At 71.0% G+C, this 113,433-nt stretch carries 103 protein-coding genes, 2 tRNA genes and 3 pseudogenes (2 of these 108 cut by a window edge); 61 read left to right on the top strand and 47 right to left on the bottom strand.

From position 1 onward, the window contains the following. A protein-coding gene (locus A4R43_RS09210; protein WP_113691938.1) for a class II fructose-bisphosphate aldolase crosses the window boundary here: on the top strand, positions 1-41 show its 3' portion. Its footprint begins 793 nt before the window's first position; 41 of the gene's 834 nt are visible here — the last part of the coding sequence; the start codon falls outside the window, past its left edge; its stop codon occupies positions 39-41. Here the strand turns inward: A4R43_RS09210 and A4R43_RS09205 are convergent. Next, positions 31-816: a DeoR/GlpR family DNA-binding transcription regulator gene (locus tag A4R43_RS09205; protein WP_113691937.1), complete on the bottom strand. Its 786-nt coding sequence runs from the start codon at positions 814-816 to the stop codon at positions 31-33. The genes A4R43_RS09210 and A4R43_RS09205 overlap by 11 nt on opposite strands. Positions 817-994: 178 nt before the next feature. Here A4R43_RS09205 and A4R43_RS09200 point away from each other — a divergent pair, with 178 nt between their 5' ends. The 8 genes from A4R43_RS09200 to A4R43_RS09165 all read left to right on the top strand — a co-directional run bounded on the left by A4R43_RS09200 (position 995) and on the right by A4R43_RS09165 (position 12,395). Continuing rightward, positions 995-2,398 carry an ABC transporter substrate-binding protein gene (locus tag A4R43_RS09200; protein ID WP_113691936.1) on the top strand — a complete coding sequence of 468 codons (1,404 nt, stop codon included), beginning with the start codon at positions 995-997 and terminating at the stop codon, positions 2,396-2,398. Further along, entirely contained in the window at positions 2,395-3,345 is a 951-nt protein-coding gene (locus A4R43_RS09195; RefSeq protein ID WP_113691935.1) for a carbohydrate ABC transporter permease, read from the top strand. The genes A4R43_RS09200 and A4R43_RS09195 overlap by 4 nt, the downstream gene beginning before the upstream one ends. A gap of 18 nt (positions 3,346-3,363) precedes the next feature. Continuing rightward, entirely contained in the window at positions 3,364-4,284 is a 921-nt protein-coding gene (locus A4R43_RS09190) for a carbohydrate ABC transporter permease (RefSeq protein WP_418190812.1), read from the top strand. Positions 4,285-4,295: 11 nt separating this feature from the next. Continuing rightward, entirely contained in the window at positions 4,296-5,375 is a 1,080-nt protein-coding gene (locus tag A4R43_RS09185) for an ABC transporter ATP-binding protein (RefSeq protein WP_113691933.1), read from the top strand. After that, a complete protein-coding gene (locus A4R43_RS09180) occupies positions 5,375-7,159 on the top strand; it encodes a DUF5107 domain-containing protein (protein ID WP_113691932.1) in 1,785 nt (594 codons plus the stop codon). Before A4R43_RS09185 ends, A4R43_RS09180 begins: the two co-directional genes overlap by 1 nt. After that, the gene (locus A4R43_RS09175) at positions 7,156-7,941 is read left to right on the top strand and encodes a DeoR/GlpR family DNA-binding transcription regulator (RefSeq protein ID WP_113691931.1); all 786 of its coding nucleotides are present in this window, start codon (positions 7,156-7,158) and stop codon (positions 7,939-7,941) included. The genes A4R43_RS09180 and A4R43_RS09175 overlap by 4 nt, the downstream gene beginning before the upstream one ends. Positions 7,942-8,044: 103 nt before the next feature. After that, the gene (locus tag A4R43_RS09170; protein ID WP_113697452.1) at positions 8,045-10,969 is read left to right on the top strand and encodes an endo-alpha-N-acetylgalactosaminidase family protein; all 2,925 of its coding nucleotides are present in this window, start codon (positions 8,045-8,047) and stop codon (positions 10,967-10,969) included. Between the two features lie 16 nt (positions 10,970-10,985). Continuing rightward, a complete protein-coding gene (locus A4R43_RS09165) occupies positions 10,986-12,395 on the top strand; it encodes a Gfo/Idh/MocA family protein (RefSeq protein WP_113691930.1) in 1,410 nt (469 codons plus the stop codon). A 71-nt stretch (positions 12,396-12,466) separates the two neighbouring features. On the opposite strand, the gene A4R43_RS09160 is transcribed toward A4R43_RS09165, so the two are convergent. Both A4R43_RS09160 and A4R43_RS09155 read right to left on the bottom strand, forming a co-directional pair. Continuing rightward, positions 12,467-13,681 carry an SGNH/GDSL hydrolase family protein gene (locus A4R43_RS09160; RefSeq protein WP_113691929.1) on the bottom strand — a complete coding sequence of 405 codons (1,215 nt, stop codon included), beginning with the start codon at positions 13,679-13,681 and terminating at the stop codon, positions 12,467-12,469. 61 nt (positions 13,682-13,742) lie between these two features. After that, positions 13,743-15,326, bottom strand: coding sequence for a PucR family transcriptional regulator (locus A4R43_RS09155; RefSeq protein ID WP_113697451.1), 1,584 nt, complete (start codon positions 15,324-15,326; stop codon positions 13,743-13,745). A gap of 87 nt (positions 15,327-15,413) precedes the next feature. Here A4R43_RS09155 and pruA point away from each other — a divergent pair, with 87 nt between their 5' ends. Both pruA and A4R43_RS09145 read left to right on the top strand, forming a co-directional pair. Beyond that, positions 15,414-17,045, top strand: a complete 1,632-nt coding sequence (gene pruA, locus A4R43_RS09150) for an L-glutamate gamma-semialdehyde dehydrogenase (protein ID WP_113691928.1) — start codon at positions 15,414-15,416, stop codon at positions 17,043-17,045. Between the two features lie 3 nt (positions 17,046-17,048). Next, on the top strand, positions 17,049-17,975 hold the full coding sequence (locus tag A4R43_RS09145) for a proline dehydrogenase family protein (RefSeq protein ID WP_113691927.1): 927 nt from the start codon (positions 17,049-17,051) through the stop codon (positions 17,973-17,975). 141 nt (positions 17,976-18,116) lie between these two features. Here A4R43_RS09145 and A4R43_RS09140 read toward each other — a convergent pair whose 3' ends face one another. From A4R43_RS09140 to A4R43_RS09130, 3 genes are all read right to left on the bottom strand, one after another. Beyond that, positions 18,117-18,335, bottom strand: a complete 219-nt coding sequence (locus tag A4R43_RS09140; RefSeq protein WP_113691926.1) for a DUF5703 family protein — start codon at positions 18,333-18,335, stop codon at positions 18,117-18,119. Next, on the bottom strand, positions 18,332-19,324 hold the full coding sequence (locus tag A4R43_RS09135; protein ID WP_113691925.1) for a YncE family protein: 993 nt from the start codon (positions 19,322-19,324) through the stop codon (positions 18,332-18,334). The genes A4R43_RS09140 and A4R43_RS09135 overlap by 4 nt, the downstream gene beginning before the upstream one ends. Before the next feature lie 105 nt (positions 19,325-19,429). After that, positions 19,430-20,395 (bottom strand): aldo/keto reductase, encoded by a 966-nt coding sequence (locus tag A4R43_RS09130; RefSeq protein ID WP_162788384.1) that lies wholly within the window; start codon positions 20,393-20,395, stop codon positions 19,430-19,432. An 85-nt stretch (positions 20,396-20,480) separates the two neighbouring features. On the opposite strand from A4R43_RS09130, the gene A4R43_RS09125 reads away from it, so the two are divergent. The 4 genes from A4R43_RS09125 to A4R43_RS09110 all read left to right on the top strand — a co-directional run bounded on the left by A4R43_RS09125 (position 20,481) and on the right by A4R43_RS09110 (position 25,308). Continuing rightward, positions 20,481-21,524, top strand: a complete 1,044-nt coding sequence (locus A4R43_RS09125) for an LLM class F420-dependent oxidoreductase (RefSeq protein WP_113691924.1) — start codon at positions 20,481-20,483, stop codon at positions 21,522-21,524. Between the two features lies 1 nt (position 21,525). Beyond that, entirely contained in the window at positions 21,526-22,365 is an 840-nt protein-coding gene (locus A4R43_RS09120; RefSeq protein WP_113691923.1) for an undecaprenyl-diphosphate phosphatase, read from the top strand. A 181-nt stretch (positions 22,366-22,546) separates the two neighbouring features. Next, positions 22,547-23,260 carry a histidine phosphatase family protein gene (locus tag A4R43_RS09115; RefSeq protein WP_113691922.1) on the top strand — a complete coding sequence of 238 codons (714 nt, stop codon included), beginning with the start codon at positions 22,547-22,549 and terminating at the stop codon, positions 23,258-23,260. After that, on the top strand, positions 23,257-25,308 hold the full coding sequence (locus A4R43_RS09110) for a M3 family metallopeptidase (protein ID WP_113691921.1): 2,052 nt from the start codon (positions 23,257-23,259) through the stop codon (positions 25,306-25,308). Before A4R43_RS09115 ends, A4R43_RS09110 begins: the two co-directional genes overlap by 4 nt. A 65-nt stretch (positions 25,309-25,373) precedes the next feature. On the opposite strand, the gene A4R43_RS42620 is transcribed toward A4R43_RS09110, so the two are convergent. From A4R43_RS42620 to A4R43_RS09075, 8 genes are all read right to left on the bottom strand, one after another. Beyond that, complete coding sequence (locus A4R43_RS42620; protein ID WP_162788383.1) at positions 25,374-25,526, bottom strand: hypothetical protein; 153 nt, start codon at positions 25,524-25,526, stop codon at positions 25,374-25,376. A gap of 82 nt (positions 25,527-25,608) precedes the next feature. Continuing rightward, entirely contained in the window at positions 25,609-27,099 is a 1,491-nt protein-coding gene (locus A4R43_RS09105) for a peptide MFS transporter (protein WP_113691920.1), read from the bottom strand. A gap of 154 nt (positions 27,100-27,253) precedes the next feature. Then, positions 27,254-28,243: a malate dehydrogenase gene (locus A4R43_RS09100; RefSeq protein ID WP_113691919.1), complete on the bottom strand. Its 990-nt coding sequence runs from the start codon at positions 28,241-28,243 to the stop codon at positions 27,254-27,256. 49 nt (positions 28,244-28,292) lie between these two features. After that, positions 28,293-30,392 carry an FUSC family protein gene (locus A4R43_RS09095; protein WP_113691918.1) on the bottom strand — a complete coding sequence of 700 codons (2,100 nt, stop codon included), beginning with the start codon at positions 30,390-30,392 and terminating at the stop codon, positions 28,293-28,295. After that, on the bottom strand, positions 30,389-33,637 hold the full coding sequence (locus A4R43_RS09090) for a GH92 family glycosyl hydrolase (RefSeq protein WP_113691917.1): 3,249 nt from the start codon (positions 33,635-33,637) through the stop codon (positions 30,389-30,391). The genes A4R43_RS09095 and A4R43_RS09090 overlap by 4 nt, the downstream gene beginning before the upstream one ends. Positions 33,638-33,887: 250 nt before the next feature. Further along, positions 33,888-38,189 carry a GH92 family glycosyl hydrolase gene (locus tag A4R43_RS09085; RefSeq protein ID WP_113691916.1) on the bottom strand — a complete coding sequence of 1,434 codons (4,302 nt, stop codon included), beginning with the start codon at positions 38,187-38,189 and terminating at the stop codon, positions 33,888-33,890. A 205-nt stretch (positions 38,190-38,394) separates the two neighbouring features. Beyond that, on the bottom strand, positions 38,395-39,696 hold the full coding sequence (locus A4R43_RS09080; protein ID WP_418190840.1) for a M20/M25/M40 family metallo-hydrolase: 1,302 nt from the start codon (positions 39,694-39,696) through the stop codon (positions 38,395-38,397). 7 nt (positions 39,697-39,703) lie between these two features. Continuing rightward, on the bottom strand, positions 39,704-40,531 hold the full coding sequence (locus A4R43_RS09075) for a M55 family metallopeptidase (protein ID WP_113691914.1): 828 nt from the start codon (positions 40,529-40,531) through the stop codon (positions 39,704-39,706). Positions 40,532-40,698: 167 nt separating this feature from the next. On the opposite strand from A4R43_RS09075, the gene A4R43_RS09070 reads away from it, so the two are divergent. Genes A4R43_RS09070 through mptB form a run of 5 tightly spaced genes read left to right on the top strand, consistent with a single transcriptional unit; the run spans position 40,699 to position 47,688 of the window. Beyond that, the gene (locus A4R43_RS09070; protein ID WP_113691913.1) at positions 40,699-42,522 is read left to right on the top strand and encodes an ABC transporter substrate-binding protein; all 1,824 of its coding nucleotides are present in this window, start codon (positions 40,699-40,701) and stop codon (positions 42,520-42,522) included. 12 nt (positions 42,523-42,534) lie between these two features. Continuing rightward, on the top strand, positions 42,535-43,563 hold the full coding sequence (locus tag A4R43_RS09065; protein WP_113691912.1) for an ABC transporter permease: 1,029 nt from the start codon (positions 42,535-42,537) through the stop codon (positions 43,561-43,563). After that, positions 43,560-44,483, top strand: a complete 924-nt coding sequence (locus A4R43_RS09060) for an ABC transporter permease (RefSeq protein ID WP_113691911.1) — start codon at positions 43,560-43,562, stop codon at positions 44,481-44,483. The genes A4R43_RS09065 and A4R43_RS09060 overlap by 4 nt, the downstream gene beginning before the upstream one ends. Continuing rightward, on the top strand, positions 44,480-46,153 hold the full coding sequence (locus tag A4R43_RS09055) for a dipeptide ABC transporter ATP-binding protein (protein WP_113691910.1): 1,674 nt from the start codon (positions 44,480-44,482) through the stop codon (positions 46,151-46,153). The genes A4R43_RS09060 and A4R43_RS09055 overlap by 4 nt, the downstream gene beginning before the upstream one ends. A gap of 14 nt (positions 46,154-46,167) precedes the next feature. Next, positions 46,168-47,688, top strand: a complete 1,521-nt coding sequence (mptB, locus tag A4R43_RS09050) for a polyprenol phosphomannose-dependent alpha 1,6 mannosyltransferase MptB (RefSeq protein ID WP_113691909.1) — start codon at positions 46,168-46,170, stop codon at positions 47,686-47,688. A gap of 82 nt (positions 47,689-47,770) precedes the next feature. Here the strand turns inward: mptB and A4R43_RS09045 are convergent, their stop codons facing one another. Further along, a complete protein-coding gene (locus A4R43_RS09045; protein ID WP_113691908.1) occupies positions 47,771-48,178 on the bottom strand; it encodes a TIGR03668 family PPOX class F420-dependent oxidoreductase in 408 nt (135 codons plus the stop codon). Continuing rightward, positions 48,162-48,758 (bottom strand): pyridoxamine 5'-phosphate oxidase family protein, encoded by a 597-nt coding sequence (locus A4R43_RS09040; protein ID WP_113691907.1) that lies wholly within the window; start codon positions 48,756-48,758, stop codon positions 48,162-48,164. The genes A4R43_RS09045 and A4R43_RS09040 overlap by 17 nt, the downstream gene beginning before the upstream one ends. 29 nt (positions 48,759-48,787) lie before the next feature. Here A4R43_RS09040 and A4R43_RS09035 point away from each other — a divergent pair, with 29 nt between their 5' ends. Then, complete coding sequence (locus A4R43_RS09035) at positions 48,788-49,747, top strand: prenyltransferase/squalene oxidase repeat-containing protein (RefSeq protein ID WP_113691906.1); 960 nt, start codon at positions 48,788-48,790, stop codon at positions 49,745-49,747. Here the strand turns inward: A4R43_RS09035 and A4R43_RS09030 are convergent. Both A4R43_RS09030 and A4R43_RS09025 read right to left on the bottom strand, forming a co-directional pair. Then, on the bottom strand, positions 49,744-50,652 hold the full coding sequence (locus A4R43_RS09030) for a S66 peptidase family protein (RefSeq protein ID WP_113697449.1): 909 nt from the start codon (positions 50,650-50,652) through the stop codon (positions 49,744-49,746). The genes A4R43_RS09035 and A4R43_RS09030 overlap by 4 nt on opposite strands. Then, positions 50,652-52,589, bottom strand: a complete 1,938-nt coding sequence (locus A4R43_RS09025; protein WP_113691905.1) for an alpha/beta hydrolase family protein — start codon at positions 52,587-52,589, stop codon at positions 50,652-50,654. Before A4R43_RS09025 ends, A4R43_RS09030 begins: the two co-directional genes overlap by 1 nt. A gap of 162 nt (positions 52,590-52,751) precedes the next feature. Here A4R43_RS09025 and A4R43_RS09020 point away from each other — a divergent pair, with 162 nt between their 5' ends. Both A4R43_RS09020 and A4R43_RS09015 read left to right on the top strand, forming a co-directional pair. Beyond that, positions 52,752-53,327 (top strand): DUF3090 domain-containing protein, encoded by a 576-nt coding sequence (locus A4R43_RS09020; RefSeq protein ID WP_113691904.1) that lies wholly within the window; start codon positions 52,752-52,754, stop codon positions 53,325-53,327. A gap of 1 nt (position 53,328) precedes the next feature. Continuing rightward, complete coding sequence (locus A4R43_RS09015) at positions 53,329-54,123, top strand: SCO1664 family protein (protein WP_113691903.1); 795 nt, start codon at positions 53,329-53,331, stop codon at positions 54,121-54,123. Here the strand turns inward: A4R43_RS09015 and A4R43_RS09010 are convergent. Beyond that, positions 54,120-55,067, bottom strand: a complete 948-nt coding sequence (locus A4R43_RS09010; RefSeq protein ID WP_113691902.1) for a helix-turn-helix transcriptional regulator — start codon at positions 55,065-55,067, stop codon at positions 54,120-54,122. The two genes, A4R43_RS09015 and A4R43_RS09010, sit on opposite strands and share 4 nt — an antisense overlap. A gap of 116 nt (positions 55,068-55,183) precedes the next feature. Here A4R43_RS09010 and A4R43_RS09005 point away from each other — a divergent pair, with 116 nt between their 5' ends. Beyond that, on the top strand, positions 55,184-55,444 hold the full coding sequence (locus A4R43_RS09005) for a hypothetical protein (RefSeq protein WP_162788239.1): 261 nt from the start codon (positions 55,184-55,186) through the stop codon (positions 55,442-55,444). On the opposite strand, the gene A4R43_RS09000 is transcribed toward A4R43_RS09005, so the two are convergent. Beyond that, positions 55,425-56,216: an SDR family NAD(P)-dependent oxidoreductase gene (locus A4R43_RS09000; protein WP_113691900.1), complete on the bottom strand. Its 792-nt coding sequence runs from the start codon at positions 56,214-56,216 to the stop codon at positions 55,425-55,427. The genes A4R43_RS09005 and A4R43_RS09000 overlap by 20 nt on opposite strands. An 84-nt stretch (positions 56,217-56,300) precedes the next feature. Between A4R43_RS09000 and A4R43_RS08995 the strand changes: the two genes are divergently transcribed. The 4 genes from A4R43_RS08995 to A4R43_RS08980 all read left to right on the top strand — a co-directional run bounded on the left by A4R43_RS08995 (position 56,301) and on the right by A4R43_RS08980 (position 59,667). Then, positions 56,301-56,834 (top strand): TetR/AcrR family transcriptional regulator, encoded by a 534-nt coding sequence (locus A4R43_RS08995; RefSeq protein WP_113691899.1) that lies wholly within the window; start codon positions 56,301-56,303, stop codon positions 56,832-56,834. A 51-nt stretch (positions 56,835-56,885) separates the two neighbouring features. Then, positions 56,886-57,692, top strand: a complete 807-nt coding sequence (locus tag A4R43_RS08990; RefSeq protein ID WP_113691898.1) for a DUF3097 domain-containing protein — start codon at positions 56,886-56,888, stop codon at positions 57,690-57,692. A gap of 76 nt (positions 57,693-57,768) precedes the next feature. Continuing rightward, complete coding sequence (locus tag A4R43_RS08985) at positions 57,769-58,197, top strand: NfeD family protein (protein ID WP_113691897.1); 429 nt, start codon at positions 57,769-57,771, stop codon at positions 58,195-58,197. A 72-nt stretch (positions 58,198-58,269) separates the two neighbouring features. Further along, entirely contained in the window at positions 58,270-59,667 is a 1,398-nt protein-coding gene (locus A4R43_RS08980) for an SPFH domain-containing protein (RefSeq protein ID WP_205215282.1), read from the top strand. Positions 59,668-60,492: 825 nt separating this feature from the next. Here A4R43_RS08980 and A4R43_RS08975 read toward each other — a convergent pair. Then, positions 60,493-61,248 carry an SGNH/GDSL hydrolase family protein gene (locus tag A4R43_RS08975; RefSeq protein ID WP_113691896.1) on the bottom strand — a complete coding sequence of 252 codons (756 nt, stop codon included), beginning with the start codon at positions 61,246-61,248 and terminating at the stop codon, positions 60,493-60,495. 188 nt (positions 61,249-61,436) lie between these two features. Between A4R43_RS08975 and A4R43_RS08970 the strand changes: the two genes are divergently transcribed. Together A4R43_RS08970 and A4R43_RS08965 are read left to right on the top strand one after the other, a co-directional pair. Next, a tRNA-Arg gene (locus A4R43_RS08970) sits at positions 61,437-61,510 on the top strand. Between the two features lie 4 nt (positions 61,511-61,514). After that, positions 61,515-61,586 (top strand) — tRNA-Arg (locus A4R43_RS08965). 433 nt (positions 61,587-62,019) lie between these two features. On the opposite strand, the gene A4R43_RS08960 is transcribed toward A4R43_RS08965, so the two are convergent. Continuing rightward, positions 62,020-62,538 (bottom strand): CGNR zinc finger domain-containing protein, encoded by a 519-nt coding sequence (locus tag A4R43_RS08960; protein ID WP_113691895.1) that lies wholly within the window; start codon positions 62,536-62,538, stop codon positions 62,020-62,022. A gap of 25 nt (positions 62,539-62,563) precedes the next feature. Here A4R43_RS08960 and A4R43_RS43230 point away from each other — a divergent pair, with 25 nt between their 5' ends. The 3 genes from A4R43_RS43230 to A4R43_RS08950 are packed head-to-tail and all read left to right on the top strand — an operon-like array spanning position 62,564 to position 64,908. After that, positions 62,564-62,728: a hypothetical protein gene (locus A4R43_RS43230; RefSeq protein ID WP_205215281.1), complete on the top strand. Its 165-nt coding sequence runs from the start codon at positions 62,564-62,566 to the stop codon at positions 62,726-62,728. A gap of 52 nt (positions 62,729-62,780) precedes the next feature. Further along, on the top strand, positions 62,781-64,346 hold the full coding sequence (locus A4R43_RS08955; protein ID WP_113691894.1) for an MFS transporter: 1,566 nt from the start codon (positions 62,781-62,783) through the stop codon (positions 64,344-64,346). Positions 64,347-64,365: 19 nt separating this feature from the next. Continuing rightward, a complete protein-coding gene (locus A4R43_RS08950; protein ID WP_113691893.1) occupies positions 64,366-64,908 on the top strand; it encodes an NADPH-dependent FMN reductase in 543 nt (180 codons plus the stop codon). On the opposite strand, the gene A4R43_RS08945 is transcribed toward A4R43_RS08950, so the two are convergent. After that, the gene (locus A4R43_RS08945; protein ID WP_113691892.1) at positions 64,896-65,711 is read right to left on the bottom strand and encodes a TetR/AcrR family transcriptional regulator; all 816 of its coding nucleotides are present in this window, start codon (positions 65,709-65,711) and stop codon (positions 64,896-64,898) included. The two genes, A4R43_RS08950 and A4R43_RS08945, sit on opposite strands and share 13 nt — an antisense overlap. A gap of 74 nt (positions 65,712-65,785) precedes the next feature. Between A4R43_RS08945 and A4R43_RS08940 the strand changes: the two genes are divergently transcribed. From A4R43_RS08940 to A4R43_RS08925, 4 genes are read left to right on the top strand one after another with little or no spacing between them, the layout of a single operon-like run. Beyond that, positions 65,786-66,622: an NAD(P)H-binding protein gene (locus A4R43_RS08940; RefSeq protein WP_113691891.1), complete on the top strand. Its 837-nt coding sequence runs from the start codon at positions 65,786-65,788 to the stop codon at positions 66,620-66,622. Beyond that, positions 66,622-68,877 carry an ATP-binding cassette domain-containing protein gene (locus tag A4R43_RS08935; RefSeq protein ID WP_113691890.1) on the top strand — a complete coding sequence of 752 codons (2,256 nt, stop codon included), beginning with the start codon at positions 66,622-66,624 and terminating at the stop codon, positions 68,875-68,877. The genes A4R43_RS08940 and A4R43_RS08935 overlap by 1 nt, the downstream gene beginning before the upstream one ends. A 43-nt stretch (positions 68,878-68,920) precedes the next feature. Next, positions 68,921-69,922 (top strand): helix-turn-helix transcriptional regulator, encoded by a 1,002-nt coding sequence (locus tag A4R43_RS08930; protein ID WP_113691889.1) that lies wholly within the window; start codon positions 68,921-68,923, stop codon positions 69,920-69,922. After that, entirely contained in the window at positions 69,919-71,193 is a 1,275-nt protein-coding gene (locus A4R43_RS08925; protein ID WP_113691888.1) for an RNA polymerase sigma factor, read from the top strand. Before A4R43_RS08930 ends, A4R43_RS08925 begins: the two co-directional genes overlap by 4 nt. Here the strand turns inward: A4R43_RS08925 and A4R43_RS08920 are convergent. Both A4R43_RS08920 and A4R43_RS08915 read right to left on the bottom strand, forming a co-directional pair. Further along, on the bottom strand, positions 71,190-72,209 hold the full coding sequence (locus tag A4R43_RS08920) for an aldo/keto reductase (RefSeq protein WP_113691887.1): 1,020 nt from the start codon (positions 72,207-72,209) through the stop codon (positions 71,190-71,192). The genes A4R43_RS08925 and A4R43_RS08920 overlap by 4 nt on opposite strands. Before the next feature lie 66 nt (positions 72,210-72,275). Further along, entirely contained in the window at positions 72,276-72,830 is a 555-nt protein-coding gene (locus tag A4R43_RS08915) for a PadR family transcriptional regulator (protein ID WP_113691886.1), read from the bottom strand. Between the two features lie 128 nt (positions 72,831-72,958). Here A4R43_RS08915 and A4R43_RS08910 point away from each other — a divergent pair, with 128 nt between their 5' ends. Next, positions 72,959-73,729 carry an alpha/beta fold hydrolase gene (locus A4R43_RS08910; protein ID WP_113691885.1) on the top strand — a complete coding sequence of 257 codons (771 nt, stop codon included), beginning with the start codon at positions 72,959-72,961 and terminating at the stop codon, positions 73,727-73,729. Here A4R43_RS08910 and A4R43_RS08905 read toward each other — a convergent pair. Both A4R43_RS08905 and A4R43_RS08900 read right to left on the bottom strand, forming a co-directional pair. After that, a complete protein-coding gene (locus A4R43_RS08905) occupies positions 73,711-74,199 on the bottom strand; it encodes an anthrone oxygenase family protein (RefSeq protein ID WP_113691884.1) in 489 nt (162 codons plus the stop codon). The genes A4R43_RS08910 and A4R43_RS08905 overlap by 19 nt on opposite strands. A 36-nt stretch (positions 74,200-74,235) precedes the next feature. Next, a complete protein-coding gene (locus A4R43_RS08900) occupies positions 74,236-75,120 on the bottom strand; it encodes an NmrA family NAD(P)-binding protein (protein WP_113691883.1) in 885 nt (294 codons plus the stop codon). A gap of 145 nt (positions 75,121-75,265) precedes the next feature. On the opposite strand from A4R43_RS08900, the gene A4R43_RS08895 reads away from it, so the two are divergent. The 3 genes from A4R43_RS08895 to A4R43_RS08885 are packed head-to-tail and all read left to right on the top strand — an operon-like array spanning position 75,266 to position 77,938. Then, complete coding sequence (locus A4R43_RS08895) at positions 75,266-76,246, top strand: AraC family transcriptional regulator (protein WP_113691882.1); 981 nt, start codon at positions 75,266-75,268, stop codon at positions 76,244-76,246. Between the two features lie 37 nt (positions 76,247-76,283). Then, entirely contained in the window at positions 76,284-76,784 is a 501-nt protein-coding gene (locus A4R43_RS08890; RefSeq protein ID WP_113691881.1) for a VOC family protein, read from the top strand. A gap of 29 nt (positions 76,785-76,813) precedes the next feature. Next, entirely contained in the window at positions 76,814-77,938 is a 1,125-nt protein-coding gene (locus A4R43_RS08885) for an epoxide hydrolase family protein (protein WP_113691880.1), read from the top strand. Here the strand turns inward: A4R43_RS08885 and A4R43_RS08880 are convergent, their stop codons facing one another. Further along, positions 77,939-78,430, bottom strand: coding sequence for a GNAT family N-acetyltransferase (locus A4R43_RS08880; protein ID WP_162788381.1), 492 nt, complete (start codon positions 78,428-78,430; stop codon positions 77,939-77,941). A gap of 164 nt (positions 78,431-78,594) precedes the next feature. On the opposite strand from A4R43_RS08880, the gene A4R43_RS08875 reads away from it, so the two are divergent. From A4R43_RS08875 to A4R43_RS08865, 3 genes are read left to right on the top strand one after another with little or no spacing between them, the layout of a single operon-like run. Beyond that, positions 78,595-80,319, top strand: a complete 1,725-nt coding sequence (locus A4R43_RS08875; RefSeq protein ID WP_236808854.1) for a DEAD/DEAH box helicase — start codon at positions 78,595-78,597, stop codon at positions 80,317-80,319. Next, positions 80,316-80,807 (top strand): hypothetical protein, encoded by a 492-nt coding sequence (locus A4R43_RS08870; protein WP_113691877.1) that lies wholly within the window; start codon positions 80,316-80,318, stop codon positions 80,805-80,807. The genes A4R43_RS08875 and A4R43_RS08870 overlap by 4 nt, the downstream gene beginning before the upstream one ends. 21 nt (positions 80,808-80,828) lie before the next feature. Beyond that, the gene (locus A4R43_RS08865; protein WP_113691876.1) at positions 80,829-81,971 is read left to right on the top strand and encodes a glycosyltransferase; all 1,143 of its coding nucleotides are present in this window, start codon (positions 80,829-80,831) and stop codon (positions 81,969-81,971) included. Here A4R43_RS08865 and A4R43_RS08860 read toward each other — a convergent pair. Further along, positions 81,965-82,381 (bottom strand): nucleoside deaminase, encoded by a 417-nt coding sequence (locus A4R43_RS08860; RefSeq protein ID WP_113691875.1) that lies wholly within the window; start codon positions 82,379-82,381, stop codon positions 81,965-81,967. The genes A4R43_RS08865 and A4R43_RS08860 overlap by 7 nt on opposite strands. After that, on the bottom strand, positions 82,378-83,220 hold the full coding sequence (locus tag A4R43_RS08855) for an LLM class flavin-dependent oxidoreductase (RefSeq protein ID WP_113691874.1): 843 nt from the start codon (positions 83,218-83,220) through the stop codon (positions 82,378-82,380). Before A4R43_RS08855 ends, A4R43_RS08860 begins: the two co-directional genes overlap by 4 nt. A gap of 93 nt (positions 83,221-83,313) precedes the next feature. On the opposite strand from A4R43_RS08855, the gene A4R43_RS08850 reads away from it, so the two are divergent. The 3 genes from A4R43_RS08850 to A4R43_RS08840 are packed head-to-tail and all read left to right on the top strand — an operon-like array spanning position 83,314 to position 85,373. After that, positions 83,314-83,778, top strand: coding sequence for an Lrp/AsnC family transcriptional regulator (locus A4R43_RS08850; RefSeq protein ID WP_113691873.1), 465 nt, complete (start codon positions 83,314-83,316; stop codon positions 83,776-83,778). Between the two features lie 45 nt (positions 83,779-83,823). Continuing rightward, positions 83,824-84,168: a YciI family protein gene (locus tag A4R43_RS08845; RefSeq protein ID WP_113691872.1), complete on the top strand. Its 345-nt coding sequence runs from the start codon at positions 83,824-83,826 to the stop codon at positions 84,166-84,168. Beyond that, positions 84,168-85,373 (top strand): RNA polymerase sigma factor, encoded by a 1,206-nt coding sequence (locus A4R43_RS08840; RefSeq protein WP_113691871.1) that lies wholly within the window; start codon positions 84,168-84,170, stop codon positions 85,371-85,373. Before A4R43_RS08845 ends, A4R43_RS08840 begins: the two co-directional genes overlap by 1 nt. Here A4R43_RS08840 and A4R43_RS08835 read toward each other — a convergent pair. Continuing rightward, positions 85,366-85,761, bottom strand: coding sequence for an NUDIX hydrolase (locus tag A4R43_RS08835; RefSeq protein ID WP_205215280.1), 396 nt, complete (start codon positions 85,759-85,761; stop codon positions 85,366-85,368). The two genes, A4R43_RS08840 and A4R43_RS08835, sit on opposite strands and share 8 nt — an antisense overlap. Positions 85,762-85,794: 33 nt before the next feature. Beyond that, positions 85,795-86,193: a VOC family protein gene (locus A4R43_RS08830; protein ID WP_113691869.1), complete on the bottom strand. Its 399-nt coding sequence runs from the start codon at positions 86,191-86,193 to the stop codon at positions 85,795-85,797. Positions 86,194-86,286: 93 nt separating this feature from the next. On the opposite strand from A4R43_RS08830, the gene A4R43_RS08825 reads away from it, so the two are divergent. Beyond that, on the top strand, positions 86,287-87,249 hold the full coding sequence (locus A4R43_RS08825) for a helix-turn-helix transcriptional regulator (RefSeq protein ID WP_113691868.1): 963 nt from the start codon (positions 86,287-86,289) through the stop codon (positions 87,247-87,249). Here the strand turns inward: A4R43_RS08825 and A4R43_RS43225 are convergent. The 3 genes and pseudogenes from A4R43_RS43225 to A4R43_RS08815 all read right to left on the bottom strand — a co-directional run bounded on the left by A4R43_RS43225 (position 87,154) and on the right by A4R43_RS08815 (position 89,065). After that, entirely contained in the window at positions 87,154-87,441 is a 288-nt protein-coding gene (locus A4R43_RS43225) for a hypothetical protein (protein ID WP_205215279.1), read from the bottom strand. The two genes, A4R43_RS08825 and A4R43_RS43225, sit on opposite strands and share 96 nt — an antisense overlap. Positions 87,442-87,781: 340 nt before the next feature. Then, positions 87,782-87,868, bottom strand: a pseudogene (locus tag A4R43_RS44735) (hypothetical protein); the annotation flags it as partial. 18 nt (positions 87,869-87,886) lie between these two features. Then, positions 87,887-89,065, bottom strand: a complete 1,179-nt coding sequence (locus A4R43_RS08815; protein WP_113691867.1) for an MFS transporter — start codon at positions 89,063-89,065, stop codon at positions 87,887-87,889. A gap of 119 nt (positions 89,066-89,184) precedes the next feature. Here A4R43_RS08815 and A4R43_RS08810 point away from each other — a divergent pair, with 119 nt between their 5' ends. Continuing rightward, positions 89,185-90,102 (top strand): LysR family transcriptional regulator, encoded by a 918-nt coding sequence (locus tag A4R43_RS08810; protein WP_113691866.1) that lies wholly within the window; start codon positions 89,185-89,187, stop codon positions 90,100-90,102. A 93-nt stretch (positions 90,103-90,195) separates the two neighbouring features. Here A4R43_RS08810 and A4R43_RS43885 read toward each other — a convergent pair. From A4R43_RS43885 to A4R43_RS08795, 4 genes and pseudogenes are all read right to left on the bottom strand, one after another. Further along, positions 90,196-90,597: pseudogene (locus A4R43_RS43885) on the bottom strand (acyl-CoA dehydrogenase family protein); the annotation flags it as partial. 17 nt (positions 90,598-90,614) lie between these two features. Continuing rightward, positions 90,615-91,181, bottom strand: a complete 567-nt coding sequence (locus A4R43_RS43880; RefSeq protein ID WP_236808853.1) for an acyl-CoA dehydrogenase family protein — start codon at positions 91,179-91,181, stop codon at positions 90,615-90,617. 8 nt (positions 91,182-91,189) lie between these two features. Next, positions 91,190-92,287 (bottom strand): hypothetical protein, encoded by a 1,098-nt coding sequence (locus A4R43_RS08800; protein WP_162788380.1) that lies wholly within the window; start codon positions 92,285-92,287, stop codon positions 91,190-91,192. After that, positions 92,284-92,667, bottom strand: coding sequence for a hypothetical protein (locus A4R43_RS08795; RefSeq protein WP_113691864.1), 384 nt, complete (start codon positions 92,665-92,667; stop codon positions 92,284-92,286). The genes A4R43_RS08800 and A4R43_RS08795 overlap by 4 nt, the downstream gene beginning before the upstream one ends. A 181-nt stretch (positions 92,668-92,848) precedes the next feature. Here A4R43_RS08795 and A4R43_RS08790 point away from each other — a divergent pair, with 181 nt between their 5' ends. Genes A4R43_RS08790 through A4R43_RS08775 form a run of 4 tightly spaced genes read left to right on the top strand, consistent with a single transcriptional unit; the run spans position 92,849 to position 96,308 of the window. Next, a complete protein-coding gene (locus A4R43_RS08790) occupies positions 92,849-93,676 on the top strand; it encodes an alpha/beta hydrolase (protein ID WP_162788379.1) in 828 nt (275 codons plus the stop codon). Continuing rightward, positions 93,673-94,731 (top strand): acyltransferase family protein, encoded by a 1,059-nt coding sequence (locus A4R43_RS08785; protein WP_162788378.1) that lies wholly within the window; start codon positions 93,673-93,675, stop codon positions 94,729-94,731. Before A4R43_RS08790 ends, A4R43_RS08785 begins: the two co-directional genes overlap by 4 nt. 15 nt (positions 94,732-94,746) lie before the next feature. Next, the gene (locus A4R43_RS08780; protein WP_113691862.1) at positions 94,747-95,154 is read left to right on the top strand and encodes a YciI family protein; all 408 of its coding nucleotides are present in this window, start codon (positions 94,747-94,749) and stop codon (positions 95,152-95,154) included. 8 nt (positions 95,155-95,162) lie between these two features. Then, positions 95,163-96,308: an RNA polymerase sigma factor gene (locus tag A4R43_RS08775; RefSeq protein ID WP_113691861.1), complete on the top strand. Its 1,146-nt coding sequence runs from the start codon at positions 95,163-95,165 to the stop codon at positions 96,306-96,308. A 173-nt stretch (positions 96,309-96,481) separates the two neighbouring features. Here A4R43_RS08775 and A4R43_RS08770 read toward each other — a convergent pair. The 3 genes and pseudogenes from A4R43_RS08770 to A4R43_RS08760 form a co-directional block, all read right to left on the bottom strand. Next, a pseudogene (locus A4R43_RS08770) lies at positions 96,482-98,306 on the bottom strand (glycoside hydrolase family 5 protein). Positions 98,307-98,365: 59 nt separating this feature from the next. Continuing rightward, positions 98,366-98,935, bottom strand: a complete 570-nt coding sequence (locus A4R43_RS08765; protein WP_236808852.1) for a YbhB/YbcL family Raf kinase inhibitor-like protein — start codon at positions 98,933-98,935, stop codon at positions 98,366-98,368. Between the two features lie 77 nt (positions 98,936-99,012). Next, entirely contained in the window at positions 99,013-100,263 is a 1,251-nt protein-coding gene (locus A4R43_RS08760) for a tyrosine-type recombinase/integrase (RefSeq protein WP_113691859.1), read from the bottom strand. 407 nt (positions 100,264-100,670) lie between these two features. Here A4R43_RS08760 and A4R43_RS08755 point away from each other — a divergent pair, with 407 nt between their 5' ends. Then, the gene (locus A4R43_RS08755) at positions 100,671-101,609 is read left to right on the top strand and encodes a coiled-coil domain-containing protein (RefSeq protein WP_236808851.1); all 939 of its coding nucleotides are present in this window, start codon (positions 100,671-100,673) and stop codon (positions 101,607-101,609) included. 12 nt (positions 101,610-101,621) lie between these two features. On the opposite strand, the gene A4R43_RS08750 is transcribed toward A4R43_RS08755, so the two are convergent. Then, on the bottom strand, positions 101,622-101,921 hold the full coding sequence (locus tag A4R43_RS08750; RefSeq protein ID WP_113691857.1) for a DUF6506 family protein: 300 nt from the start codon (positions 101,919-101,921) through the stop codon (positions 101,622-101,624). Between the two features lie 18 nt (positions 101,922-101,939). Continuing rightward, entirely contained in the window at positions 101,940-102,845 is a 906-nt protein-coding gene (locus A4R43_RS08745) for a LysR family transcriptional regulator (RefSeq protein WP_205215278.1), read from the bottom strand. Positions 102,846-103,140: 295 nt separating this feature from the next. Between A4R43_RS08745 and A4R43_RS08740 the strand changes: the two genes are divergently transcribed. The 6 genes from A4R43_RS08740 to A4R43_RS08715 all read left to right on the top strand — a co-directional run bounded on the left by A4R43_RS08740 (position 103,141) and on the right by A4R43_RS08715 (position 108,704). Beyond that, complete coding sequence (locus A4R43_RS08740) at positions 103,141-103,506, top strand: HAD family hydrolase (protein ID WP_162788377.1); 366 nt, start codon at positions 103,141-103,143, stop codon at positions 103,504-103,506. 253 nt (positions 103,507-103,759) lie between these two features. Continuing rightward, a complete protein-coding gene (locus tag A4R43_RS08735; RefSeq protein ID WP_113691854.1) occupies positions 103,760-105,214 on the top strand; it encodes a benzaldehyde dehydrogenase in 1,455 nt (484 codons plus the stop codon). A gap of 21 nt (positions 105,215-105,235) precedes the next feature. Beyond that, positions 105,236-106,069 (top strand): p-hydroxycinnamoyl CoA hydratase/lyase, encoded by an 834-nt coding sequence (locus A4R43_RS08730; protein ID WP_113691853.1) that lies wholly within the window; start codon positions 105,236-105,238, stop codon positions 106,067-106,069. Further along, positions 106,069-107,538 carry an acyl-CoA synthetase gene (locus A4R43_RS08725; RefSeq protein WP_113691852.1) on the top strand — a complete coding sequence of 490 codons (1,470 nt, stop codon included), beginning with the start codon at positions 106,069-106,071 and terminating at the stop codon, positions 107,536-107,538. Before A4R43_RS08730 ends, A4R43_RS08725 begins: the two co-directional genes overlap by 1 nt. A gap of 26 nt (positions 107,539-107,564) precedes the next feature. Continuing rightward, on the top strand, positions 107,565-107,999 hold the full coding sequence (locus A4R43_RS08720; RefSeq protein ID WP_113697446.1) for a MarR family winged helix-turn-helix transcriptional regulator: 435 nt from the start codon (positions 107,565-107,567) through the stop codon (positions 107,997-107,999). A gap of 153 nt (positions 108,000-108,152) precedes the next feature. Beyond that, positions 108,153-108,704 (top strand): NADAR family protein, encoded by a 552-nt coding sequence (locus tag A4R43_RS08715; protein ID WP_236808850.1) that lies wholly within the window; start codon positions 108,153-108,155, stop codon positions 108,702-108,704. 10 nt (positions 108,705-108,714) lie between these two features. On the opposite strand, the gene A4R43_RS08710 is transcribed toward A4R43_RS08715, so the two are convergent. After that, positions 108,715-109,212 carry a winged helix-turn-helix transcriptional regulator gene (locus A4R43_RS08710; RefSeq protein WP_113691850.1) on the bottom strand — a complete coding sequence of 166 codons (498 nt, stop codon included), beginning with the start codon at positions 109,210-109,212 and terminating at the stop codon, positions 108,715-108,717. Between the two features lie 80 nt (positions 109,213-109,292). Here A4R43_RS08710 and A4R43_RS08705 point away from each other — a divergent pair, with 80 nt between their 5' ends. After that, positions 109,293-110,099: an MBL fold metallo-hydrolase gene (locus tag A4R43_RS08705; protein WP_113691849.1), complete on the top strand. Its 807-nt coding sequence runs from the start codon at positions 109,293-109,295 to the stop codon at positions 110,097-110,099. Here the strand turns inward: A4R43_RS08705 and A4R43_RS08700 are convergent. Together A4R43_RS08700 and A4R43_RS08695 are read right to left on the bottom strand one after the other, a co-directional pair. Then, on the bottom strand, positions 110,096-112,954 hold the full coding sequence (locus tag A4R43_RS08700) for a hypothetical protein (RefSeq protein ID WP_113691848.1): 2,859 nt from the start codon (positions 112,952-112,954) through the stop codon (positions 110,096-110,098). The two genes, A4R43_RS08705 and A4R43_RS08700, sit on opposite strands and share 4 nt — an antisense overlap. A gap of 42 nt (positions 112,955-112,996) precedes the next feature. Next, on the bottom strand, positions 112,997-113,433 hold the final stretch of the coding sequence (locus A4R43_RS08695) for a hypothetical protein (RefSeq protein WP_113691847.1). Its footprint extends 556 nt past the window's final position; 437 of the gene's 993 nt are visible here — the last part of the coding sequence; its start codon lies beyond the right edge, outside the window; the stop codon is at positions 112,997-112,999.

Below are 113,433 nucleotides of genomic sequence, written 5' to 3'. Positions count from 1 at the left end.
CCGGTGAGGTGGCGCGGCTGCTGCGCGTGCTCAGGCCGTGATGACGCGGACGCCTTCGGCCTGGAACGCCTCGATCGTCTTGTCCGGCGCCGAAGTGTCCGTGACCAGGGTGTGCACCTCGTTGGTGGCGCAGATCCTGGCGAAGGCGTGCCCGCCGAGCTTCGAGCTGTCGCCGACCACGGCGACGTGCCGGGCGCGCGAGACCATCAGCCGGTTGATGCTGGCCTCGCCCTCGTGGTGCGCGTAGGCGCCACGCAGCGGGTCCACCGCGTCCACGCCGAGCAGCACCAGGTCCAGCGTGATCTCGTCGAGGATCTTGGTGGCGAACGGCCCGGTCAGCTCGAACGACTGCGGGCGCGCGACCCCGCCGGTGACCACGATCTTGATGTTCGGCCGCACGGCCAGCTCGTTCGCGATGTTCAGCGCGTTGGTGACCACGGTCAGCGACGGTGAATCGCCGCGCTCACCCAGATCGGGGCGGGTGGCCACGGCACGGCCGACCTCGGTGAGCGTGGTGCCGCCGTTGAGGCCGATCACCATGCCGCGCTCGACCAGTTTCGCCGCGGCGACGGCGATCCGCTGCTTTTCCGGGGCGTTGCGCGCGGCCTTGTGGCGCAACGGCAGGTCGTAGGCCACGTTGCTGGCGACCGCGCCACCGCGGGTGCGGGTGAGCAGCTGGCGCTCGGCGAGGTGGTCGAGGTCGCGGCGGATGGTGGCGGGGGAGACGTCCAGCTCGGCGGCGGTCTCGTCGACGTCGATCTTGTCCCGTTGCCCGATCATGTCGAGCAGTGCGTTGAGGCGCTCGTGCCGATCCATCCGCCGAAAGTACTACGAGTGCGGGCCCCCGCACGTGCCGCCGCTCCGAGCACGATTCCGCGACTTTGTTGCACAGTTGTGCGTCCACACTGTTGACACATGCTTGAACGAGGACAAAACTGCGCACTAACGCGCAGCGGTCCCGCTGGAAGTTCGTCGAATCGATCAGGTGGTGGCGATGAGATCAGCTCGTGGCAAGCTCGGACTCACGGCGGGACTGGTGCTGACGCTCGCCGCGTGCGGCACGCCGACCGGCCAGGAGGGCGCGCCCGGCGCGGCCAACGCGCTGCCCGGGGCCGAGGAGTTCCTGAACGCGCCGTGTCCCGAACCGGGCGTCAAGCCGCAGGCGGACAAGGAACTGACCTACTGGTCGATGTGGACGGCCGACGAGCCGCAGGGCAAGGTCCTGCAGAAGGCGATGCGCTGCTTCACCGAGAAGACCGGGGTCAAGGTCAACGTGGAGTGGCTGGGGCGCAAGGGCTACACCACCAACCTGGTGCCCGCGCTGAACACCGGCAACGTGCCCGACCTGTTCGACCAGGACGTCAGCAAGGTCAGCGCGGCGATCATGCAGCCGGGTGGCACGCAGAGCGTGGACGACGTGTTCGCGATGAAGGTCGGCGAGGGCGAGAAGACGGTCAAGGACGTGCTCGCGCCCAGCTCGTACGACTTCCCGCAGAACAAGGACAAGACCGGCGCGAACTTCATGGTGCCGTACGAGATGATGGCCAGCGCCTGGTGGTACGACAAGGCCACCGCCGGGGAGGTCAAGCCACCGTCCACAATGGCCGAGCTGACCGCCCTGTTCGACCAGGCGAAGGCCGACGGCAAGGCCGCCGTCGCGCAGGACGGTGACATCTCCTTCTACAACATGTACTTCTACACCCAGCTCGCCGAGCGGTTCGTCGGCGCCGGCGGGCTCTACCGCGCGGCCAGCGACCCGACCGGGCAGGCCTGGCTGACCGATCCCGGTTTCCGCCGGGCCGCCGAGGAAACCGCGAAGATCCCGCCGTACTTCATCGAAGGCTGGGACGCGGCCAAGTTCCCGCAGGTGCAGCAGCGCTGGGCCGACGGGGAGGCACGCTTCCTCTACGTCGGCAGCTGGGTGCCCAGCGAGACCCGCGAATACCTGGCCAAGCAGGGCGGCGCGACCAAGATCGACTACGGCTCGTTCCAGTTCCCGATGCCCGACGGCGCCACGCACGACACGGTCGAGCAGATGTCGATCGGCTTCTCCATTCCCAAGGCGGCCAAGCACACCGAGGCGGCCAAGGCGTTCATCGCCTACACGCTGAACAAGGACATCCTGCTCGGCATGACCGTGGTGGCCAACAATCTGGTGCCGCGCGCGGACCTGCCGGTACCGGACGACCTGAAGGACATCAAGGCCGCCATCGACGACCCGGAGAAGGAGCACGTGCTGCAGTACGACGGGCTCGACGGGCTGGCTGGCGGCAAGTGGGCCACCGAGGTGTTCGACCCGCTCAACCTCGACCTGCTCAAGGCGCGCATCACCCCGCAGCAGTTCGTCGACGGCCTGGCCGCGAAGTCGGCCGAGTTCTGGGCCGCGCAGGGCTCATGACGACAACCGCCGAAGCAGTCGTGCCGCGGCCGCGCCGCGGCACGCACGGGCAGCACGAGGTGCGCAAGCGCCGGTTGTTCTGGCCGTTCGTCGCCCCGGCGTTCGCGCTGTACCTGATCTTCCTGGTGCTGCCGACCATCGCCACCGTGGTGCTCAGCTTCACCAGCTGGGCCGGGGCCGGCGACAGCCCGGAGTTCTCCGGGTTCACGCAGTACGCGCGGATGTGGGCCAGCGATTCGTTCCAGTACTCCTTCCGCAACACGCTGATCTACGTGTTCGTCGGTGGCATCGGCACCTTCGTGCTGGCCTTCCTGTTCACCATGGTGCTGCGGGAGATGCGGGGCGGGAAGCTGGTGCGCGCGATCCTGTTCTTCCCGAACATCGTGGCGCCGGTGGCGCTGGGCATGTTCCTCGGGTTCGTGTTCAAGTACCAGCCGGGCAAGCAGGGGCTGGCGAACTTCCTGCTGGAGAGCGTCGGGCTGACCGCGGCGAAGTTCCTCGACCCGGCGAACGTGACCTGGGCGGTCACCGCGGCGATCATGTGGGCCAGTTCGGGGTTCTACATCACCATCCTGATGGCCGCGGTGGACCGCATCCCGCCGTACCTGTACGAGGACGCCGAGCTGGCGGGTGCCTCGCCGTGGCAGAAGTTCCGCAACGTGACGCTGCCGCTGACCTGGGACGTGGTCGGCGTGGCCGGGGTGCTGTGGACGATCAACGCGCTGAAGATCTTCGAGCTGGTCTTCGTGCTGGCCGGGCCGGGCACCTACTCGCCGCCGAACAACGCCTGGACGCTGGGCATCTACGTGTTCGACCGGTCGTTCGGCTCGAACGGCACCCCGGACTTCGGGGCCGCCTGCGCCTGCGCGGTGGCGATGATCGCGCTGGTGACCGTGCTCGTCCTGCTCCTGCGCCGCCTGATGCGCCGCGACGCCATCCAGTTCTGAGGAGTGTCTGCAGTGGTATTGACCGCACCTCCGCGTGAACCGGTGGCGAAGCCGGTGCGCAGGCCACCACGCAAGCCCAAGCCGGCGCCGGGGTCGCGGCGGCTGAGCCCGCTCAAGGTGCTCGGCACGGTGGTGGTGTGGGCGTTCACCGCGTTCAACCTCTTTGTGCTGTACTGGCTGCTCTCGTCGTCGTTCAAGACGCCGGTGGAGATCTTCACCCAGCCGTTCCAGCTGCCGCGCCAGTGGTTCGTCGCCGGGGATCCGTTCCGCAACTACGTCTACGCCTGGAACCAGGCCGGGCTGGGCTCGGCGTTCGTCAACACCGTGCTGCTCGTCGGCGCGGCCGCCATCGTCACCGTGGTCGTCTCCGCGCCGGCGGCGTACGCGCTGACCAGGCTCGGTGTGCGCGGGGCCAGCGGGATGACCGGGTTCGTGGCGATCGGCATGGGCGTGCCGTTCCAGACGGTGATCATCCCGCTGTTCGTGAACATGGCGAAGATCGGGCTGGCGAACAACCTGTTCGGCCTGTTCCTCATCTACGTGGCGCTGTCGCTGCCGTTCACCGTGTTCCTGCTGACCGGGTTCTTCCGCTCGCTGCCGGACGAGATGGAGGAGGCCGCGGCGATCGACGGCGCGTCACCGCTGCGGACCTTCGTCTCGATCATGCTGCCGCTGGCACGCGGCGGGCTGATCACCGCGTTGATCCTGAACCTGATCGGGCTGTGGAACGAGACCCTGCTGGCCATCGTGTTCCTGCAGGAGAACGCGGACTTCACCCTGTCACGGGCGCTGTTCACCTTCTACGGCGCGGCCAGCTACCAGTCCGAATACGGCGGGCTGATCGCGGGCGTGGCCATCGTCGTGCTGCCGATGCTGGTGCTCTACGTGGTGCTGGCGCGGCGGATCATCACCGGCCTGACCCTCGGCGCCGGAAAGTAAGGGAGAAAGTCATGGCAGGCGTTTCCTTCCGGGGCGCGACCAGGTACTACGCCGGCTCGGACCGGCCGGCGGTGGACGGGCTGGACCTCGAGGTGCCGGACGGGGAGTTCCTGGTGCTGGTCGGCCCGTCGGGCTGCGGGAAGTCGACCACGCTGCGCATGCTCGCCGGGCTCGAGGGCGTGGACGAGGGCACCATCCACATCGGCGACCGCGACGTCACCGAGATGGCGCCGAAGAACCGGGACATCGCCATGGTGTTCCAGAACTACGCGCTCTACCCGCACATGACGGTGGCCGAGAACATCGGCTTCCACCTGAAGATCCAGAAGGTGCCGCGGGCCGAGCGCGAGCGCGCGGTGGCCGAGGCGGCGAAGGTGCTCGACCTGGAGCCGTTCCTGGACCGCAAGCCGGCGAAGCTGTCCGGCGGCCAGCGGCAGCGGGTGGCGATGGGCCGCGCGATCGTGCGCAGCCCGCAGGTGTTCTGCATGGACGAACCGCTGTCCAATCTGGACGCCAAGCTCCGCGTGCAGACCCGCACGCAGATCGCCTCGCTGCAGCGCAAGCTCGGCGTGACCACGGTCTACGTCACGCACGACCAGGTCGAGGCGATGACCATGGGGGACCGGGTCGCGGTGCTCAAGGACGGCGTGCTCCAGCAGTGCGACACGCCGATCGGGCTGTTCTCGCGGCCGGTCAACGTTTTTGTCGCCGGGTTCATCGGCTCGCCCGCGATGAACCTGATCCACACCACGATCGGCACCGAGGGCGCGGTCGTCGGCGGCACGCATCTGCCGTTGACGCCGGACCAGCGCGCGGCGCTGACCAGTGAGCGCGTGGTGGTCGGCGTGCGGCCGGAGGGGTGGACGGTCGGCGCGGCCGAGGACGGCATCGGTGCGGTGGTCGAGGTGGTCGAGGAACTCGGCAGCGATCAGTACCTGTACTGCTCGGTGTCCGGGAGCACCGACCAGGTGCTGACCGTGCGCACCGAGGGCATGGCGGCGTGGCAGCGCGGTGAACGGCTCGGGCTGTCGCCGCGGCCGGGTGCGGTGCACCTGTTCGACGAGGCGACCGGAGAGCGGCTGCCGGACTGATGACGCGTGTCTTCCGCACCGGGCTGACCCTGCCCGCCGCGCCGATCGGACCCGAGAACCCGCTGCCGCCGCTCACCCCGCTCACCGCCGCGCAGCAGGTGACCAATGTGGACGAACTGCCGCCGGACCTCGCCGACGGCGTGCGGTACGGGAAGCTGGACAGCGTGCTGCCGTGCCTGCTGCAGAACGGGTACGGGCGCGAGCGCACCGAGCGGACGCTACCCGCGCTGGTGCTGGAGAACGGCAGGCTGCGCGCGACCGTGCTGCCGTCACTCGGCGGGCGCCTGTATTCGCTGTACGACAAGGTGCGCGAGCGTGAACTGCTGTTCCGCAACCCGGTGCTGCAACCGGCGAACCTCGCCCTGCGGGACGCCTGGTTCGCCGGCGGGGTCGAATGGAATCTCGGCAGCACCGGGCACACCACGATGACCTGCGAGCCGATGCAGGCGGCGCTGATCGGTACCGACGGGCTGCGGCTGTGGGAGTGGGAGCGGACCCGGAACCTGCCGTACCAGCTGGATTTCCGGCTGCCGGAGGACTCGCCGGTGTTGCTGGTCGGCATCCGGGTGCGGAATCCGCACGCACACGAGGTGCCGCTGTACTGGTGGTCGAACATCGCCGTGCCGCAGACGCCCGGCACCCGGGTGCTGGCGCCCGCCGAATTCGCGTGGCACTACGGCTACGGTGGCCGCCTTGATCGGATTCCGATGCCGCCGGAGATCGATCCGAGTGCGTATGAACACGCCGCGGACTTCTTCTTCGACCTCGAACCCGGGCAACGGCCGTGGATCGCGGCGGTTGACGAGACCGGTTACGGCCTGCGGCAGACGTCGACGCGGTTGCTGCGTGGCCGGAAGCTGTTCGTCTGGGGCACGTCCGCGGGCGGCAGCCGGTGGCAGGAGTGGCTTTCGCCGGGGTCGGAGACGGGCTACCTGGAGATCCAGGCCGGGCTGGCGCGCACGCAGCTGGAGCACCTGCGGCTGCCCGGCGGGGAGTCGCGGGACTGGCTGGAGACGTACGGGCCCGCCGACGCCGAGTCCGATGTGGACGCCCGGTATGACGAATGGCTGGCCGTCGCGGACCGGGAACCGGGGGAGTGGCTGTACGCGGGCTCCGGCTGGGGTGCGCTGGAACTGCGCCGGAGACCGGTCGCGCTCCCGGGCACCCCGTTTCCCGAGACCACGCTGGGTGAACGGCAACGGCCGTGGCTGGACCTGCTCGACGGCAAGATGGCCGCACCGGATCCGCGGACTCCGCCGGACGGCACGCTGGTGACCTGGCGAGGCGAGCTGGCAGCGGCCGAGCCGAACTGGCTGGTCTGGTACCACCGGGGTGTCGCACACTGGTACGCCGGGGACAAGGTCGCCGCCGAACAGGCGTGGCGAGCGTCCCTTGAGGACACGGAAAACGCCTGGGCAGTGCGGAATCTCGGGATCGCCACCGATGACGCCTCCCTGCTGAGACGGGCGTTCGACCTGGCCCCGGCCGAGCTGGCGGTCGAAGCGATCGACGCGGCGCTCGCGGCCGGGCAGGCGGGCGAGGCGCTGACCATGCTCGCGACGGCACCGATGCGCAACGGACGGATCCGGCTGCTCACCGCACGCGCGCTGCTGGCCGCCGGGGACGCGGCCGGTGCGGAAGAGGTGTTCCTCGCGGGCTTCGACGTGCCGGACATCCGTGAAGGCGACACGTCCCTTTCGGACACCTGGGCCGAGATCCAGCGGGCGCTGGGCGGTGACCGGCCGCTGCCCCGGCGGTACGACTTCCGGATGACGGCGCGGTGAACCGGCACGAGCGGCTCAGCGGGCTGCTGTCGGTGGTCGGTGAGCGCGGCAAGGTCCTGGTCGAGGCGCTGGCGGAGGAACTGGCCGTGTCGGCCGCGACCATCCGGCGCGACCTGGACCACCTGGCCGAGCAGCAGCTGCTGATCCGCACGCGTGGCGGCGCGATCGCCACGCACGTCTCGTACGACCTGCCGCTGCGGTACAAGAGCGCGCTCAAGGCGCCGGAGAAGTCCCGGATCAGCCGGAACGTGGCGCTGCTCGTCGAACCGGGCGCGGTGGTCGGGCTCAACGGCGGGACCACCACCACCGAGATCGCCAGGGCCATCGCGGCCAGGGCGGAGCTGGACCACCGGCCGGGCAGGCCCGCGCTGACCGTGGTGACCAACGCGCTCAACATCGCCGGTGAACTCGCCGTGCGCCAGCACCTCAAGCTGGTGGTCACCGGCGGGGTGGCCCGGCCGCGCTCGTTCGAGCTGACCGGCCCGCTGGCCACCGGCGTGCTCGCCGACATCTCGCTGGACCTGCTGATTCTCGGCGTGGACGGGATCGATCCCGAAACCGGGGCGTACGCGCACCACGAAGGCGAAGCCGACATCAACCGGCTGATGGTCGAGCGTGCCGCGCGGGTGGTGGTCGCGGCCGACAGCTCGAAGCTGGGCAAGCGCGCGTTCGCCCGGATCTGCCCGATCTCCGCGGTGGATCTTGTGGTCACCGATGCCCCCGTGGTGGCCGAGGTCGAAGCGCGGTTCGCGGCGGCGGGCGTGCGCCTGCGGACGGTCTGACAGCCTGCTCCGTACTGCTCGAATCTGCTCGCAGATGTTGACTTATGAGCGAAACAAGCCTAGAAAAATCAGGAAAGAACGCTCGGTGGCAGAAGGGTTCACCATGCTTCCCCGTTCGATCCTCGTTGCGGTCCTGCTCACCGGAGTCACCCCGGCCGTCGCCGCCGAACCGCCGGCGCTTGTCCTCACCTCGCCGGAACTCTCCGTGGAGGTGGGCGCCGACTTCCCGCTGGTGCACCGGTACACCGACCGCGCCACCGGCGCGACGCTGGACGGCCGCACCGGTGGCCTGGACCAGATCACCATCAACGGCGCGGCCCACCGGGTCACCGGGCAGGGCTCGGTCTCCGGCAACGTGGCCCGCTACCGGCTGACCGTCGATGACCAGCCGGGGGTGGTGATCGACGCGTCCCTGCGCGTCGACGGCCGCGCCACCACCTTCCGGATCGACCGGATCACCGACACCGACCAGTTCCGCGTCGGCACCCTCGACCTGCCCGGCCACGACCTGGTGTCCGTCTCAAGTGGACAGCCGGGCGCGGGTACCGCGTTCACCACGCTGGACCCGAACGCCACCCGCACCGCGGACGTGTTCGCTCCAGTGACCCCGGAGACCGCCGCCGAGCCGAATCCCGTCGGTGCCTCCTACGGGATCGTCCACACCGGATCGCTGGCTGCCGCGGTCGAGACGAACTCCGTGTATGACAAGCCATCCGGCGCGACCAACGGGGACGACGCCCGGCTGTGGCACCAGGCACGCAAGGACGGTGACGGCACCCGGGTCGGTGTGTGGAGCGGGCAGTGGACCTACCGCGCCGAGGGCTCGGCGGCCACCGAGGAACTGCCCTGGGCGAAGGTGGTGGTCACGCCCGAGGTCAACGGCGACGGCAAGGTCGACTGGCAGGACGGTGCCATCGCCTTCCGCGACATCGCGATCACCGCGCCCGGTGCCGCGAAAACGCCGGACCGTGTGATCACGCACATCCCGTTCAACTTCGCCAGCCAGGCCACGCACCCGTTCCTGCGCACGCTCGACGACGTCAAGCGGATCTCGCTGGCCACCGACGGGCTCGGGCAGCTGGCCGTGCTCAAGGGCTACGGCAGCGAGGGGCACGACTCCGCGCACCCGGACTACGGCGGCAACTACAACGAGCGCGCCGGCGGGCTCGCGGACCTCAACACGCTGGCGGCCGAAGGGGAGAAGTTCAACGCGGACTTCGGCGTGCACGTCAACGCGACCGAGTCCTATCCGGAGGCCAAGGCGTTCAGTGAGCAGCTGGTCGACCTCGACCGGGCGGGCTGGAACTGGCTCGACCAGTCGCGGGAGATCGACCAGCGCCGGGACAACGCGTCCGGCGAGCTGGCCAAGCGGTTCCGGCAGCTGCGCGAGGAAACGCATCCGAACCTGGACTTCCTCTACATCGACGTGTTCCGCAACCACGGCTACGTCGCCGACCACATGCTCCGCGAACTGCGCGACCAGGGGTGGACGGTCGGCACCGAATGGTCGGACAAGCTCGAACGCTCGTCGCTGTGGTCGCACTGGGCCAACGACCTCGACTACGGCGGGCAGACCAACAAGGGGCTGAACTCGCGCATCATCCGGTTCATCCGCAACGACCAGCGCGACACCTGGAACCCGCACCCGATCCTGGGCAACACCCGGATCGAGGAGTTCGAGGGCTGGACCGGGGAAACCGACTGGACCAGCTTCCACCGCAACATCTGGGTGCACAACCTGCCCGCGAAGTTCCTGCAGCAGCAGCGGATCACGCGGTGGGACGAGCACGAGATCACCTTCACCGGCGGCGTGCGCGGCACCGACGCGGCGGGCAAGCGGGAGATCTTCGCCGGGGACGCCAAGGTGCTCGACGGTGACAAGTACCTGCTGCCGTGGAAAGGCAAGTACTACCACTACAACCCGGCCGGCGGCCGTACCGAATGGACGGTGCCGGACGAGCGCGAACTGACCATGTACCGGCTGACCGACACCGGCCGGGAAGCCGTCGGGGTGGTTCGCCCGCAGCACGGGAAGGTGACGCTCGACGCCGAGCCCGGGGTGCCGTACGTGCTGGACGGGCCGGGCGGGCGCACCGCCGATCCGCGCTGGGGTGAGGGGACCGGCCTGGTCGATCCCGGGTTCAATGCCGCCGATCTGCGCCGATGGCGGCCGCAGGGTGACGTGCATGCCGAACGGACCGCGCTCGGGCACACGGTCGCGCGGTTCGACGGCCTGGGAGCTTTGGAGCAACGGCTGACCGGCCTGGAACCGGGTACCTACAGCGCTTCCGTGTGGGTCGAATCTCCACAGAGGACGGAACTGACCGTCGGGAACACCAAGAACTTCATCGACCGGTCCACGGCGAAGAACTATGTGGCGGCGGACGAGAAGCAGGGCACCTACTTCCAGCGTCTCCGCGTGGTGTTCGACGTGGCGGCGGGGGAGCAGCCGAACCTGCGCATCACCGGTGGTGCCGGGGTGCGGGTGGACGACGTGCGCGTGGTGCCGACCGAACGCGTTGCCGGACCCGGCATCGTCAACGAGGACTTCGAGCACGTCGACCAGGGCTGGGGCCCGTTCGTCAAGGGTGACGCCGGTGGCAGCACCGATCCGCGCACGCACCTGTCCGAGCTGCACGCGCCCTACACGCAGCGCGGCTGGCACGGGAAGCTCGTCGACGACGTGCTGAGCGGGAACTGGTCACTCAAGGCCCACGAGGAGAACGCCGGGCTGGTCTACCGGACCGTGCCGCAGACCGTCCGCTTCGAGCCGGGGCACCGGTACCGCGTCGAGTTCTCGTACCAGAACGGGCACGCGGGCCAGTACTCCTGGATCACCGGTTCGGGCACCGCGGAGCAGGCGACGCCGCTGCCCGCGCAGCACCAGACCGCGCGTTTCGCCCAGGAGTTCACTGTGGACGGTCCGGACGCGTGGGTCGGGCTGCGCAAGCACGACGTGCCCACCCCGCTACAGGCGGACCTGGTCATGGACGACTTCACCGTTTTCGATCTCGGCCTCGCCGGCTGAGGGATCTGGAGGAGAAATGGCTGAGCAAAGCTCGGAGCAGTCCGGCGTGTCGCGGCGCTCGCTGCTGCGGAACACGGCCATCGCGGGCATGGGCGCGGGGCTGGTCACGCTCGGCGGGCCGTCCGCCGCGGCCGCCGATACCATTCCGGCGGTGGGTGAGGACGCGCGATCGTGGCCGAAGCGGCGGGGCAAGTCGATGATCGGGGTGCCGTTCAAGCCGACGCCGAACCCCCGGTTCGGCATCATCGGCCTCGGCAACCGCGGCGCCGGCATGCTGACTGACCTGCTCGGTGTGCCGGGCGCGAAGGTGACGGCGCTGTGTGACAACCGGCCCGAGTTCGCGCAGAAGGCCGCCAAGGTGGTCACCGATGCCGGGCAGCCGGAGCCCGCCGTCTACACCAACGGTGAGCACGCCTTCGAGCAGCTGGTGGCCAGGGACGACGTGGACTTCGTCTACGTGGCCACGCCGTGGGAATGGCACACGCCGATGGCGCTGGCGGCGATGCGCGCGGGCAAGCACGTCGGCGTGGAGTGCCCGATCGGGATCACCGTGAAGGATCTCTGGGAGCTGGTGGACACCTCCGAGCAGACCGGGCGGCACTGCATCCAGCTGGAGAACTGCTCGTACGGGCAGAACGAGATGCGCGCCCTGCGCATGGTGCACGCCGGGAAGTTCGGGCAGATCCTGCACGGTTCCGGCGCCTACCTGCACGACCTGCGGGAGCTGCTGTTCTCGGACACCTACTACGCCGGCGAGTGGCGGCGCACCTGGCACACCAAGCTGAACACCGACCTGTACCCGACGCACGGGCTGGGCCCGGTGGCGGCGTACATGGACATCCACCGCGGTGACCGGCTGGCGCGGATCAGCACGATGAGCACGCCCGCGCTCGGGCTGGCCGAATACCGCGAGGCACACGTGCCGCGCGGCGACTCGTCCTGGCAGGAGACCTACGTCAAGGGCGACGTCACGATGAGCCTGATCCAGACGGCACAGGGACGGGTGATCCACCTGGTGCACGGCGTGTCGAGCCCGCACCCGTACAGCAGGCTCAACTACATCGCGGGCACCAAGGGCGCGTTCGAAGACTATCCGGCGCGGATCTACGTCGAGCCGGACCACAGCGGGCACAAATGGGGTTCGTGGGACGCCTACAAGTCGTTCGACCACTGGCTGTGGACCGAGGTCGGCGGCGGCAACGGCGGGCACGGCGGGATGGACTACATCATGCTGTGGCGGCTGGTGCAGTGCCTGACCCTGGGCCTGCCGCCGGACATCGACGTCTACGACTCGGCGGCGTGGAGCGCGCCGCTGCCGCTGGGCGTGCTGTCGGTGAAGCACCAGGGCGCGTCGATCCCGTTCCCCGACTTCACGCGGAACAACTGGAAGACCCCGCACGCGGGCATCGACTCACCGAAGCCCTGACCGGGACCTGGTGATGTCACGAATGTGGCTTTCGGGACGCCGGATGTCTCGAAAGCCACATTCGTGACGTTTCAGCGGAGGAGGGCGAGATCGACGGCGTCCGCCATGGCGCGGAAGCCGGCGTCGTTCGGGTGCAGGTGGTCGCCGCAGTCGTAGGCGGGCAGCATGCGCAGCGGGTCCTGCGGATCCCGGATCGCCGCGTCGAAGTCGACCACGCCGTCGAAGGCACCGCCGTGGCGGATGAACTCGTTCACCGCGAGCCGCGTCGCTTCCAGGGTTTCGTTGTAGACGCGCCACCCCTTGAACGGCGTCAGCGTGCCGCCGATGACCCGGATGCCCCGCGCGTGCGCCTGCGCGATGAGCTGCCGGTACGCGGCGATGATCTGCGCCGGATCGGTCTGGTGCGGGGTCTGCTGGATGTCGTTGATGCCCTCCAGCACCACCAGCGTCTTCACCCCGCCGAGGCTGAGCACGTCCTCGTCGAGCCGCGCCAGCGCGTTGCGCCCGGCGCCCGACCCCGGCACGTCGAGCAGCAGCCGGTTCGCGCTGATGCCCGCGTTGAGCACACCGAGCGGGCGCCCGGCGGCCTGCAGGCGGTCGCTGAGGAAGTCCGGCCACCGCTGGTTGGTGCCCGGGGTGCCGCCCACGCCGTCGGTGATCGAGTCGCCGAGCGTGACCACCGAACCGCGCGCCGGGCTCCGCACGTCCACTCCGGACACGTAGTGCCACACCGAGGTCTGCTCGGTGAAGGACGCCCCGGATTCCTCGGCCGCGCGGTCGCCGGCCTTGGTGAAGAACGAGGTCTGCAGCGCGGCCGGGTGGTGGGTGACCGGGCCGGACGGGGCGGGCGTGAAGGTGGTGACCAGCAGGTCGCCGTCCTGCGGCACACGCAGCAACGCCGCGTCGCTGAGCACCTCCGCCCCGGCGGGGATCACGGTCGTCTCGGCGCCGCCGAAGGTCAGGGTGCGCATCGAACCGGGAACGGCCCGCGGGGTGTTCGGCTCGGCCGCGATTGCCACGGTCACCTTGCCCAGCGTCAGCGGCTGCGTGCCGAAGGCGTTGGACAGCCGGACCCGCACCGAAGCACCACCGACACTGGTATGGACCAGGTTGCGGATCGAATAGTCGGGATAACCACCCTCGGTGCCGGGCACGCCGGCGGCCGGGGACGCCGCCCAGGTGCCGACCCAGTTCCCGGGCAGCTCGGGGCTCTGCGCGTTGCTCGATGCCGTCACTACGCCGAGGGCCGCCACCGCGATCGCCCCGGCGGCCAGGATTCGCCGCATGTGATCACCTTTCAGCGCGCCGCGCCCGTGCGGTGACCGCCGTTCAGGTGACAGCGGCAGTTCAGGGGTTTCTTCGCGCCAGCAACAGGTTCAGGTGGCTGACCACCCGATGTGCCGGATCGTCGAGATCGATGCCGCCGAGCGCGCGGGCGCGGCGGACGCGGTGCCGCAACGTGTTCGGGTGCACATGCAGCTTTTCCGCCGCCGCCCGGACGTCCCCGAGCGCGTCCAGATAGGCCAGCAGCGAGACCACCAGCTCGGTGCCGTGTGCCGCGTCGTGTTCCACAAGGGACTGGACGGCCGGGTCGTGCAGCTCGGGGTTGGCTTCCAGCAAGGACAGCGTCTCGCCGAGCAGCACCTCGGCCCGCAGGTCGCCGATGCTGCCCACCGCCCGGTCCGGTGTGCGGCTGACCGCGTCGAGCACCCGGTCCGCCTCCGCGCGCGAGGTGACCACCGCACGCAGCGACGGGGCCGCGCCGCCGATTCCGGCTTGGACGGTCAGCGCGGTCCGGCGTTTCAGCACGTCGACGATGCGCTCGGCGAGCCCGACCGGCGCGGTGGTCACCGGCAGCACCGCGTACACGCGCCCGCCGATCGTCCCGACCAGCGCGCCCCGGCGATGCGCGGTGACGTGCACGGACACCACCCGCGCCAGCTCCGCCAGGTGCAGTTCGTGCTCAGGCAGGTCCGGCTCGATGGTGCGGGCGGCGAAGGCGAGGACCACCGACGGCGCGGCCGGGTCGAGGCCGAGCTGCCCGGCGACCAGGTCGGCGCTGACGCGGCCGTCGAGCAGGCCGGTGACCAGCTCGTCCCGCGAACGCGTGCCCGGCAGCCCGCGCTGGGTGAGCATGCTCAGCGCGGCCATGCGCGCGGCCCCGAGCAGCGCGCTGCCCGCCTGCTCGGTGAACGGCTGGCTGCCCTGCTGCACCCAGATCGCGCCCAGGTGCTGGCTCCCGGCCCGGATGCCGACCGCGAGCCGCCGCCGGATGCCGAGTTCGGGCCGCTCCTCCAGGTCGACCACCTCCTCGCCGGAGCGCAGCCGCTGGTAGACACCCCATTCGCGGAGCAGTTCGAGGTACCGCTCCGGGCCCTTCCAGCCGAGAATGGTCAACCGGCGCAGCTCGTCCACTTCATCGACCTCACTGTCGGACCGCGAGTACGCGAGCAGCCGGTAGGTGGCGTCCTCGATGCTGACGATGCCGCCGGTCAGCGCGGCGACGGTCTGCGCCAGGGAGAACAGGTCCCGATCGGAGCTGTCGTCGCGCAGCCCGGCGGTCAGGGCAGCGCTGTCCAGCAACTCGCGGATCAGTGCGGAGAGCTGGTCCCACCGGGCACGCGGCTGGACCACCAGCAGCCCGATCCCCGCGTCACCGGCGGCGGCTTCGAGCTGGGCGGTGTCCGGCTCCTCGGACTTCACCGCCACCGCGGCGGCCCCGCGCCGCGCGGCCGCCCGCAGGTAGCGCAGCGCGTCCCGGCCGCGGGCGCCGATGATCAGCACCAGCTCACCGCGGTAGGCGCCGGGTTCGTCGTCCGGGTCGAGAATGGCCAGCCCGTGCACCGGCAGGTCGGCCGAACCCGCGCCCAGCTGGACCAGGGGTTCGCCGATCGCGGCGAGCAACTGGCGCAGTGAGGGACCGTCGGTCATGGTGTTGTCCGATCGCACGGGGTTCGCCGTCGAAGCTTAGCCGATCGGACAATCCCAGGAGGCCGCCGCGTGCTTACCGTTCCCGGTATGGACGCGATCACCCAGCCGCCCGCACCCCGCAACGAACCGGTCCGCGAGTACGCCCCCGGCTCGCCGGAACGCGCCTCGCTCGTCGCGAAGCTCGCCGAACTCGAGTCGCGGCAGTTCGAGCTGACCTCGACCATCGACGGTGAGCAGCGGATGGCCGGTGGGGAACGCATCGACGTGGTGCAGCCGCACAAGCACCGCCACGTGCTCGGCACCACCGCCAACGCCACCCACGCCGACGCGAAGGCCGCGGTCGCCGCCGCGCTGCGTGCCGCCGAGTCCTGGCGCGAACTGCCCTTCGACGAGCGCGCCGCGGTGCTGCTGCGTGCCGCCGACCTGCTGTCCGGCCCGTGGCGCGACACGCTCAACGCGGCCACCATGCTCGGCCAGTCGAAGACCGCCGTGCAGGCCGAGATCGACTCCGCCTGCGAGCTGGCCGACTTCTGGCGGTTCAACGTGCACTTCGCCAGGCAGCTGCAGGCCGAGCAGCCGATCAGCTCGCCGGGGGTGTGGAACCGGCTGGACTACCGCCCGCTGGAAGGCTTCGTCTACGCCATCACCCCGTTCAACTTCACCGCCATCGCGGGCAACCTGCCGACCGCGCCCGCGCTGATGGGCAACACCGTGGTCTGGAAGCCGTCGCCCACCCAGGGCCTGGCCGCGCACCTGACCATGCGCCTGCTCGAAGAAGCCGGGCTGCCGCCGGGCGTGATCAACCTGGTCACCGGCGACGGGCTGGCCGTCTCCGACGTGGCGCTGGCCGACCCGGCGCTGGCCGGGATCCACTTCACCGGGTCCACCCGCACCTTCCAGCACCTGTGGTCCTCGGTCGGCGCGAACATCTCCGGGTACCGCACCTACCCGCGGCTGGTCGGCGAGACCGGCGGCAAGGACTTCGTGCTCGCGCACCCGTCGGCCGACGTGGACGTGCTGCGCACCGCGCTGGTCCGCGGCGCCTTCGAGTTCCAGGGCCAGAAGTGCTCGGCGGCCTCGCGTGCCTTCGTGCCGCGCTCGGTGTGGAACCGGCTGCGCGACGACCTGGTGTCCGAAGTGGACTCGCTGAAGATGGGCCCGGTCACCGACCTGACCAACTTCCTCGGCGCGGTGATCGACCGGCGCGCCTACGACCGGCTGGCCGGTGCGCTGAAGCTGGCGCACGAATCCGACTCGCTGCAGGTCGTCGCCGGTGGCACCGCGGACGACAGCGAGGGCTACTTCGTGCGCCCGACCGTGGTGGTCGGCGAGGACCCGACGCACGAGGTGTTCAGCACCGAGTACTTCGGCCCGTTCCTGGCGGTGCATGTCTACGAGGACGGCGACTTCGAGAAGGTGCTCAAGCAGGTCGACCAGGGCGCGGCCTACGGGCTCACCGGCTCGATCATCGCCAACGACCGCGCGGCGGTGGTGAAGGCGTCGCAGGCGCTGCGGTTCGCGGCGGGCAACTTCTACGTCAACGACAAGCCGACCGGTGCGGTCGTCGGCCAGCAGCCCTTCGGCGGCGGGCGCGCGTCCGGCACCAACGACAAGGCGGGCTCGATCTACAACCTGCAGCGCTGGATCAGCCCGCGCACCGTGAAGGAAACCTTCGTGCCGCCGGTTTCGGCGGGCTACCCGCACCAGCTGGAGGACTGAGCCATGCTCCGCTCCGCGTTGATCGCCGCTTCCCGGTCCGCGTCCTTCCGCGGCATCGCGGAGCGGGCGCCGGTGATGCGCCCCATCGTCGACCGGTTCGTCGCCGGGGACGAACTCGGCCAGGCCATCGAGACCGTCCGGCGGCTCACCGCCGACCGGCTGGTCTCGCTCGACCACCTCGGTGAGGACACCACCGACCGGGCGCAGGCCGAGCGGACCGTGGACGCCTACCGGGTGCTGCTGCGCACGCTCGGCGAGGAGGGCCTGGCCGAGCGTGCCGAGGTGTCGGTGAAGCTGTCCGCGCTGGGCCAGGCGCTGCCGGTGGACGGCGACAAGATCGCGCTGGAGCACACCCGGCAGATCTGCGCCGCCGCGGCGGCGGCCGGCACCACGGTGACCGTCGACATGGAGGACCACACCACCACCGATTCGACCCTGTCGATCGTGCGGGACCTGCGCGTGGACTTCCCGTCGACCGGCACCGTGCTGCAGGCGTACCTCAAGCGCACCGAGGCGGACTGCCGGGAGTTCGCCGGTCCGGGTTCGCGGATCCGGCTGTGCAAGGGCGCCTACGACGAGCCCGCGTCGGTGGCGTACCGGGAGAAGTCCGAAGTGGACGCTTCCTACGTGCGGTGCCTGAAGGTGCTGATGGCGGGGGAGGGCTACCCGATGGTGGCCACGCACGACCCGCGGCTGGTGGACATCGCGGAGTGGCTGGCCATGCAGCACGACCGGTCGGCCGAGGAGTTCGAGTTCCAGATGCTCTACGGCGTGCGGCCGGAAGCACAGCGGGAACTCGCCGGCCGCGGAATGCGGCTGCGGGCCTACGTGCCTTATGGCACCGAGTGGTACCCGTACTTCATGCGGCGCCTGGCGGAGCGACCGGCGAACGTGGCGTTCTTCCTGCGTTCGTTCACTTCCCGGGGATAGCGCGGCCGGGTAGCCACCTGCCCCCGGCGAGCCCGGAACCTCGTTCCGGATGACACGAATGTGGCTTTCGGGGCGAAATCCGCCCCGAAAGCCACATTCGTGTCCGGGGCCGGGGCCGGGGGCGGGCGCGGGGGTGTCGGGTCAGAGGCTGGGGCCCGGCACGCCCGCGGTGGCGAGGGAGCGCCGCCGGCGGAGCCAGACTCGGCGGGTGCCGTCGGCGTAGAGGCGCACGTTGGACAGTTCCCAGCCGGAGAACTCGGCCTGGATGGAGAGCTGGATCGCCGCGGAGAGCCGCGACACGCCGGGTGGCAGCTGCAGCCGGCGATACTCCCAATCCCCTTCGACCACCGCCTCGGTCATGGTGTGATCACCTGGATCCCTTCTCCGGCCGCCGAGCCGACGACCACCGCCGAGCTCGCCGGATCCACTGACACCGCATTGGGCTGGCGAACCGTGGGGAACCGGAACCGCTCCACCGGCTCCCCGCCGCCGACGTCGAACGCGGCGACCTCGTTGCGCTCGGTGAGCGTGACCCAGGCCAGATCGCGCTGGGCGTCGTAGGCGATGCCGTAGACCCCGCCCGGCACCGGATAGCGCTGCCGCAGCAGCAGGGGACCGGCCGAGAACGCCAGCAGCGAACCCGCCCGGGTGTCGGTGACCAGCACCCGGCCGTAACGGTCGGTCACCGCGTTCGTGGCGCCGTCACCGGCACGCAGGCCCTCGTTGACCGTGCCCGCCGCGAGGTCCACTTCGAACAACGCGGTGCGCAGCCGGTCCAGCACCACCGTGCTGTTCCCGGCGGTGAGCACCTGGTCGGCGCTGTAGACCTGGCCGGTGATCGACTTCGTGACGCGGTCACCTTCGAGCACATCGACCGCCTTGCGGTCACGCACGGCGACCAGCGTCTGCGGCCCGCGCGGAGCGGCGGCGGCGGGCTGGCCCGCGACCGGCACCGTGGTGACGCTGCCGTCGGCCGGGTTCACCCTGGCCAGCGCGCTCGCGCCGGGCAGGCTGGCGAGCAGCCGGTCACCGTCCGGGGTGAGTCGCTCGGCGGGCGCGGGAAGGCTCACCGCGCGTGGTGGCTTCGCCAGGTCGGCCAGGTCGTAGAGCTGCAGGGACGGCTCGGTGAGCGCCACCGCGAGGAAGCCGCCCGCGGCCGCGACCGAGGCGACCGGCGCGGCGGGCAGCACCCGCCCGGCGGGCTCGGCGGTGCGTGCGGGGGAGGGCACGGCCGTCGCGGCCACCGGGTTCGCCACCAGCTGCAGGTCGTCGGACTGGTCGCTCCCCGTGCCGCAGCCGCTCAACACCAGCGCGACCACCAGGGGCGTAGCGACAAGCAACCGGCGCAATCCAGATCCTCCCGACCGTGAGTCCGACGAGTCGGACACTGCCAGCATCCCGTAGAAACCACGGCACGTCACGTGGCTGTCACCTAACAGACACCTCGAACCCGCTCAGTGCGGCCATCGCTCCGGGTAACCGGTCTCGATCGAGCTGACGTCGTCGAGCGCGGACCGGATCGCCGGCGGCAAGGTGATCTCCTCGGCGATCAGCGAACCGGTCAGCTGGCCGGTGTCACGGGCGCCGACCAGCGGCGCGACCACGCCCGGCCGGTCACGCACCCAGGCCAGCGCGACCGCCAGCGGCGACGTGCCCAGCCCGTCGGCGGCGGTCACCACGGCCTGCACGATGCGGGCCGCGCGCTCGGTGCGGTGCTGTTCCACATACCCGGCGTAAGCGGGGGAGGCGCCGCGGGAGTCCGCGGGCGTGCCGGTGCGGTACTTGCCGGTCAGCACACCACGCCCGAGCGGCGCCCACGGCAGGACGCCGATGCCGTGGTGCTGGGCGGCGGGCAGCACCTCGCGCTCGATCCCGCGCTGCAGCAGCGAGTACTCCATCTGCGTGGAGACCAGGCGCACCCCGGACGGCAGCGTGGCCGCGGTCGCCAGCTGCCAGCCGGAGTAGTTCGCGACCCCGGCGTAGCGCACCTTCCCGCTGGTGACCGCGTACTCCACCGCGGACAGGGTTTCCTCGAGCGGCACCGAGGAGTCCCAGGCGTGCAGCTGCCACAGGTCGATGTGGCCGGTGCCGAGGCGGCGCAGGGAACCGTCGAGCGCGTTGAGCAGGGCCCCGCGGGAGGCGCCGCCGCTGAACGGGCCGTCACCGCTGCGCGCCACCGCCTTGGTGGCCAGCACGATGTCGGTGCGCGGCACCAGGTCGCCCAGGAGGGAGCCGAGGATCCGCTCGGCTTCGCCGTCGCCGTAGACGTCGGCGGTGTCCACCAGCGTGCCACCCGCGTCGACGAAGGCCACCAGCTGGCTGGCGGCCTCTTCCGCGTCCGTGCCGGTACCCCACGACATCGTGCCCAGGCCCATCCTGGACACTCTCAGGCCGGACGCGCCGAGCTGCCGGTTCTCCATTCGCGCAGCCTAACCAACCCGCCGCCGCGAACCTTTACGAAGGCGCGTGTCGCGGTGATCATCCCCCGGTTTAGGGTCGGGCCCCGTGCGCTTGGGACTGAACCTCGGATATTGGGGCGCCGGCAACGACGCGGCCAACCTCACACTCGCCAAACACGCCGACGAACTGGGCTACGCCGTGGTGTGGGCCGCCGAAGCCTATGGCTCGGACGCCCCCACCGTGCTGGCCTGGATCGCCGCGCAGACTTCGCGGATCGACGTGGGGAGCGCGGTGCTGCAGATCCCGGCCCGCACGCCGGCCACCACCGCGATGACCGCCGCCACGCTGGACACGCTGTCCGGCGGCCGGTTCCGCCTCGGCCTCGGCGTGTCCGGGCCGCAGGTCTCCGAAGGCTGGCACGGGGTGCGCTTCGGCTCGCCGCTGGGCCGGACCCGGGAGTACGTGGAGATCGTGCGGATGGCGCTGCGCCGCGAACGCGTCCGGTACGACGGCAGGCACTTCCAGCTGCCGCTGCCCGACGGGCCGGGCAAGGCGCTGGCGCTGACCGTGCACCCGGTGCGCGAGCACATCCCCACCTACCTGGCCGCGATCGGCCCGAAGAACCTCGAGCTGACCGGCGAGATCGCCGACGGCTGGCTGCCGGTGTTCTTCTCCCCGGCCCACGCCGAGGAGCACTTGAAGCACCTGCGTGCCGGTGCTGAGAAGGCCGGGCGTTCGCTCGCCGACCTCGACATCGCGCCGACCGTGCCGCTGGTGGTCGGGGACGACTGGACCGCCTGCGCGGACGCCGTGCGCTCGTACGCCGCGCTCTACATCGGCGGCATGGGCAGCCGGGACAAGAACTTCTACAACCAGCTCGCCTGCCGCATGGGCTTCGAGGCCGAGGCGGCCGAGGTCCAGGAGAAGTACCTGGCCAAGGACTACGCCGGGGCGATGGCCGCGGTGCCGCTGGAGTTCCTCGACGCCACCGCGCTGCTCGGCCCGAAGGAGCGGATCGCGGAGAAGATGGCGGCTTTCGCCGAAGCGGGCGTGACCACTCTCACGGTGGCGCCGTACGACGGGGACGCCGACGCGCGGCGGAACGCGCTCGACGTGGCCGCCGAAGCCATCGAGCTGGCGGGGAGCTGACGTGAGCTGGTTCGAAGCGCTGGTGCTCGGCCTGGTCCAGGGCCTGACCGAGTTCCTCCCGATCTCCTCGAGCGCGCACCTGCGCGTGACCGCCGCGCTGGCGGGCTGGGACGACCCGGGCGCCGCGTTCACCGCGGTCACGCAGATCGGCACCGAGCTGGCGGTGGTGCTCTACTTCGCGAAGAAGATCGGCCGGATCCTCACCGGCTGGTTCTACTCGCTGTACAAGCCGGAGTGGCGGGACAACCCGGACGCCCGGCTCGGCTGGCTGATCATCGTCGGCACGCTGCCGATCGGCGTGCTCGGGCTGCTGCTGCAGGACCAGATCGACAGCTCGTTCCGCGACCTGCGGATCACCGCGACCATGCTGATCGTGTTCGGCGTGATCCTGTGGCTGGCCGACACCTACGGCAAGAACGAGCGCACGCTGGACCACCTGACCGTCAAGCACGGCCTGGCTTTCGGGTTCGCGCAGGCGCTCGCGCTGATCCCGGGCGTGTCGCGGTCGGGCGGCACCACCAGCGCCGGGCGGCTGATGGGGTACCAGCGCCCGGAGGCGGCGGAGTACTCGTTCCTGCTCGCGCTGCCCGCGGTGTTCACCTCGGGCCTGTTCAAGCTGAAGGACGTCGGCGGCGAGAACAGCCCGGAGTGGGGGCCGACGATCCTGGCCACGCTGGTCGCGTTCGGCGTGGGCTACCTGGTGATCGCCTGGCTGATGAGCTACATCAAGAAGCGGAGCTTCCTGCCGTTCGTGATCTACCGGATCGTGCTCGGCCTGGTGCTGTTCGGCCTGATCTTCGGCGGCGTCCTCGACCCCAACGCGGGCCCCGCTGGTCACTGAGTGATCTAGGCGCTGCCCGGCGAGTCAAGCTCGCGCTCTTCGCGCCCAAGCGGCCCCCGGCGGCACGGGCGGACCGCCCGAGTACGGTCCAGTACGAGGGCGATCCGCCCGCACCGCCGGGAACCACCTGGATCCCGAAGCCCATCGACCAGACACGCCGGGCAGCGCCTAGGCTGGCGCCGTGGGCACTGTGATCCTGTTGCGGCACGGCCGCTCGACCGCGAACGGGTCGGGTGTGCTGGCCGGGCGCACGCCGAAGGTCGGACTCGACGAAACCGGCCGGGCGCAGGCCGAGGCACTGGCCGGGCGCCTGGCCGGGATCCCGCTGTCGGGGCTGGTGGTCTCGCCGATGCTGCGCTGCAAGCAGACCGTCGCGCCGCTGGTCGCCGCGCAGGGGCTGGAGCGGGTGGTGGACGCCCGGCTGTCCGAAGTGGACTACGGCGACTGGACCGGGCGGGCGATCAAGGACCTCACCTCGGAACCGCTGTGGCGGGTGGTGCAGGCGCACCCGTCGGCCGCGGTGTTCCCCGGCGGCGAGGGACTGGCCGCGATGCAGGCCAGGGCGGTCGAGGCGGTGCGCGAGCACGACGCGCGGATCACCGCGGCACACGGCGACCACGCGGTGTGGCTCCTGTGCAGCCACGGCGACGTGCTCAAGTCGCTCATCGCCGACGCGCTGGGGCAGCACCTGGACTCGTTCCAGCGCATCGTGGTGGACCCCGGTTCGCTCTCCGTGGTCACCTACACCGAGACGCGGCCGTTCGTGGTCCGGGTCAACGACAACGGCGGTGACCTGAGCGGCCTCGTGCCGCCGAAGCCGAAGCGGGGTAAGAAGGACAAGAAGTCCTCCGATGCCGTCATCGGGGGTTCGACTGGTCGGAAGGGCCGCGCATGATCTCTCCGGACAACCCGTTCGCCAGCCCGAGCGAGCTGCCCTACGGCCTGCCGCCGTTCGACCGGATCGCCGAGGAGCACTACCGGCCCGCCTTCGAAGCCGGGATCGCCGAGCAGGTCGAGCAGGTGCGCGCGATCGCGGACAACCCGGAACCGCCGACCTTCGACAACACCGTGGTCGCCCTGGAACGCTCCGGCGAGCTCCTGGGCCGGGTCTCGATGGTGTTCTTCAACCTGACCTCGTCGGACACCACCCCGGAACTGCAGCAGCTGCAGGCGGAGATCGCGCCGAAGCTCTCCGCCCACCGGGACGCGATCCACCTGGACAAGAAGCTGTTCGCGCGGATCACCGAGCTGTACGAGAAGCGGGATTCGCTCGACCTCGACCCGGAATCGGCGTGGCTGCTGGAGCGCTACCACGTGGACTTCGTGCGCGCGGGCGCCGCGCTGGGTGAGGCCGAGCAGGACAGGCTGCGCGCGCTGAACGAGGAGCTGTCCACGTTGAGCACGCGGTTCCAGGAGAACCTGCTCGCCGAGGGTAACGACCTCGCCGTGGTGGTCGACACCGAGGAGGAGCTGGCCGGGCTGTCGGCGGACACCATCGCCGCGGCCGCCGAAGCGGCGAAGTCACGCGGGCTGGACGGCCAGTACGTGCTCAAGCTGAGCCTGCCCACGCAGCAGCCCGCGTTGTCCTCATTGGAAAACCGCGCGCTGCGCGAGCGGCTGCACGGCGCGTCGGTGTCGCGGGGCAAGCGCGGCAACGAGCACGACAACTCCGAGCTGATCATCAAGATCGCGCACCTGCGGGCCGAGCGCGCGGCGCTGATGGGTTATCCGAACCACGCCGCGTACGTCATCTCCGACGAGACCGCGCGCACCGCCGACGCCGCGATGGGCCTGCTGGAGCGGCTCGCGCCGGCGGCGGTCACCAACGCCAACGCCGAAGCGCTGGAACTGCAGCAGCAGATCGACGCCGAGGGCGGCGAGTTCTCCCTGGAGCCGTGGGACTGGGCGTTCTACGCGGAGAAGGTGCGCAAGGCGCGGTTCGACATCGACGAGGCGGCGCTGCGGCCCTACTTCGAGCTGGAGCGGGTGCTCGTCGACGGCGTGTTCTTCGCCGCGTCGAAGCTGTACGGGCTCAGCTTCACCGAGCGGCACGACCTGCCGAAGTACCACCCCGAGGTGCGGATCTTCGAGGTCTTCGACGCCGACGGCACCGGGCTCGGCCTGTTCCTCGGCGACTACTACGCGCGGGACTCCAAGCGCGGCGGCGCGTGGATGAACAACTTCGTCGAGCAGGCGCGCCTGCGGGGCGAGCGCTCGGTGGTGGTGAACAACCTGAACATCATCCGCCCGCCGGAGGGGGAGCCGACGCTGCTCACCTTCGACGAGGTGGTCACGGCCTTCCACGAGTTCGGGCACGCGCTGCACGGGCTGCTCTCGGACGTGCGGTACCCGAAGTTCTCCGGGCCGAACGTGCCGCGTGACTTCGTCGAATACCCCTCTCAGGTCAACGAGATGTGGATGCTGTGGCCGGAGGTGCTGGCCAACTACGCCAAGCACCACCGCACCGGGGAGCCGCTGCCGCAGCACCTGGTGGACAAGCTGCTGGAGTCGCAGCAGTACGGCGAGGGCTACTCGACCACCGAGTACCTGGCGGCTTCGCTGCTGGACCAGGCGTGGCACACGATCAGCGCGGAAGACCGGATCACCGACGCCGCGGCGTTCGAGGCGGAGGCGCTGCGCAAGGCCGGGGTGGCGGTGCCGACGGTGCCGCCGCGGTACCAGAGTTCGTACTTCGCGCACATCTTCAGCGGCGGGTACAGCGCGGGTTACTACTCCTACATCTGGAGCGAGGTGCTGGACGCGGAGAGCGTGGAGTGGTTCCGGGAGAACGGCGGGCTGACGCGCGCCAACGGTGACCACTTCCGCCGGGAGCTGCTCGGCCGGGGCGGCAGCATCGACCCGATGACCGCGTTCCGGAACTTCCGCGGCCGGGACCCGGAGATCGAGCCGCTGCTCAAGCGCCGTGGCCTGACCGGCGCGTAACGCGGGCTCGGCGGTCGGCGGTGGCTCCCTCGTGAAACCGGGGGAGCCACCGCCTTTCCCCCTGGCTACCAGTCCCAGGCGTCCGGGGTGATGCTCCACTCGTTGCCGCCGCCACCGCCGTACTCGACGGCGGTCGCGGCCGAGGCCGCCCCACCCATGGCGAGTCCGCCGAGCGCGACCATGCCTGCCAGCAGCAGGCCGGTGAGAATCCTCTTCATGCGCACGCCTCCCAGTGCTCGAACAACCAACCCCGGCATTCTGTGACATCAGACCGATCGCTGTCACAGTTAACGCCAGGTGCTACCCGGATGGCGTAGCCGAGGTGACGCGCAGCGGGCGGAACACCTTCGCCGCCACCAGCAGCAGCACGCCCAGCACAACCGCCGAGAGGCCGATGGCCCCGAAGTACTGCGGCGCGGTGTCGCGGCTGTACCACCCGACGAGCTGCGCGGAGATGCCCTGGCCCGCCGCGCTCGAGGCGATCCACAGGCCCATCGTCTGCGTGGCGAAGGCCGCGGGCGCCAGCCGGGTGGTGGCCGACATGCCGATCGGGGACAGGCACACCTCGCCCACGGTGACCAGCGCGAAGCTCGCGACCAGCCAGAGCGGGTGGGTCAGCCCGGAGCCGAGCGTCGGGATGACCAGTAGCGCGTAGGACAGCCCGGCGACCACCAGCCCGAAGCTGAACTTGGCGGCCGTCGAGGGCTGCTTCGCGCGTCGCGCCAGCCGGACCCACAGCACCGCGAAGCCCGGCGCGATGAGGATCAGCACCAGCGAGCCGACCGACTGGAACCACGACGCCGGGATGGTGAAGCCGAAGGCGCCGAGGTCCGTGCTCTCCTGCGCGTGCTCGGCCAGCACGGTGGCGCCCTGCTCCTGGATGATCCAGAAGCACACGGCAGCCAGGAACAGCGGGAGGTAGGCCAGCACCCGCGTCCGCTCGGCTGGAGTCGTGCGCGGGCTGCGCAGCATCATGGTGAAGTAGCCGACCGGCAGGGCGATGGCGAGCAGGCTGATCGTGTTGATCACCAGCGTGGCGGTGAGGGTGCCGGTCGCCGCCGTGATCACCACGGCGAGGCCCAGCGCCGCCCCGACCGCGGTGACCCATCGGCGCCGGGCGGCGGAGATTTCGCGCCACCGCAGCGGGTTCTCCGGCCGGGTGCCCCGCTCGCCGAGGCGGCCGCGGCCACGCATGAACACCACCAGGCCGACCGCCATGCCGACGGCGGCGAGGCCGAAGCCGAGGTGGTAGTCGTACTTCTCGCCGAGCGTGCCCACCGCCAGCGGGGCGAGCAGCGCGCCGGCGCTGATCCCGGTGTAGTAGATGGTGAAGCCGGAGTCGCGGCGTTCGTCACCGGGGGAGTAGAGCTGCCCGACCGAAGTGGAGATGCTCGGCTTGAGCAGGCCGGTGCCCAGCACGATGAACACCATCGACAGGTACAGCGCGGTGGTACCGGCGGGCAGCGCGAGGCAGATGTGCCCGCACATGATCAGCACGCCGCCGTAGAGGGTGGCGCGGACGGTGCCGAACACCCGGTCCGTGAGCCAGCCGCCGCCGATGGCGGCCAGGTAGATCGCCGCGCCGTACACCGCGACCAGCGACCGCGCGGTGTCGCTCGGCAGGCCGAGCCCGCCTTCGCTCACCCTGTCGTACATGTAGTACAGCAGGATGGCTTTCATGCCGTAGTAGGAGAACCGCTCCCACGCCTCGGTGAAGAAGAGCGTGGCCAGTCCGGGCGGATGCCCGAAGAAGCCGCGCGCGGACCCCGTTCCCGTCAGCGAGCGTGCCACCGATCTCCCGTTCCGCCGGACGTCGTACGTCCGCGGCACGCTAGACGGGGGCGGCCCGGGCGGTCAAATGTCCACAGTGGACTAACGGGCCCGATGCCATGAATGTGGCTTTCATAGCGTGAGACGCAATGAAAGCCACATTCATAGCGTTGGCTCAGATGAGGCCGAGCTTCTTCACCGCGTCGCGCTCCTCGATGAGCTCCTGCACCGAGGCGTCGATGCGGGTGCGGGAGAACTCGTTGATCTCCAGGCCCTGCACGATTTCGTACTTGCCGTCGCGGGCGGTGACCGGGAAGGACGAGATGAGGCCCTCCGGCACGCCATAGGAACCGTCGGAGACCACCGCGGCCGAGGTCCAGTCACCCTCCGGGGTGCCGTTGACCCAGGTGTAGACGTGGTCGATGGCGGCGGACGCGGCCGAAGCGGCCGACGACGCGCCGCGCGCCTCGATGATCGCCGCGCCGCGCTTGGCGACGGTCGGGATGAAGGTGTCGCTCAGCCACGCCTCGTCGTTGACCGCCTCGGCGGCGTTCTTGCCGGCCACCTCGGCGTGGAAGATGTCCGGGTACTGGGTGGCCGAGTGGTTGCCCCAGATGGCCAGCTTCTTGATCTCCGACACCGGCACGCCGAGCTTCTTCGACAGCTGCGCCAGCGCGCGGTTGTGGTCCAGGCGGGTCATCGCGGTGAAGCGGTCCGCCGGTACGTCCGGCGCGTGGGCCTGGGCGATCAGCGCGTTGGTGTTGGCCGGGTTGCCCACCACCAGCACCTTGATGTCGTCGGCGGCACCGGCGTTGATCGCCTCGCCCTGCGGCTTGAAGATGCCGCCGTTGGCCTCGAGCAGGTCACCGCGCTCCATGCCCTTGGTACGCGGGCGCGCGCCGACCAGCAGCGCCACGTTGGCGCCGGAGAAGGCCTGCTTGGCGTCGTCGAAGATGTCCGTGCCGGCCAGCAGCGGGAAGGCGCCGTCCTCGAGTTCCAGCGCGGTGCCCTCGGCCGCCTTCACCGCCTGCGGGATCTCCAGCAGCCGCAGTCGCACCGGGGTGTCCGGGCCGAGCAGCTGACCGGACGCGATGCGGAAGAGCAGCGCGTACCCGATCTGGCCGGCCGCGCCGGTGACGGTGACGTTGACAGGGGCTTGGGTCATCACGATTCTCCTGCAGACAGCGTTGGCTCATGGCTTTGTGCGAGCGATGTTATCCCTCTCCGTAACCGCCGTCGGGGTGCGTCTTGTCACGCCGCACGCCGAAGGCGTTCCCGAGCGCCACCAGCTCGGCGTCGAGCTGGTCCAAGCTGGACAGCAGCGACCGCCGGGTGGCGTCACCGGCGCACTCGCCGGGCGGCAGCCCGGTCGCCCGTTCGAGCTGCCTGCGATCGGCTCCCGCGGGCTCGCGCACCACTTCGAGCAGGGTGTCCACCTTGCGCGTGATGCCGCCGAGCACTTCGGGCAGCCGCTCGTCACCGGCGAACATGCCCGGTTGCGCGCGGGCGGCGACGTGCCGTGCCCGGAAGGCGATGGACTCCAGCGTGCCCTGCACGTGCCAGCCGAGGTCGCGCCGCGCGGTGCTGACGTTCACCGGATGGGTGAGCGGCTCGATGGTGCGGCGCACCTGGTCGACGTCGCGGTCCAGGCTGCGGGACAGCTCGATGATGTTGACATTCTCACGTCCGGACAGCAGCTCGCCGGCGCGGTCCAGGAAGGCACGCAGGTCCTCCAGCGTGGTCGCGATGTCGTCGAGCATCACCGAGCGCGTGCGCACCGGCACGATCACCACCGCGGCGAGCATGCCGGCGGCCGCGCCCACCGCGGTCTCGGCGAGCCGGATCCACAGCACCTCGAAGGTGAACGTGCCCAGCAGGCTGTACAGCAGCCCGAGCATGGCGGTGATGAAGAAGGCCATGATCGTCTGCGACACGCGCGAGAAGTAGACCATGCCGAACACACAGACCAGCAGCAGCGCGAGCGTGGCTGGCGCGTTGCCGACCACCAGCAGCGCCGCGAGCACACCGCCGAAGATGCCGACGAGCGTGCCGACCAGGCGCCGCATGCCCTTGACGAAGGTCGCGCCCGCGGTCGCCGAGCCGAGGAACACCACGAAAACGGTGAGCACGGCCCAGTACCAGCGCTGCGGGGACACCAGCTCGCCGCCGAGCACCGCCAGCCCGCCGCCGACGACGGCCTGGATGGCGCTCCTGGTCTGGTTGTCGTAGGTGAAGACCGCCTTGCGCTCGGCTTCCTCGCCTTCGTCGCCTTCTTCGGGTGGCAGCTCGTCGTTCTCCGCGACGCGCTGCGCGTTCACGTCGGCGATGGCCAGTTCCGCGATGGCGTGCCGCAGCTCGTCACCCGGCCGGGCGTGCTCGCCGATCCGGCTGCCCGCCACCAGCATCTGGCTGAACTCGGCCGAGTCGCTGATCACCGGCAGCTCACGCGGGTCACGGCCGATCAGCGAGCCGAACCGGCGCAGCGCGGCGATCAGGTCCGCCCTGGTCTCGTCGTCGAGGTCTTCCGCGGCGGTGCGGCGCAGCGTGATCACCAGCCACTCGACGGCCAGCTCCACCTCGATCGCCCGCCGCCGCAGCACGCCGACCGCGCGTTCGTCCACCACGTCGGGCGCGACGTCCTCGACCATCAGCACGCACTCGTGCATCCGGTTCGCCGCGGTGCGCAGCTGCTTGTCGTTGCGCCCGCCCGCTTCCAGGTACGCCTGCGCGGCCCGGATGACCGCCGCGAGGCGCGCCCGGAAGGCCCGCCGCACCCGCAGCAGTTCCTTGGCCGGGCGGCGGGGGAACACCACCAGCCGGAGGAAGGCGTTCGACGCGATCCCGGCGAACAGCGCGCCCAGCAGCGCGGGCACCTGCGCGACGTGCGTCTGCAGGAACATCGCGAAGAAGAACAGGAAGAAGGTGGCCGAGCCGAGCGCGATGCCGCGTGCGCCCCAGCGCTGCGCGTAGACCGCGACGAAGATCAGCAGCACAAAAACCACGCTGTCCAGCGGCGGCAGCGAGGCGCCGAGGCTGGCCAGCGTCAGCGACACCGCGCCGGTGACCAGCACCAGCAGCAACGTCACCAGATCCTGGCCGGTGGTCTCCTCGTGCACGGTGAACGCGCTCATCATCGCGCCGATCGCGCCGACCATCACCACCGTCAGCGGCTGCCCGAACGGCAGCAGCACCAGCACGGTCAGCACGATGCCGAAGATCGCGGACAGGGCCAGGCGCAACCGGCCGAAGCCGGGGTCGGAGGCGACGAACCGGTCGCGTGCCGCCGCGCCGAACTCGGTGAGCCGGACGATCATGCCGGGCCGCTCCCGAGCAGCTCCCACTGCGCCAGGCTGATCCGCCGGTCCGTGCCCGCGGTGACGCGCAGCCGGTAGTGACGGCAGGCAGCGGGCTCGGCCAGCGAGAACGGCCGGGTCTGGCGGCGCCAGCGGAACACCTGGCCGAGGCGCTCGTCGAGCGTTCTCCACGACTCGCCGTCGTCGGAGCCTTCCAGCACCCACGACGACGGGTCGCCCTCACCGAGCCCGGAAGTCAGCGTGTACAGCAGAACCGGCCTCGGCGCACCGTCCACGGTGAACTCGACGGTGGGCGTGGCGGTGCCGAAGTTGACCTGCGTGCGGCTGGTGTTGTCGAACAGCTGGGTCACGTCGTTGTCCGCGGACCGGCCGGTGCCGGGGAGGTCGGCGAGCGGCGCGGCGGGCAGCTCACCGGTGGTCATCGAGGGCGGCAGGTCGTCCTCGCCGGTGCCCCAGTCGCCGGGCTCCTCGGCCAGGTCGAAGTCGAGCACCGCGCCCTTGGCCAGCGTTTCGTGCGGGATGTGCGTCTTCGAGTACGGCTCGCCGTTGACCGTCAGCCCGCGCACGTAGGCCGTGGACGCCGTGTTGCCCGGCGCGTTGATCACCAGCTGCTCGCCGTTGTCGAGGTGCACGGTGGCCTTGGTGAACAACGGCGCACCGAGCACATAGGACGGGCTGCCCATGGCCAGCGGGTAGAGGCCGAGTGCGGCGAACAGGTACCACGCCGACATCTCGCCGTTGTCCTCGTCGCCGGGATAACCCTGGCCGATCTCACTGCCGAGGTAGCAGCGCAGCAATACCTCGCGCACGATCGCCTGCGCCTTGGCCGGGGCCCCGGCGTGCAGGTACATCCACGGGATGTGGTGCGACGGCTGGTTCGAATGCCCGTACTGGCCGAGGCGGACGTCCCTGGCCTCGGTCATCTCGTGGATGATGCCGCCGTAGGAACCCGGTTTGAGCCCGGTCTCCGGGGTGGCGAAGAAGGTGTCCAAAGCGGACTCGAGCTTCTTGCGCCCGCCGAACAGGTTCGCCAGCCCGTTGCCGTCGTGGGGGGCGGTGAAGGCCATGTTCCAGCCGTTGGTCTCGGTGTAGTCGAAGCCCCACACGGCCGGGTCGTACTGCTCGGGGCTCCACCGCCAGCCACCGGCGGAGTCGCGGCCCTGGAAGAAGCCGACGCGTTTGTCGAAGTGGTGGACGTAGTGCAGCGCGCGGCTGGTGAAGTACCGCAGGTTGTCCAGGTACTCCTGCTTGCGCGGGTGGTCGTCGCGGGCGGCTTCGTACAGCGCCCGCGAAAGGTTCGCGATGCCGAAGTCGTTGATGCAGCCCTCCAGCGCCCACGACAGACCCTCCGGTGTGGACACCGGCGTGTAGCCGAGGAAGATCGACTCGTCGAGCCCCTTGCGGCCGACGTTCTTCGCCGGTGGCGTCACCGTGGCGTTCTTCAGCGCGGCGTCGTAGGCGGCCTCGCCGTCGAAGTTGCGCACGCCCTTGAGGTAGGCGTCGGCGAAGGCGACGTCCGAGCTGGTGCCGGTCATCAGGTTCGCGTAACCGGGAGAGGACCAGCGCGAGATCCAGCCGCCCTCGCGGTACTGCTGCACAAAACCCTCGGCCAGCTGCCCGCAGCGTTCCGGGCTGAACAACGCGTACGCGGGCCACGTGGTGCGGTAGGTGTCCCAGAAGCCGTTGTTCACCACCATCGGGCCGTCGAGCACCTTGGCTCCGGTGCGGCGGCGCGTGCTCAGCCGGGCCGACCGGATGACCGGGCTGGCGTGCCGGTAGGCCGGGGCCGCCGCGGTACCGGTGTTCTCGTGCGCGGAGTTCGGATACAGGTAGAGCCGGTACAGGTTCGAGTAGAACGTGGTGAGCTGGTCCTCGCTGGCGCCTTCGATCTCGAAGCGCCCCAGCACCTTCCGCCACTCCTCGCGCGCGTGATCGCGCACCGCCTCGAAGGTGGTGCCGTCCGGGATCTCCAGTTCGAGGTTGTGCCGCGCCTGCCGCAGGCTGATCAGGGAGGTGGCGATCCGCAGGGTCACCGCCTCCTGCTCGCCGACGTCGAAGCTCAGGTGGCCGGTGACCGTGCGCCACGGCGGGTTGCGCACCTTGCGCGCGGCCTTCACCGGGCGGTCGACCTTGCCGTAGACGTACATCCGGCGCGCGCCCACGGACAGCCTGCTGCGGACCCAGGTGTGCCCGGTGACCGTGCCGTCCGACCGCAACCGGAGCCCGCCGCGGTTGGCCGCGTTGTCGAAGATCAGGTGCGCTTCGCCGGCCGGGAAGGTGAACCGCAGCATGGCGGCGTGGTCGGCGGGCGCGATCTCGCCGGTGATCCCGTTGTCGAAGCGCACCCGGTAGTGGTACGGCCGGTCCAGCTCGTTGGCGTGCTCGAAGGCGAGCGCTCTGGCCTGGCGGTCCACGGTCAGCTCGCCGACGCGCGGCATGACCTGGAAGGTGTGCCGGTCGCCCATCCACGGGCTGGGCTGGTGGCTCAGCCCGAACGCCTCCAGCGCCGGGCGGTTCGCGCCGTTGTTGCGCCGGTGGTACTCGTACACCCAGGTGGTCGAACCGGCGTCGGTCACCGGGGTCCAGAAGTTGAAGCCGTGGGGGAGCGCGGTGGCCGGGATGTTGTTGCCGCGTGAGCGGTTGTTCGCCGAATGCGTGCCGCGGGTGGTGCGCACGCGGTCGACCGGCTCCACCTCGGTGCGTTCGGGGACTTCGGTGATCCGCACGTCGTCGAGCCAGCCGGAGACCTCGCCGCCGCCCTCGGGCACCTCGGTGGTCAGCAGGATCGCCTTCGCCCGCTTGCCCGCCGCGGCGGCGAGTGAGCAGCGGATGAGGTTCCACTGGTCCAGGTACAGCTTCTTGGCCAGGCCCTGCGCCTTCGCGGTGACCTCGAAGCCGTGCTGGTCGAGCAGCCGCAGCGAAGCGAGCGTGGTGCCGTCGTCGAACTCGATGTCGATGGCGACGAAGGTGGCGCGCCAGGCCGGATCGGCCTCTGGGAACACCACATAGGACAGTTCGCTGCGCTCGGTGATGAGCAGGTCGGTGCGGAACAGCCCGGTCCTCGCCTGCCCGGCCACCTCGGTGCGGTAGGCGAGCGCGGCCAGTCCGCTGAAGCCCGCGCCCGGCTTGGCCGCCGGCGCGTTCGCCGGGCCACCGCCGACGTGGACGCGGAGCCGGTCGCCGCTGCCGGGCGCGGGGTCGCCGTGCTCGAAGGACGAGAAGAACTCGGTCGGCTGATCGGGCATGGGGCACACGTTAACGGGCGGCGCCCGGATTCACCGGACGCCGCCCGCGTTGCCGTGACTCTTGGAGGGTTGAAGTGTTTGCGTGGCGGTGCGGGTGGCGGAACCTCAGGCGTCTTCTCGCTCCGGGATCTCCAACTCATGAATGCCGATTCACCACGTTGAAGCTGTCCTCGCGAGAAGACGCCTGAGAACCCGCGCCGGTGCGGGTTGACGGCCCACCGCCAGCGGCTCCGCCGCTGAGCTGCGGTCGCTACAACCCCGCGCACTGCCCGGCGACGGCGCCGCGCACGGAGTTCACCAGGGTGTTGTTCACCGGCTGGGTGTTGCCGCCGCAGCTGAGCGGGCCCTGCACGGTGTTCGCCGCGACCAGCACCGACGGGCCGGTGTTGCCGTTGATCTCCACCGGGCCGTACACCGTGGTGCGCTCCAGCGCGACCGCGCCACTGGAACCGGTGATCGAGATCGGCCCGGTCACCTTGGTGCCGACAAACCGCACCGAACCGGCCTTCGAGGCCGAAACCGGACCGCTGATCGCACCGCCGTCGACCACCAGCGAGGCGCCCTCGGCCACGGTCACCGGGCCGCGCACGTTCGCGCCGTCGACGCAGGTCACGCCGCTGGTCACGGCCAGCGCGCCCTGGTGCTCCCCGCGGACCGTGGTGGTGCACACCGGGTCCGGCTTGCCGAGCAGTTCGACCTCGGCGAGCGCGGTACCACCGCCGGTGAACTCCAGCCGGTAATGCGTGTAGTGCCCCGGCTTGGCCGCCTTGAACGCCCGCGTGTGCTGGCGCCACTGGAAGGTCTGGTCCTTGCGCTCGTCCACCACGGCCCAGGTCTGGCCGTCGTAGGAGCCCTTCAGCACCCAGCTCGCCGGCTCACCAGCGCCCTTCGGCGAAGTCAGCGTGTAGAAGCTCGCCGCCTCGTTGTCCGAGTTCAGCTGGTACCGCACCCACGAACCCGGCTTCGACTCCGAGCCCGAGGTGTTGTCGAACAGCCCGTTCACGTCCCCGGACTCCGCCGTCGCGGTGCCCTTGCCCGGCCCGGTCAGGTCGTGCAGCGGGCTGGCCACCGCGGTGCCACCGGTGATCGACTCCGGCGCGTCACCCGGCCCGGTGCCCCAGGCCGACGGCTGCGGGCCCATGGTGAAGTCCAGCGTGCCGCCGTTCGCCAGCAGGTCGTGCGGCAGCGACGTGGAGGTGTGCTCCTTGCCGTTGACCTTCAGCCCCTGCACGTAGACGTTCTTCGCGTTGTTCTGCGGCGCGTTGATCACCAGCTTCCGGCCGTTCTCCAGGTTCACCGTGGCCTTGGTGAACAACGGCGAGCCGATCGCGTAGTCCGCCTTGCCCATCTGCAGCGGGTAGAAGCCCAGTGCGCTGAAGAGGTACCAAGCGGACATTTCGCCGTTGTCCTCGTCGCCCGCGTAACCCTGGCCCAGCTCGCCGCCCAGGTACAGCCGCGAGAGCACCTCGCGCACCTTCTCCTGGGTCTTCGACGGCTGACCGGCGTAGTTGTACATGTAGGGAATGTGGTGCGAGGGCTGGTTGGAGTGTCCGTACTGGCCCATCCGCACGTCCCTGGCCTCGCGCATCTCGTGGATCACGCCGCCGTACGAACCCGGGAAGGTGGCTGTCTCCGGGGTGGCCCAGAACTCGTCGAGCTTCTTGGCCAGCCCGTCCTTGCCGCCGTAGAGGTTGGCCAGGCCGTTGCCGTCGTGCGGCACGGTGAAGGCCATGTTCCAGCCGTTGGTCTCGGTGTAGTCGTGACCCCACTCGCGGGGTTCGTACGCACCGGCCGGGACCCGCCACTCACCCGTGGGCGACTTGCCCTGGAAGAAGCCGATCGACGGGTCGAAGTGGTTGACGTAGTTCTGCGCGCGGTTGGTGAAGTACTCGTAGTTCTCCAGGAACTCCTGCTTGCGCGGATCGTCCGCCGGGGCTTCGTCGTACAGCCGCTTCGACATGTTCGCGATGCCGAAGTCGTTGACGTAGCCCTCGATGCCCCACGACATGCCCTCGCCGGTCGCGGTCGAGGTGTAGCCGAGGAAGATCGACGTGTCCAGGCCCTTGCGGCCCACGCTCGCGTTCGGCGGGGTCACGCTGGCGTTCTTCAACGCCGCGTCGTACGCCGAGCGCACGTCGAAGTTGCGCACGCCCTTGAGATACGCGTCGGCGAAGGCCACGTCCGAGCTGGTGCCGGTCATCAGGTTCGCGTAACCGGGGGAGGACCAGCGCGAAATCCAGCCGCCGTCGCGGTACTGCTGGGTGAACCCGTCGACCATCTTCCCGGCCATCGTCGGCGTGAGCAGTGCGTACGCGGGCCAGGTGGTGCGGTAGGTGTCCCAGAAGCCGTTGTTGACGAAGATCTCGCCGTCGACCAGCTTCGAACCGGTGTGCGTCGGCGTGTCCGGGCCGGTTTTCGGCGCGACCGGGCTGGCGTACTGGATCTTCGGCTGCTGCTTGGTGCCGACGTTCTCGTAACCCGAGTTCGGGTAGAGGAACAGGCGGTACAGGTTCGAGTAGAGCGTCTGGAGCTGGTCGGCGCTGGCGCCCTCGACCTCGATCACCCGCAGCTTCTCATCCCAGGCCGCCTGCGCGGCGTCACGCACCGATTCGAGCGTCGCGCCCGGGTCGATCTCCTGCTCCAGGTTCTTCTTCGCCTGGTCCACGCTGATCAGCGAGGTGGCGATGCGCATCTGCACGGTCTTCGAGCCGCCGGTGTCGAAGCGCAGGTAACCCCGCACGTTGTCGCGGCCCTCGCCGGGCAGCTTGTCGCCCGCGGTCACCGGCTTGTCGAACTCGGCGTAGACGAACAACCGGCCCGCGCCTGCCGACAGCCCGCTCTTGACGTCGGAGAACCCGCTGATCGTGCCGGCCGCCTTGTCCAGCGTCAGGCCGCCGTTGTTGTTCACGTTGTCGAAGATCAGGTTCGCGTCGGCACCGGGGAAGGTGAACCGGAACAGCGCCGCGTGATCGGTCGGGGCCAGCTCGGTCTTGATGCCGTTCTCGAACTGGACGCCGTAGAAGTGCGCCTTGGCTTCCTCGTTCTCGTGCCTGAACGCCAGTTCACGGGCGTCGCGGTTGGCGTCGGGCACACCGGCGGCGAGCGAGGGCTGGACCTGGAAGGTCTGCCGGTCACCCATCCACGGGCTGGGCTCGTGGCTGACGCTGAACGCCTGCGCGGTCGGCAGGTTCTGCGCGTTGTTGGCTTCGTGGTAGCGGTAGAGCCAGCTGGTCGAACCGGCGTCGGTCACCGGGGTCCAGAAGTTGAACCCGTGCGGCACCGCGGTGGCCGGGAAGTTGTTGCCGCGCGAGAAGGTCGAGTTCGCGTGCGTGCCGCGCGTGGTCAGCACGTGGTCGCTCGGGCGGGCGTTCGCCGGGGGAGCGGGTGTGCCCGCGCCGAGGCGGATGTCGTCGAGCCAGCCCTGCAGCGGCGCGGGCCCGGCCGGGTTGTCGTAGCCGACCAGGATCCGGTCGATCACCTTGCCCTTGGCCACCGTGCCGATCGCCGACCGCACGGAGTTCCACTGGTTGATCGACAGCGACTTGGCCGCGCCCTGACCGGCGGGGGACAGGGCGAAGCCGTACTGGTCGGCCGCGCCGAGGTCGCTGAGGTAGCTGCCGTCGGTGAAGGCCAGGTCCACCGCGACGTGGGTGCTGGGATACCGGAGGTCGTCACCGGAGAACTCCGGGAAGACCTTGTACGACAGCTCGGTGTGGTCGTGGACGGGCAGGTCGACGTCGAAGATCTTGTTGTAGGAGTAACCGCGGCCGTCGACGGTGTGCGTGCCCGAGTAGCGGAAGGCGCGGGAGCCGGAGTACCCGGCACGCGACTTGTTCGTGTACCCGCCGGTCGGGCCGCCGTCGGGGAAGCTGCGCATGTTGGGCAGCGGCGGCGGGGCCGGTTCGTCGTTGGCCAGCAGCAGCTCGGCGAGCTGGAGCAGCGGGGCGCCGTGGTTCTTGGTGATGTCGAGCCGGAAGTACTGGAAGGTGGCCGGGGCGGCCAGGCGGTACTCCTTGGGCTGGAAGCGTTCGCTGAACGCCTGGCCGGTCTGGGTGTCGAGATCGGTCCAGGTGGTGCCGTCGGCGGAGCCCTGGAGCTTCCAGTCCCGCGGGTCGCGGTCGGCGAAGTCGTTCGCCGAGGTCAGGCCGTACCGGGTGATCGTCACCGGCTCGGTCATGGCGAACTGCGCCCAGGCCGCCGGGTTCTTCGACAGCCACTTCGATTCGGGCTTGCCGTCGGCCAGGTTGGGCGCGATCTCGCCGCCCTCGGGATTCTCGCTGCTGGCGGTGGCCTCGGTGAGCTTGCCGCGGACGTCACCGGGGACGGCGGTGCCGTTGGCGCCGTTGACCCCGTGGGCCTTCGGCTTGCCGTCGGGGCCGGTGTCCACCGTGTCGGTCCAGTCGGGCGCCGGTTCGCCGGGCTCGAACGAGGAGTGGAAGTCGGGCGGGGGCGCGGGCGCGGCGAAGGCGGGGGAGGGGACCGCGGTCAGGCCAGCCGAGAGCACCACGGCGGACAGCAGCGCGCAGACCGGTGGTCGGACGCTTCGGGGCATCTTTGCTCCAGGTTCCGGGCGGGTCGCAGGGGAGGCGCCGCCGGAACGGCGCCTCGTTAAGTAAGCGCGCCGTGACATCGTTGTCAAGAACGCGCCCGGTTCCCGTCCGAAATCAGACAAACCCGAGATCGGTGTATAACGACCTATACGGCTCGGCTTGGTCGCGTAGCCCCTTCCGCCAAAGGGAGCAAACAGCTGCGGAAGGTCAGCAGTGGCTGAACAAGTGGTCCAGCACGCGGGTGCCGAAGTGAAGGCCTTCCACCGGGACCCGTTCGTCGACGCCGTGTGCCATCGCCCGGTAGTGGAAGCCCTGCGGCAACCACAGCGGCGCGAACCCGTAGCAGTCGATGCCGAGCTTCGCGAACGCCTTGGCGTCCGTGCCGCCGCCCAGGCAGTACGGCACCACCACGGCGCCCGGGTCCTGCGACCGCAGCGCGGCGCCCATGGCGTCGAACCACGGCGAGTCCACCGGCGCCTGCACCGGGCCCTGGTGCGCGACGAACTCCCTGGTCACGTCCGGCCCGAGCAGTTCGTCCACTGTGGCCAGCAGCTCCGCCTCGGTGCCGGGCAGCGTGCGCGTGTCCACCTGGGCCTGCGCCACGCTGGGGATCACGTTCACCTTGTAGCCGGCGTCGAGCATGGTCGGCGTGGTGCTGTTGCGCACGGTCGACTCGACCAGGGACGCCGCCGGGCCCAGCCGCGCCAGCGTTCCGTCCACATCGGACAGATCGACCTCGACGTCGAGCGCCTTGCCGGTTTGCTCGATGAACGCCCGCACGGCGGGGGTCAGGTGCACCGGCCACTGGTGCGTGGCGATCCGGTGCAGCGCGGCGACCAAGCGCACCACGGCGTTTTCGTGGTTGCGGCGGGAACCGTGGCCCGCGCGGCCGCGGGCGGTCAGCCGCAGGTGCGCGGTCCCGCGCTCGGCCGCGCCGACCGGGTAGATCCGCACGATCCGGCCGTCGGCCGCGGGCACGTGGTAGGTGTAGCCGCCGGATTCGCTGATCGCCGCGGCACAACCGTCGAAAAGGGACGGATGCCGCTCGACCAGCCAGTGCGCGCCGTACTCGCCGCGGTCCTCCTCGTCGGCGACAAAGGCGAGCACGACATCGCGGCGCGGCCGCCTGCCCTCGCGCGCGAAGGTGTCCACAACGGACAGGACCATCGCGCAGAAGTCCTTCATGTCGGTGGCACCGCGGCCCCAGAGAAAACCGTCGCGCACTTCACCGGAGAACGGCGGCACGCTCCAGTCGGCGGCGTCGGCGGGCACCACGTCGAGATGACCCTGCACCAGCAGCGGCGGCAGGGCCGGATCACTGCCCGCGACCCGGGCGACCACATTGGCCCGTCCCGGCGCCGACTCGTAGATCTCCGGGCTCAGCCCGGCGTCGGTGAGCAGGCCCGCCACGTATTCGGCGGCGTCCCGTTCCCCCTCGGAATCCCCGTTGCCCCGGTTCGTCGTGTCGAACCGCACCAGGTCGGCGCAGACCGACACCGGGTCCAGCATGTTCGCCTCAGCCATACTTCCCCTGCACCGCGCCCGCGGCGATCGCGGTGACCACCTTGAACGCCTTCATCGCTTCGGTCATGTTCGGCGCGTCGAAGCCCACGCGGCGGACCCCGACCTGGTCCACGGTAGGGATGACCGCGGTCGCCTGCGCGAGGTGGCTCGCGTCGAACTCCACTTCGATGCGGTGACCACGCGGCGACGGTTCCCCGCGCCCGGCGCGCGCCATCGCCCGCTTCGCCGCGTCAGCCTGGAGTTCGGCCGTGCGCGAAGGGGGCAGGCAGATCGCCGCGTACCGGCTCACGCATTCCTTCACCGCGACCAGTTCCGCGCCCGGCGCGTAGTCCGCGGCGTCCTCGCAGGTCTTGTCGTCCCCGGTGACCAGGAGGACCGGCACGCCGTATTCGGCAGCGAGCGCGGCGTTGAGCCTGCCCTCGCTGGCGTGCACACCGTCGAGCCACACGCCGGTGATCTGGTTCTCCAGGTACGTGTGGGAAAGCACGCCGTCGGCGCCGGCCCCGGCGTGATAACCGAGGAAGACCACACCGTCCACATCGCTGTCGATGCCCTGCATCATCGACAGCGGCTTGTGCCTGCCGGTGAGCATCCTGGCGCGCGGGTCGAGTTCTTCGAGCAGCAGGTTGCGCTGGGACGAATGGGCCTCGTTCACCAGCAGGTCGCGCGCGCCGCCGTCGGCCAGGCCGGCGGCCACGGCGTTGACGTCCCCGGTGAACAGCCTGCGGAATCGTTGCCACTGCTCGGTTCCGGGGACCACGTCGTCGGTCCAGGTGACCCCCGTGGCACCCTCCATGTCGGCCGAGATCATGATCCGCATGGGGTTCAACCTAGTCCTCGCCACAAGTGATGTTCATCATCGCCCCCACCTGGTTGGGTAACGGCTTGGCATGAACGACCGGCAATCGTTGACTTCGGGTGGCGGTGAATGGTTACTTTTCGGCTTTCGGGGACGGGGCCTGAGCTAGACGATTGGGGATCGCGAGAATGCGTGCAGTGAGAAACTCCTGGCGGCGGCGCGCGGCCGCGCTGGGTGCCACCGCGCTGGTGGCCGCGCCGGTGCTGGCCACCGCGCCCGCGCAGGCACAGCAGCCGACCGTGCTGCGGGTGGCTTTGGTCCAGTCCATCGACCACCTGAACCCGTTCACCGCGAGCTTCGCCTCCACCGCGATGATCGGCCGGATCTCCTGGGAGTTCCTCACCCTGGCTTCGGCGGAGGACAACCTGCCCGTGCCCGGGCTGGCCGAGTCGTGGACGCCCTCGGCGGACGGGCTGACCTGGACGTTCAAGATCCGCGACGCGAAGTGGTCCGACGGCAAGCCGCTGACCGCGCGCGACGCCGCGTTCACCTTCAACCGGATGATGTCGGACCCGGCCGCGCGTGAGGCGAACGGGACCTTCGTCGAGCAGTTCCAGGCGGTGACCGCGCCCGACGACCGCACGCTGACCGTCACGCTGAAGAAGCCGCAGGCCTCGATGACCGCGCTCGACGTGCCGATCGTGCCCGAGCACATCTGGTCGGGCGTGACCGACATGGCCTCGCCGGAGACCGACACGGTGGCGAAGGTCGGCGTGGGCTCCGGCCCGTTCACCATCACCGAGTACCAGACGAACCAGCTGGTCAAGATGAAGGCGAACGAGCACTACTGGCGTGGCGCGCCGAAGGTCGACGAGCTGCACTTCGTCCGATTCGACAACGCCGACGCCGCGGTCAACGCGCTGAACAACGGCGAGGTGGACCTGATCAACCGGCTCACCGCCACCCAGTTCGACTCGCTCAAGGACAAGCCGGGCATCACCACGAACAAAGCCGTCGGCCGCCGGTACGACGAGCTGCTGATCAACCCGGGCGCGCAGAACTTCGACCGGCAGCCGATCGGTGACGGGCACCCGGCGCTCAAGGACGTCCGGGTGCGCAAGGCGATCGCCCGCGCGATCGACCCGGCGACCATCATCGACAAGGTGCTCGGCGGTTACGGCGAGGCGCCGGGCGGCATCGTGCCGCCGGTGTTCAAGACCTACCACTACGAGCCGGGCCCGGCCGAGAAGTACACCTTCGACCTGGCCGCCGCGAACGCCGCGCTGGACCAGGCCGGTTATCCGAAGGGCGCGGACGGGGTCCGCGTCGGGCCGGACGGCCGCCGCCTGGAGCTGCGGCTGACCGGGCACGCCACCCGCGACTACGACCAGCGCGTGGTCAAGTACCTCTCGGGCTGGCTCGGTGAGATCGGCATCAAGGTGATCGAGAAGCTGGTGTCGGACAACGAGGTGGACGAGTCGACCTCCGCTGGCAACTACGACCTGGCGATCTCCGGCTGGGGCACCAACCCGGACCCGGACTACATCCTGGCGAAGCAGACCTGCTCGGTGCTGCCCGCCACGGCAGGCAGCACCAGCAGCAACGCGTTCTTCTGCGACCCCGAGTACGACCGGCTCTACGCGCTGCAGGCCGCCGAGACCGACATCCCGAAGCGCGCCGAGTACGCGAAGCAGGCCCAGGCCCGCTACTACGACCAGGCGCCGAGCGTGGTGCTCGACTACAAGAACGCGCTGGAGGCCTACCGTTCCGACAAGTTCTCGTCGCTGACCAAGCAGCCCGTCGCCGACGGCGCGCTGATGGAGCAGAGCGGGTACTGGAGCTTCTACGGTGCGGTGCCCGCCGGTGAGGACGCCGCGGCGGCGGACTCGGGCGGCCTGCCGACCGGGGCGTGGATCGCCATCGGCGCCGGTGCGGTCCTCTTGGTGGTGCTGATCGGCGTCGGCGTGTCGCGGCGCGGCAAGGCCGCCGGCTCCGACGACGACAAGGAATAGGAGCAAGAGGCGTTGACCGAAGCGGTCTCGACAGCCACGGGCACCGAGCTGCCCGACCCGGACGAACGACGCGGGGGTACCGGGACCCTTCGGTTTCTCGCCGGGAAGATCGGCGCCGGGCTGGTCAGCCTGCTGCTGGTGGTGGTGCTGGGCTTCCTGCTGTTCCGGATGATCCCCGGCGACCCGGTCACCACGATGACCAGGGACCGGCCGACCAGCCCGCAGCAGCTGGCCGAGCTCCGCGCCCGCCTCGGCGTGGACAAGCCGATGCTGCAGCAGTTCCTGGACTACTTCGGCGGGCTGCTGCGGGGTGATCTGGGCACCTCCTACATCTACAACCGGCCGGTGGCGGACATGATCGGCGAGCGGGTGTGGCCCACCATCCTGCTCGTCGGCACCGCCACCGTGCTGGCGGTGGCGCTGGGGTTGTGGCTCGGCGTGCGGGCGGCGTGGCGCCGGGGCAGCGGCTTCGACAAGGTCCAGACCGGGGTGGCGCTGACGCTGTGGTCGGTGCCGCAGTTCTGGCTGGGGCTGATGCTGCTGATCGCCACCCAGGGCCTGTTCCCGAGCCGCGGCATGACTTCGCCGGACACGCCGCCGGGTTTCTTCCCCGAGTTGCTGGACGTGGCGCACCACCTGGTGCTGCCGTGCGTCACCCTGCTCGCGGTGATCTACGCGCAGTACATGCTGGTGATGCGGTCGTCGCTGCTGGAGGAGATGAACGCGGACTACCTGACCACGGCCCGCGCGAAGGGGCTGCGCGACGACCTGGTGCGGCGGCGGCACGCCGTGCCGAACGCGCTGCTGCCCACGGTGACCCTGGTGTTCCTGCAGTTCGGGCTGGTGGTGTCGGGCACGGTCACGGTCGAGGCCGTGTTCTCGTGGCCGGGGCTCGGGCTGCTCACGTTCGAAGCGCTGCGCGGGCCGGACCTGCCGCTGCTGCAAGGAGTGTTCTTGATACTGGCCGGTTCGGTGGTCGTGATGAACCTGTTCGCCGAGGTGCTCTACCGGGTGCTCGACCCGAGGGTGCGTGCGTCATGAGCGAAGCTCCACAAGGGACACAACCGACACAGTCCGCGAGCGCGATCGCCTGGCAGCGCCGGTTCGCCGCCGCCGGGAAGGTCTGGAAGGAGTTCGCCAAGAACCGCGGCGGGCTGGTCGGGCTGGTGCTGCTGGCGGTGATCGTGGTGCTGGCCGTGCTGGCGCCGGTGATCACCGATCCGGCCGGGCTGGACGTGACCAAGGCGCCGGGCAGGCCGCTGCAGCCGCCGAGCGGGGAGTACCTGCTGGGCACCGACGTGGACGGCCGGTCGGTGCTGCTGCTGACCTTCTGGGGTGCGCGGGTTTCGCTGCTGGTCGGGCTGGCGGCGACCGTGCTGTCGGTGCTGATCGGCACGATCGTCGGCATCGCGGCCGGGCACTTCGGCCGGTGGGTGGCGCGGATCCTGCTGCCGTTCACCGACTTCTTCCTGGTGCTGCCGTCGCTGGTGCTGGCGATCGCGTTGTCCAGCGTGCTGCCGCGCGGCATCCCGACGATCATCGTCGCGGTCGGCGTGACCTCGTGGCCGACCACGGCGCGCCTGGTGCGCGCGCAGACGCTGACCGTGGAGAGCCGTCCGTACATCGAGCGGTCGAAGGCGCTGGGCGGCGGGCACCTGCACGTGATCGGCAAGCACGTGCTGCCCGCGGTGATGCCGCTGGTGCTGGCGAACACCACGCTGGTGGTCGGCGGCTCGATCATCGCCGAGTCCACGCTGTCCTTCCTCGGCCTCGGTGACCCGAACAACGTGTCGTGGGGTTCGATGCTGCAGACCGCGCTCAGCTCGGGCGCGGTCAGCGGCGGGGCCTGGTGGTACCTGCTGCCGCCGGGCCTGGCCATCGTGGCCATCGTGCTGTGCTTCACGCTGGTCGGCCGGGCGCTGGAGACGGTGCTCAACCCGCGGCTCAGGGGGGATCGATGAGCGCGTTGCTGGAGATCAAGGACCTGAACGTCACCTATCCGGCGCCGGGGGAGGACGTGCGCGCGGTGCGCGACGTCAGCCTGCGGCTGGAGCCGGGCGACACGGTCGGCGTGGCGGGGGAGTCCGGGTCGGGCAAGTCGACGGTGGCGATGAGCGTGCTGCGGCTGCTGCCGAAGTCCGCGAAGGTCACCGGCGAGATCCTGCTCGACGGCGAGGACGTCACCACGATGAAGTGGGGACGGCTGCGGGCGGTGCGCTGGTCCACGGCGTCGATCGTGTTCCAGGGCGCGATGCACGCGCTGAACCCGGTGCGCCGGATCGGGGAGCAGATCGCCGAGCCGATCCGGCTGCACCCGCCCGAGGGCAAGGCGCAGAGCGAAACCGCGGTGCGCGAGCGGGTGGAGGAGCTGCTGGCGCAGGTGGACCTGCCGGTCAGCCGGGCCGGTGCCTATCCGCACGAGCTGTCCGGCGGGCAGAAGCAGCGCGTGATGATCGCGATGGCGCTGGCCTGCCGCCCGCGGCTGATCATCGCCGACGAGCCGACCACCGCGCTGGACGTGATCGTGCAGGCGCAGGTGCTCCAACTGCTCAGCGGCCTGGTCGCCGAGCAGGGCATCGGGCTGATCATGATCAGTCACGACCTGTCGGTGCTGGCGGCGACCTGCGCGCGGATCGCGGTGATGTACGACGGCGAGATCGTCGAGGAGGGCGCGGGCAAGCAGGTGATGGCCGCGCCGAAGCACGCCCACACCCAGGCGCTGGCGGCGGCCTTCCCGACGGTCGGTGACCCGGTGTCGCGGTTCGCCCCGGCCACCGCGACCGAGCTGCCGCCGGAGCCGGAGACCCCGGTGGACACGGGGGAGGGGCCGCTGCTGGAGGCCAGGGACCTGCACGTCCGCTTCCGCGACCGCAGGGGCGCGGCGATCGACGCGGTCAAGGGCGTGGACCTGGAGGTCCGGCGCAACGAGATCATCGCGCTGGTCGGCCAGTCCGGTTCGGGCAAGACCACGCTGGCGCGCACGCTGATGGGCCTGCAGAAGCCGACCTCGGGGCAGGTGCTGTTCGAGGGCGTGCCGCTGACCGGTGCCGGGCTCAAGGCGTACCGGCGGCAGGTGCAACTGGTGCTGCAGGACCCGACGAGCGCGCTGAACCCGCGGCACAGCGTGTACGAGGCGGTGGCCGAAGGGCCGCGCATCCACGGGCTGGCCGAGGACGAACGCGAAATCGTCAGGAAGGCGCTGGAGGCGGCCGAACTGCGGCCGGCGGAGCGGTTCATGCAGCGGCTGCCGCACGAGCTGTCCGGCGGTCAGCGCCAGCGCGTGGTGATCGCCGGGGCGCTCGCGCTCGATCCCAAGGTGGTGGTCGCCGACGAGCCGGTGGCCTCGCTCGACGCGTCGGTGCGCGGGGAGATCCTCGCGCTGCTGCTGCGATTGCGGCGGCAGCTCGGGCTCGCCGGGCTGGTGATCACGCACGATCTGGGGCTGGCGTGGAACATCGCCGACCGGGTGGCCGTGATGTACCGCGGTGAGCTGGTGGAGGTCGGCACCGTGGAGGAGGTCCTGCTCTCGCCGCGGCACGAGTACACGAAGTCGTTGCTGGCCGCACTTCCGGGTGGAACCGTCCACGTGGAAGGCGCTGGCGCCGGGGCTTCCGGGGAGCGCGGTGTGTAATCTCCTGTGGTGAAATGGCGACCACCACAGACCCCACAGCCGAAGCAGGCGCGGTGAGCGTCGTGCCCTCGCGTTTTCCGTACCGGACGATCGCGATGGGCACGATCGGCTCGACCCTGCTGATGCTCGCCGCGCTCGGCGCCGGCGGCATCCTGATCCGGGATCCGGTGCTCGGTCACGGTCCGCTGTCGTTCATTCGCTACGGCCACGGCAAGGCGCTGGCCACCGCGCTGCTGTACTTCGGCTTCGGGCTGGTGGTGTGGGCGTGGGTGCGGCTGGGCCGGTACGTGCTGGACGGCCGGGTGGGCGCCAGGCCGGTGCTGATCGCGGCGGCCTGCTGGATGGGCCCGCTGCTGGTCTCGCCACCGCTGTTCACCCGTGACGTGTTCTCCTACCTCGGGCAGGGCGCGCAGCTGCTCTACGGCATGGATCCCTACGCCACCGGGCCCGCCGAGCTGAACGTGCTGCCGGACGTGGTGCTCAACGTGCACCAGCTGTGGCAGGACACGCCCGCGCCCTACGGCCCGCTGTTCCTGCTGGTGTCGAAGTGGGTGGTCGGGCTCACCGGCAACAACATGATCCTCGGGGTGATCCTCACCCGGCTGGTGATCATGGTCGGCCTGGCCGGGGTGCTGTGGTCGCTGCCGCGGCTGGTCAAGCACCTCGGCGGGAAACTGCCGGTGACGCTGTGGCTGGCGGTGGCCAGCCCGATGACGGTGATCCACCTGGTCGGCGGCCCGCACAACGACCTGCTGATGCTGGGCTTCCTGACCACCGGTGTGCTGGCCATGCTGGACCGGCGCCCGGTGCTGTCGGTGGTGCTGGTCACGGTGGGCATGCTGATCAAGCCGACCGCGGCGGTGGCGCTGCCGTTCCTGGTCTGGATGTGGGCCGCGCAGCTGCCCAGCGGTGGCCGGGTGAAGCGGTTCTTCCGCGCGGTGCTTCCCGCGCTGGGGGTGTTCGTGCCGGTCTTCGTGGTGGGCACCTGGGTTTCGCTCGGCTCGATGAACATCGGCTGGTTCACCGGGATGAGCGCGCCGCAGCTGATCGCCAACTGGCTGAACTTCCCCACCGGCATCGGCGAGATCGTCTACACCATGGTGCACATCATGGTGGACGTGCCGCCGTCGCCGTTCGTCACGGTGTTCCGGACGCTGGCGTGGGTGGTGCTGGCGGCCTTCGTGGTGCGGCAGTGGTGGCTGTCCCGCGACGGCGGCAACCAGGCGGTGCTGCGGGCCGCGGCCGCGCTGCTGGCCGTGGCGATCCTCGCGCCGCCAACCCTGCCGTGGTATCTGACCTGGGGTTTTGTCCTGGCTTCGGCGTTCCCGTGGGAGCGCAAGCACCTGGCCGGGGTGGTGGGGGTGTCGGTGTTCCTGGTGCTCGTCTACTACCCGACGGGGGAGCAGGCGCTCTACGACTGGTGGTTCATCGGCGGGGTGCTGGCGGTGAGCGTGTACGCGGCGGCGTCCCTGCTCAAGCCGGATCCGCTGGGACTGATCGAGGCCTGGCGGAAACCGGCTTCGCGGAACGGCTGACGTTTCCTCCGTAGTCAGGTGTATAACGACCTATACGGCTGGGCTTTGAGCGATCATCTCACTTCCCACTGAAAAAACCAGCTCAGACCGCCGCCCAGCCGGACCAGCGGCTGACGACGGTCCGCACGATCGGGCCGTCCGGGGGAGTGTCCCGGTACTGCGGGTACTTCGCGCGCAGGGCGTCGAGTGCTTCGGGGTGCTCGTCGAGCACGGTGGCGTGGCCGTCGGCACGCACCCACCAGAGCTGGTCCCAGTCGTCGGCGTACCGGTCGGCCAGGAAGCTGACCGCCGGGTTGGCCGCGATGTGCCGCAGGCGCGCCAGTTCGCGCGTGCGCTTGGGCTTGTGGTCGATGGCGAAGCAGATCTCCGCGCCGAGCACGGCGAAGGTCACCGGCACCAGGTGCGGAACGCCCGCCCCGGTGACGGTGCCCAGCGTCGCCACGCGCTCGGCGGCGAACCGGCGCTGGCAGTCCTCAGTGGACAGGCGCACGGTCGGTCCGCTCCGGCAGCGGCACCGGCAGGGCGGGCAGCCCGTCGATGCTGGCGACGTTGGTGTCCTTCCCGGCGCAGTAGGCGGCGAACTCCTCGTCGGTCTTGCGGCCGAAGTACCTGGCGTGGTGGTCGCGTTCTTCGCGGTAGTCGAGGAAGGGCACGGCGAACCCGCAGCTGTCGCTGATCAGCTCGGCACGCACGAGGATCACCGCGCGCAGGCCCGGCCCGTCGGCGTCGCCGAACCGCTGCACCAGGTCCGCCCAGCGCGGGTCGTCGCGGAAGACCGGCTCACCGCGGCCGTGCACGCGGAGGATCTTGGGCGGGCCGGTGAAGGCGCACCACATCAGCGTGATGCGGCCGTTTTCGCGGAGGTGGGCGATGGTCTCGGCGTGGCTGCCGCCGAAGTCGAGGTAGGCCACGGTGTGCTCGTCCAGCACGGCGAGCGTGCCGGCGCGGCCCTTGGGGGACAGGTTGACGTGCCCGTCGCCGCTGAGGGGTGCGCTGGCCACGAAGAAGACCGGTTGCGCGTCGATGAAGGCCCGGAGGCGGTGGTCGATGCGGTCGTAGGTTTTGCCCATGCCGCCGAGTATGCCGGTAGGGTCCGCGCATGGTGGGCACCGAGCTGGTCGGCTGGCTTCTCGACTCGGATCCGGCGTTGCGCTGGCAGGTCGAACGGGACATCGCGGGCGAACCGCCCGAGGTCTGGGAGGCGACCAGGGCGAGGATCGCGACCGAGGGCTTCGGTGCCCGGTTGCTCTCGCACCAGGATCCCGACGGCCAGTGGGCGGGTGGTGCGTACTTCCCGGCGGGTTACGACCCCGCGCGGGAGCCGGGGCAGCCGTGGACGGCGACCACGTGGTCGCTGACGACGCTGCGGGAGTGGGGCATGGACGCCGCGGTCCTGCGGGAGCGGCGGACGGCGGAGTTGCTGGCGGAGCACGCGCGCTGGGAGTACGACGACCTGCCGTACTGGGGCGGTGAGGTGGACTGCTGCATCAACGCCTGGACCGTCGCGAACGGGTTGTGGCTGGGTGCCGACGTCGGCGGGATCGCGGACTGGTTCGCCGAGCACCAGCTGGACGACGGTGGCTGGAACTGCGCGTGGGTGGACGGGGCGAGGCGGTCGTCCGTCCATTCGACACTGAACTCGCTCAAGGGCCTGCTGGCGCACGAGATCGCGACCGGCGGCACGGAGGCGACGCGGGCGGCGCGGCGTGCCGGTGAGGAGTACCTGCTGGTGCGGGGGTTGTTCCGGCGGTTGTCCACCGGTGAGCCGATCGCGCCGTGGGTGGGCCGGTTCGCCTATCCGTTCCGCTGGTGCTACGACGTGCTCAACGCGGCCGAGTACTTCCGGGAGGCGTCGGCGCACGACGGGGTGGCGCCGGAGCCGCGGCTGGCCGAGGCGATCGGGTTGATCAGGGACGCGCGGCAGCCGGACGGCACGTGGGTGCAGGGCGATCGGCACGCCGGCCGGGTGTGGTTCGAGGTCGACGTGCCTGCCGGGGAGCGGTCGAAGTGGCTGACGCTGTCCGGGACGAGGGTGCTTTCCTGGTGGGATGAGTCCTAAGTGGACAGCGCCGGGCCCAGTGCGGTGAGCGTGCCGGCGTCGGCGTCGAGTGCGGCGGGCAGGCCGAGTGGCACGGTGGGTGAGTCCGGTACGTGCCCGATCCCGGCTTCCCACAGCATGGGCACGCCGAGCGGGCCGAGCCGGTCGAGCATGAGGGCTTTGACCTGCTCGGGAGGCCCGCAGTCCTGCCACGAGCCGAGCACGATGCCGCGGACGCCGTCGAACCAGCCGGAGCGCAGCAGCTGGGTGAGGATGCGGTCGAGCCGGTAGGTGCTTTCGGTGACGTCTTCGAGCAGGGCGATCGCGCCGTCGGCGGGGCGGTGTTCGGGGGCGCCGATGCTGGACACCAGCAGGCTGGCGTTTCCGCCGATCAGCACGCCTTCGGCGCGGCCGGGGACCAGCGGGGTGGCGCCGGGGCGGGCGAGGTCGAGTGCGGTGCCGGGGTCGAACAGGGTGCGGTGGAGGTGGTCGGCGGCGCCGGGGGTGAGCAGGGTGCTGCCGACCATCGGGGCGAACAGGGTGCTGAGGCCGAGGTGGACGCCGACGGCTTCGTGCAGTGCGGTGATGTCGCTGGAGCCGGTGAGGATCTTGGGTCCGGCCGTGCGCAGGGCGTGCCAGTCGACGAGGTCGAGCATGCGCATGCTGCCGTAGCCGCCGCGGGCGGCGAAGACGGCGCGGATGCCGGGGTCGAGCCAGGCCTGGGTGAAGTCGGCGGCGCGTTCGGCGTCGGGGGCGGCGAGGTAGGGCACGGTGGGGTGCACGCCGCGGGCGTGCGGGCCTTCGTGCACCTCGAGTCCCCAGGATTTGAGGGTGCGGTGGGCGGTGTCGAGCAGTTCGTCGGGCACGGGTCCGGCCGGGGCGACGAGTGCGACGTGGTCGCCGGTCCGGAGCTGGGGCGGGCGGATCACGGGCGCAGGTCCACCTGGGCGACGCCGGGGGTGTCGAAGCCGAAGACCTGGCCGTAGAAGGCGAGTTCGGCTTCGAGTGCGGCGATGATGGTTTCGGCCTTGCGGAAGCCGTGTTGCTCGCCGTCGAAGGTGAGGTAGGCGTGCGGGACTTCGGTGCCGCGCAGGGAGGCGACGAAGCGGTCGGCTTGCTCGGGTGGGCAGATCTGGTCGTCGAGGCCCTGGAGGAAGAGCAGTGGTCCGGCCAGTGTTCCGGTGTTGTTGATCGGGGAGCGGTCGTGGTAGCGGTCGGCGGTTTCGGGCAGTGGCCCGATGAGGCCGTCGAGGTAGCGGGATTCGAAGTCGTGGGTTTCGCCGCCGTCGGCGGTCCAGCGGTGGAGGTCGAGGATGGGGTACTTGACAGTGGCGGCGCGGAAGGCGCGTTCGGTGGTCATGGTGACCGCGGAGGTGTAGCCGCCGGCGCTGCCGCCGCGGATGGCGAGGCGGTCGGGGTCGGCGGCGCCTTCTTCGACGAGCTGGCGGGCGACGGCGACGCAGTCGGCGACGTCAACGACGCCCCATTGTTCGCGGAGTCGTTCGCGGAAGCGCCTGCCGTAGCCGGTGGAGCCGCCGTAGTTGACCGCGACGACGCCGATGCCGCGGCTGGTGAAGTAGGTGAAGTCGAGGTCGAGCACGGGGTAGTTGCGGCCGGTGGGGCCGCCGTGGACGTGGACGAGGTAGGGCGGGAGCTGGTCGTCGGGTCCGGTGAACTCGGGGTTGGCTGGTGGGTAGACGTAGGCGGGCACGGGTTCGCCGTCGGCGGTGGTGAACACGCGTTCTTCGGGGGTGGGGAGGTAGGCGGGGTCGGGCAGGGCGTGGTTGCCGGGGTGGGGGTTGAGTTCGGTGAGGGTGCCGGTGGTCAGGTCGGCGTGCAGGACGGTGGTTTCGCGGCGGGGTCCGGCGGCGAGGCCGGCGATGCCGCCGCCGTAGGGGGCGATGCCGGCGGCCCAGGTGGTTTCCGGGTCGATGGTGGTGACCTGGGCGGTGTGCTCGTCGAGCACGGCGAGGCGGCCGGAGTTGAGCACGGCGTGCTTGCCGTCGCCGAGCGGGGTGAACCAGGTGAGGCCGAGTTTCCAGAGCGCGCCGCCGAGTTCTTCGGTGACCGGGGCGAGGTTGTGGGAGGTGCCGTCGAGGCCGAGGCGGTGGAGGTTCCACCAGCCGTCGGGGTCGAGCAGGGCGAGGATCGTGGTGGGGGTTTCCCAGTGGAGTTGGCAGACGGAGACGCCGGGGCCGCCGGCGAGCACGCGGTGGGGGCCGAAGGTGCCATCGGGGCGGACTTCGGCGACGCAGAGCTCGGTGGCGTCCCATGGCATGTCGGGGTGGTTCCAGCCGAGCCAGGCGGCGTGGGTGTGGTCGGGGGAGAGCTGGGGTGCGGTGAGGAAGTGGTGGCTGGCGGTGAGTTCGCGTTCGGGGGCGCCGGTCAGTGAGATGGCGACGAGGGCGCGGGTGATGTCGGTGCGGCGCGGGCCGGTGCTGGTTTCGCGGACGGCCCAGAGTTCGCCGGGGCGGCCGGGGCGCAGGTCGCTGTAGCGGACGCCTTGGGGGACTTCGGGTTCGGCGGTGAGTGCGGTGACTTCGCCGGTGGCCGGGTCGCGGAGGTGGACGCGCTGGTCGTCCCAGTGGGTGAAGGCGATCTTGCCGTCGATGGCGAGCCAGGGCCTGCCGCCGTATTCGTGGACGCGGTTGCGGGCGTTCCAGGGGGCGGGGAGGAGCTCTTCGACGGCGCCGTCGGGGCCGGCCTTGACCAGTGCGACGCGCCCGCGTTCGCTGGGCCGGGCTTCGGCCCACCAGACTTCGCCGTCGACGACGTCGAGCCACTGGGGGGTGTTCCCGGCGGCGGCGACGTCCGCGGCGGTGATGGGTGAGGGCCAGGCTCCGTAAGGCGCGATCTCGGGCATCGCGCGAGCTTAGTCACTCTTTCGAGGGCGCCGCGATCTTGTGGTGAAGGGTTTTCGGCTGAGTGGGGGAAAGGTCGGATTTTTGCCGGTCTTGTTCGCCCGCGGCGAAACCCGGGGCGGCGGATGCCGATCTTCGGCCGGTGGCCTAGGGTCGAGGTTGTCATGGCCCGTGTAATCCACGTCTTCCGTCAGCCCGACCGGTTCGTCGCCGGGACCGTCGGGGAACCCGGTGACCGCACTTTCTACCTGCAGGCGTCCGAGGATGTGCGCACGATCAGTGTGACCATCGAGAAGCAGCAGGTGGCGGTGCTCGCGGAGCGGCTCGGTTCGCTGCTCGACGAGGTCGCCACGCGCTTCGGTGCCGAGATCCCGGCGGAAACACCCGATGAGCTGGTCGATTCCGAGCCGTTGTCGGTGCCGGTGGAGGAGGAGTTCCGAGTCGGCACGATGGGGCTGGGGTGGGATGCCGAGAGCAGTGCGGTGGTGATCGAGCTGCTGGCGGTGACCGAGGGCGAGGTCGACGAGACCGTGGTGCTCGACGACACCGAGGAGGGGCCCGACGCGGTGCGGGTGTTCCTCAGCCCGGTGGCGGCGCGGGCGTTCGCGGAGCGGGCGGACCGGGTGGTGAACGCGGGGCGGAAGCCGTGCCCGCTGTGTGGTGAGCCGCTGGACCCGGAGGGGCACATCTGCCCGCGCCAGAACGGGTACCGGCGTGACGTGGACGTCATCGAGGAGTGAGTTGGCCGATTCGTCTTCCGATCCCGGCGAGTTGGTGGCGCACGGGCGGATCTCGGTGGAGGGGCGGCTGGTCGACGCGTCGAACGTGACCCTGTTCTGCTCGGTGGAGCTGGCGGGGGTCGAGGCGAACGCGGTGTACAAGCCGGTGTCGGGGGAGCGGCCGCTGTGGGATTTCCCGGACGGCACGCTGGCCGGGCGTGAGGTGGCGACGGCGCTGGTGGCGGAGCGGACCGGGCTGGGGCGGGTGCCGCCGACGGTGTTGCGGGACGGTCCGTTCGGGCCGGGCATGGTGCAGTTGTGGGTCGAGACCGATGAGGACGTCGACCTGATCGACGTGCGGGCGCCTGCCGAGGTGCCGGATGGCTGGCGGATCGTGTTGCACGCGCACGACCGGCTGGGTGAGCCGGCGGTGCTGGCGCACGCGGATCACCCGGGGATGCGGGAGCTGGCGGCGCTGGACGTGGTGGTGAACAACACCGATCGCAAGGGCGGGCACGTGCTGGCCGGGGTGGACGGCGCGATCTACGGGGTGGATCACGGGATCTGCCTGCACACGGATCCGAAGTTGCGCACGGTGCTGTGGGGCTGGGTCGGGGACGAGCTGCCCGGGGAGATCGTGGAGAAGCTGGCGGCGGTGCCGTCGTTGCTGGAGGGTTCGCTGGGTGAGGAGCTGGCGCCGCACCTGACGCGGGCGGAGATCAGGGCGATCGGGACGCGGGCGGCGAAGTTGCTGGCGGAGGGCCGGTTCCCGGAGCCGGGTGACGACTGGCGCGCGATTCCCTGGCCGCTGTTCTAACCGGGGTTTCCGGTGGCGCGCAGGAAGCGGCGGCCGAGGTGGTGCAGGTGGCCGGCGAGTTCGGGTGGGTCGAGCACGTCGAAGTCGGTGTCGAGCAGGCCGAGGTAGAACGCGAGCATTTCGTGGGAGTCGCCGGCGGTGTGGAGCAGGCAGGTGTGCTGGTCGACGGGTTCGACGGCGCCCCAGTCGGCGAGGTGTTCGGTGAACCGGTCGGCGGGGCCGTGGAGGCGGACGGTGGCGCGGATCTTGCGGAAGGCGCTGGTGAGTCCTTCGGTGACGTAGGCGGCGAGGTCGTCGTGGGGTGGTTCGCGTGGGGTGAAGCGGGGGCCGTTGGGGGTGCGGAGTGCGGTGCGGTCGACGCGGAAGGTGCGCCAGTCGCCGCGGGCGGTGTCCCAGCCGACGAGGTACCAGCGGCGGTGGGCGTGGACGAGCCGGTGGGGTTCGACGTCGCGGCGGGTGGTGGTGCCGTCGTGGCGCTGGTAGTCGAAGCGGAGTCGTTCGTGGTCGCGGCAGGCGGCGGCGATGGTGGTGAGCACGGCGGGGTCGACGGGCGGGCGCTGGTCGGGGGCGGCGACGGTGGCGGCCTGGAGCGTGGTGACGCGGTGGCGCAGTCGTGACGGCAGGACGTGCTCGAGCTTGGTGAGGGCGCGCAGGGAGCTTTCTTCGAGTCCGCCGGCGGCGGTGCGCAGGCCGACGACCACGGCGACGGCTTCTTCGTCGTCGAGCAGCAGTGGTGGCATGCGGGCGCCGGCGCCGAGCTGGTAGCCGCCGGCGGCGCCGGGCTGGGCGTGCACGGGGTAGCCGAGTTCGCGGAGGCGTTCGACGTCCTTGCGGACGGTGCGGGTGGACACGCCGAGGCGGGCCGCGAGCTGGGGGCCGGTCCATTCGCGGGTGGTTTGCAGCAGCGAGAGCAGGCGGAGCAGGCGCGCGGAGGTCTCGAGCATGCGGTGAGTCTGGCAGTGATCGCGGAACGGTTGCTTCCGCGTTGTGCCGATGAGTTTTCGCCGCGCGGGGTGTCGTAACCGGGGTAAGGGTTGCGGCGGCGAAGGGACGGGCAGTGGTGGCGACCGGGTTCCGGCGCCGGAAGGTGGTCATCCCTCCCGGCGGCCGGCGGTGTTTCGACGAGGACGAGTGGGCGGGCGCGCTGGTGTGCGTGGCGGCCGGGGTGGTGGAGCTGGTGTGCTCGACCGGGGAGGCGCCGCGGTACGGGCGGGGCGCGTTGTTGTGGCTGACCGGGCTGCCGGTGGAGTTCCTGCGCAATCCCGGTGACGAGGACGTGGTGGTGTACGCGGTGTCCCGGGTCAGCGCGTCCGCGGGCTGAGCAGTTCGCCGGTCAGTGCGGCGAGCCGGTGGGCGTCGGCGAGGGTGTCTTCGCCGATTTCCACCGGCAGCCGCTTGCGGCCCTGGTAGGCGGTCAGTGGTTCGGCCGGTGGCTGGTCGATGAGGGCGTTGAGGGGTTCGATGGCGCGTTCGGGTGCGGTGCCGGCGACGCGGGCGAGCAGGGTGACCAGGCCGCGGCGGATGCCGGTGAGGGAGCCCTGGTGGCTGGACCGCACGAAGCCGGGGCTGATCAGCACGTGGGGGACGGGGTTTTCGCGGGTGCGGCCGGCGGCGCGGAGGAAGGTCGCGCGGCGGCTTTGCCGGTTGGCGGCTTTCCAGGTGTAGCCGTGTTCGAGGTTGAGGTCGTGCCAGTGGATCGCGCCGGCGGGGGCGCCGGGCACGGTGGTGTCGATGATCACCGGGTCGGGGGTGGCGCGGAGGTTGTCGTGGAGTCCGTCGGCGAGCAGGAAGCGGCTGAGGTGGTAGAGCGCGAAGTTGTGCTCGATGCCTTCGGCGGTGGTGACGCGCGGGAAGCTGGCGTAGGCGGCGGCGAGCACGAGCGCGTCGATGGGCCGGTCGCCCAGTTCTTCGAGCACGCGGTGGTTTTCGCTGATCAGCGTGAGGTCGGCGGGCAGGAATTCGCCGCCGCCGAGTGCGGCGAACTTGGTGTGGCTGCGGCCGATCACCACCACGTGGTCGCCGCGGCGGAGGCGGTTGACGGCGAGTGCGCGGCCGAGCCCGTCGGTGCCGCCGGTGATCACGATCGTCTTCATGGGGGTTTCCTCTCAGTTCCGGAACTTCGGTTCCGGATAATACGTACCGGAACACCGGTTCCGCAACGCTAGGATGGCCTCGTGATGCGCAAGGACGCTGCCCGCAACCGGGAACTGGTGCTCGCTGCCGCGGCGAGGGAGTTCGATGAGCGCGGGATGGAGGCCGAGATCAGGGACATCGCGAAGGCGGCCGGGGTCGGCGTCGGCACGGTGTACCGGCACTTCCCGACCAAGGAGGACCTGGTCGGCGCGGTGCTGGCGAAGGACATGGGGGAGTGGCCGGGCATCGTCGAGCGCGCGCTGGCCGCCGAGGACGCCTGGGCCGGGCTCGCCGGTTTCCTGGAGCAGACGCTGGCGTCCATGGCGCGGCACCGGGCCGTGCTCGACGGGCTGACCAGCGCCGAAGCCTCCGCCGCCGCGGACGCCTGCCGCGCGCACCTGGCCGAGGCGCTCGAGCCGATCGTCCGGCGCGCGCACGCCGACGGCGGCCTTCGCGCCGACGTCACCGGGGAGGACCTCGGGCTGCAGATCCTCGCGCTGGGCCGGATCGTGCAGCTGGAACCGGACGGCTGGCGGCGGCAGCTCGGCTTCGTGCTCGACGGGCTGCGTGCGCGCTGAACCGGCGTGGCGTCCCCCGATGGGGTGCGCGGCTGGCTACCGTTGCGCGGCGTGCGCTCCCATTCCTATGGCTCTGACGTTCTCGCCGGGTCGCGCAAGCGCGTGATCCCGGAGGTGCCCGCCGAACCCGGCCTGGTGGTCGAGGAGCCGGGCGGCTTCTGCGGCGCGGTGGTCCGGCTCGAGCACGGCACCGTGGTGCTCGAAGACCGCCACGGCAAGCATCGGGTGTTCCCGCTCAGCCGCGCGGGTTTCCTGCTGGAGGGCAAGCCGGTCACGCTGGTGCCCGCGAAGTCGGCGCCCGCCAAGCCCGCGGCGTCCGCCTCCGGTTCGGTGAAGGTCGCCGGGCTGCGGGCCCGCACCGCGCGTGACTCGCGGATCTGGGTGGAGGGCAAGCACGACGCCGAACTGGTCGAACGGGTCTGGGGGCACGACCTGCGCGTCGAAGGCGTGGTGGTCGAACCACTGGACGGGGTCGACGTGCTGGCCGACCGGATCGAGGAATTCGGCACCGGGCCGGGCCGCAAGCTCGGTGTGCTGGTCGACCACCTGGTCGCCGGCAGCAAGGAATCCCGCCTGGTGGAAGCGATCCGCGACGAGCACGTGCTGGTCACCGGGCATCCGTACGTCGACATCTGGCAGGCGGTCAAGCCGGCGTCGGTCGGCATCCGCGCCTGGCCGGTGGTGCCGAAAGGCCTGCCGTGGAAGGAAGGCATCTGCTCGGCACTGGGCTGGGGCGAGCCGTACGAGGGCTGGCAGCGGGTGCTGGCCGGGGTGCGCAGCTACCGCGATCTGGAGACCCCGCTGATCGGTGCGGTGGAGCGGCTCATCGACTTCGTCGCGCCACCGCCGGAAGAGTGAATCCGCCAGGTCACGCGTAGGTCACGTCCGGTCGCTCACTCAGTGTGAAGCCGATCTATCTGACACCATGTAGGCCATGGCAGCACTCATCTGGTTCGTGGCCGGGTTGGCGCTCATCGCCGCGGAGGTACTGTCCGGGGACTTCGTGTTGCTCATGCTGGGGCTCGGTGGCCTGATCGGCGCCGGGGCGGCACTGATCAGCGACAACGTCTACATCCAGGTCGCGGTGTTCGCGGTCGCCTCGATCGGCCTGCTGGGCCTGGTCCGCCCCGCGCTCAAGCGGCGTTTCCTGTCCGGGCCGGACCACAAGACCAACGCCGACGCGCTGGTCGGCGCGTCCGCCGTGGTCCTGTCCACTGTGGACATCCAGAGCGGCCAGGTGAAGCTGGGCGGTGACGTGTGGTCGGCCCGCTGCTTCACCGAGGGCCAGGTGCTCGAACCGGGGACCAGGGTGACCGTGGTCGAGATCTCCGGTGCCACGGCGGTCGTGTCGGCCGAGCCGTGACCGGCCGCCTCGCTAAGGTGAGCCCCGCGGCACCGGGCTGAGCGCCGCACCGAACGAACAGGGGAGACGAACTTGTCAACCGCAGCGATAATCGTCGTCGCGATCGTCGTGCTGCTGGTGATCGTCACCGTCGCCAAGGCGATCATGGTGGTCCCGCAGGCACAATCCGCGGTGATCGAACGACTGGGCAGATTCCGCACCGTGGCCTCGCCCGGCCTGAACTTCCTGGTCCCGTTCCTGGACAAGGTGCGCGCCCGGATCGACCTGCGTGAACAGGTGGTCTCCTTCCCGCCGCAGCCGGTGATCACCCAGGACAACCTGACCGTGTCCATCGACACCGTGGTCTACTTCCAGGTCACCGACTCGCGGGCGGCGGTCTACGAGATCTCCAACTACATCGTCGGTGTCGAGCAGCTGACCACCACCACGCTGCGGAACCTGGTCGGTGGCATGAGCTTGGAAGAGACGCTGACCTCGCGCGACCAGATCAACGGCCAGCTGCGCGGCGTGCTCGACGAGGCCACCGGCCGGTGGGGCATCCGCGTGGCCCGCGTCGAGCTGAAGGCGATCGACCCTCCTCCGTCCATTCAGGACTCGATGGAGAAGCAGATGCGCGCCGACCGCGAGAAGCGCGCGATGATCCTGACCGCGGAAGGGCAGCGGGAGTCGGCGATCAAGACCGCCGAAGGGCAGAAGCAGAGCCAGATCCTCGCCGCCGAAGGTGCCAAGCAGGCGGCGATCCTGGCCGCCGAGGCGGAACGGCAGTCGCGCATCCTGCGCGCGCAGGGTGAACGAGCCGCGCGGTACCTGCAGGCGCAGGGGCAGGCGAAGGCGATCGAGAAGGTGTTCGCCGCGATCAAGGCCGGGCGCCCGACGCCCGAGGTGCTGGCGTACCAGTACTTGCAGACGTTGCCGCAGATGGCGCAGGGCGACGCGAACAAGGTGTGGATGGTGCCCAGCGACTACGGCAAGGCGCTGGAAGGCTTCGCGCGCTCCCTCGGCGCCCCCGGCGACGATGGCGTTTTCCGCTACGAACCGCCGGCGTACGAAGATGTCGAAAAGCCCTCGATCGAGGACGACGAGGTGGCCGCGTGGTTCGACACCTCCACCGACCCGAAGGTGGCCGAGGCCGTGCGTGCCGCCGAAGCCGTGGCGCGGCAGGAAGTGCCGAGCCCGCTGACCGCCCCGCGGACCACTCCGCCCGCCCTGGCCGCCCTACGCGGGGACAACGAACCGCCGATGCCGCCGTCTTCGCCGCCGTCGTCGCCTTCGGCTTCGGCTGAGCCGGAACAGACCGAGCGTCAGCAGCCGCCGGCGCAACTGCCGCCCTCACAGCAGGGCGGGGCGCGGCCTTTCCCGCAGTCGCAGCCGCCTTACCAGCAGCAGCCGGGCCAGAACCCCCCAAGCGGCCCGTTCCCCGGCCAGGGCCCCGGCAGCGGCCCCTACTCAGGCCCGCCGCGGCAGCAGTAGCAGCGCTTTGCAACGGGGGCGACTCCTTCACCGAGCCGCCCCCGTTTCCTTTGCACCCACCCACACCCCGGTTCGGCCTGTGTGTAAACGAGCACCAGCCGAGCCCGCGCACACACCCAACGACCACCCCAGCCGGGCCCACCCGGCCAAACGGACGCCCAAACGGACACCGGGCGACCGAGCGCTCCAAGAATGGCTGGGCGGCTCCGCTCCTGAACGGCTAGGCGCCCCTAAGCGACTGGTGGTCCTGAGCGGCTGGGCGATCCTGAAGGGCCGCTCGCCTCGCCGCCTCGCGGCATGGCTGCCCGGCCGCCTCGCCGCATGGCCGCTTGGCCGGAGCGTCGTGGGTGACAGCCCAGCCACGAGGCCCGAGCGGCCCAAGCGACCCCGGCGGCCGGAGTCACTCCAGCGGCCGGAGTGGCTGAGTGGCTGCCGTGGTGCGCCCCGATGGCGCTGGCCCCAAACCGAGGGCACTGGCCCCGAACCGATGGGGCTGGCCCCAAACCGATGGCACGGGCCCCCGAAGCCCAGTGGTCCGGTAGCCCAGTGGCCCGGTTGCGGCGGCCGGTGGCCACTGGCCTGCTGGCTCACTGGTCGAGTGGCCCGGTGGCCTACTGGCTAGGTGGCAAAGTGGCTCAGTCACTTTGCCACTTGGCCACTCAGCCATTTACGTGGCTCAGCCCCTCGACCACAGCCACTTAACGGAGCCACGCGTGTTTCCCAGCAGAGATCGACGTGCGCGGCAGAGGTGGCCAGGTGGCTAGGTGGCTGAGCCACTCGATCACTTGGCCAATCACGGGGTCGAAGGTGCCCTCGGGGGACGTCTCAGAAAGGGCCGAGGTCCGGCCGCTTGGCTTGGATGTTGTCGCCGGAGGACTCGCCGCGGAGGCGGCGGCCTAGCCAGGGCAGCGCGTGTTCGCGAGCCCAGCGCAGGTTCTCCCGTCGGCGGAGGTGCGCCGGGGCGGTTTCGGCGGGGCCGAGCGCCGCGCGCGAGAGGCTGTGCGTGGTGCCCAGCGCGTCCAGCACCGCGATCGCGACCTCCTGGTGGCCCAGCGAGTTCAGGTGCAGCCGGTCGGGCGCCCACAGCCGCCGGTCGCGTAGCTGCCGCATCGACCACATGTCCACCAGCACCGCGCCGTGGCGCGCGGCGATCTCGCGCACGAACTCGTTGTAGATCGCCACCCGGCCGCGCATCTTGCGGAACAGGGCATCCCCGACGCCGTCCACGCCGGTGAACAGCACCACCACGGCACCGGACGCGGTCACCCGGGCGACCGCGTCCTCGTACGGCACCATCAGGGCGTCGATGTCCACCTTGGGGCGCATCAGGTCGTTGCCGCCGGCGTAGAGCGTGACCAGATCGGGCTTGAGGTCGAGCGCCGCGGGCAGCTGCTCGGCCAGGATCGGCCGCAGCAGCTTGCCGCGCACCGCCAGGTTCGCGTACCGGAACTCCTCGTCCGTGGCCGCCAGCACCTCGGCGACCCGGTCGGCCCAGCCGCGCACACCGTTCGGCGACGCGGGGTCGTCGTCCCCGACCCCTTCGGTGAAGGAGTCGCCCACTGCAACTAAGCGCTTGCTCACCTGACCATGGTGCCATCCCCGCCGCGGGCGGGATAAACCAGTTGCGCTCGTGGTGAGCCCCGGCACAAACTCAACGCATGGCCACCACCACGCGACGGCGAGACAGGCGCGGTCCCCGCCGAGGCTGAACCCCTCGGTCAGGAACCGCCGCCGCGCCGTGCCCGGCAGGCGGTTTTTTTTGTTTTCTTACCCCCGTAGCTCAGCGGACAAGAGCGCATGGCTACGAACCATGAGGTCGCAGGTTCGATCCCTGCCGGGGGTGCGCGGCCCCTGTGGTCCAGCGGATACGACACCGGCTTCCGGAGCCGGAGACCCGGGTTCGACTCCTGGCAGGGGCGCCGCGATCGCTGACCCGCGGGCGGAAACCGGCTGATTCGCGGGCCATGATTGGCCAACTGCGGGCCGTGACCCAGACCCGCGGTCGGCGACCGGCTGACCGGCACACCGCGATCAGCTAGCAGGCGCGGCGATCAGCTAGTAGGTGCGGTGGTCGGCTAACCGGCGCGGTGGTTGGCTGAGCCGCGCGCCGCGAACGGCAACCCCACACCGCGAACGGAAATCCGCGCATGCGCCCGGCGGACCTGCGTGCGGCGATTGGCCGACCGCGGGCCGCGACCTGTGACCCGCGCGCGGCCGGTCGGCTGACCCGCAGCCCACGATTGGTCGACGACGGACCGCGGTCGGCTGGCCCGCGCGCGGCACTCGGCTGACCCGCACACCGCGGCGGCCGCTGATCCGCGCGCGCCGACCCGCTCACGCGCTACGGCCCGCCTAGCCCGCGCGTCGCCGGTTGCGGTGGTCGGTGACGTAGACGCGGTTGGCGCACTTCGTGGTGCAGAACCGGCGCCGTCCGTTGCGGGAGGTGTCGACGTAGACCGTGCCGCAGCCCTCCCGCGCGCACCCGCCCAGCCGCTCCGGTTCCTCGCACAGCAGGTGCGCCAGCCCGCCCGCGGTGTAGGCCTGCAACCGGCGGAGCGTCCCCGAATGCTCGCTGGCGTAGTGCAGGTGCGCGGGCAGCCCATCGTGGCGGGAGATGAACGGGCGGCACGCGGAATCGGCCAGCAGCTCGTTCACCAGCTCCACCCGCCTGTCCACATCGGACTCCGCGAACACCGGCCGCAGCCGGTCGCCCCACTCGGCGGCGGCCGCCGCCTCGGGCGCGGTCAGCCCGCGCAGGGTCATGCCGCACGAGCGCATCATCGCCACCAGCTCGCCGGCCGGGGCGTGGCCCAGGTTCACCAGTCCGGCGGCCACCTGGGCCGCGGCGCCGCCGTAAGGGTTGAAGTGCACTGACCCATTACATCACGCTGGATGCATGAACACCGAATCCTGTCCTCGCTGCGGTTGGCCGGTCGAGGAAACCGCGCTCGATTCCCGTCATCGCACCGGTGACGGCACGCTCTGCTACCGCCGCTGCGTGTGCGGCAACTGGCTCGTCCACCTCGACGGACGCCTGGTCGGCGCGACCGCCTCCGGCTGAACCCGGAGAAAAGATTGACCTCAACTATGGTTTAGGTTCTACCGTCGGCCGCATGACCGCGAACGAGCACGCACCACCCAGAGCGGGCAGGCGGGAGTGGCTGGGACTGGCCACCCTCGCGCTGCCCACGTTGTTGATCGCGCTGGACATGAACGTGCTGGGACTGGCCGTCCCGGCGCTGAGCGCGGACCTCAAACCCACCGGCACCGAACTGCTGTGGATCAACGACATCTACGGCTTCCTCATCGCCGGCTTCCTGATCACCATGGGCACGCTGGGCGACAAGATCGGCAGGCGCCGCCTGCTGCTCATCGGCGGCGCCGCGTTCGGCGTGGCGTCGGCGGTGGCCGCCTTCTCGGCCAGCGCCGAAATGCTCATCGTGGCACGCGCCGCGCTCGGCATCGCCGGGGCGACGCTGATGCCCTCGACCATGTCGCTGATCCGCAACCTCTTCCACGACCCCGCCCAGCGCACCGTGGCGATTTCGGTGTGGATGACCAGCTTCACCGCGGGCAGCGCGCTCGGCCCGCTGCTCGGCGCCGTGCTGCTGGAGAACTTCTGGTGGGGCTCGGTGTTCCTGCTCGGCGTGCCGGTGATGCTGCTCCTGCTGGTGTTCGGGCCCATCCTGCTGCCGGAAAGCCGCAACGACGACGCGGGCGGTGTCGATCTCGCGAGCGTCGCGCTGTCGCTGACCGGCATGCTCGCCACCGTCTACGGGCTGAAGAAGCTCGCCGAAGCCGGATTCAGCTGGACCGCCGCGGCCGCGTTCACCGGCGGACTGCTTGTCCTCTACACCTTCGTCCGCCGCCAGCGCACGCTCCGCGCACCGCTGCTGGACCTCGGCCTGTTCGCCAACCGCGGGTTCACCGCCTCCATCACCGTGCAGACCCTGGCCGTCTTCGGCGTCGCCGGCGGGTTCTTCTTCGTCGCGCAGTACCTGCAGCTCGTGCTCGGGCTTTCCCCGCTGGAAGCCGGACTGTGGACCGTTCCGTCCACTGTGGCCGGTGTCGCGGGCACCATGCTCGCCCCGGCCATCGTCCGCCGGGTCCGGGCCGCGTACGTGCTCGGTGGCGGCATGGTGCTGGCCGTGGCCGGGTTCGTGCTGCTCACCTTCACCGAGCCGGACTCCGGGATCGCCGCCGTGGTCACCGGATTCGCCTTGCTGTCCTTCGGTTTCGGCCCCGCGATGACGGTCACCACCGACCTGATCATGGCCTCCGCGCCGCCCGAGCGCACCGGCGCCGCGTCGGCGCTGTCCGAGACCGGCAGCGAACTCGGCATGGCGCTGGGCATCGCGATCCTCGGCAGCATCGGCACCGCCGTCTACCGGATCGGCGTCATCGAAGGCACCCCGGCCGGGATCCCGCCCGAGCTGGCCACCGTCGCGCACGACACCCTCGGCGGCGCGGTCACCATCGCCGCCGAACTGCCCCCTGGCACCGCGGAGCAGTTGCTGACCGTCGCGAGGACCGCGTTCACCGACGGCTTCCACGTCAACTCGTGGATCAGCGTCGCGCTCACCGCCGGGCTGGCCGTGCTCTCCGTGGTGCTGCTCCGCCACGTCCGCCCGGCCACCGAGAACACCACAGACACCACCGAAGACGCCCGTGTCCACTGAACACCAGGAGGGGATTCCCATGTCCGACAACCGGTTCCAGATCGCCGTGCTCACCGCGAGTGTCCGGGAAGGACGGTTCGGCCCGGTGGTCGCGGAGTGGTTCACCGGCCAGGCCGCGCGCCACCCCGAAATCACGGTGGACCCGATCGATCTCGCGGAGATCCCGTATCCCGGCGAGGAACTGTCGCGACGGCTGGCCGCCGCCGACGGGGTCGTGCTGATCACGCCCGAGTACAACCACAGCTTTCCCGGACCGCTGAAGATCGCGCTGGACTCGATCGGGGACGAGCTGCGTGGCAAGCCGGTCGCCTTCGTCAGCTACGGCGGGCTCTCCGGCGGCCTGCGCGCGGTCGAGGCCCTGCGTGTGGTGCTGGCCGAACTGCACGCGGTCACCGTGCGCGAGACCGTCAGCATCCACAGCGCCTGGGCGCAGTTCACCCCCGACGGCGAGCCCAAGGACGCCAAGGCGGTCAACGACGCGGCCACGGTCATGCTCGGCCAGCTGGTGTGGTGGGCGCGGGCGCTGCGTACGGCCCGCGCCACGCACGCCTACGGCAGCTGAGCACCGGCCCGGGGGAGACCGTCCGGTTTCCCCCGGGCCACCAGCGCCTCGATCCCGTCGAGCAGCCGGTTGAGCCCGAAGTCGTAGGCCTCGGCCGCGGCGTCGCGCGCGTCCAGTTCGAACCCGCCGTTCTCCCAGACTTCGACGATGGTCGGGCTGGCCGCTTGGTCGAAGTACTCGTCCCAGAACACCTGCCGCTGGTGCCACCAGGTGTCGGTGCTCTGCCCGGTGACCCGCTCCAGGTAGGCGGTGTCGGCCTCGACGGCGGCGTTCGACTCGACGAAGGTCGCGATGCTCGCCGCGGCCGCGGCCATCTGCCGATGCGTCAGCCCGATCCCGGCGATGGTGGACAGCAGGTACTCCTGGCGCCGGATGACGCTCGGCCCGAGCGCGGGCCGCGTCATCGACACCTGCCGCAGCCACGGGTGCCGCCGATAGGCCTCGCGTGTGCGCTCGGAATACAGCCCGACCTGCGCCCGCCAGCCCTCGGGCCGCGGCTCGCCGGGACCGGGCAGGCCGAATTCACCCAGCGCCTCGTCGACCATCAGGTCGATCAGCTCATCCTTCGCCGGCACGTAGGAGTAGAGCGTCATCGTGCCCGCGCCCAGTTCCTTGGCCACCCGGTGCATCGACGCCGCGGACAGCCCGTCGGCATCGGCCACCCGGATCGCCGTGGCCACGATGCCGGCCAGGCTCAGCCTCGGCTTGCGGCCCCTGGCCGGTTCCGGCTCGGCCAGCCGGTCCCGCCAGAGCAGCCGCAGGCTGCGGTCCGGGTCGCCGCCTCCACTGTGTTCCACCGTCACGGCACTGGATCCTACATTCTCGTATGGTGTACGCTAGTTGTTCTCGTATGGCATACGAAAAGGAGTGGGGAATAGTGACGATTCTGGTCACGGGCGCCACCGGCAGCGTCGGCCGCCTGGTCGTCGACGAGCTGGTGGCACTGGGGGCGCCGGTGCGGGCGCTGACCGTGAACCCGGAGAAGGCGGCGCTGCCGGCGGGGGTGGACGTGGTCACCGGTTACCTCGGCCGTCCCGAGACGCTGCCCGCCGCGCTCAAGGGGGTCGACACGGTGTACCTGGCGCCCCTGCCGGACACGGTGCGGGAGTTCACCGAGCTGGCGCGCGAGGCGGGCGTGGGCCGTGTCGTGGCGTTGTCCGGGAGCAACGCCGACGAAGAGGAACGTGAAGGCTCCAGCGGAGCGCACTACATCAAGGTCGAACGCGCGGTGGAGGCGGCGGGCTTCGACTGGACCTTCCTGCGTCCCGGCGTGTTCGCCAACAACACACTGGGCTGGGCCGACGAGATCCGCGCCAGCCGCACGGTCAGCGCCGCCTATCCCGACGCCGCGCAGACCCCGATCGACCTGCGCGACATCGCCAAGGTCGCGGCCAAGGTGCTCACCGAAAGCGGGCACACCGGCCGCAAGATCACCCTCAGCGGGCCCGAGTCGATCACCCAGGCCGGGCAGGTCGCCGCGATCGGCGCGGCGCTCGGCACCGAGATCGAGTTCAACGAGCTGACCAGGGCAGAACACCGCCGGCTCTGGGTCGACTACGGCATTCCCGGCGAAGTGGCCGACTGGCTGCTCGACGGCTTCGCTGAAGCCACCGAACACCCCCAGATCCCCGAGCCCGGCTACGAGGAACTGATGGGCGAACCGGGCACCACCTTCCAGCAGTGGGCCCTCGACAACGTGGAGGCCTTCCGCTGATGCACCGGATCGACCACATCCGGATCACCGGGGCCAGGGAGAACAACCTCAAGAACGTCTCGCTGAGCATTCCGAAGCGGCAGATCACCGTGTTCACCGGGGTGTCCGGCTCCGGCAAGTCCTCCATGGTGTTCGACACCATCGCCGCCGAGGCCCAGCGCCAGCTCAACGAGACCTTCACCGCGTTCGCGCGGAACTTCCTGCCCAGCTACGGCCAGCCGGACCTCGACGAGATCGACAACATCTCGGCCGCGGTCATCATCGACCAGAAGCGCCTCGGCGGGAACTCGCGCTCCACCGTCGGCACCATCACCGACATCAACCCGTTGCTGCGCCTGCTGTTCTCGCGAGCCGGGCAGCCACACGCCGGCTACTCCAACGCGTTCTCCTTCAACGACCCGCAGGGCATGTGCCCGGAGTGCGAGGGCCTCGGCCGGTCCGTGCAGCTGGACCTGGACAAGTTCCTCGACCGGTCGAAGTCGCTGAACGAGGGTGCGGTCCAGCACCCCGACTTCGCCGTCGGGGGCTGGGTGCTGGGCACCTACACCGGGTCGGGCTTCTTCGACAACGACAAGCCGCTGGCCGACTACGACGAAGCCGAGTGGCAGCAGCTGCTGCACGGCGAGGGCAAGCTGGTCATGCAGTGGCAGGGCGGGTCGATGAACGCCAGGTACGAGGGCCTGGTCGACCGGTTCACCCGGCTCTACATCAAGAAGGACGGCATGTCCGACCGCAACCGCGAGATCTTCCTGCGGTTCGTCACCTCGCGGGTGTGCCCGGTGTGCGAGGGCACGCGGCTGGCCAGGGCCGCGCTCGACAGCCGGATCGACGGCTACAACATCGCCGACTTCACCGCGATGGAAGCCGGTGAGCTGGTCACCGTGCTGGGCAAGCTGGAGGTGCCGACGGCGAAGACGGTGCTGGACAGCCTCATCGACCGGATCGGGAACCTGGTCGCCATCGGGCTGGGCTACCTCAGCCTCGACCGCGAGACCACCACGCTCTCCGGTGGCGAGTCGCAGCGGATCAAGATGGTGCGGCACCTGTCGAGCAGCCTCACCGAGATGATGTACATCTTCGACGAGCCCAGCGTCGGGCTGCACGCGCGTGACGTGCACCGGCTCAAGGAACTGCTGGTCAAGCTGCGGGACAAGGGGAACACCGTGCTCGTGGTGGAGCACGACCCCGACGTGATCGCGATCGCCGACCACGTGGTGGACATGGGCCCGTACGCCGGAGCACGCGGCGGCGAGGTGGTGTTCGAGGGCAGCGTCGCCGAACTGGCCGAGGCGGACACGCTCACCGGGCGGTTCCTGCGCAACCGGCTGCCGCTGAAGACCGCGCCGCGGCAGCCGTCCGGCTGGTACACGGTGGAGCACGCGACCAGCCACAACCTCAAGGACGTCACGGTGAAGTTCCCCGCCGGGGTGCTCACCGTGGTCACCGGGGTCGCGGGCTCGGGCAAGAGCTCCCTGGTCAACGACGCCTTCCTGGCCGAGTACCCGGACGCCATCGTGATCGACCAGGCCGCGGTCGGCACCTCGCGGCGGTCCAACACCGCCACCTACACCGGCCTGCTCGACGGCATCCGGAAGCTGTTCGCCAAGGCCAACGGCGTCAGTCCCTCGCTGTTCAGCGCGAACTCGAAGGGCGCGTGCGAGAACTGCCAGGGCCTCGGCGTGATCTACACCGACCTGGCGTTCATGGACGGGCTCAAGTCGGTGTGCGAGATCTGCGACGGGCGGCGGTTCTCCGACGACGTGCTCGAGCACAAGCTGCGTGGCCGGTCGATCAGCGACGTGCTGGAGATGACCGCGGCCGAGGCGGTCGAGTTCTTCACCGAGAAGAAGCTGCGTGAGGTGCTGCGCGCGGTCAACGACGTCGGGCTCGACTACCTGAAGCTGGGACAGCCGCTGAGCACGCTGTCCGGCGGCGAGTGCCAGCGCATCAAGCTCGCCACCGAACTGCACAAGGCGGGCTCGATCTACGTGATGGACGAGCCGACCACCGGGCTGCACATGTCCGACGTCGGGCACCTGCTGGAGATCATGGAACGGCTGGTCGCCCAAGGGAACACGGTGATCGTGATCGAGCACAACCTGGACGTGATCCGCAACGCCGACTGGATCATCGACCTCGGCCCGGAAGGCGGCAGCGGGGGCGGGACCGTGTTGTTCGAAGGCCCGCCCGCGGACCTGCTCGAGGCCACCGGCTCCTACACCGCGGACTTCCTGCGGCAGGACCTGGCTTCGTGATGTAGGTCAGGGACAGTCCTAGAGGGGTGGCAGGCTGAGCGTCATGACCGACGCGAAGCCTGCCACCGCTCGGCTGCTCAGCCTGCTGTCCCTGCTGCAGACCCCGCGCGAATGGCCGGGCAGCGAACTGGCCGCGCGCCTCGGCGTCAGCCCGCGCACCATCCGCCGTGACGTCGACCGGCTGCGCGACCTCGGTTACCCGGTCGAAGCCAGCATGGGCGCCGAGGGCGGCTACCGGCTGGTCGCCGGCGCGGCCATGCCGCCACTGTTGCTGGACGACGAAGAGGCCGTCGCCATCGCGTTCGGCCTGCGCACCGCGGCGGGCAACGCGATCGCCGGCATCGAAGAGGCCTCGGTGCGCGCGCTGACCAAGCTCGAACAGGTGCTGCCCTCACGGCTGCGCTACCGCGTCGGCGCGCTCAGCGGTGCCACCGTGCCCGCGCTGACCCCAGGCACGCAGACCGTCGACCCGGCGGTCCTGACCGTGATCGCCGCGGCCATCGCCAACCGCGAACGGCTGCGCTTCACCTACGTCACCAACGAAGGCACCGAAGCCAAGCGCCACACCGAACCCCACCGGCTCGTCTCCGCCGGGCGCCGCTGGTACCTGGTCGCCTTCGACCTCGACCGCGACGACTGGCGCATCTACCGCGCCGACCGCGTCCGCGACCCGCTCGGCACCGGCGCCCGCGCCCAGCCCCGCGAACTGCCCGCCGAGGACGCCGCCACCTACCTCACCAGCAAGATGTACTCGCTCGTGCCGACCTACGAAGCCGAAGCGACCCTGCACCTGCCGATCGAGCAGGCCCGCGCCCGCCTCGGTGACGCCGCCGACCACCTCGAAGCCATCGACGAGCACAGCTGCCGCCTGCACGGTTACGGCGACACCCTGGACTGGCTGGCCTCCCGGCTGGTCATGCTCGGCTGCGAGTTCGAAGTGCACGGCCCGCCCGAGCTGATCGACCACCTGAAGGAGCTCGCCGCCAGGGTCACCCGCGGGGTCGGTTGCCACGGCGAACCGGGCAGTGCTGTGATTTCCCCATGACGGCAACCGAAACCCACGCCGCGATCGAGGCGGTCTGGCGGATCGAGGCGGCCCGGCTGATCGCCGGGCTGGCCCGGCTGGTGCGCGACGTGGGCCAGGCCGAGGAACTGGCGCAGGACGCGCTGGTGGCCGCGCTCGAGCAGTGGCCGGAAAGCGGCGTGCCGCGCAATCCCGGCGCCTGGCTGATGACCATCGCCAAACGGCGTGCCATCGACCAGATCCGCCGCCGCGAAACCCTCGAGCGCAAGATCGAGGTGCTCGGCCACGACATGGAAACCGACGCGCCCAACGCGCCGGAGGACGCCGTGCTGCACGGCGAGGACATCGGCGACGACCTGCTGCGCCTGGTGTTCACCGCCTGCCACCCGATCCTGAACACCGAGGCCAGGGTCGCGCTCACGCTGCGCATGCTCGGCGGCCTGACCTCCAAGGAGATCGCCCGCGCCTTCCTCGCCTCCGAATCCACCGTGCAGCAGCGGATCGTGCGCGCCAAGCGCACCCTCGCCGAAGCCAAGGTGCCGTTCGAGGTCCCGGAGGAATCCGAGCGCGCCGAACGGCTCGCCTCGGTGCTCGAAGTGATCTACCTGATCTTCAACGAGGGCTACTCCGCCACCGCGGGCGACGACTGGATGCGGCCCGCGCTGTGCGAGGAAGCGCTGCGGCTCGGCCGCGTGCTCGCCGAGCTGACCCCGAAGGAACCCGAGGTGCACGGCCTGGTCGCGCTGATGGAGATCCAGGCCTCCCGCGCCCGCGCGCGCACCGGCCCGAACGGCGAGCCGGTGCTGCTGCTCGACCAGGACCGCACCCGCTGGGACCAGCTGCTCATCCGCCGCGGCCTCGACGCGCTGGAGCGAGCCGAATCCGCCGGTGCCCCGCTCGGGCCGTACGGGCTGCAAGCCGCGATCGTGGCCTGCCACGCCCGCGCCCGCACGGCCGAGGAAACCGACTGGCGACGCATCACCGAGCTGTACGACGAACTCGCGCGCATCTCCGGCTCACCGGTGGTCGAGCTGAACCGGGCCGTGGCCCACTCGATGGCCTTCGGCCCGGCCGCCGGGCTCGCCCTGGTCGACCCGCTGCTCTCGGAATCCTCGCTGAAGAGCTACCACCTGCTGCCGTCGGTCCGCGGTGACTTCCTGGCCAAGCTCGGCCGCTTCGACGAGGCCCGCGCCGAATTCGAACGCGCCGCGGGCATGACGAAGAACGAACGCGAGCGCACGCTGCTCACCGATCGCGCGGCGGCCTGCGCCAGGGGAGAGGCGCCCGCTTAACGACGGTGGTACTCGACCACGGCGTCGCCGTGGGCGTAGCGCTCGCCGGCGAATTCGTGCGGGAACTCCGGAGTCAGCGCGCTGGCTTCGTCCAGCTGCCGCAGCTCCTCCGGCTCCAGGTCGAGCAACCGCAGGTTGTCCACGAGCTGGGCTTCGTTGCGAATACCGACAATCGGAATGGTCAGCGCCCGGTGCTGCTGCGCACGCAGCCACGCCAGCGCCACCTGGCTCGCGCTCGCCCCACGCGCGTCGGCCACGGCGTTGAGCGCGTCCGCGATGGCCAGCTCACGCTCGGAGATCTCGCTCCCGGCGCGGCGGCCGTCGGCCGGGCGTTCCCGGTCCGAGCCGTAGCGGCCGGTCAGCAGCCCACCGCCGAGCGGCGCCCAGCCGGTCACCGCGAGGTCCAGGGCCTTCGCCATCGGCAGCAGCTCACGCTCGACCGTGCGCTCGACCAGGCTGTACGGGATCTGGATCGCCGAGAACGGGGTCAGCCCGCGTTCCTCGGCGATGGTCACCGCACGCGAGACCAGCCACGCCGGGGTGTCGGAAATCCCCAGGTAGAGCACCTTTCCGGAGCGGACGAGGTCGTCGAGCGCGGTCACCACCTCCTCGATCGGGGTGTAGCCGTCCCAGATGTGCACCCAGTACAGGTCGAGGTAGTCGGTGCCCAGCCGCTTCAGGCTCGCCTCGACCGCGCGGCGCAGGCTCTTGCGGTGCGTGCCGCCCGCGTTGGGGTCGCTCGGGTCGCTGCTCAGCCCGTACTTGGTGCCCAGCACCCAGCGGTCACGATCGGGCTTGATCAACTCGCCGACCACGCGCTCGCTTTCCCCGCCGGCGTACCGGTTCGCGGTGTCCAGGAAGTTGCCGCCCGCCTCGGCGAACCGCTTGAGGGCACCGTCGGCCTCGGCGGCCGTCGCCACCCCGAGGCCGGGGTAGCCGAACATCATCGTGCCCAGGCACAGCTCGGACACTCGCACGCCGCTGCGGCCGAGCAGGCGGTATCGCATGGTGGTCATGCGGTGATTATTCAAGCTTGACTATACGAGGTCAAGTGTCCACGGTCGTGTTCTTCGTGGTGGCGTCTAGTCCTGGTAGTCGCCGTTTTCCAGGCGGTCGGCGAACTCCGCGGCCCAGGTGGCTTCACCGTCGAGCTGGGCGGCCTCGAACCGGTAGCTCTCGGCGACATGACGCGGAATGGGCCCGCCCGCCAGGATCGAGCGGACCCCGGCGCGGATCGACTCCGCCCGCGCGCGCAGGTCCTCCGCGCGCTGCCGCATCGCTGGGGCCAGCTCGTCCGCCGGCAGGTGCGGGAAGAACGCCAGGCCCACCAGCAGCGGATGGTTCGGCACGCGGGTGTCCCACAGGTTCTCCCGCAGCAGCCGCTGGAACTCCTTCTCGCCGGCGTCGGTGAGCCGGTAGGTGGTGCGCTCGGGGCGCGCGCCCTGCCGGTCGGTCGCGACGACCTCGACCAGCTCCTCCTTCTCGAGGGACTTCAGCGCGTTGTAGATCGAGCCCGGCGCGACGTTGGCCCATTCGTCCGCACCCCACGACAGCAGCTCGCGGCGCAGGTCGTAGCCGTGCACCGGGCCGGTTTCGCGGAGCGCGCCGAGCACCAGCAGCCGCGTGGTCCCCGCCATCAGCCGTTCCGCCCGCTCATGCGCACAGATTACTCAGCGTCCCCGGCGCCGTTCGATCCGGAACTGTCGGTGCGGGGTGCTTCAGTTCGTCGTGAGGGTGACCAAACCACTTCGACGAAGGGGATCCCATGGGGGAGTACACAGCTTTGAACGGCACGCGGACCTGGTTCGACGTGCGCGGCGAGGGCGAGCCGGTGGTGCTGCTGCACGGCGGTTTCAGCGACAGCCGCGAGTTCACCGGCAACCTGGACGCGCTCAACGAGCACTTCCGCGTCCACCGGTTCGACCGCCGCGGCCACGGGCGCACCGCCGACGCGCCCGGCTCGATCACGCACCAGCGGATGACCGAGGACACCATCGCCTTCCTGGAGCAGGTGGTGCGCGGCCCGGCGCGGCTGGTCGGCTACAGCGACGGCGGGTTCATCGCGCTGCTGACCGCCCTGCGGCGCCCCGAGCTGGTCAGCGGGCTGGTGCTGATCAGCTCCGCGTTCGCCGCCGACGGGTTCATGATGCAGCCCGATCCCGACGGCGAGATGCCGCAGGAGGTGATCGACCACTACGCCGAGGTGTCCCCGGACGGCGCGGAGCACTTCCCTGTGGTGTTCCGGAAACTGACCGACCCGGCCAATCCCGACCCGTCCCGCACCGCCGAGGACCTGGGCCGGATCGAGTGCCAGACGCTGGTCGCCGCCGCGGACGACGACCTGGTCCACGCCGAGCACACCCTGGCCCTGTACCGGGGACTGCGCGAGGCCCAGCTGGCGGTGATCCCCGGCGCGTCCCACGCGATCCTGCACGACCAGCCCGAGCTGACCACGGCGGTGGTCACCCGGTTCCTCACCACCGAGCCGAAGCCGACGCTGATCCCGATCCGGCGTGCTCAGGCACTGGCGCCGTAGGCGATGGTCAGCGTTACGGCGGCCCCGGTGCAGGCGAAGGTGCGCAGATGATTCCACGCGGTCCAGCGGGGCAGGTAACGCTCCCGCCAGAAGGTCGTGCCCTCCGCGCTCTGGGCGTCCACCGCGTCCAGCGCGTTGTTCAGCGGCACGTTGAACACGCTGGTGACGGCGAACATGCCGAGCACCAGCAGCAGCGCGCCGCCGAGCCGCCACCCGCCGCCCGCCTGCGCGGAGAACGGCGTGACCACCACCAGGAACAGGCAGATCACCGTGGTGCCACCGAAAACCAGGCCGAACAGCGGGTTGAGGATCCGCCGGTTGACCCCCTGCATCGCGGTGATGCCCTGGGCCGGTGGCAGCGTGCCCAGCACCCGCATCATGAACGTGGAGAAGACGAAGAACAGGCCACCGTTGAGGCCCGCGCCGACGGCGGCGGCCAGGGTGAGTCCGGAAATCAGGGCGTCAGGCATGGTGGGCTCCTCGGAGGGCGCTGGGAAAGGAGAATTTCACAGTCGGCGGTAGGCGTGGGCGAGTTCGGGCACGAACTCCTCGAACCGGGTCGCGGTGGTGTTCCCGGTAGTGCGCGTGGCGGAGACCGTGCCGTCGCTGAACGCGGCCGTCATCTCCACGTGCAGGCGTGCCGCGTTCGCCGAAAAACCCGCCTGCCGCAGGGTTTCGGCCATTTCCGCGGCGGGCATCGGCACGTACGGCAGTTCGGGCATACCGAGCGCCTCGCCGAGGATCCGGGTCGCCTCGGCGTAGCTCAGGTCGCGCTCGCCGAGCAGTTCCCGCACCACCACTCCGGCCCAGTCCCGCTTGCGCAGGGCTTCGGCGGCGACCTCGGCGATGTCGCGGGCGGCGATCATCGGGATCTTCGCCTCCGGCGCCACCGAGTCGGCGTTGATCCCGGCCGTCTTGATCAGCCCGAGCGCGGCGTGGAAGTTCTCGAAGAACGACCCCGGCCGCAACAACAGCACGCTGGTGTTTTCCAGCGAACGCAGGCGCCGTTCCTGGGTGTGCAGGCTGGTGATGAAGCCGGTGCCCGACGGCCGGTCCGCGCCCACACTGCTCAGCGCGACAACATGCGGCACGCCGGTCCGGCGGATCGCCTCGACGATCGCCTCGCCCTTGCGGTCCTGCTCGGCGTGGTAGTCCTCGACCTCCGGGGAGGTGTGCAACAGCGTGTACGCCGCGTCCGCACCCCGGAAAGCCTCGGTGAGGAAGTCCGGGTCCGCCGCGTCGCCAACGGCCGGCTCGGCACCGGCGGCCCGCAGCGGCGCCAGCTTCTCCGCGGAACGGCCCACGGCCCGCACCGGCTCGCCTGCCGCCAGCAGCAGTTCGGTGACCTTGCCGCCGGTGTTCCCGGTCGCGCCCAGCACGGTGATCGTCATGGTGTCCTCCTGGATGGGTTCTTTGCTGTGCGTCCAACTATGGAGCGGTTCGGCTGGACAAACCATGACCGTGCATCGCGGTTTCCTGCTCGTTCGTCCAGGCGCCGTGGACGGACGGTTATCGCAGGCCGCATACTCGGCAACCATGAAGACGGGCGACATTCCGGCGCCGGCGGATCCACTCGGCGAAGCACTGCACTTCCTGCGGATGAGCGGTGCGTTCTACTGCCGGTCCGAACTCAGCGATCCCTGGCACGTGGCGATCCCGGCGATCCGCGACTGCCTGTGGTTCCACGTCGTGACCACGGGCAGCTGCACGCTGGGCGTCGAAGGCGCCGAGCCACGCGAACTGCGCCCCGGCGACCTCGCGCTGGTCCCGCACGGCCGCGGGCACACGCTCTGGACCGACGCCGCGCTGCCGCCGTCGGCGATCGAGAAGCTGCCGCACGAGTACGTCAGCGACCGGTACGCCGTCCTGCGGCACGGTGGTGGTGGCACGGTCGGCGGCATCATCTGCGGTGCGGTCCGGTTCGACCACCCGGCCGCGGCGAAGCTGCTCGAACTGCTGCCCCGGCTGATCCACGTGGCCGCCGCCGACTCACCGCACGGCGAATGGCTGCAGAGCAGCCTCCGGTTGATGATCGCCGAGGCCGCCCAGCCGCGCCCCGGCGGGGAAACGGTGATCACGCGGCTGTCGGACATCCTGGTCATCCAGGCGATCCGGTCATGGATGGAGACCGATCCGGTGGCGCGCACCGGCTGGCTCGGCGCCCTGCAGGACCGGCAGATCGGGCGCGCCATCTCGCTGATCCACCGCGACGCCGCGCGCGACTGGACCGTGGCGTCGCTGGCCGACGAGCTGGCCATGTCGCGCTCGGCGTTCGCCGCGCGCTTCACCGAGCTGGTCGGCGAACCGGCGATGCACTACGTGACGCGGTGGCGGATGAACGTCGCGCTGACCAGCCTGCGTGAGGAGGGAGCCACCGTCGCCGAACTGGCGGGCAAGCTCGGCTACCAGTCCGAGGCGGCGTTCAGCCGGGCGTTCAAGCGCGTGGTCGGGGTGTCGCCGGGATCGGTGCGCAATCGCGGACCAAGTAGGACCGAAGCTGACCTACTTGCCTTCTAGCTTGGTGTCAGTCCGAACGACACCGAGGAGCGCAGCCATGACCAGCAAGACCGCCGCCGTGAACGGGGTTCCCGCCGGGTACACCGCCGTCACCCCGTGGATCATCTCGCCCGACACCGGCAAGCTGATCGAGTTCGCCACCGCGGCCTTCGGTGCCGAGGAGTTGTTCCGCGTCGCCGACGAGCACGGCTACATCGGGCACGCCGAGTTCAAAATCGGCGACGCCATCGTGATGGCCTTCGACAAGCGGCCCGACTGGCCGGACACGCCCGCGTTCCTGCGCCTGTACGTGGCCGACTGCGACGCCACCTACGAGCGCGCGCTCGCGGCGGGCGGGCGGTCGTTCACCCGGCCGACCACCGCGCCCTTCGGCGACCGGGTGTGCCGGGTGCTCGACCCGTTCGGCAATCTCTGGTGGGTGCACACCCGCGTGGAGGACGTGGACCCGGCCGAGCTCGAGCGCCGCGCCGCCGACCCGGAATGGGTGGCGGCGATGGAGTACCTGCAGAGCGCGAACCTCGCCGAACGCGGAAGGTGATCGCCCGCGTTCGGTCCTAGCTTGCCGCCATGACCGACACCCAGCCACACCCGTTCCGCATCGACGTCCCGGAGGCCGCGCTGGACGACCTCCGGGCCAGGCTGGCGGCCGCGCGCCTGCCCGACCAGCTGCCCGGCACCGGCTGGACGTACGGCGTGCCGCTGGAGAGGCTCACCGAACTCGCCGAGTACTGGCGGACCGGGTACGACTGGCGGCGGCACGAACGCGAACTCAACCGGTTCGACCAGTTCACCACCACCATCGACGGCCAGCGCGTGCACTTCTTCCACGTCCGGTCCCCGGAACCCGGCGCGCTGCCGCTGCTGCTGACCCACGGCTGGCCCGCCTCGGGCGCCGAGTTCGCCGAGCTGATCGGCCCGCTGACCGATCCCCGCGCGCACGGCGGTGATCCCGCCGACGCCTTCCACGTGGTGGTGCCGTCGATCCCCGGATACGGCTTTTCCGGGCCCACCACCGAAACCGGCTGGGACGTCACCCGCATCGCGCGGGCGTGGGCCGAGCTGATGCGACGCCTCGGCTACCACCGCTACGGCGCGCACGGCGGCGACTGGGGTGCGCGGATCTCCCCGGAACTGGCGCGCCTCGACGGCGAGCACGTGATGGGCCTGCACCTCAACGCGTTTGTCGCCTTCCCCGACAACGACATCGACGGCCTGACCGAACACGAACGGCAGGTCGCCGACGGACTGTCCAATTGGGACGGTGAGCGGACCGGTTACGCGCAGATTCAGGCCACCAGGCCGCAGACCCTGGCCTACGGCCTGGTCGACTCACCGACCGGCCTGCTCGCCTGGGACACCGAATGGTTCGACGCCTACGGTGACGACGTCGGCGGCATCAGCGCGGACCGGATCCTCACCATGGTCACCATCACCTGGCTCACCGGCACCGCTGGTTCCTCCGCGCGCCTCTACCGCGAAGGCGCCGCGAACTGGGCGCCGGACAAGCCGTTCTGCCCGGTGCCGACCGGGATCGCGGTGTTCCCCGGCGACGCCACCATCCGCCGGTTCGCCGAACGCGAGCACCGGGTCGTGCACTTCACCGAGTTCGACCGCGGCGGTCACTTCGCCGCGCTGCAGGTGCCGGACCTGCTCACCGGCGACCTCCGCGCGTTCTTCCGGGGCCTGCGATGATCACCGGGCCCGCTCGAACCAGCGGACCGGCCACACCACGCCGTAGACCTCCCGCACGGTGGGCATGTCCGCCAGCGGCTGGAAGCCCGCGTTCTCGGCGACCCGCTGCGAAGCGAGGTTCTCCGCGTGGGTGTACAGCCGCAGTTCGGTGATCGGCCACTGGTCCAGGGCGCGGGTGCACAGCTCCCGCAGCCCCCGCGTCGCCACCCCGCGACCGCGGGCGCCGGCGGCGACCCAGTAGCTGACCACCGCGGTGCTGCCGTTGCGCAGCGCGGCGAAATTGGCCAGGCGTTGCCCGGTTTCGGCGTCCACCGCGACAAAACCGAGCTCGTCGTCGGAGTTGTCGAGCCGGTCCAGTGCTTCGCGGAACTGCCCGGCGGTCAGCGTGGCGCGCTCGGTGGTGTAGCGCAGGATTCCGGGGTCGGTGACCTGGCGGACGTACCAGTCGGCGTCGTCGGCCGTCCACGACCGGAAGGCGATTTCAGCGGGCACGGGCGCTCCGGTCGTCGGTTCAGTAAGCTGATCGATCGATGACCCTAGTACTGCCAGGGCGGCTTCAAGCCTGTTTTGTGGTGGAAGCGGAAAAATTCGCCTGGTGGGGGGTTGACAATCCCGCGGCCGATGCGTCTTCGGCCGGGTTGCCCGGCGGGGAACCGGTGAGCCTGCGGGTCGCGCTCCCGGTGGCGGGTGAGGTGGTGCCCGCCGAGGTTCCCGCGATCCTGGTCGAACCGGAACCGGCGATCAGCGCACTGGCCGAGTGGTCGGCACCCGCCGACGCCGGGGCCTCGGTGCACGCGTGGTCCCGGATCGCCTCCGCGTTGCGCCGCGGTGTGCCGGTGGACGAACCGGAGCTGCCGACCGCCGGGCACGCTGCGCTCGGCCTGGACGGCACCACCATCTGGTCGGCACGCGCCACCATCGAAGCCGCGCGGCGCACCATCGGCAGCGACAATCTCGGCGGCAGCGGTAGCAGCGGCGGTGCCGGTGGCAGTACCGCTGGCTGCGGTGGCGGCAGCGGCAGACCGGGTGGCAGCGTTGGCGGAGGTGCCGCCGGGGCCACGGCGGGTGGCATCGTGCTGCGGCCCTACCAGCGGGCCGGGGTCGCCTGGTTGCAAGGGGCCGACGGCGGCGGTGTGCTTGCCGACGAAATGGGGCTCGGCAAGACCGTGCAGGCCATCGCGCTCCTCGCCGCCCGTCCTGGCGGGCCGCACCTGGTGGTCTGCCCGACCTCCCTGCTGGGCAACTGGACACGCGAACTCGCCCGGTTCGCGCCCGGCCTCACCTCCGTCGAGCTGACCAGCTACGGCAAGCTGCGCGCCGACGCCGAGCGGTTCGCCGCGACTGCGTGGGACGTGGTGGTGCTCGACGAAGCACAGCAGATCAAGAACCCCGACTCGCAGACCGCGCGAGCCGCGCGCACGCTCGACGCCCGGCTGCGCGTCGCGATGACCGGCACCCCGGTGGAGAACCGGCTCGACGAGCTGTGGTCGCTGCTCGCGTTCACCAATCCCGGCCTGCTCGGCACGCGCGCCCGGTTCCGCCGCCGGTTCGCCACCGCGGTGGAACAGCGGCGGTCCGACGCGGCCGCGGCGCGCCTGCACGAGATCGTCGGGCCGCACATCCTGCGCCGCCGCAAGCGCGACGTCGCCCCGGAACTGCCGCCCAAGCTGGAGGTCACCGTGGTCTGCCAGCTGACCGCCGAGCAGGAACGGCTCTACCGCGCCGCCATGGACAGCGCCTTCGGCAGCGGGCTCGGCTCCGGCATCGAGCGACGCGGCCGGATCCTGGCCCTGCTCACCCGGCTCAAGCAGCTCTGCAACCACCCCGAACCGGGCGCCGGCCAGCTCGGCGGCCGGTCCGGCAAGCTCGACCGCGTCACCGAGATGCTCACCGAGATCGCGGACAACGGCGACCGCGCGCTGGTGTTCACCCAGTACCGCGAAACCGGGGAAATGCTGGCCCGGCACCTCGGCGCGCCGTTCCTGCACGGCGGGCTGTCCATCGCCGCGCGGGAACGGCTGATCCACCAGTTCCAGGAGGACGACGACAGCCCGCCGGTGCTGGTGCTGAGCCTGCGCGCGGCCGGGTTCGGCCTCAACCTGACCCGCGCCACGCACGTGGTGCACTACGACCGGTGGTGGAACCCGGCGGTCGAGGACCAGGCCAGCGACCGCGCCCACCGCATCGGCCAGACCCGCGCGGTCACCGTGCACACGCTGCTCACCGAACGCACGCTGGAGGAGACGATCGCCGAGCTGCACGCCGGGAAACGCGACCTGGCCGGGATCGCCACCGGGGAAACACGCACCATCGAAAACGACCTGGCCAAGCTCTCCGACGAACGCCTGCGCGAGGTCCTGGAACCGGGAGCGCGCCGGTGAACGGCGAATTCGGCACCACCGCCTGGGGCCGCGACTGGGTGCGCCTGGCCGAGCCGACCTCGGTGACCCGCCCGGACTCACGCCTGCCCAAAGCGCGTTCGCTGGCGCGGCGCGAGCAGGTGCACGAGGTCGCACTGGCACCGGGAACCGTCACCGCCACGGTCGACGGGCACCACGTGCGCCTCAGCGTTCCGTTGTGGGACAACAACATCCTCCACTCGGCAAGCGAGAAGCTGCACGGCGACGACCTGCCCGACGCCGCCCACGCCGACCTGCCACCCATGGGGGAGATCCGCGCGGACTGCGACTGCACGCAGCGCCGGAACCCCTGCCTGCACGCGCTGGCCACCTTCTACGAGGTCGCGCGGCGGCTGGACGAACGCCCGCGCCTGGCGCTGGTGCTGCGCGGCCTGACCACCACGGCCCCGGCACGCAACGCCACCCGCATCCCGCTCGGCCTGCTCGATCCGGCCACCTTCTACGGCTGAGCCTCTGCCAGGATCGAGCCGGTGCGCATCCTGTTCACCTTCGCCGGGGGCACCGGCCACTTCAATCCGCTCGCACCCATCGCCCGTGCCGCCGAAGCCGCCGGGCACCAGGTCGCCTTCGCCGGGCAGGAGGTCATGCTCGACACCGTGCGGGCCGCCGGGTTCACCGCCTTCGGCACCGGCGGCGACACCTTCGGCGCCCGCGAACGGCAGCCGCTGGCCGCGATCGACCTCCAGCGCGAGGAACTCGCCCTGCGCGAGGGCTACGCCAGGAAGGTCGCGGGGGAGCGGTGCCCGCGCATCCTCGAACTGTGCCGGGAATGGCGCGCCGACCTGGTGGTGTGCGACGAGGCGGACTTCGGCGCCGTGGTCGCCGCGGAGGCGCTGGGCCTGCCGCACGCCACCGTGCTGGTGATCGCCGCGGGCTCGCTGATCCGCCCCGACCTGGTCGGCGAGCCGCTCAACGAACTGCGGGCACGGCACGGGCTCCCGCCCGATCCCGGGATGGCGATGCTGGGCAGGCACCTGGTGCTCTCGCCGTTCCCGCCCAGCTACCGCAACCCGGACTTCCCGCTGCCCGCCACCGCGCACTCGCTCACGCTCGACCCGGTCGTGCCGGACGTGGCCGCACCCGGCTGGCTGCGCACCGACGCGCCCACCGTGTACTTCACGCTCGGGACCGTTTTCAACACCGAATCCGGCGACCTGTTCCAGCGCGTGCTCACCGGCCTCCGCGCACTGCCGGTCAACCTGGTGATGACCGTCGGCCCGCACATCGATCCCGCCGAGTTCGGGCCGCAGCCGGAATCCGTGCGCATCGAGCAGTACGTGCCGCAGGCGAGCCTGCTGCCCTGGTGCGCGGCGATGGTGTCACACGGCGGCTCGGGCAGCGTGCTCGGCGCACTCGCCCACGGCCTGCCGATGGTGCTGCTCCCGATGGGCGCCGACCAGCCGCACAACGCCGAACGCTGCGCCGAACTCGGGGTGGCCCGCGTGCTCGACGCGCTCACCGCGACCGCCGGCGAAATCGGCGCCGCGACCCAGGAAGTGCTGCGGGACAACAGCTATCGCGAAGCCGCCGCCCGGATGCGCGAGGAGATCACCGCGCTGCCGGGCGCCGGCCACGCCGTCCGCTTGCTCGAAGACCTGGTGCGGGGTCAGTAGTAACCCTCGACGGGCACGCGGGCCTCGTCGTAGAGCGCGGGACCCTCCAGCGGCACGGGCGGGAAGTCACCACCGGGCTTGAGGCCGAGCAGCTGCTCGGTCGACAGTGCGTAGACCACCCGCCCGAGCCCGGACCGCTGGATCGCGCCGGTGCACATGCCACACGGCTGGCAGCTGGTGTACATCGTGGTCGCCGCCGCGGTTTCCGCGTCCAGGTGCTGGGCCGCCCACCGCGCCAGCTTCAGCTCCGGGTGGGCCGTGATGTCGTTGTCGGTGAGCGAGGTGTTGTGGTCCTCGGCGAGCACCGTGCCATCGGGCCCGGCCAGCAGCGAGCCGAACGGCGGATTGCCGCCCGCGCGGGCCTTGGCCGCCAGCGCGATGGCCCGGCGCAGCAGGGTGTCGTCGATCATCGGGTCAGCTCCCAGTTGTCGGCCACGGCCGCGAGTGCGTGCCAGGCGATTTGCGGGTGGCGGGTTTCCTCCGGATCACCGCCGAACGGGTCGAGCACCACCGTCTCGGCACCGAGCCGCTCCAGCTCACGCAGATCGGCGGTGATCTGCTCGATCGTGCCCTCCCCGGCGAGCCTGCCGGGCTCGTCGACCGGCGACTCGGTCAGGCGGAGGATGATCCGCGGGGCGAACGCGGGCATCGGACGGCCTTCCGCGGCGGCCGCCTCACGCAGCCTGCCGAGCCTGTCACGCAGCCACGGCACCGTGTTGCGCAGCGGATGCCAGGCGTCACCGAGGCGCGCGGCCCGCCGGATCGCGGGATCGCTGTTGCCGCCGATCCAGATCGGGATCTGCTCGGTGCGGTAGTCGTCCTTGTCCTCCCACGCCGCCCGCATCGCCCGCAGGTACTCGTCGGTCAGCTTCCCGCGCCGCTCGTACCGCACGCCCAGCGCCTCGAACTCCTGCCGCGCCCAGCCCACGGCCATGCCCAGCACCAGCCGCCCGCCGCAGAACTCGTTGAGGTTGGCGGCCATCCGGGCGGTGAGCAGCGGGTGCCGGTAGGGCGCGAGCAGCACGGTGGTGCCCAGCCGCAGCCCGGTCTGCCCGGCCAGCCACGACAGCGTGGTGAACGGCTCGTAGAACGGCGGCGGGTACTGCTCGGCCACGTCGGGCGTGAGCACCAGGTGGTCGGAGACCATCAGCAGGTCGTAGCCGAGCCCTTCGACCACCTGCGCCCAGCCGCGCAGCTTTCCCGGGTCGGTGCCCGGGCCGAAATTGGGGACGTTGACACCTATTCGCACAGGTCACAGGCTAGGAGCCGGACCAGGATCGGGGAAGGGACCGCTCCCGGTGTATCCGGCGGATCGCCGTGGATCTGCCGGTATCTTCGGCCGATGACCGAGAATCTCGACGCGACCGACTGGGCCATCCTGGTCGAGCTCCAGCGGGACGGCCGCCTCCCGCTCACCGAACTGGGCAAGCGGGTCAGCCTCAGCGCCTCGGCGGCCACCGAACGCGTCAAGCGGCTCGAGGCGGCGGGCGTGATCACCGGCTACCGCGCCACCGTCGACCTCGGCAAGGCCGGGTACCCGGTGCTGGCCGTGGTCCGGCTGAAGTACCCGGGCAGCAGGCACGGCCCGCTGCACAAGCTGCTCGCCGAGCGCCTGGAGATCCTCGAATGCCTGCGCACCACCGGCGACGACTGCTACACGCTCAAGGTCGCCGCCGCTTCGATGAGCCAGCTGGAACGGCTGATGGACGAGCTGGCGCAGTTCGGCAGCACCACCACGAACGTGGTCTACCGCCAGACGCTGCCGTTCCGCGGACCTCAGGCGCCGCCGGCTGTCGATCCGGACTGATCCCGTTCGTGTAGGGGGTGAGAACCGAGCCTGAGGAGGCACACCATGAAGCAGTACCTGCTCAACATCCAGCAGCCCGTCGGCGACCCGCCACCCCCGGAGGTGCTGGAGCCGATCATGCGTGAGCTCAACGCGGTCAACGACGAGATGCGCGCCGCCGGGGCCTGGGTGTTCGCCGGCGGGCTGCACGGGCCCGAGGCCTCGTCGGTGGTCCGCGCCGACGGCGGCGAGGTGATCGTCACCGACGGGCCCTACATCGAAGGCAAGGAGTTCGTCGGCGGCTTCACCGTGATCCGGGCCGCCGACCTCGACGAGGCGCTGGCCTGGGCCGGGAAGGTGACCAGGGCGCTGGGCCTGTCGATCGAGGTCCGCCCGTTCCACGACTCCTGATGCGCGCCGAGATCGACCGCGTCTTCCGCGAGGAGTACGGCCGCGCCGTCGCGGTCCTGGTCCGCGTTTTCGGCGACATCGACCTCGCCGAGGAGGCGGTCCAGGACGCGTTCGGCGAGGCCGTGCGCCGCTGGCCGTCCGCTGGGCTCCCGCCGAGCCCGGCGGGCTGGATCATCACCACCGCGCGCAACCGCGGCATCGACCGGCTCCGCCGCGAAGCCACCCGCGCCGACCGGCACGCCGAAGCCGCCCTGCTGCACGCCAGGACCGAAGAACCCGAGGAGGGCGCCGTGCGCGACGACCGGCTCCGCCTGATCTTCACCTGCTGCCACCCGTCGCTGGCGGTGCCCGCGCAGGTGGCGCTCACACTGCGCCTGCTCGGCGGGCTGACCACCGCCGAGATCGCCCACGCCTTCCTGGTGCCCGAGCCGACCATGGCGCAGCGGCTGGTCCGGGCCAAGGGCAAGATCCGCAAGGCGGGCATCCCGTACCGGGTGCCGCACGAGGCCGACCTGCCCGGCCGCCTGCGAGCCGTGCTCACCGTGGTCTACCTGATCTTCAACGAGGGCTACGCCGCCAGCTCCGGCGACCGGCTGGTGCGCGAGGACCTGTGTGCCGAAGCCGTGCGGCTGGGCAGGCTGCTGGCCGGGCTGATGCCGGACGAGCCCGAGGTGCTGGGCCTGCTCGCGCTGATGCTGCTGACCGAGTCCCGCCGGGCCGCGCGCACCACCGCCGACGGCGAACTGGTGCTGCTGGCCGACCAGGACCGCACCCGCTGGGACCGCGCGCTGATCACCGAGGGACAGGAGCTGGTGCGCCGGTGCCTGCGCCGCAACCGGCCCGGCCCGTACCAGCTCCAGGCCGCGATCAACGCCGTGCACAGCGACGCGCCGACGGCCGCGGCCACCGACTGGGCGCAGGTAGTCCAGCTCTACGACCAGCTGCTGGCCGTCGCACCGGGGCCGGTGGTGGCGCTGAACCGGGCGATCGCGGTGGCCGAGCTGTCCGGCCCGGCCACCGCACTGTCCCTTGTGGACGAACTGGACCTCGGTGCCTACTACCTGTTCCACGCCGTCCGCGCCGACCTGCTGTGCCGCCTCGGCCGTCGTCGCGAGGCCGCCGAGGCCTACGACGCGGCGATCCCGCTGGCGGAGAACGCCGCCGAACGCCGCCTGCTCACCGAGCGCCGCGCGGCGCTCAGCTGAGCAACCCCGCCTCGTGCAGGTGGTCGAAGACCAGGCGGCCCACGGGGGAGAGGCGGTCACGGTCGGCGTAGGTGAGCCAGCCGATCTCCTCGATCTCCTGGTTGGCGCGCAGCGTGCCCTCGTAGTCGGCGGTGTAGCAGGTCATCCGCACCTCGACCCCGGCGGCCTTGCCGTGGGCCTGCGCGCTGAACGTGCCGACCTCGGCCACCGTGCCGGGCACGATGGTGACCGTCAGCTCCTCTTCGACCTCGCGGGTGAGCGTCTGCAGGTCGGTCTCGCCGGGGTCGCGCTTGCCGCCGGGCAGGTAGTAGGTGTCCTTGCCCCGGGAGCGCGCGCCCAGGACCTTGCCGTCGCGGAGATGGATCCACGCGATCTTGTCGATGCTCACGCGGCGAGACAGTAGCGGGGCACGCCGGGCTTGTCAGCGAGCGAACTTCGCCACGGCGGCCGGGGTGACCGGGGTGAAGAAGTTGACGAGGTTTCCGTCGGGATCGCGGAACAGGAGTGAGCGGTTGCCCCAAGGCATCGTGGTGGGCTCGCCGACGAAGTCCGCCACCAAGCCGGTCAGCTTCCGGTGCACGCTGTCCACGTCCTCGACCAGGAACTCGAGGATGACGCTGCGATTGTCGGCCGGGTGGGCGGAGCCGGGCGCGAACAGCGGGACCGTGCGCGTGCTGGCGATCGCGAGGGTGCCCGAGGCGGTCCTGAGTTCCGCGAAGTCCTCGGTGGCCCACTCCGCGCGCACCGCGGTGGCGCGCTCGTAGAAGTCGACCAGCCGGGCGACATCGCCGGTGATGATGCGGATCGAGACGAAGTCCATGGGTTCTCTCCAGGGGTTGCCGGTGCTTGCCGACCGCACGCTACGACCGATACCGGGCGAAATCCGCCCGGTATCTCTGGAAGACTTCAGGGCATGTCCCGGCCGATCGCCCGCGTGCTCACCCTGCTGGAGCTGTTGCAGTCGGGAGGCGTCCGGACCGTGGGTGAACTCGCCGGACGGCTCGGCGTGGACGAGCGCACGGTGCGCCGGTACGCCGACCACCTCATCGACCTCGAGGTGCCCGTCGAATCGGTGCGCGGCCGCCACGGCGGTTACCGGCTCGCCCCCGGTTACCGCATGCCTCCGCTCATGCTGAGCGACGACGAAGCGCTCGCCGTGCTGCTCGGCCTGGTCGCCGCGCGCCGAGCCGGGCTGATGACGGCCGCGGGCACGGCGAGCGAGACAGCGGCGGCGAAGATCCGGCGGGTCCTGCCCGAACGGCTCCGGAACAGGCTGGACGCCGTGCTCGGCTCCATCGCCTTCACTTCCCCAGCCGGTGACGCGCCCGCCCCGGACACCGCGGTCCTGCTCGCCATCGCCGACGCGGTGAGGCACCACCGGCCGGTCTCGATCCGGTACACCACCGCCGACGGGCGGCACAGCGAACGCACGCTGCACCCGTACGGGCTCGTCGCCCACTCCGGCAAGTGGTACGTGACGGGCGCCGAACCCGCACTCGGCGAGGACCGGACCTTCCGGCTGGACCGCATCGCCAGTGCGAAGACCCTGCCCGGCTCGTTCGAGCCGGCGGGTGAACTCGACCTGGCCGAACGCGTCCTCACGGGATTCGCCACCGCTGAATACCGGCATGAGGTGACGCTGCGGATCCAGGGCACGGCCGAGCAGATCCGCACCCGGCTGCCCGCCAGCGTCGCGGTCGTGACGGAGTCGGACACCGCGCACTGGTCCCGCGTCGAACTGCGGGTGGACCGGCTCGACTGGCTGCCCGCCGTGCTCGCGTCACTGGACCTGCCGTTTGTCATCGAACGACCGGACGAACTCCGCGACCTCGTCGTGGCGCTTGCCGACCGGCTCACCCGATCGGCGACCAGCTGATCCCGGCGGGGTGGTCCGCGCACGCGAACGCGGGTCGTCGACCAGGTCGCCGCTGTGCAGGACGCCGTCCATCGCGCGGTGCCGCCACTGCGCGGTCGAGTCGTACAGCTCGGCGTCGGTGTCGACCTCGGAGACCAGCACGCCCGCGCGGTTGCGCGGCAGCCGCCCGGTGATGATGCCGTCGGCGCGCACAAAAAACGCGCCCCACGCGCTTTCCGGCGCCGACGAGTTCGGGCAGCTGATCCAAATGTGGTTCGCCGCGGCCGCCGGAATGTTCCCCGCGTGGTACGAGTGGAAAACCAGCTCGACGCCCGCCCGCTGGTATTCGCGGTACAGCTCCGGAAACCGGAATTCGTAACAGATCCACCGAAGCGCAGAACCGCTTGTCGTAGCGGTCGGCCAGTTCGCCGCTGTCGCTGACGATGTACAGGCTGTTGTCGAATCCGTCGTGACTGCCGAAGTCGGCGACCGCGTAACCGGACAGCGCGCATTCCGGGAAATGCACCACACGCGCACCCCGCCGGTGGGCGATGCGCACCTGCTGCCGTATGTGGCGCGCGTTGCGGCGGATGTCCGCGCTCACCGGGAACTGGCAGGTCGCCACCGTCAGCTTCGGCATGCGCCCAGGTTCCCACGGTCAACGGCGCCGGGGCAGCAGCAACGGCGTGGCGAGCAGCAGCACACCGGAGACGGTGATCGCGGCGAGCGGGCTGGTGAGCGTCGCGAGCACACCCCAGACCACCATGCACCCGGCCTGGGAAAGCTTGCTGCTGATGCTCCACGCGCTCAGCACCCGCGCGGCCTGCCCGGCGGGCGTGCGTTCCAGGCGTTCGGTCGCGTTGATCGGGTTGAACACGCCCATGCACACGATCAGCAGACCCTCCACCACGATCACGGTGAGCAAGCCCGGAACCCCCGGCTGGGTGAAGGCGAGCCCGAGCGGGAAGATCGAGCGCAGCCAGCCGGTGACCCGCAGGACGCGATCCCGCCCGAAGCGGGCGACCAGCCGCGGAGACAGCCGGGCCCCGGCGAAACCGCCGAGGCTGGGCAGGCCGAACGCGAGCCCGTACTGCCAGGCCGGGAACTGGTACTCGCCGAGCAGGAGCACCGCCATCAGCGGGCCGGTGGCCATGATCAGGCCGCCGACGGCCATCGAGTTGAGGAACAGCCGCCGCAGCACCGGCTCACCGAAGAGGAACCGCCAACCGGCGAGCAAGCCGGACTCGCGCCGAGAACCGGCCGAGGCGACGTCGCTGCCGCGGATGCGCAGGATGCCGAGCGCCGAGAACAGGAAGCTGACCGCGTCCACCGCGACCGTGACGGCCGGGCCGAGCAGGCCGATGAGCGCGCCGCCCAGCGGTGGTCCCGTCGCGGTCGCCACCCAGGTGGTGCCCTCGAACCGGCCGTTCGCGGTGAGCAGGTGGTCGCGCTGGACGAGGTGCTTGAGGTACGCGCCGGAGGCGGCGGTGAACACGATGCCCGCGGTGCCCGAGATGATCGACACAACCAGCAGTTGACCGTAGGACAGCACACCGAGCAGGTACGCGACCGGCACGCTGACCAGCGCGAAGAACCGCACCAGGTCCATGCCGACCAGCACCGGCCGCTTGGCCCGCCGGTCGATCCACGGCCCGAGCGGGACCGCCGCGACCGCGGCGGCGGCGAGTCCGCCCGCGCTCAGCAGCGAGACCGCGAACGCCGGGGAATGCAGCACTTCCACCGCGATCAGCGGGAACGCGCCGAAGGCGAGCAACGTGCCGTAGGTGCTCACCGCGTAGGCCGACCACAGCCGGCCGAAATCACGTCCCAACCGCATGCGGCCTCCCAGTGGTGTCGTGCGGACCGGCCGGATCCCAGCAGCCGCGCCGAGCCCCCGGCAAACAACCACGCACCGGCGTGCCACAACGATCGGTTGGGTGGCCCTAGGCTGAGCCGGTGGATACCGAAGCGGTGCGATCGTTCGTCCGGGCGGCCGAGCTCGGGCAGCTGCAGCACGCGGCGGACGAACTCGACGTGACCCAGCAGGCGGTCTCCAAGCGGATCGCCGCGCTCGAACGCGAACTCGGCGTACGCCTGTTCACCCGCACCGGGCGCGGGGTCGAGCTGACCCTCGACGGCCAGGCGTTCCTCCCGCACGCCCGCACCATCGTGACCGGTGCCGACCGGGCGGTCACCGCGACCAAGCCGGGGTCACGGGCGCTCCGGATCGACGTGCTCGGCTTCCGGTCGGCGCAGGCGGTCATCCTGCACGACTACTGGCGGGCGCATCCCGGCACCGAACTCGACGTGGTCACCCTCCGCGTCGACGACCCGCGCCAGGCGGCCGCCGCCATCCAGGCGGGTGAACTGGACGCGTCGTTCCGCACCATCACCGGCACGCTGCCCAGCGACCTCCGGATGGTCCCGGTGTTCGACTCCCCGCTGGAACTGCTCACCGGCCCCAGCCACCCGCTCGCGTCGGCGCGCACGCTGACCCCGGCCGAGCTGCGCGGGCACCGGATCTGGGTGCCGGGCATCGCGCCGCGCAGCGAATGGGCCGTGTTCTACGACCAGCTCACCACGGCCTTCGACCTCCGGCTTGACGCGGCGGGCCCGCACTTCGGCAACGAGGTGCTCCTGGACACCATCGCGGATTCCGCCGACGTGGCCACGCTCGTCGGCGCGCGCGACCGGTACGTCTGGCCCGCCGGCTACGACCTGCGCCGGATCCCGATCAGCGGCCCGGTGCTCGCGTACCCGCTGTCGCTGCTGCTGCCCAGGGAGAACCCGCACCCCGGCTTGAGGGCGATCATCGACCACTTCCGCAGCCTGACACCGCCACCCGCGGACACCTGGCGTCCTGTGTGGACCTAGGCCGAGTTTCACAAGTCTTGTTCGCGCTCTCCGCGCCCAGGCGTCGCGGACGTAGCGTTCGAACGGTGACGGGCGCACGTACCCGTTGCCACCCGCCGTTTCGAGCCCGAGCGCGGCGATGTCGCGCGCGACCCCGTTGGCCAGCACCTTCGCCACCATGGACGATTCGTTGAACGCCGGGTCGAGCAGATCCGCGTGCAGGGCCATCTTCTGCGCGTAGGCCCGCGCGGCCTCCAGCCGGACGTGCGCTTCGGCGACCTTCACCTGCACGGTTTCCTTGTCCGCCAGCGGAATTCCGTGCGGGGGCAGGCGGCGCCGGCGCGCGAATCTGATGGTTTCGGCGAGCGCCGCGTCGGCGAGCCCGAGCGAGAGGAACGCCAGTCCCGCCGCGATGTGGTTGGGCCGCGGGCGGTCCGGCGGCGGGCACCGGTGCTCGGCGCGCAACAGCGTGCTGGTGAATTCGAGCTGCTGGCTGCGGCTGGCCCGCAGGCCCATCGCGTCCCACATCGGGTTCATCGTGATGGTGTCGTCGCGCGGCACGCCGAAGAAGGTCGGTTCACCGTCGACGAGCACGTTGACCAGGAAGTGGTCGGCGATTTCGCAGCCCGAGGCGAACCGCTTGGCCCGGAGAACCGGAACCCGCCCTCGACCGGCTCCGCGGCCTGCGACGGGAAGAGGAACCGGTTACCGCCGGTCGGCTCGGACAGCGCGTTCGCGAACCGCCGCCCGGCGATCAGCTCGTCGGCGTAGAACCGCGCCATCTCCGGCGCCGACAACTGCGCCAGCCCGACCCCGGCGCCGATGTACATCACCCAGATGCACGCGGTCGCGGGGCACGCGGCGCTGAGCGTGCGGACGATCTCGCCGTAAGCGCGGTAGCTGAGATCCTGCCCGCCGAGCGCGGCGGGCAACAACGCCGCGTCCAGCCCGGCGGCGTGCAGCGCCACCAGGTTCTCCCGCGGCAACTCGGTGGTGGCATCCCGGTCGGCGGCCGTCCGCGCGAACTCCGCGGCCAGGTCCCGCGCCACGGCGAGCCACCGCTGTTCGTGCGCGGGCGGCGCCAGGGGAAATTCGGTCATGGGCCAGCCTAGAACACCGGCGGCGCGGGTGGCTGGAGCCGCGGTTGCTCCATGCGCTCGCCCTCCTTGCCGCCCTGACCACCAGCGATCAGCACGTCCTTGGTCCGGATCGTCTCGATCTGGCTGGTCAGGCGCTTCGGCAGGCTGGTCAGCGCCTCGTAGGCCTCGTCGCCGATCCGGTTGGCCTCGCGGAGGAAGTCGTCGGCGAGTTCACGCCAGGTGCCGTCCGGGACCGGGCGCTTCTCGGCGTCCTTGCCCAGGTCGGTGGCCACCGAGCCCAGTGCGGCGAGAATGCCCGCGATCGCGGCCGCGCCACCGGCCGGGCCGGTGGCCACCGTGGTGACCGTGCCGACGATGGCCGCGATCGCCGCCGAGACAAAGCTGACCTCCGGGCCGCCGTCCTCCGGCGGGTGGAGCTTCCGGTGGAACCGCTCGGTCATCCGCACCATGAGGTCGCGGACCTCGTTCAACGCCGTCAGGTGGATGGCCCGGTAGCGGCCGAGCGATTCGGCGATGGCCAGCATCTGGTTTTCGTGCCCGATGGCATAACCGAGCGCCCGCTGGTGATAGGCGAGCAGTTCGAAGGTCCGCGCGTCGCGGATACCGCTTTGCAGTGTCGCGAAGGCGGCACGCACATTGTTGGCCGACTCCTCGGACGATTCCGGGTAGTCCTCACCCTCCATTTTCTCCTTGGCCGCCGAATCCAGCAGGAACGGGTCGACCAGCTTGCTGAACGTCTCGCCGATCTGCCCCGGCGGCGACGCCCAGACATTCGAGAACGCGTACAGGGCGTAGAAGAACTTCCCCGGGTCGATGCCGTCCAGCACCGAACGCAGTTCGAAGGCGTTGTCGGAGTCGCGGAAGTGCCAGCCGCCCCAGCCGGGGCAGTCGTGCCCGACCCAGCCCTCGTTGTAGTCGTATTCGAGGCGCGCCCCGCAGCCCTTCACCTGGCACACGTACAGCCGCGGCCCGTCGTGCTTGTCCGGGCTGAGCAGATAGGCGATCCAGCTCTCGAACACACCCGCGTCCTCCTGGACATGGTTGTCCACGGGTTCACGGGGGATGTCCACCGGCATCAGCAGTTCCAAGGGCGGCTTCCTGGTCATCGCACCTTCACCTCGTCGATGCCGTGCGCCACGTCCTTGAGCAGCTTCGCCGCGTGCAGATCCGCCTGCTCGGTCCGGTTCGCCAGGTCCAGCAGGTTGTTCGCGTGGGCCTGCATGTGGTCGATGAAGGTCTGCAGCTCGGTGATCTTCGCCTGGACCGTTTCGGCGACCAGGTTGAGGAAGGCGTTGTTCGCTTCCCTGGTGCGCCCGGTCCCGCCGTGGCCACCGTCCCACGGCCCCAGCCTGGGCTCGGACACCAGCGCGAGCGCTTCCTCGTAGGCCTTCTTCTGAGCCTGCCAGTTCTGGATCGCCACCGAGACCACCTGCTGCACACCAGCGCGCAGGATCTCGGGCTCGACATGGATGTTCGGCTGCGTCACGGACCCTCCCCAGTGGGCCACCACGGCCGGTGCGGCCGTTTCGCGGCAGGCTAGCAGCCGGTTTCCCCGGCACGGCCCGGTTCGCCGACACGGTTTGCGAACGGAACCGGGTCCGCCCGGAACAGGTAGTTGTGCGGCCGCGGTACTGCTGGCGGCTCCCGGTGCGGTCCGGCCGGATCCGGTGCCGGCGGATGCCTTCGCCGCGCCCGGCGGGCTCGACCTGCGGTACGCGGTGAACCGGCGGGCGATGCGCTCGGCCGGTGGGCCGTACCGCGACCGGGACGGGCAGTTCCTGCTGTTCGATCCACGCGGCAACGGCCGGGTGGTGCAAGTGTTCGGCGACCTGGGCACCGCCGACCGCATCGCCGTGCTGGTGCCCGGTGCGGCCAACCGCGCGGACAACTTCTGGACCGGCGTGGGCGGCGCGAGCTACCGGGCCCCGGCCACCCAGGCCGCCGACCTGCACCGGGCGGCCCTGGCGGACCGGCCCGGCGCGCGGTTCGCGGTGATAGCCTGGCTGGGTTACGACACCCCGGCCGGGGTGGGGCCCAGCGCGGCGCGGCCGGAGCCGGCACGGGCGGGCGCGGCGGCGCTGGTGCGGTTCACCGCCGGGCTGGCCGCCGTCCGTCCACAAGCGACGATCGCGCTGCTCGGCCACAGCTACGGTTCGGCCGTGCTCGGCGCGGCCGCCGCGCGACTGCCCCGGCAGGTGACCGATCTCGTGGCGTTCGGCAGTCCGGGAATGGGCGTGGGCAACGTGGCACAACTGGGCACCACGGCGCGGGTCTGGGCCGGGCAGTCCGGCGGGGACTGGATCCGCTGGGTGCCCGGGGTGAAGCTGTTCGGCCTCGGCCACGGCACCAAGCCCGCCGATCCGGCCTTCGGCGCCCGCGTGTTCCCCACCGCGGACGTCACCGACCACGACCACTACCTCAGCCCCGGCACCGATTCGCTGGCCGCGCTCACCGCCATCGCACTGTCCACAAGCGACCCGGAGGCCCGGCCGTGACCACCCGCGACCGGACCGTGGACGCCCTGCGCGGGCTCGCGATCGCCGGGGTGGTGCTCGGGCACTGGCTGGTCAGCGCGGTGGTCAGCGACCCGTACCAGCCGGCGGCGCTGCACGGCGAAAGCCCGCTCGCGTACCTGCCTTGGCTCGCGCCGGTGACCTGGTTCCTGCAGACGCTGGGCCCGTTCTTCTTCGCGGCCGGATTCGCCGCGGCCCGGCGTGCGCGGGACGGCAAGCCGCTCCGCCTTTCGCGGCTGGTGGTCCCGGTGCTGGCGCTCGCCGCAGTGTGGCTGCCCGTGTTGTTCCTGCTCGAGGCCGCCGGGGTGCCCGCCAGCACACGCGAACTGGTCTGGGCGCTGGTGACGCAGCCGCTGTGGTTCCTGCTCGTGTACCTGCTGCTGGTGGTGCTCACCCCGGTGCTGCTGCCCGCCGTCCGCCGATTCGGGCCGTGGGCGGCGGTGCTCCCGCTGGTCCTGGTCGCGGTGGTCGACGTGGCCCGCCCGCAGGGACTGCCGCTGTGGGTGTCGGTGCCCGCCACGCCGGTCGCCTGGGCCGTGCCGTACCTGCTGGGGCTCGCGCTGGGCGACGAACGGCTGCCGCGGCGGGCCGGTGCGGTGCTGCTGTCGGCCGGCGTCGCCGGTGGCGCCGGATTGCTGCTGGCCGGATATCCGGCGAGCGCGGTCGGCGTGCCGGGGGACCGGTGGTCCAACCTGGCGCCGCCGTCGCTGTTCGCGCTCACGCTGGCCGCCGCGCAGGTCGGCGTTTTCCTGCTGCTGCGACCGTGGCTCGCGCGTGTGCTCGAGCGGCCGCGTGTCTGGGCGCCGGTGTCCGCGCTCAACCGGTCGGCGATGGGCGTCTACTGCTGGCACCAGACCGCGTTGCTGCTGGTCAGCTTCGCCGGGCTGCTCGCGGGACGCCTGCCCGGGCTGCTCGACGAACCCACCGGCGCCTGGCCGTGGCACCGGCTGTACTGGCTGCCGGTGTTCGCGCTCGTACTGGTCGCGCTGAACCGGCTACCGTCCCGGCTCCGGTCGGCCACAATGGGCCGTACCTGACCAAGGAGAACCTGGATGGCCAAGTACCTGCTGCTCAAGCACTACCGTGGCGCGCCGGCCGCGGCCAACGACGTGCCGATGGACCAATGGACGCCGGAGGAGGTCTCGGCGCACGTCAAGTACATGAAGGACTTCGCCGACCGGCTCAAGCGGACCGGGGAGTTCGTCGACGAGCAGGCGCTGTCGCCGGAAGGCACCTTCGTCCGCTACGACGGCGAAGGGCGGCCGCCAGTCACCGACGGCCCGTTCGCCGAGACGAAGGACCTGATCGCCGGCTGGATGGTGATCGACGTCGAAACCCACGAGCGGGCGCTGGAACTGGCGGCCGAACTGTCCGCGGCGCCGGGTGCCGGTGGCAAGCCGATCCACGAGTGGCTGGAGCTGCGCCCGTTCATGGCCGCACCCCCGTGCATCACCGAGTGAGTGCGCCGATGGACGAGGTCCTGCTCCGCAGCCTCACCCCGCACGTGCTCACCATCCTCGTCCGCCGCGGCGCCGACTTCGCGGCGGCCGAGGACGCCGTGCAGGACGCACTGGTCGAAGCCGTGCGTGTGTGGCCGGACAACCCGCCGCGTGATCCGAAGGGCTGGCTGGTCACCGTGGCGTGGCGCCGGTTCCTCGACGCCACGCGGGCCGAATCCGCCCGCCGCCGTCGCGAAGACCTCGTCGAGGAGGAACCGGCGCCGGGCCCCGCGGCCGACGTGGACGACACGCTCCAGCTGTACTTCCTGTGCGCGCACCCGTCACTGACCCCGGCCTCGGCCGTCGCGCTCACGCTGCGCGCGGTCGGCGGCCTGACCACGCGCCAGATCGCGCAGGCCTACCTCGTGCCGGAAGCGACCATGGCGCAGCGCATCAGCCGGGCCAAGCGAACCGTGTCGAGCGTGCGGTTCAACCAGCCCGGTGACGTCGCCACCGTGTTGCGCGTGCTGTACCTGGTGTTCAACGAGGGCTACTCCGGCGACGTCGACCTCGCCGCCGAGGCGATCCGGCTGACCCGTCAGCTCGCGGCGCGCATCGACCACGAGGAGGTCGCCGGGCTGCTCGCGCTCATGCTGCTGCACCACGCGCGGCGGGCGGCGCGGACCACCGCCGACGGCAGGCTGGTGCCACTCGCCGAGCAGGACCGCGGCCGCTGGGACACGCAGTTGATCGCCGAAGGCGTCGACGTGCTCCAGGCCGCGCTCGCGCGGGCCCGGCTGGGGGAGTTCCAGGCGCAAGCCGCCATCGCCGCACTGCACGCCGACGCGCAGCGGGCCGAGGAAACCGACTGGGTGCAGATCGTCGAGTGGTACGACGAACTGGTGCGCCTCACCGGCAGTCCGGTGGCCCGCCTCAACCGGGCCATCGCCGTCGGCGAGGCGGACGGCCCGCGCGCGGGACTGGCCGCGTTGGCGGAACTGGACCCCGGGCTGCCCCGTTATGCGGCCGCCGCGGCGTACCTGCACGAACGCGACGGCGACCCGGCCACCGCCGCACGCCTGTACGCCGAAGCCGCGCACGCCGCGCCCAACCTGCCCGAACGGGAGCACCTCACGCGCCAGGCCGCCCGGCTGAACACGCAGCTGCGCGCCTGACCTACTCCCAGGCCGGGACGCGCGGAAAGCCCGAGCGGATGCTGTTCATCTCCTCGACCAGGTTGGTCACCCCGGCGGCTGCCGAGCGTTGCACTGGCCGAAGACGTCGATCTTCCACACGTCGGCGTAGATCGGGTCGGGCGGGCTGTTGTGGGAGACATCCTCCGATGCGCTCAGGCGCGGCAGAGCAGTGCGTCGGGTGTGCGGTTCGAGCCGATGCGGCCGGTGTAGGCGACGCCGGCGACGTGTTCGCCCGGTGCGCACTGCCCCTTGTAGTGGCCTGATGCGAAGTCGCCGCCGGGTGCGCCGGACGGCCGGTTGTCGCCGCGGTCGAACCAGACCGTCCGGCCGGTCCGTCCCCATGGTTCGGCGGACCGGCCGCACAACAGCGCGGAGAACGCCGCGCCGGTGACGCTGTAGCCGATCGCCGCGTGGTCCGGCGGGCACTGCACCTTCGGGTAGCCCGACGCCCAGTCAGTGTCCACATAGGTCTCATCGCGGACCACGACGTGGCCGGAGGGCACGGGAAGTGTTCCGGTGCACAGGCCGCGGTTGCCGGTGTGGGCGAGGCCGGTGAGGCGCTGGCCGTCGGGGCATACTCCCTTGCGGGCGCCCGGATTCCAGTCCGGCATCGCGCGGACCCTGCGGGAGGCCTGCGCGTCGGCGTGGTCGAGGTTGAGCATCGACCAGCGCTCGGCCGCCGGGACCGGGCCGGTGACCGAGGGCGCGCTGATCAGCCGCTGCCAGGCCGGGCCACGCCAGTCCGTGCCCTCGAGCACGTCGATGCGCCGGCCGGTGGTGTCCCACGAGAGCAGCGACCACCCGTTGCCGGTGCCGCCGGTGTGGAAGCCGACCGCGGGCCAGTAGGCGAAGTCCGTATCGGTCTCGGCGAGGTAGCCGAGGAAGTTGCCGAACCACGCGCGGGAGGCGGGATCGGTGGTGTGCCTGCCTTCCCCGAACTCGCTGATCCACAATGGAGCGCTGTAGTGCTGGCCCGTTTCGGCTGACACAAAAAACGCCTGCCGGTACAGGACTTCGCGCAGTTCCTGGGGTGACAGATCGCGGTAACGCGGGTCGCTGGTCTCACCGATGCCGTCGCGCCGGAATGGTTCGGGCCGGTGTAGCCGTAGAAATGCGCGGAATACACCAGTTTCCCGGAGTCCACCAGCGTGTGCGACAGCGTGCGGGCGGGTTCGAGCGTGGGCCGCCCGTGCGGGAAACCGTCCACGGGCAGGCCGGTCCAGTTGATGCCCTCGACGATGATCAGCAGGTCCGGATTGGCTTCGGTCTGGATGCGGTTGGCCAGCTGCTCGCTCGCGCGCTGCCAGTCGGTGTGGTTGCCCCAGCCCCAGTTGGGGTCGTCGAGCACGTCGCGGCGGACCTCGTTGTAGAGGTCGGCGCCGACCACGCGCTTGTTCGCGGCGTAGCGGCGGGCCATGAACAGCCAGTCGTCCTGCCACCGCTGCTCGGACTGCGCGGTGTTCCAGCGCTCGTTGCCGTCGACCCGCAGCACCAGCGCGAGGTGGTGGTGTGGTTGTTGAGGATGACGGCGAACCCGCGCGCGGTCAGGCGGTCGACGACGCGGTCGTAGACCTGCAGCGGGGTCAGGCCGCGCAGGTCCGGATTGGCGGGCAGGCCGGGGACGGGGTGCTGGTCGTGGATCATCGCGTTGGAGAACGGGAGCCGCACGCTGTTGAGGCCGAGGTGGGCGAGCCCGTCGATGACGGTGTCGATCGGCACCCGGTCCAGGCCGAGCGGGGTCTGGTGCGCCATCTCGCCCGCGTGGTGGCTGGCCGGGTCCCGCACGTCGCCCGAGCCGGTCCAGGTACCGCTGGCGCCGTGCCAGTTGGCGGACTTGAGCTTGAACCGGTTACCGGCTGCGTCGACGATGTAGCGGCCGCTGGTGCTGAGCGGCGCCGTCCAGGCAGGCACGTCCGCCTTCGCGGGTGCCGGGACGGGAACGGCGGTGGTCAGGAGCGCGGCGAGCAGCACGGTCATCAGCCTCACGGGCGGAGGCTAACGAGCTTTCCGATTCCGTGGATACGAGCAAACGAGTGCTACGACTCGCCGCTGAGGCGAGCGGTGCCGAGCGAAGCCGCGTTGATCGTCGCCGCGGCGGCCTGGGTCGACGAGCCGGAGTTGAGGTTGGCCAGCGTTGCCCGGTCGAGCGCGTGGACCACGAACTCGTAGGTGTTCACCGTCGAGGGCGAGCACGGTCCCTGGTAGCCGTAGAAACTGGCGCTGCCCCGGTAGTAGACCTGCCGCGCACCCGCCGGAACCGCGGGCCGGTAGCGGTGCTCGACGTTCTGGGACAGCGAGGTCGCGCTGACCGGGATGTCGTAGATGACCCAGTGGATGAGGTTGGCGTTGTCGAGGTCGCGCATGACCACCGCGTAGCTCTTCGCGTCGGCCGGGGCGCCGGACCAGGTCAACGGCGGTGACTCGTTCTTCTTGGCCGGGTCGGGGACGCCGCCGCTGGTGCACTCGTGTGCCTTGGGGATCAGCCCGCCGTCGGGAAAGGCCGGGCTGGACAGGGTGAACGCGCTCCGAGCCGTCGCGGTCGCGGGCAGCAGCGCGGTGGCCAGCGCGAGGAGCACGGCGCTGAGCACGATCCTTCTGGTTCGCACGGCTGCCAGCGTAAGCGCGCGGAATGCCGCATGGTCCATACCAATTGACACCTCAGCATCGCGGTATGCGCGGCTGGTCAGCCGCGGTCGGAAGGCTGCCAGGCCGCGGCGACCAGGTCGATGGCGCTGCGGGCGGGGTCGGGGGCGGCGTGGTCGTAGACCTTGCGTGTGGTGTCGATACTGCTGTGGCCGACGTCGGACTGGACGTCGGCGAGCTGGGCGCCCGCCTCCACCGCTGCGGTGACGTAGAAGTGCCGCAGGGCGTGCGGGTGCATGGCGTCGGCCACCGGTGCGAGTTCTTCCCCGGCCGAGGCCGCGATGCGGCGCAGCAGTTGCCAGATGGCCTGCCGCTGGAAGCGGTTACCGCCGCGCGTCACCAGTAGTGGCCTTTCGGACGCGGCACCCACGTGACCGCGCCGCGCGAGGGCGTCGCCACGCCCTTCGCTCGCCGCTCGCACACTGAGGTAGTGGGTGAGCGCGGCGTCGGCGGGCGCGCTCAGGTACACGATGCGCACCTTGCCGCCTTTCCCGTGTACACGAAGTGCGCGTCGGCCGCGGGTGATGTGCAGGTCGGTCTCGTCGAGTCCGCAGAGTTCACTGACCCGGAGCCCGAGCGTGAACAACGCGACGATCGCGGCGGCGCGTGCGGTGTCCAGCTCACTGGCCCCGCGGCGAGGCGCGGCGGCCGCCGCGTGCAGAGCCGCGACCTGCGTGCCGGTGAGGGTGATCGTCGAGGACGTGCTGGCGGCCGTCGCGGTCAGGCCGAGGCGGCGCCGGGACAGCGCCGCGGGATTGCCGGTGGCCACCCCGGCTCCGGCCAGGTGCGCGTAGAGGGTTTTCACGGTGGCCAGCATCCGGTCGCGGGTGGCCGGTGCGGCGTCGGCGGCCGTCAGTTCCGCCAGCCACGCCTTGACGTGCTCGGTTCCGGCCCGCGCGGGGTCGACGCCGTGGGTGGCGCACCAGCGGAACCAGTGGAGATGCCGCAGCCTGCCACGCGGCGCCGGTGGCGGCCCCGGTTGTCGTTCGGGTGCGACCGGCGAGAACGCTGACGGGGGCAGCACTGTGCGCGCGTAGCGGTGCACCGCCGCTGCCCACTCATCTGGACCGTCGAGGGGTTGCGCCCATTCCTGCAGTTGGTCGGCGCTGACGGGCAGGCCGAGCCCCTCGGCGTAGGTGCGGCGCGTCTGCTGGTTTCCGTAGCCGCCAAGCCACTCGGCGATCTCGGCGAGCAACGCCACGGGCTCGGCCGCATGGGGCCACCGGGACGCGGGGGTGAGCACGTCCGCCGCGAGCGCGGGGGACGCGGCAAGCCCGGCCCGGTTGATCATCGCGCGAGTGTATCGCCCCGCGTGCCGCCGCCATCTGATTGAGCGGGCGTCGCGTGACCGTCACCGTGACGAAATGAAGCGACCATCCGGTGCCTCTTGATCGCGTTCGAGCGCCAAGTTCACTTAGCTACAAAATGTACCTTCTGTAGCTAACTTGTCTTGCATTGAGATAACTATAACCTAGGTTAGTGGTTATGTAACCACTACTGTAGGCTGTTGTCGTGACTCAGGGAAACGGAGCGGTTGTCCAAGAGCAGGACGCTGACCAGGCGCGATGTGGCTTTCGGCGGTGTCGTCAGCCGCTGCCGCCGCCGGGGCCGCGTGGGGGACGGCCTTACGAGTTCTGTCCGGACCGGACGTGGCCGGGTGGGAAGGGCTGCAAGCAACTGGCCGCCGCCGAGCAGGCGTTGCGGGACGCGCTCGGCGAAGAAGCTCTGCCCGCAACCGCGCTGAGCGACGCGGGGGAGGCCTTCAGCACCGCGGCCGCCGCGGTGACCGGTCCGCTGCGCACCTTGAACGACACGCTCGACGCCGTCACCACCCAGCTGCGAGCCGAGATCGCCGCCGCCGTGGAGCAGGCCGAAGTTGCCCGGCAGGCAGCGGCGGAGGCCACGCAGCAACGTGACACCGCCCTGGCCAGGGCAGCCGAGGCCGAGCACACCGCGGAGGCCGCAGTGGAAGCGGCCCGAGTGGCCGAGGAGGCGCAGCGCCTGGCCGAGGCGACCGCGGCCGAGGCCATCGAGAACCGCTCTGCCGCACAGCTGGCGCAAGCGAAGGCGGAATCAGCGACCGCGGTGATCACAAAGCGCGCCGCGGAAGCCACCGAGCAGGCCGCGGCCCAGCGCGCTCGCGTCGACGAGCTGACCGCCACACTGGCCGCGCGTGGCGAGGAACTGGCAACGCGAACCGCCGAACGGGACGCCGCCCAGCTGGCCCTGCGCGACTCCCAAGGGCAATGCAAAACCTGGGAGCGGCTGCTGGACACGGCCAAGCGCGAACTGGCGGCGGTCCAGGAACAGCTGCGAGAACAGGAAACCCGCTACCACGACCTCCGCACCGAGCACGAGACACGCGAGGCCGAGTCCCGCACGCACCTGGCCACCGTCCAAGCCGAGTCCCGCGCGCAGCTGACCGCCATCCAGGCCGAGCTGACCACCGCACGCGGGCAACTCGACACCACCCAGCTCCAGCTCACGCAGACGAAGGCAGCGCACGACCAGGTCAGCGGGCTGCTCTCCCGCGTCCGCCAACGCGCCCTCGCCGCGACGGCGGAACCCCCAACCCCGCTCCGAGACGACCTGCTGACCATCCTCCTCGGCGACGAGGCCCCGGACACCGCGGACTGAACACCAGGCGGCTCAGGCGAAGATGTTGTGCACGCCGCTGACCGATTCGGGGCCGTAGGCGACCGAGCCGACCGGGACCCGGTGTCCGACGGCTTCGAGCACCCTGGCGGTCCACACCGGACCGAAGCCGCCGCACAGTTCGATCAGTTGGGCGCCCTCTTCGACCAGGCGGCGCGCGATCTCGGGCGCGCCTTCGGGGCCGGGCAGGCCGACCAGCACGGTGCGGCATCGCCCGGTGTCGGCGACGGTGACCTCACCTGCCGGATCCGCGCCGGTCGCGGTGTAGATGAATCCCCAGTGGCGCAACGACATCCCGGCTCCCTTGTTCTCCTATGTGGACGGTTCCAGTCCACCGGGGGAGGGGTGTCCGTGTCCATCAGGATCTGCCGCACGGGCGTCCGCCTCGGCCGCACGGGCCAGCTCAGCGGCCAGTTCGGCGCATGCGCGAGCGTGCTGTGAGTCCCGCCAAACCAGCGCGTGCCGCACCATCGGGGCGTCGCGCAGCGGGATGCAGCGCTGTCCCGGCTCGGCGGACCAGCGTGGCCGCAGGGCCACCACGCCCGGAGCCCGCAGCGCCCCGGCGAACAGGGCACGACGCGGGGGCCCGCGCAGGATCCGCCGCGGTGTCCAGCCCGCTTCTTCGGCGCGGGCCAGGACGTCGTCGTGGTAGCCGGGGGCGAGGTCGCGGTCGAACCACAGCAGGTCGTTGCCGGACAGATCGGCCCAGTCGACTTCGCTCCGGGCCGCCAGCGGATGCGCGGAATCGACGAGGACGCCGAGGGGCGCGACGCTCACCACCGCGAAGTCGAAGACCGGGTCGACTGGCAGCACCACCAGCCCGGCGTCGAGTTCACCGGAGCGGATCCGGTGCAGCTGGGTGCTCACCGGAAGGTCGTCGACCTGCCGGAGCCGTCGTGCCAGCAGGGCGGCGACCGCCGGAGGCGCTCCGGGGGTGACGGCCAGGCGCAACCCCTCGCCCGCCGGCAAGCGCGCGGCCTGCAGTGCCCGGTCGGCCTGCCGCAGTGTCCGCTCGGCTTCGGGCTGCAGGGCCAGGCCTGCTTCGGTCGGCTCCATCCCGTTCGGCCCGCGCACGAATAACGCGGTGCCGACCTCGCGCTCGAGCGCGATGATCTGCTGGCTCAGCGAGGTCGGCCGCAGGTGGAGCCGGGCAGCGGCCCTGGTCAGGTTCCGTTCTTCGGCGACCGCGCGGAAGTACCGCAACTGGCGAAGTTCCACGGGGTCACCCTAGGCCGAGCGCGCCATCGGCTGGTCAAACCCCGGGAGGACGCCCTGGCCACCCGGGTTTTCCAGCCTGTACGCCATGAAACTGCTCGCGGTCGGCACGGCGTGATGCCGGTGGACGAAGGCAGCGTGGTGCTGCTCGACCTCGATGGCGGCGGTGGCGCGAGGGTCCACACCACGCGTTCTGCCTGCGGGTCGGGATCAGCAGTTGGAAAGGGCTGTGGCTGGCGCCCGGCGAATCCTGCCCGCTCGGTTTCCCGCAGTGGGTCAGGCGGTTCCAGCAGGACGTGTGGGCGGAGCTGGCCGACTGGAGAGGCTCGGTCGGCAGCACCGGCTGTGGCTGATCACCAACGGCGACGCCGAACTCCAGCGCCGCAAGGTCCGGCTCGCCGGTCTGGACACTGTCATGGAGCGGATCTTCGTGTCCGCGGAGGTGGGCTGGGCCAAACCGGCCGACCGCTTCTACGACCACGTCGAGGCCGAGGCGCGCCGGGCGGGGCTCCGGATCGCCCTGGTCATCGGTGACAGCGTGCCGAAGGAGATCGTGCCCGCGCGGGCACGTGGCTGGCCGGTCGCGCTCATCGGCGGATCCCCTGACGCCGGCGTGCCCACCTATGCCCGGCTGGCCGACGTGCGGCTACCCCGGAACCACTGAAGTCCCTCAGGTCGCGGCGACACCGACCCAGGGCTCACCGTCGAGTGCGGCAGGGCGTCGTCCACGCTGTCGCCCACCAGCAGCACCCGCGACGGCGGCCATTCGCTGCGTGAGCTGCGGTTGTCCATCAGCAATCCTGCGTATTTTCGAGTGAGCCAGGTCACTGGCCCTTGTCTTCGCCCTCGACCAGACCCCAGGCTGATCACGAATTCATCAGGATCCCTGATGATTACGTCGAGTCCTGGAGGTTCGAGTGGAGTTCCTCGATCCCGCGCGGTGGTCCGGCAAGGTCTTCACCGGCGCCTGGTCCGGCGGCGGAGCCGGTACGCACGAGGTGCGTGAGCCCGCGACCGGGGCGAGCCTCGGCGAGGTGGGCCTGGCCGACGCCGCCGATGTCGCCGCGGCCGTCGACCGCGCGGTAGTTGCCCAGCGCGAGTGGGCCGCGCGGCCGCACGCCGAGCGCTCGGCGGTGCTCCTGCGTGCCGCCGCGTTGCTGGCCGAGCACACCGGCGCCATCACCGAGTGGCTGGTCCGCGAGTCGGGCTCGGTCCGGCTCAAGGCGGGCATCGAGATCGACGGCTCGGCGGGGGAATGCGTGCAGGCGGCCGGCCTGCCGTCCGCGCCCTACGGCGAGTTGCTGCCCTCGGCGGGCCGGATGAGCTTCGAACGCCGTGTGCCCGTCGGCGTGGTCGCGGTGATCTCACCGTTCAACTTCCCGCTGCTGCTGTCGATGCGCTCGGTCGCCCCGGCGCTCGCGCTGGGCAACGCGGTGATCGTCAAGCCCGATCCGCGCACCGCGGTCTGCGGCGGGGTGGTCATCGCGCGGATCTTCGAGGAAGCCGGACTGCCCGCCGGAGTGCTCCAGGTGCTGCCCGGTCACGCCGAAGCCGGGGCGGCGCTGGTCGAACACCCGCGCGTGCCGGTCATCTCGTTCACCGGTTCGACGCGCGCCGGGCGGGCCATCGGCGCCCGCGCCGGGGAACTGCTGAAGCGGGCACACCTGGAACTCGGCGGCAACAGCGCGCTGGTGGTGCTCGAAGACGCCGACCTGGAAGCCGCCGCATCCTGCGGTGCGTTCGGCAGTTTCCTGCACCAGGGCCAGATCTGCATGGCCGCGGGCAGGCACCTGGTGCACCGCTCGCTGTACGAGCGCTACGTCGAGCTGCTCGGCAAGAAGGCCGAGCAACTCCCCGTCGGTGACCCGTTCACCGAAGACGTCGTGCTCGGCCCGATCATCGACGACGGTCAGCTGGCCCGCGTGCGTGACCTGGTCGATCGCAGCGTCGCCGCCGGGGCGCGGCTGGTGCAGGGCGGCACCGCGGACGGGCCGTTCTACGGGCCGACCGTGCTCGCCGACTGCGGGCCGTCGATCCCCGCCTACGCCGAAGAGGTGTTCGGCCCGGTCGCCTGCGTGCGCCCGTTCGACACCCTCGACGAGGCCGCCGAATTCGCTGCGGACTCCGAATACGGCCTGAGCCTGGGCATTCTGACCGCCGACCCGGCCGCCGGGCTGGCGCTGGCCGACCGCATTCCCAGCGGCCTGGTGCACATCAACGACCAGACGGTGAACGACGATCCGGCCGCGCCCTTCGGCGGCGTCGGCGCGTCCGGGGTGGGCCGCGTCGGCGGCGCCCGCGCCAACGTCGACGCCTTCACCGAGACCCAGTGGGTCACCGTGCGCGCCGAATCCGCGCGCTACCCGTTCTGAAAACCCGAGAGGACCCGATCAATGTCAGCAGCACCCTGGGGCGAGAACGTGCTCGTCGATTTCGAGGACGGGATCGCGTGGGTCACGCTCAACCGCCCGGAAAAGCGCAACGCGATGAACCCCGCGCTCAACGACGAGATGGTGCGCACGCTCGACGCGCTGGAGGGTGATCCGCGGTGCCGGGTGCTGGTGCTCACCGGCGCCGGTGACTCCTTCTCCGCGGGCATGGACCTGCGTGAGTACTTCCGTGAGGTGGACGAGTCCGGTGACGCCGCGGTGCAGATCCGGGTGCGCCGCGCGAGCGCGGAATGGCAGTGGAAGCGGCTGTCCACCTGGTCGAAGCCGACCATCGCGATGGTCAACGGCTGGTGCTTCGGCGGCGCGTTCACCCCGCTGGTCGCCTGCGACCTGGCCATCGCCGCGGAGACCGCCCGGTTCGGACTGTCCGAAGTGAACTGGGGAATTCCGCCGGGCGGCGTGGTCAGCCGGGCGCTGGCCGCCACGGTCAGCCAGCGCGACGCGTTGTACTTCATCATGACCGGCGAACCGTTCGACGGCCGTCGTGCCGCGGAAATGCGGCTGGTGAACGAAGCGGTGCCGTCGGAGCGGTTGCGTGAGCGCACCGGTGAGCTGGCGGCGAAGCTGGCGTCGATGAACCCGGTGGTGCTGCGCGCGGCGAAGGTCGGGTACAAGCTCGCGCAGGACATGCCGTGGGAGCAGGCCGAGGACTACCTCTACGCCAAGCTGGAGCAGTCGCAGTTCCTCGACCCGGAGCAGGGACGGCAGAAGGGCATGAGCCAGTTCCTCGACGAGAAGGCCTTCCGCCCCGGTCTCTCGGCCTACCGGAACGGCTGATGCGGGACGAGGGCCTCGGCTCGTGGCCGGTGCGGCGAGCGCGGATGACGCCGGACCGGACCGCGCTGGTGCACGGCGAGCGGACGGTGAGCTACGCGCGGCTGGCGGCCCGGTCGGCCGGGCTGGCGCACGGCCTGCGCTCGGCCGGCGTGCGGCGGGGTGACCGGGTCGCCTATCTCGGCCCGAACCACCCCGCCTACCTGGAAACCCTGTTCGCCACCGCCTCGCTGGGCGCGGTTTTTGTGCCGGTCAACACCAGGCTGGCGGCGCCGGAACTGGCCTACGTGCTCGACGACGCCGGGGTTTCGGTTTTGGTGCACGCCACGGCGTCGCCGCCGGCGGTGCGGGAACGCCTGGAGGTCGGCGGGAGCCGGTACGAGGATTTCGCGGAGTGCGGCGCGGAACCGCCGGACGAACCGGTCGCGCTAGGTGATCCGTGCCTGATCATGTACACCTCCGGCAGCACCGGGCGGCCGAAGGGCGCGGTGCTCTCCCACGGCAACCTCACCTGGAACTGCGTCAACGTGCTGGTGGAGTCCGACCTGTCCGGTGGCGAGGTCGCGCTGGTGGCGGCGCCGTTGTTCCACACCGCCGCGCTGGGCATGACCTGCCTGCCGACGCTGCTCAAAGGCGGGACCGCGGTGCTGATGGAGTCGTTCGACCCCGCTGCGGCGCTCGAGCTGATCGCCCGGCACCGGGTCACGCTGCTGTTCGGCGTGCCCGCGATGTACGACGCGATGGCCGCGCAGCCCGGCTGGGACTCGGCCGACCTCTCGAGCGTGCGCACCCTGCTGTGCGGCGGGTCGCCGGTGCCGCCCTCGACCGTCCGGCGTTACCTCGATCGTGGGCTGGCCTTCGTGCAGGGTTACGGCATGACCGAGGCGGCGCCCGGGGTGCTGGTGCTCGACCCGGCGGCGGCGCGCACGAAGGCGGGCACGGCCGGGGTACCGTCGTTCTTCACCGACGTGCGTGTGGTCGACCCGGCCGGGGACGAGGTGCCGCCGGGCGGGCGCGGGGAGATCGTGGTGCGCGGCCCGAACGTCATGCTCGGCTACTGGAACCGGCCCGAGGCCACCGACCAGGCGATGTCCGGCGGCTGGCTGCACTCCGGCGATGTGGCCAGTGTGGACGGTGACGGCTACTTCACCGTGGTCGACCGGCTCAAGGACATGATCATCTCCGGTGGTGAGAACATCTCGCCCGCCGAGGTGGAGGCCGCCGCCTGCGAACACCCGGACGTCGAGCTGTGCGCGGTGATCGGCGCGCCCGACCCGAAGTGGGGCGAGGTCGGGCGCGCGGTGGTGGTGCGGCGGCCCGGCGCCGGGCTGACCGCGGACGAACTGCGCGCCCACCTGCGTGCCCGGCTCGCCGGGTACAAGGTGCCCAAGTACGTCGAGTTCCGCGACGAGCTGCCGCGCACCGGTTCCGGCAAGATCCGCAAGGCCGAACTCCGGGCCGAGTACGCATGAGCGCGGCGCTGGGGCACGATCAGCACATGGCGACCGAACCGCTCACCCTCTACCTGGTCAAGCGGCTGGAGCTGGCGATCCGCGCGCGGATGGACGAGGCGCTGCGGCCGAAGGGCCTGACCACGCTCCAGTTCACCGCGATGACCGCGTTGCGGCAGCGCCGGGGCCTGTCCTCGGCCCAGCTGGCACGGCGCTCGTTCGTCACCCCGCAGACGATGAACGAGATGGTGCGGTGGCTGGTCGAGCGCGGGCACGTCGAGCGCACGCGTGACCCGGCGAACCGGCGGGTGCTGCTGCTGGGGCTGACCGAGTCGGGGGAGCGCCTGTTGGCTGAATGCGATCCGCTGGTCGAGGCCATCGAAGCCGAACTGCTCGCGGCGATCCCGGCCGTGCAGCACCCGCTGCTGCGGCAGAGCCTGGAATTCGGCTACACCGCCCTCAGCCGCGACGACGGCCACTAACCCGTCGCTCGAGCTACCCGCCTGCCTGCCGTGCCGTGCAATGAATGTGGCTTTCATAGCGTCTGGCGCAATGAAAGCCATTCATTGCGTCGGGGTGACGGCGCGAGGGTCGGGCGGGCGGAAATGTCGGTGCCGGTCGTTAGGGTGCGTGCCGTGACTGTGTTGTCGAGGGAAGCGCTGGTGGCCGCCGTGGCGGCGGGGAAGCGGTTCGAGTACTTCTTCTTCTGGGGGCACACGCCCGGTGACGCCGAGGTGGACAAGTGGTGCCTGAGCCAGTGGTGGCCCGCGGAGTTCACTGTGGACGGTGTCAGGTACCGCTCGGCGGAGCAGTTCATGATGGCGGAGAAGGCCCGCCTGTTCGGTGACGCCGAGGCGGAGAAGCTGATCCTGGCCAGCGAAACCCCGGCGGAGGCGAAGAAGCTGGGCCGCGCGGTGCGTGAGTTCGACCAGGAGACGTGGGTGGCGCGCCGGTTCGACATCGTGGTGCGCGGGAACGAGGCGAAGTTCGGTCAGGACGAGCGGTTGCGGGAGTTCCTGCTCTCCACCGGTGACCAGGTGCTGGTGGAGGCGGCGCCGCGGGACGTGATCTGGGGGATCGGGCTGGGCGCGGCGAACCCGCGTGCGGCCGATCCCGCGTCCTGGCGTGGGCGCAACCTGCTCGGGTTCGCCCTGATGGCGGCCCGGGACACGCTGCGCGCCGGGTGATTCCGGGCGGTTACGAGGATTTGATCGCGGCGAAGTAGGCCTCGTTCAGGCGCTCGCGAACGCTCGGCGCGCTTTTGGCACTCTCGACGCCGAGGTGCTCCCGCCGCAGTTCGTCCATGAACTCCTGCCAGAGCTCGGGGCCGCCTTCTTCGAGCAGTTCGGCGCGCACGCGCAACGAGTGGCTCGTCGGCCGGTGGCGCAGTCCCCAGCTGCCCAGCTGCGCGAACACAGGCACGAGCTGGATCGCCGGTTCGGTGAGGCTGTAGCGCGCCCGCTGGCCGGGTCGTGTGTCCTCGCGGGTGAGCAGGCCGGACTCGACGAGCCGCTTGAGCCGGTCGGCGAGGATGTTCGAGGCGATTCCCTCCATCGATCCCGCCTGCAGCTCGCGGAAGTAGCGGCGGTCCCCGAAGACGATGTCGCGGAGCACCAGCAGGCTCCAGCGATCACCGAACACCTCGATGGCGGCGTTGATCGGGCACCCCGATCGCGGTTCAGCTTCGGCACTCATAGTGCTTGCAATCTACCACCACTCGGGACTACCGTCTGCGCAAGCGGTTGCAAATCACAAGCGGAGGAGGCTGGGGAGGCATGGCGCTGAGACAGGTCGCGGACGGTGTGCTGGTCCACCAGAGCGAGTTGATCCAGAACAACACCGTTGTCGTGCGGGGCCGAAGCGGCGTCCTGCTCATCGACGCCGGTATCCGGGGCGAGGAGATGGCCTGCCTCGCGAACGACCTCCGCGAGCTGGGGCAGCCCGTCGTGGCGGGTTTCGCGACGCATCCCGACTGGGACCACGTGCTCTGGCATCCCGACCTCGGTGACGCACCCCGCTACGGCACGGCCCGCTGTGCGGCCTATCTGCGGGAACTGCGGTCGAACCCGGGCTGGCGGGACCGCGTCGCCACGGGATTGCCGCCGGAGATCGAGGACGAGGTGCCGCTGGAGCTGTACGGCCTCATCACCGGCCTGCCCGCCGGCACCGACCGCGTGCCCTGGGACGGCCCCGCGGTCCGGATCGTCGAGCACCCGGCCCACGCCCCCGGCCACGCGGCGCTGCTGATCGAGGAACGCGGGGTGCTGGCCGCCGGTGACATGCTCTCCGATCTCCTGGTCCCGATGTTCGACGACACCACCACCGCGATCGAGGACTACCTGACCGGGCTGCGGGTGCTCGAAGACGCGGTGGCTGACGTCGAGGTTGTCGTTCCCGGGCACGGGTCCGTCGGCCGGGGCGACGAGGTCCGCGCGCGGATCCAGCTGGACCGGGCGTATGTGCGGGCGTTGCGGGACGGCCGTGAATTCGATGACCCCCGGATCGGCGCGTCGGTCAAGCCGGGCTGGGAGTGGGTCAACGACCTCCACGAGGGGAACACCGCGAGGTTCGCCCGGAGCTAGCGGTGTGCGCGGCTCCAGAGCGCGGCCCAGCCGCCGTTGCCGAGTAGCGCGGCCGGGACGAGCAGACCGTGTTCGGCGACGCGCTCCCCGAACAGGTCCACCGGCGCACCGAGGTCGGCGGCCGCGGGCAGCGCGTGTTGCCACGGTCCGTCTGCGTCGAACAGGTCGGTGGCGGGAAAGCCGGGTACCGCGGTGCCACCCGCCGGGACCACGCGCACGGTGTTGTCCATTGTGGACCCAGTAGTGCGGGCGATCACCAGCGCGCACACCAGTTCCGGTGACGGCCTGCGGGCCGCCGAGCGGGCGAGCGCGTCGGCGAGAGCCGGTTCGCCCATGGCCGCGCGGACCGCCCGGGACACCACATCCATGGCGTGGGCGGGCGCGATCTCCGCCTGCCGCACGAGGGCGCGCAGCGTTCTGGGCAGCGGTGCGGCCGTGGCGAGCGCGCCGAGTTCGGCGTGATCGAGCCGGTTCACCGCCGTGGCGAGGGGCCGGACACGCGTGGCCTGCCACAGGGCGGCCGCGCCGAGCCCGGTGTCCAGTGCGGTGCGGAGCAGTTCGGCGTGCCGGGCCGGGCTGAGGCGCTTGAGCGCGATCACCGCCGCGTCCGGCTCGAAGTCGGCCGGTTGACCGGCGGGACCGAGTCCGCGTGCGAGCTGGGCGTACACCCGTCGCGCGGAGGTGGCCGGTGCCGCGGTGAGTTCCCGTTCGACCGCCGCGACCAGGGAATCGACGAGCGCGGCCGGCAGGCGGCCCGCCACCCGGCGACGGGACGAGCGCGACCGGGGCGGCGGCACCGGCAGCAGCGGTTCGGGTGCGGGCGGGACAGGGCCGGGGAGTTCGCTCACCCAGCGCTTGATGTGCTTTTCCAGCGCCGGTGCCAGGGTGTCGTTGAACCGCGCGCGCAGCTCGTAGATCTGCCAGCCGCCGGTGTGCCGCCGGATGTCGAGATTGGCGGCGATGCGGTGGTCGGCGGGGTCGCGCAGCGCCATCAGCACGCAGTGGCCGCGCCGTGCCTGGTCGGCGTACCACGTTTCGCCGATGCAGTTGCCCATGTAGCCGGACCAGGTGGCCAGCTGCCGCGGGTCGCGGCCCAGTTCGACGGTCAGCGTGGTGCCCGGCACCACCTGCTTGTCCACAGTGGATATTTCCGGCGGGATCGGGAAGGTGCCAACGCTGGCCTCGGTGACCGCCGCGTCCGCGCTGACCGCGTCCACCAGCTGTGCCCAGCTGCCGCAGCGGGGCGGTGGTGTCGCGCCGAACGCGACCAGCTGCGCGACGCCGGCGGCGGCCAGCGGAACGGAGTCGGCCTCGGGGTGTTCCGGTGGAGGTGCCGCGGTCTCGTAGTCGAGGTCGGGCGCGGGCCGCGCATGGCGGACGGTGGCGGATTCGTTGCCGTAGAAGGGCGCCAGCGCGTCGGCGAGGTCGGCGTACCAGAGCAGGTCGTGGGGTGCCTCCACGGTGGCGGGATCGGCGCCGGGCGTCAGCCGCGCGGCCAGTGCCCGCGCCGGGCCGTCGGGATGGGCGTCGGCCAGCGGCGGTTGTTCCCAGGTGCCCGCCGCGCGGAAGAAGCCCACCACGGCACGCCACCGGTTCAGCTGGGACACCTGCCACGGTTTGCAGGTGTCCCAGCAGTTGTGCAGCGGGCGCTCGTCGAGGTTCCGGATCAGCTCGGCGACCGCGTCGAAGACGACCACGCCGTAGTTGCGGGCCATGGCGACGCGTTCCTTTACGTAAGTCTCGGTTTTCGCGGTGATCGTGCGTCCCGGCCGCAGCGGCTTGAGCAGGTCGTGGACGTAGCGGCCCGGCCGCGCGGGATGGCTGTAGGCGCCTTCGGGACGGCGTGTGGCCGCGGTCCGCTGTTCTTCGGTGAGGCATTCGTCCGCGGCGGCCAGCTCGGCGCGGTGCTGCTCGGCGGCTCGCGCGAGGCCTTCGTCGGACATCGTCCTGGCGAAGCGGAGTAGCGCGGTGGCGGCGATGGCGTCGTGCAGCAGCCAGGTGAGTTCGCGGGCGGGCCATTCCGGCGGCGGCTGCCAGCGAGCCGCGTCGGCCAGCGACGCCTGACCGCCCGCCGCCCAGGTCAGCCGCTGCAGGAGCGGGGCGTCGAGGTGCTCGCGGTGGCGTTCGCGGAGCTTGCCGATCCGGTCGGCGCGGACCTGGCCCGCGGCACGCCGTTTCACGCGCTGCCGCTGGACCAGGTGCGCGCACACGTGGTGCCAGAGGCTGGTGACCAGTGTCAGCCGCCGCGGCCCGGGATAGCGCGTGAGCACGAGGGTCAGCTGTTCGGCCAGCGTGGAGGCCGCACCGCGCGGAAACGGGTCGATTCCGTCGGGAGCGTTCAGGGCGAGTACGTGTTCCAGCTGCTCGGGCCCGAGCAGATCCGAGGCGGCCGAGGCCAGTTGCAGAGCAGCCCAGCGGCGTTCGGCGATCGCGGTGCTCGCGGCGGCGCCGACCCGCTTGGTCGCGGAGGGCCCGAACAACGCCACCAGCGTGGCGGTCCGGTCGCCGAGGCGGTGCGCGCCCTCGGCGCCGAGGACCTTGAGCGCGGCGAGCACGGCGTCGCGCCGATCACCGGGGGCGCCGGCCAGCCGCCTGGAGGTGAAGCCGCCGCCGAGATCGACGCCCGCGGCGGCCGCGGTCACCGTCCCGTCGCCGACGAGCAAGGTGAGCCGCCGCATGGCTTCGCGCAACGCTTCGGGCGTCGCGTCGGCCGGTCCGATGGCAACCGGGGCGCCGGGCGGGTGGGCGCCGGTCCGGTCGCTGGCGGGTTTGGGCAGGGTTCGGCCGCCGGGGGTGGGGAGCCAGCAGCACACCCCCGCTCCGGCGGTCACCCCGAACGCCAGCTGAACGGACATGCCCTCCATGATCCCGTACGGGGCAACAGGTTTTGCGCGTTTTTACCGAGCGCAGTGCGGCCGTGACCGGCGGCCGTGGGACACCGCGCCGACGAGGAAACCCAGGCCCAGCGGGCCGAACGCGAGACCGCCGAGCAGGGTGACCCAGGCCGCGCCCAGTTCGCTGAACGGCCGCACCTCGGGCGGGGCGAGGACACCGGTGAGCATCAGGCCGCCCGCGATCATCAGGCCGAGGCCGTAGGTGGCCAGCGAAGGGGCGCCGATCCACGCGACGCCGAGCAGCAGCCACCTCGGCAGCCGGAAACCCCAGCGGTGCACCAGCGCGGCCAGGAACAGCGCGCCGACGAGCGCGGCCGCGACGGTGATGTCGATGCCGAACGAGTGCAGCCATCGGGTCAGCGGGGACATCGCGGTGTGGGTGAACGTCGCCGCCCACTCGTCGCCGGTGGCACCGAGCGCCGCACCCCCGAACCCGAGGA

The sequence above is a fragment of the Amycolatopsis albispora genome, assembly GCF_003312875.1.
In the GTDB taxonomy this organism is placed as follows: Bacteria; Actinomycetota; Actinomycetes; order Mycobacteriales; family Pseudonocardiaceae; genus Amycolatopsis; species Amycolatopsis albispora.
This window is presented reverse-complemented; position numbering and strand designations above follow the sequence as displayed.

Coding starts and splice junctions, on each gene's coding strand:
- A4R43_RS09205 (WP_113691937.1), bottom strand. CDS start 816: ATGGATCGGCACGAGCGCCTCAACGCACTGCTCGACATGATCGGGCAA.
- A4R43_RS09200 (WP_113691936.1), top strand. CDS start 995: ATGAGATCAGCTCGTGGCAAGCTCGGACTCACGGCGGGACTGGTGCTG.
- A4R43_RS09195 (WP_113691935.1), top strand. CDS start 2,395: ATGACGACAACCGCCGAAGCAGTCGTGCCGCGGCCGCGCCGCGGCACG.
- A4R43_RS09185 (WP_113691933.1), top strand. CDS start 4,296: ATGGCAGGCGTTTCCTTCCGGGGCGCGACCAGGTACTACGCCGGCTCG.
- A4R43_RS09180 (WP_113691932.1), top strand. CDS start 5,375: ATGACGCGTGTCTTCCGCACCGGGCTGACCCTGCCCGCCGCGCCGATC.
- A4R43_RS09170 (WP_113697452.1), top strand. CDS start 8,045: ATGCTTCCCCGTTCGATCCTCGTTGCGGTCCTGCTCACCGGAGTCACC.
- A4R43_RS09165 (WP_113691930.1), top strand. CDS start 10,986: ATGGCTGAGCAAAGCTCGGAGCAGTCCGGCGTGTCGCGGCGCTCGCTG.
- A4R43_RS09160 (WP_113691929.1), bottom strand. CDS start 13,681: ATGCGGCGAATCCTGGCCGCCGGGGCGATCGCGGTGGCGGCCCTCGGC.
- A4R43_RS09155 (WP_113697451.1), bottom strand. CDS start 15,326: ATGACCGACGGTCCCTCACTGCGCCAGTTGCTCGCCGCGATCGGCGAA.
- pruA (WP_113691928.1), top strand. CDS start 15,414: ATGGACGCGATCACCCAGCCGCCCGCACCCCGCAACGAACCGGTCCGC.
- A4R43_RS09145 (WP_113691927.1), top strand. CDS start 17,049: ATGCTCCGCTCCGCGTTGATCGCCGCTTCCCGGTCCGCGTCCTTCCGC.
- A4R43_RS09140 (WP_113691926.1), bottom strand. CDS start 18,335: ATGACCGAGGCGGTGGTCGAAGGGGATTGGGAGTATCGCCGGCTGCAG.
- A4R43_RS09130 (WP_162788384.1), bottom strand. CDS start 20,395: ATGGAGAACCGGCAGCTCGGCGCGTCCGGCCTGAGAGTGTCCAGGATG.
- A4R43_RS09110 (WP_113691921.1), top strand. CDS start 23,257: ATGATCTCTCCGGACAACCCGTTCGCCAGCCCGAGCGAGCTGCCCTAC.
- A4R43_RS42620 (WP_162788383.1), bottom strand. CDS start 25,526: ATGAAGAGGATTCTCACCGGCCTGCTGCTGGCAGGCATGGTCGCGCTC.
- A4R43_RS09100 (WP_113691919.1), bottom strand. CDS start 28,243: ATGACCCAAGCCCCTGTCAACGTCACCGTCACCGGCGCGGCCGGCCAG.
- A4R43_RS09095 (WP_113691918.1), bottom strand. CDS start 30,392: ATGATCGTCCGGCTCACCGAGTTCGGCGCGGCGGCACGCGACCGGTTC.
- A4R43_RS09090 (WP_113691917.1), bottom strand. CDS start 33,637: ATGCCCGATCAGCCGACCGAGTTCTTCTCGTCCTTCGAGCACGGCGAC.
- A4R43_RS09085 (WP_113691916.1), bottom strand. CDS start 38,189: ATGCCCCGAAGCGTCCGACCACCGGTCTGCGCGCTGCTGTCCGCCGTG.
- A4R43_RS09080 (WP_418190840.1), bottom strand. CDS start 39,696: ATGCTGGACCCGGTGTCGGTCTGCGCCGACCTGGTGCGGTTCGACACG.
- A4R43_RS09075 (WP_113691914.1), bottom strand. CDS start 40,531: ATGCGGATCATGATCTCGGCCGACATGGAGGGTGCCACGGGGGTCACC.
- A4R43_RS09070 (WP_113691913.1), top strand. CDS start 40,699: ATGCGTGCAGTGAGAAACTCCTGGCGGCGGCGCGCGGCCGCGCTGGGT.
- A4R43_RS09060 (WP_113691911.1), top strand. CDS start 43,560: ATGAGCGAAGCTCCACAAGGGACACAACCGACACAGTCCGCGAGCGCG.
- A4R43_RS09055 (WP_113691910.1), top strand. CDS start 44,480: ATGAGCGCGTTGCTGGAGATCAAGGACCTGAACGTCACCTATCCGGCG.
- mptB (WP_113691909.1), top strand. CDS start 46,168: ATGGCGACCACCACAGACCCCACAGCCGAAGCAGGCGCGGTGAGCGTC.
- A4R43_RS09040 (WP_113691907.1), bottom strand. CDS start 48,758: ATGGGCAAAACCTACGACCGCATCGACCACCGCCTCCGGGCCTTCATC.
- A4R43_RS09035 (WP_113691906.1), top strand. CDS start 48,788: ATGGTGGGCACCGAGCTGGTCGGCTGGCTTCTCGACTCGGATCCGGCG.
- A4R43_RS09025 (WP_113691905.1), bottom strand. CDS start 52,589: ATGCCCGAGATCGCGCCTTACGGAGCCTGGCCCTCACCCATCACCGCC.
- A4R43_RS09020 (WP_113691904.1), top strand. CDS start 52,752: ATGGCCCGTGTAATCCACGTCTTCCGTCAGCCCGACCGGTTCGTCGCC.
- A4R43_RS09010 (WP_113691902.1), bottom strand. CDS start 55,067: ATGCTCGAGACCTCCGCGCGCCTGCTCCGCCTGCTCTCGCTGCTGCAA.
- A4R43_RS09000 (WP_113691900.1), bottom strand. CDS start 56,216: ATGAAGACGATCGTGATCACCGGCGGCACCGACGGGCTCGGCCGCGCA.
- A4R43_RS08995 (WP_113691899.1), top strand. CDS start 56,301: ATGCGCAAGGACGCTGCCCGCAACCGGGAACTGGTGCTCGCTGCCGCG.
- A4R43_RS08985 (WP_113691897.1), top strand. CDS start 57,769: ATGGCAGCACTCATCTGGTTCGTGGCCGGGTTGGCGCTCATCGCCGCG.
- A4R43_RS43230 (WP_205215281.1), top strand. CDS start 62,564: ATGAACACCGAATCCTGTCCTCGCTGCGGTTGGCCGGTCGAGGAAACC.
- A4R43_RS08955 (WP_113691894.1), top strand. CDS start 62,781: ATGACCGCGAACGAGCACGCACCACCCAGAGCGGGCAGGCGGGAGTGG.
- A4R43_RS08950 (WP_113691893.1), top strand. CDS start 64,366: ATGTCCGACAACCGGTTCCAGATCGCCGTGCTCACCGCGAGTGTCCGG.
- A4R43_RS08935 (WP_113691890.1), top strand. CDS start 66,622: ATGCACCGGATCGACCACATCCGGATCACCGGGGCCAGGGAGAACAAC.
- A4R43_RS08930 (WP_113691889.1), top strand. CDS start 68,921: ATGACCGACGCGAAGCCTGCCACCGCTCGGCTGCTCAGCCTGCTGTCC.
- A4R43_RS08925 (WP_113691888.1), top strand. CDS start 69,919: ATGACGGCAACCGAAACCCACGCCGCGATCGAGGCGGTCTGGCGGATC.
- A4R43_RS08920 (WP_113691887.1), bottom strand. CDS start 72,209: ATGACCACCATGCGATACCGCCTGCTCGGCCGCAGCGGCGTGCGAGTG.
- A4R43_RS08915 (WP_113691886.1), bottom strand. CDS start 72,830: ATGGCGGGGACCACGCGGCTGCTGGTGCTCGGCGCGCTCCGCGAAACC.
- A4R43_RS08910 (WP_113691885.1), top strand. CDS start 72,959: ATGGGGGAGTACACAGCTTTGAACGGCACGCGGACCTGGTTCGACGTG.
- A4R43_RS08905 (WP_113691884.1), bottom strand. CDS start 74,199: ATGCCTGACGCCCTGATTTCCGGACTCACCCTGGCCGCCGCCGTCGGC.
- A4R43_RS08900 (WP_113691883.1), bottom strand. CDS start 75,120: ATGACGATCACCGTGCTGGGCGCGACCGGGAACACCGGCGGCAAGGTC.
- A4R43_RS08895 (WP_113691882.1), top strand. CDS start 75,266: ATGAAGACGGGCGACATTCCGGCGCCGGCGGATCCACTCGGCGAAGCA.
- A4R43_RS08890 (WP_113691881.1), top strand. CDS start 76,284: ATGACCAGCAAGACCGCCGCCGTGAACGGGGTTCCCGCCGGGTACACC.
- A4R43_RS08885 (WP_113691880.1), top strand. CDS start 76,814: ATGACCGACACCCAGCCACACCCGTTCCGCATCGACGTCCCGGAGGCC.
- A4R43_RS08860 (WP_113691875.1), bottom strand. CDS start 82,381: ATGATCGACGACACCCTGCTGCGCCGGGCCATCGCGCTGGCGGCCAAG.
- A4R43_RS08850 (WP_113691873.1), top strand. CDS start 83,314: ATGACCGAGAATCTCGACGCGACCGACTGGGCCATCCTGGTCGAGCTC.
- A4R43_RS08845 (WP_113691872.1), top strand. CDS start 83,824: ATGAAGCAGTACCTGCTCAACATCCAGCAGCCCGTCGGCGACCCGCCA.
- A4R43_RS08840 (WP_113691871.1), top strand. CDS start 84,168: ATGCGCGCCGAGATCGACCGCGTCTTCCGCGAGGAGTACGGCCGCGCC.
- A4R43_RS08830 (WP_113691869.1), bottom strand. CDS start 86,193: ATGGACTTCGTCTCGATCCGCATCATCACCGGCGATGTCGCCCGGCTG.
- A4R43_RS08825 (WP_113691868.1), top strand. CDS start 86,287: ATGTCCCGGCCGATCGCCCGCGTGCTCACCCTGCTGGAGCTGTTGCAG.
- A4R43_RS08815 (WP_113691867.1), bottom strand. CDS start 89,065: ATGCGGTTGGGACGTGATTTCGGCCGGCTGTGGTCGGCCTACGCGGTG.
- A4R43_RS43880 (WP_236808853.1), bottom strand. CDS start 91,181: ATGACCGAATTTCCCCTGGCGCCGCCCGCGCACGAACAGCGGTGGCTC.
- A4R43_RS08800 (WP_162788380.1), bottom strand. CDS start 92,287: ATGACCAGGAAGCCGCCCTTGGAACTGCTGATGCCGGTGGACATCCCC.
- A4R43_RS08780 (WP_113691862.1), top strand. CDS start 94,747: ATGGCCAAGTACCTGCTGCTCAAGCACTACCGTGGCGCGCCGGCCGCG.
- A4R43_RS08775 (WP_113691861.1), top strand. CDS start 95,163: ATGGACGAGGTCCTGCTCCGCAGCCTCACCCCGCACGTGCTCACCATC.
- A4R43_RS08760 (WP_113691859.1), bottom strand. CDS start 100,263: ATGATCAACCGGGCCGGGCTTGCCGCGTCCCCCGCGCTCGCGGCGGAC.
- A4R43_RS08750 (WP_113691857.1), bottom strand. CDS start 101,921: ATGTCGTTGCGCCACTGGGGATTCATCTACACCGCGACCGGCGCGGAT.
- A4R43_RS08730 (WP_113691853.1), top strand. CDS start 105,236: ATGTCAGCAGCACCCTGGGGCGAGAACGTGCTCGTCGATTTCGAGGAC.
- A4R43_RS08725 (WP_113691852.1), top strand. CDS start 106,069: ATGCGGGACGAGGGCCTCGGCTCGTGGCCGGTGCGGCGAGCGCGGATG.
- A4R43_RS08720 (WP_113697446.1), top strand. CDS start 107,565: ATGGCGACCGAACCGCTCACCCTCTACCTGGTCAAGCGGCTGGAGCTG.
- A4R43_RS08710 (WP_113691850.1), bottom strand. CDS start 109,212: ATGAGTGCCGAAGCTGAACCGCGATCGGGGTGCCCGATCAACGCCGCC.
- A4R43_RS08705 (WP_113691849.1), top strand. CDS start 109,293: ATGGCGCTGAGACAGGTCGCGGACGGTGTGCTGGTCCACCAGAGCGAG.
- A4R43_RS08700 (WP_113691848.1), bottom strand. CDS start 112,954: ATGTCCGTTCAGCTGGCGTTCGGGGTGACCGCCGGAGCGGGGGTGTGC.